Genomic DNA, 111,759 nt, shown 5'->3' with positions numbered 1-111,759 from the left:
CCTCAGCAAAGAACCCTGGTGGGCCCGGCCACCACATCCCGGACAGGACGAAAGTGAACTGGAATGGGGCTGGCTGGTGCATTACAGCGAAGGCGAACCGCGCTTCGAATTCGTCCGCGAACGGCCCAGCGACGAGCAGATTCGCAACCGCAAAAGTTGCCGGGTCACCCCCTCGCCCGAATGAATAGAGCCCCGTGAGCACTAATCCTGTGGGAGCGAGCCTGCTCGCGAAAGCGGTGTGTCAGATAAAGAAATGTTACTGATACGACGCTTTCGCGAGCAGGCTCGCTCCCACAGGGTTATGCATTGATCAGTGGGGTTGGGTGTCGCCGGCGGCGGTGTCGATGCTGACAACAACTGACATCCCCGGCCGCAAGCGTTCTGCTTCCTGCTGATCGGGATCGATGGTGATGCGCACCGGCACGCGCTGGGCGATCTTGACGAAGTTGCCGGTGGCGTTGTCGGCCTGCAGCAAGGCAAATTCCGAGCCGGTGCCCGGCGAAATATGCTGCACATGGCCGGTGAATCTGCGGTGGTTCAAGGCGTCGACGGTGAAGCGCACCGGTTGCCCGACACGTACGTTGGCCATCTGGGTTTCCTTCATGTTGGCGATCACCCATTTCTGGTCCGGGACCAACGCCATCAACTGCGCGCCGGAGTTGACGTAGGCGCCGAGGCGCACGCCGATCTGCCCGAGCTGGCCGTCGCGCGGGGCGACAATCCGCGTGTTCGACAGATCGATCCGCGCCAGTTGCACCGCTGCTTCAGCACTGGCCACGGCGGCTTCCAGCGAGCCGCGATTGACGATCACCGTTTGCAGATCCTGCCGGGCGATTTCCAGATTGGCCTTGGCCTGCGCCACAGAAGCCGTGCTCTGCGCGTTGGCAGCAAGGGTCACGTCGAACTCGCGTTTGGACACCGAGCCGTCGCGCACCAGTTCCTGATTACGCCGCAGATCGGCCTCGCTCTTGCGCAACTGCGCCTGGCTGTCGGCGAGCACCGCCTGACGCAATTTGATCGTCGCTTCAGCGCTGTTGCGTTGCTGCACGACGTTGGCCAGCCCGGCCTTCTGCACCGCCAATTGTGCCAGGGACTGGTCGAGGCGTTGCTGATAAATGCGGTCGTCCAGACGCACCAGCAGATCCCCGGCCTTGACGTACTGGAAGTCCTGCACCGGCACCTCGAACACATAGCCGCTGAGCTGCGGGCCGATGATCGTCACCTGCCCGCGCACCAAGGCGTTTTCGGTGGTTTCGACCGCACTGCTGAACGGCGGCAGTTGCCACGCATACAGCACGATCAGGACACCGACGATGGCGATTGCGGCAAAGCCCAGCGAAGAAATGATCCGCACCCGCAGCGAACGCGGCGCGGTATTGGGTGACGATGGCGGCGCCTCACCTTCAGGCGTGGCGGCAATGGCATTGGTAGTTGTGGTGGTCGGTTCGGTCATGAAGAAGTGGCACCGCTGGGTGGTACGGAAGGTGTCGGTTCAATGGCTTTGGTGGTGCTCATCAGCCACAACGCGCGAATCGAAAGCCAGATCATGGTCAAGACGGCAATGACCGCGATCAGCATGAAGACATCGTTATAGGCCAGCACGTTCGCTTCGCGTGTCGCCGCATTGGCGAGGCTGCGCATGCCGGCCAGATTGCGCAGGCTCGGATCGGCGAGCAAACCGCCGTAGGCCGAACCGCCGCTCTGCACGCGCGCCGCCACCAACGGATCGGACATCACCAGATGATCGACGATGTGGCTGGAATGGTACTTCTCCCGCACGATCTGAAAAGTGCCAAGCAACGCCGCGCCGAGCAGCCCGCCGAGGTTATTGCAGATCCCGAACAGCACGGAAAAGCTCACCAGGTTGCGCGGATTGGTCAGCACGTTGCGCGTGCCGAAGACCATGGTCGGGCCGAGAAAAAACGTACTGCCGAACGCCAGCAGGAACTGGCTGAAGTAGAGATTTTGCGGGCGTGTCAGGTTGTTGGAAAAACTGTCCATCACCGAACCGGTGGCCATCAGTGCCAGCGAGATGATCAACGGCATCAGCAAGTGTTTGGGGTCGATGGTCAGTGCGCTGGTGGCAAGCCCGGCGATACTGCCGATCAGCATCACCACATACAGACTGTGCAATTGCTCATAGCCCATGTTGAGGTTCTGCATGAAACCGACCGCGCCGGTGGATTGCTCCGAGGTGACCATGCGAATCAGGGTCACCGCGAGCGCCAGGCGAATCATCGTTCCGCTGCCCAGCCAGCGGGTCATCAACATCGGGTTGCTGCGATTGTGCTCAATGGCCAGGCCCATAATGATCAGCGCGATCGAACAGGCCAGCGCCACGCCGATCCAGTCCGCCTCCAGCCACCAGTCGATGCGCCCCAGCGACAGCACCGCGCACAACAACGCCACACCGGTGGCGAGAATGGCGAAGGTCAGGAAGTCGAGTTTTTCGAAGGTCTTGAAGCGGTCACCGGGCGGCAACTTCAGCAGCAACACACAGCCGAGTGACAGCAGGGCCATGCCCAATTCGAACAGATAGAGGCCGCGCCATTCGGCGATCTGCAACAGGTCTTCGGAAAACAGCCGCGCCAGCGGTAACGCCAGTTGCGACGTGCCGAGGCCGAGTACCAACGCTTTGAGCCGCCACTTCGCCGGAAACGCCTGCACCATGTAATACAGACCCAGCGAGCTCAGCGCCGCACCGACCATGCCGTGCGCCGCTCGCACCGCCACTGCCGAGTTGAGATCGTTGACGAACAAATGGCCGAAGGTCACCAGCGCATACAGCACCAGAAACACTTCGGTGAACGCGCGCAAGCCGAATTGCTGGCGAAACTTCACCAGCAGCAGGTTCATCGACACGTTGGTCATCACATACGCCGCCGGCAGCCAGGCCATCTCCGCCGTGGTCGCGCCGAGCGAGCCTTGCAGGTAAGGCAGGTTGGCAACCACCAGCGAGTTTCCCAGCCCACCGGTCACCGCCACCAGCACGCCAACCGCCGCGTACGCCAGGCGCTTGGGCGTGGAGTGCAGCGGTGTCGACGGAGAACCGGGCAGGCTGGGCTTTTCGTGGGGTTGCCAGTTGCGCGGGGCGTATTTATCCATGAATCGGCCTGGTGCTGGGGGTGAAGGAAGTTTGCCGCAATTTGACGGGCAATACACGACTCGACAGACACCAAGGAACCCTGTGGGAGCGAGCCTGCTCGCGAAAGCGCTGTGTCAGTCGACAACTTCATTGATTGAAAGTCCGCATTCGCGAGCAGGCTCGCTCCCACATGGGTTCGGCGTCGCATGGGAGGTCATCGTATAACTTCCAGTTGACAATCCCTGAAAATCTGGGAAATATCCGCATCGATGTTGTACGACGACGTATGACAAATAATAAAAACAACAAATGATCCAGGGAGCGTCACAGTGAGCCCACTCGCCCGCAATTCCGTCCGCCCTTCACGTTTTGCCCATTTCAAGCCGCGTTCGACCCTCAGCCTGATCGGTTGCAGCAGCCTCGCTCTGGCCTTGCCCATGAGCGCTGATGCCGAAGGCTTTTTCGACGACAGCAAAGCCACGCTGAACCTGCGCAACGCCTACTTCAACCGCAACTTCGTCAACCCGGCCTATCCGCAGGGCAAGGCTGAAGAGTGGACGCAGAGCTTCATTCTCGACGCCAAATCCGGCTTCACCCAAGGCACCGTCGGCTTCGGCCTCGATGTGCTCGGGCTTTACTCGCAAAAGCTCGATGGCGGCAAAGGCACTGGCGGCACGCAACTGTTGCCGATCCATGATGACGGGCGCCCGGCCGACAATTTCGGTCGCCTCGGCGTGGCGCTGAAAGCCAAAGTCTCGAAGACCGAATTGAAGGTCGGCGAATGGATGCCGGTATTGCCGATCCTGCGTTCCGACGATGGCCGCTCCCTGCCGCAGACCTTTCGCGGCGGCCAGATCACGTCCACCGAGATCAACGGCCTGACCGTTTACGGCGGCCAGTTCCGTGGCAACAGCCCGCGCAATGACGCGAGCATGGAAGACATGTCGATGAACGGCCGCGGTGCTTTCACCTCCGATCGCTTCAACTTCGGCGGCGGCGAATACACCTTCAACGAAAAACGCACCATGGTCGGCGTGTGGTACGCCGAGCTCACCGACATCTATCAGCAGCAGTATTTCAACCTCAGCCACAGCCAGCCGATGGGCGACTGGACGCTGGGCGCCAACCTCGGTTTCTTCACCGGCAAGGAAGACGGCAGCGCTCAGGCCGGCGACCTCGACAACAAGACCGCGTTCGCCCTGCTCTCGGCCAAGTACGGTGGCAACACCTTCTACGTCGGCCTGCAGAAACTCACCGGCGACGATGCCTGGATGCGCGTCAACGGCACCAGCGGCGGCACCCTGGCCAACGACAGTTACAACGCCAGTTATGACAACGCCAAAGAGCGCTCCTGGCAGGTGCGTCACGACTACAACTTCGTTGCGCTGGGCGTGCCTGGCCTGACCCTGATGAACCGCTATATCAGCGGCGATAACGTACACACCGCCACCACCAACGACGGCAAGGAATGGGGCCGCGAATCGGAACTGGCCTACACCGTGCAGAGCGGCCCGCTGAAGAACCTCAACGTGAAATGGCGCAACGCGACCATTCGCCGGGACTTCAGCACCAACGAATTTGACGAGAACCGGATTTTTATCAGCTATCCGATTTCGTTGTTGTAAGGGTTGGCGGTTTGCCCTGTGGGAGCGAGCCTGCTCGCGAAAGCGCCGGACCAGTCGACTTGTTCTGACTGACACAACGCCTTCGCGAGCAGGCTCGCTCCCACAAGGGGATTGCATTGCAAGTCAGGTATAGGGTGTTGAGAAAATGAATCGCCCCTTCCGTCATCTACACCAAAAGTCGCGTTGACAAGATCCGGAAACCCTACCGATACTTCAGCGCAGTCATACGACAACCTACAACAAACCTAATAACAATGTGTTCAGGGATTGCCATGACGTCTACCTCTACCCCCCGCGCTCCTTTCAACCGCCTGCTGCTGACCGGTGCCGCCGGAGGCTTGGGCAAAGTTCTGCGCGAACGCCTGCGCCCTTACGCTAATGTGCTGCGCCTGTCCGACATCGCCGCCCTCGCCCCGGCCGTCGATGACCACGAAGAAGTCGTGCTCTGCGACCTCGCCGACAAGCAAGCCGTGCATCAACTGGTCGAAGGAGTCGATGCGATCCTGCATTTCGGCGGCGTCTCGGTCGAGCGCCCGTTCGAAGAAATCCTCGGCGCCAACATCTGCGGCGTGTTCCACATTTACGAAGCGGCACGCAAGCATGGTGTGAAGCGGGTGATCTTCGCCAGCTCCAACCACGTCATCGGTTTCTACAAACAGGACGAGAAACTCGACGCCATATCTCCACGCCGCCCCGACGGTTACTACGGCTTGTCCAAGTCCTACGGCGAAGACATGGCCAGTTTCTACTTCGATCGCTACGGTATCGAAACCGTCAGCATCCGCATCGGCTCCTCGTTCCCCGAACCGCAGAACCGCCGGATGATGCACACCTGGCTGAGCTTCGACGATCTCACGCAACTGCTCGAACGCTCGCTGTACACCCCAAATGTCGGCCACACCGTGGTCTACGGCATGTCCGCCAACAAAGACGTCTGGTGGGACAACCGCTACGCCAGCCACCTCGGTTTCGAAGCCAAGGACACCTCGGAAGTGTTCCGCGACAAGGTCGAAGCGCAACCGATGCCAGCCGACGATGATCCGGCGCGGATCTATCAGGGCGGCGCCTTCGTCGCAGCAGGCCCGTTCGGCGACTGACCGTTCGACTTGATCCCCTCCAATAAAAACCATGGGAATGAGTATGCAAGCCGAATTGATCGTCGACGCCCGCAACGCGGTCGGTGAAAGCCCGGTCTGGGTGCCGCAGGAAAACGCCCTGTACTGGGTCGATATTCCCAACGGCGGGCTGCAACGCTGGAGCGCTGACACCGGGCACGTCGCCTCGTGGAAAGCCCCGCAAATGCTCGCCTGCATCAGCCGCCACCGCAGTGGCGGCTGGGTTGCCGGCATGGAAAGCGGTTTCTATCGCCTGCACCCGCACAGCGACGGCAGCCTCGACAGCGAATTGCTCGCCACCGTCGGGCACAGCCGCGCGGACATGCGCCTCAACGACGGTCGCTGCGATCGCCAAGGGCGTTTCTGGGCGGGCAGCATGGTGCTGAATATGGGCCTGAACGCGCCTGAAGGCCGGCTCTATCGCTACAGCGCCGGGCAGACGGGCGTGATCGAAGCGCAGCTGGATGGCTTCATCGTGCCCAACGGCCTCGCTTTCAGCCCTGACGGCAAGACCATGTACCTGTCGGATTCGCACCCCAATGTGCAACTGATCTGGGCCTTCGATTACGACACCGAGACCGGCACGCCATCGAATCGCCGAATCTTCGTCGACATGAATCACTTCCCCGGCCGCCCCGATGGCGCTGCCGTGGATGCCGAAGGCTGTTACTGGATCTGCGCCAACGACGCCGGCCTGATCCACCGCTTCGCCCCGGATGGCCGACTGGATTTCTCGCTGGAAGTACCGGTGAAGAAACCGACCATGTGCGCTTTCGGCGGCAGCAACCTGGATACCTTGTTTGTCGCCTCGATTCGCCCCGGCGATGACCACGACCCGCAATCCCTGGCCGGCGGCGTGTTCGCCCTGAAGCCAGGCGTCAAGGGCCTCGCCGAACCGCAATTCAACGATTTGCTTTAAACCCTCTGCTGCACCGCTGCGCCTTGAACACAAAAATAACAAGACTGGAGACTCACCCCCCATGAACTTCAAACGCACCTTGCTCGCCGCTGCACTCCCGCTGATGTTCACCTTTGCTGGTGGCGCTCAGGCAGATATGAAACTCAAATTCGCTGATATTCATCCAGACGGTTACCCAACTGTGGTGGCCGAAAAGAGCATGGGCAAAACGCTTGAAAAGGAAACCAACGGCGAGCTGACCTTCCAGTACTTCCCGGGCGGAGTGCTCGGTTCCGAGAAGGAAGTCATCGAGCAGATGCAAGTCGGCGCGATACAGATGTCCCGGGTCAGCCTGGGTATCGTCGGCCCCGTGGTGCCGGATGTGAACGTGTTCAACATGCCGTTCATTTTCCGCGACCAGCAGCACATGCGTAACGTCATCGATGGCCCCGTGGGCGATGAGATTCTCGACAAGATCACCAACTCCGAATTCAAATTGGTGGCCCTGGCGTGGATGGACGGCGGTACGCGCAACATCTACACCAAAAAACCGGTGCGCAAGCTCGAAGACCTCAAGGGCATGAAAATTCGCGTGCAAGGCAACCCGATGTTCATCGACATGATGAATGCCATGGGTGCCAACGGTATCGCCATGGACACCGGCGAAATCTTCAGCGCCCTGCAGACCGGCGTGATCGACGGCGCGGAAAACAACCCGCCGACCCTGCTCGAACACAACCACTTCCAGAACGCCAAGTTCTACAGCCTGACCGGTCACCTGATCCTGCCGGAGCCGATCGTGATGTCGAAAATCACTTGGGAAAAACTCACTCCGGATCAACAGCAACTGGTGAAAAAAGCCGCCAAGGCTGCCCAGGCTGAAGAGCGCGTGTTGTGGGACAAGAAGTCCGCCGCCAGTGAAGAAAAACTCAAGGCAGCCGGCGTCGAGTTCATCACCGTTGACAAGAAACCCTTCTACGACGCCACCGCTCCGGTACGTGAAAAGTACGGTGCGAAGTACGCAGATCTGATCAAAAAGATCGAAGCCGTTCAGTAACACCTCCCGCTCCGTACTCATGAAAAAGGCCCGGCGCGCCAGCGGTTCAGGCGCGCCCGGTTACGGTGGAACCCGATGAAGAATCTGCTGCTGCGTATCAACGACAAGATCTACATGACGTGCATCTGGGTCGCCGGCCTTTCCGTCCTGGCGATTTCCCTGATGATTCCCTGGGGCGTCTTCGCCCGCTACGTGCTCGGCACCGGTTCGAGCTGGCCTGAGCCCACGGCGATCCTGCTGATGATGGTGTTCACCTTCATCGGCGCCGCCGCCAGTTACCGCGCCGGTGCGCACATGGCCGTGGCCATGCTCACCGACCGCATGCCACCGCAGCTGAAATCCGCAGCAGCGATTTTTTCGCAACTGCTGATGGCGGCCATCTGCATCTTCATGACCATCTGGGGCACCAAGCTGTGCATCTCCACCTGGAACCAGTTCATGGCCGCCCTGCCCGATCTGCGCGTTGGCGTAACGTATTTGCCGATCCCCGTGGGCGGCCTGCTGACGCTGATTTTTGTTCTGGAAAAACTCTTGCTCGGTGACCAGAGCAAACGGCGGGTCGTGCAGTTCGACCTGGTTGAAGAAAGTGAAGGTGCCGCTTAATGGACGCTCTGATTCTGCTGGGCAGTTTTATCGTATTGATCCTGATCGGCATGCCGGTCGCCTACGCGTTGGGCGCCGCTGCGCTGATCGGCGCATGGTGGATCGACATTCCCTTCCAGGCGGTGATGATCCAGGTCGCCTCGGGGGTGAACAAATTCTCGCTGCTGGCCATTCCGTTCTTCGTCCTGGCCGGCGCGATCATGGCCGAGGGCGGCATGTCCCGGCGGTTGGTGGCGTGTGCCGGGGTACTGGTGGGATTCGTCCGCGGTGGCCTGTCGCTGGTCAACATCGTTGCCTCGACGTTCTTCGGCGCGATCTCCGGTTCGTCAGTGGCCGACACGGCATCGGTGGGTTCGGTGCTGATTCCGGAGATGGAGCGCAAGGGTTATCCGCGCGACTTCTCCACCGCTGTGACCGTCAGCGGTTCGGTGCAAGCCCTGCTGACTCCGCCAAGCCATAACTCGGTGCTCTACTCCCTGGCCGCTGGCGGTACGGTGTCGATCGCTTCGCTGTTCATGGCCGGCATCGTCCCGGGCCTGCTGATGAGCGCCTGCCTGATGGTGCTGTGCCTGATCTTCGCGAAAAAGCGCAACTACCCCAAGGGCGAAGTGATCCCGATGCGCCAGGCGCTGAAGATCGTCGGCGAAGCCCTGTGGGGCATGATGGCGATGGTGATCATCCTCGGCGGCATTCTCTCGGGTATTTTCACCGCCACTGAATCGGCGGCCATCGCGGTGCTGTGGTCATTCTTCGTGACCATGTTCATCTACCGCGACTACAAATGGAGCGAACTGCCCAAGCTGATGCACCGCACGGTGCGCACCATCTCCATCGTGATGATCCTGATCGGTTTCGCCGCCAGCTTCGGCTACATCATGACCCTGATGCAGATCCCGGCGAAGATCACCACGCTGTTCCTGACCCTGTCGGACAACCGCTACGTGATCCTGATGTGCATCAACGTGATGTTGCTGCTGTTGGGCACGGTGATGGACATGGCGCCGCTGATCCTGATCCTCACGCCGATCCTGATGCCAGTGATCATGGGCATCGGTGTCGATCCGGTGCAGTTCGGCATGATCATGCTGGTCAACCTGGGGATCGGATTGATAACACCGCCGGTGGGCGCCGTGCTCTTCGTCGGCTCGGCGGTGGGCAAGGTCAGTATCGAAAGCACCGTAAAAGCGCTGCTGCCGTTCTATGGCGTGCTGTTTCTGGTGCTGCTGCTGGTGACCTACGTTCCAGCGATTTCGCTGTGGCTGCCGCACCTGGTGTTGTAACCCGCTGAAAAGATCGCAGCTCCTGCAGGAATCGCATACCCCTGTAGGAGCTGTCGAGTGCAACGAGGCTGCGATCTGTTGATCTTCACGCCCGCACCAACATGTACCCCGCCACCACCAGACAGACACTGGCAAACCCCACCTGCAACGCCCGCGCCGGCACCTGCGCGCACAGCCTGCGACCGATGAGCATGCCAACGATGCTGGCGACAATGAACGCCGCACCCTGGCTGTCAATGCGCACCCCCGCATGAAACGCGCCGATCACCCCGATCGCGGAAATCAGACTGATCACCATCAACGACGTCGCAACGATGCCGCGCATCTGCACATCGGTCAGTTGCTTGAACGCCGGCACAATCAGAAAGCCGCCGCCGACGCCAAGTAAACCCGAAACCACGCCGGTAATCGCGCCCAGTGCAGCAAGGGTGGCGGTGCATTTGGCGGTCCAGTCGAAGCGCCCGGTCTGCTCGTTGAGCATGCAGTTTTTCTGGCCCCAACTGGCGTGGCCGTGATCGCTCGGCCCCGCTTGCTGACGGTCCTTTCTGAACATTCGCCAGGCGACCAAGACCATCAGCAGACTGAACAGCATCATCAGAATCTTTTCCGGCAACTGATGCGCGAAGTAGATCCCCAGCGGCGAAAACACCGCACCCAACGCGGCGATCAACAGCGCCGCGCGGTAACGCACCAGGCCATGGCGCAAACCGTCGATCGCCCCGACCGCTGCCGCGCTGCCGACCGCAAACAAGGCCACCGGCGCCGCTTGCGTCATCGTCCAGCCGAGCCCGAGCACCAGCGCCGGCACCGCGAGAATCCCGCCGCCCGCGCCGGTCAGGCCAAGCACCAGCCCCATCACCACGCCAAACAGACTTGCCAGCAACATAGGAGTTTTCTCAGTCGACCCTGGACAGACGCGTCAGCCACTCGCGGCCCTTGAGCATGCCGTGCCAGTAGAACCACGGCAGCAACGTCGCCTTCAGCCACCATGCCGAACGGCGGGCCACGGTCGGGTCCAGCGGGAAGGTCGGCAGCAGTTTGCCGCCATAGCCGAACTCGGCGAGGATCACCTTGCCCTTCTCCACCGTCAGCGGGCAGGAACCGTAGCCGTCGTACTTGAGCGGCAGCGGCTGTTGTTTGCGCGCGGCCAGCAGATTTTGCGCAACGACGACCACCTGCTTGCGCACCGCTGCGGCAGTTTTCGCATTGCTGGTGCCGCAGATATCGCCCAGTGCGAACACGTCTGGATAACGCGGATGCTGCAGGCTGTGCGGATCGACCTCGCACCAACCGCCGGCATCGGCCAGCGCACTTTGTGAGATGAAATCCGGCGCGACTTGTGGCGGCACGACGTGCAGCAGGTCGAAGGTTTTCGCGACCCGGCTGACATTGCCATCGGCGTCCTTGACGTCAAACCAGGCGGTTTTCGCCGGGCCGTCGACCTTGACCAGATTCGAGTTGAACGCCAGTTGCGCGTCGTACTGTTCGATGTACTTCATCAACGGCGGCACGAAGGTCGGCACGCCAAACAGCGCAGCGCCAGCGAGATTGAATTCAACCTTGATGTCTTTCAGCACGGCGGATTTGCGCCAGTGATCGCAAGACAGGTACAGGGCTTTTTGCGGCGCGCCGGCGCATTTGATCGGCATCGCCGGCTGGGTGAACAGCGCCCGGCCATCGCGCAGTTTCTGCACTTGATCCCAGGTGTACGGGGCGTGTTGATAGCTGTAGTTGGAGGTGACGCCGTGCTGGCCGAGGCTTTCCTGCAAGCCTTCGATTTTCTCCCAGGCCAGGCGCAGGCCGGGGCAGACGATCAGGTTCTGATAGCTGACGGTGCGCTGGTCGTCGAGGGTGAGTTGACGGCTTTGCGGGTCGATGGCGCTGACACTGGCCTGAATCCACGTCGCCTGACGCGGCATGACTTTGCTCATCGGCCTGACCGTGCGCTTCACGTCAAACGCGCCACCGCCGACCAGCGTCCACGCCGGTTGATAGTAGTGCTGTGAACTCGGTTCGATCACGGTGACTTTAAGCTGCGGGTCACGCTTGAGCAGGCTGGCGACAAAACCGATGCCGGCCGTGCCACCGCCGATGACCACGATGTCCGCACTGATGGATAGGCCCCAGTGTTGATCGTTCATTGCTTGTTCCTTTTGCTGCACGCAAGGATTTTTTGGCTCACCACAACAACCAATGTGGGAGCGAGCCTGCTCGCGAAAGCGGTGGCTCAGTCAACTATTCGTCGGCTGACACGCCGCCTTCGCGAGCAGGCTCGCTCCCACAGGAGATGTTTGTGAGGGCTGGCATTTATGGCTGTTCCCAGCTCTTGAGTACCGCTCCGCAATACAGCCCCGAGAGGGTTTTCATCACCTGGATCACTTCGTGACTGGCCAGGCCATAGAAAATGTATTTGCCTTCGCGGCGGGTCGCGACCAGGCCTTCATCGCGCAAGATGCCCAGTTGCTGGGACAGCGTCGGCTGGCGTACGCCGGTCATTTTTTCCAGTTCGCCGACGTTGCGTTCGCCCTGGGTCAGTTGACAGAGGATCAACAGGCGATCCTCATTGGCCAGGGCTTTGAGCAACGCGCAGGCTTTGGACGCCGAGGCGCGCAGTTGGGCGACTTCACATTCGGTCAGACTGGATTGCATTTGCACGAGGCCTTGAAGGTCACTTAAGCTGCGAACATTATGTTTTTACATAAAGTGTTGCAACCCGAAATTACCCAGCACAGGTTTTCGCCATGCCCGCCCTGATTGAAGCGTTCCTCGACCCCGCCTCCTCGACCTACAGCTACGTGGTCTACGAAGCCGACGGCGGCCAGTGCGCGATCGTCGACCCGGTGCTCGATTACGACGGCGCTGCCGGGCGCACCGGCACCGCGCAAGCGGACAAGATCATCGCCTTCGTGCGTGCGCATCGGCTGCAAGTGCAATGGCTGCTGGAAACCCACGCCCACGCCGATCACCTCTCCGCCGCGCCGTACCTGCGTCGAGAACTGGGCGGCAAGATCGCCATCGGTGAATCGATCAGCAAAGTGCAGAATGTGTTCAAGGCGCTGTTCAATCTGGAGCCGGAATTTTGCGTCGATGGCTCGCAGTTCGATCACCTGTTCGCGCCGAACGAGTCGTTCATGATCGGCAACCTCAGGGCCACCGCCCTGCACGTCCCCGGCCATACGCCAGCGGACATGGCCTACCTGGTCGACGGCGAACAGATCCTCGTCGGCGACACGCTGTTCATGCCCGATGTCGGCACCGCGCGCTGTGATTTCCCCGGTGGCAATGCGCAGCACTTGTTCAAGTCGATCCAGAAGCTGTTGGCGTTTCCGGCCAGCGTGAAGCTTTACGTTTGCCACGATTACCCGCCCGAGGGCCGCGCCTCGCAGTGCCAGACCACTGTCGGCGAACAGCGCAAAAGCAATATTCATGTGCATGACGGGATCGATGAAGCGGCGTTCGTGGAGATGCGCACGACACGTGACGCTGGGTTAGGCATGCCGACGTTGCTACTGCCGGCGATTCAGGTGAATGTACGGGCGGGGAATATGCCGGCGCCTGAGGACAATGGCGTGGTTTACCTGAAGATTCCGCTCAACAAACTTTAACGTCAAAAGATCGCAGCCTTCGGCAGCTCCTACATTTGGAATACGGTGCAACTGTAGGAGCTGCCGAAGGCTGCGATCTTTTGATCTTCAGGTTCCCAACGTCAATCCATTAGCCGGCAACGGCAACGCGGTCTTATAACGCACCTGCTTGAGCGCAAAGCTGGAGCGGATGTTCGCCACCCCCGGCACCTTGGTCAGAAAATCCATCATGAAGCGTTCCAGCGACTGAATGCTCGGCACCAGCACACGGATCAGATAATCCGGGTCGCCGGCCATCAGATAGCACTCCATCACCTCCGGCCGATCAGAAATCGCCTCCTCGAAGTGCTGCAGCGCTTCCTCTACCTGCTTTTCCAGGCTGACGTGAATGAACACATTCACATGCAGCCCCAGCAGATCGGCATCCAGCAGCGTGACCTGCTCGCGAATCAGACCCAATTCTTCCATGGCCTTGACCCGGTTGAAGCATGGCGTCGGCGACAGGTTCACCGAACGGGCGAGGTCGGCATTGGTGATCCGCGCGTTCTCTTGAAGGCTGTTGAGAATGCCGATGTCGGTACGGTCCAGTTTGCGCATGAGACAAAACCACCTGTTTTTTATGTTTATGCAGAATTTCTATCTGCAAATGGTCGCCAGCGCAACGAAACACAGAGAAATATTCTTCTTGGCCACGCCTATGATTGTTGTAGGACAAGATTTCCCCTACCCGGGAATGACTGTCAGCTCACTACAAGAAATTCACAAGATCGAGCGTAGAAGCCATGACCCAAGCGTATGAACCGCTGCGCCTGCACGTCCCTGAACCCTCGGGCCGTCCCGGCTGCAAAACCGATTTTTCCTACCTGCATTTGACCGATGCCGGTACGGTGCGCAAACCTCCTGTCGATGTAGAACCTGCCGATACCGCCGACCTCGCCCGTGGCCTGATTCGCGTGCTTGACGATCAGGGCAACGCCCTCGGCCCGTGGGCCGAAAACGTGCCGGCCGAGATCCTGCGCAAAGGCATGCGCGCGATGCTCAAGACGCGCATCTACGACAACCGCATGGTCGTCGCCCAGCGGCAGAAAAAGATGTCGTTCTACATGCAGAGCCTTGGCGAAGAAGCCATCGGCAGCGCCCAGGCGTTGGCGCTGAACATCGACGACATGTGCTTCCCGACCTACCGCCAGCAAAGCATCTTGATGGCCCGGGATGTGCCGCTGGTGGACCTGATCTGCCAGTTGCTGTCCAACGAGCGCGATCCGCTCAAGGGCCGCCAGTTGCCGATCATGTACTCGGTCAAGGACGCCGGCTTCTTCACCATTTCCGGCAACCTCGCCACTCAATTCATCCAGGGCGTTGGCTGGGGGATGGCCTCGGCGATCAAGGGCGACACCAAAATCGCCTCGGCATGGATCGGGGACGGCGCCACCGCCGAATCGGACTTCCACACCGCCCTCACCTTCGCCCACGTTTATCGGGCGCCGGTGATCCTCAACGTGGTCAACAACCAGTGGGCAATTTCCACCTTCCAGGCCATCGCCGGCGGTGAAGCCACGACTTTCGCCGGACGCGGCGTCGGTTGCGGCATCGCCTCGCTGCGCGTGGACGGTAACGACTTCTACGCGGTCTACGCTGCTTCCGCCTGGGCTGCCGAACGCGCCCGCCGCAACCTCGGCCCGACCATGATCGAATGGGTCACCTACCGCGCCGGCCCGCACTCGACCTCCGACGACCCATCGAAATACCGCCCTGCCGATGACTGGAGCCACTTCCCGCTCGGCGATCCGATCGCGCGTCTGAAACAGCACCTGATCAAGGTCGGTCACTGGTCGGAGGATGAGCACACCGCCGTCAGCGCTGAACTCGAGGCCGAAGTGATTGCTGCGCAGAAACAGGCCGAACAGTACGGCACCCTCGCCGGCGGCCAGATTCCAAGCGCCGCGACCATGTTCGAAGACGTCTACAAAGAGATGCCGGAGCACTTGAAGCGCCAGCGTCAGCAGTTGGGGATCTGACATGAACGATCACAACAACAATATTCAGTTGGAAACCGCCATGACCACGACCACCATGACCATGATCCAGGCCCTGCGCTCGGCCATGGATGTGATGCTTGAGCGTGATGACAACGTCGTCGTCTTCGGCCAGGACGTCGGTTACTTCGGCGGTGTGTTCCGCTGCACCGAAGGCCTGCAGACCAAGTACGGCACCTCGCGGGTGTTCGACGCGCCGATTTCGGAAAGCGGCATCGTCGGCGTGGCTGTCGGCATGGGCGCTTACGGACTGCGTCCGGTCGCCGAAATCCAGTTCGCCGACTACGTCTACCCCGCCTCCGACCAGATCATTTCCGAAGCAGCGCGTCTGCGTTATCGCTCGGCCGGCGAGTTCACCGCACCGATGACCCTGCGCATGCCTTGCGGCGGCGGTATCTACGGCGGCCAGACCCACAGCCAGAGCATCGAGGCGATGTTCACTCAAGTCTGCGGTCTGCGTACGGTGATGCCGTCCAACCCGTACGACGCCAAAGGCTTGCTGATCGCCTCCATCGAAAACGATGACCCGGTGATCTTCCTCGAGCCGAAACGCCTGTACAACGGCCCGTTCGATGGCCATCACGACCGCCCGGTAACCCCGTGGTCGAAACATCCGCAAGCCCAGGTGCCGGACGGTTACTACACCGTGCCGCTGGACGTTGCCGCGATCACTCGCCCGGGCAAGGACGTGACCGTGCTGACCTACGGCACCACCGTCTACGTCTCGCAGGTCGCTGCCGAAGAATCCGGCGTCGATGCCGAAGTCATCGACCTGCGCAGCCTGTGGCCGCTGGACCTGGAAACCATCGTCAAGTCGGTGAAGAAAACCGGCCGCTGCGTGGTGGTACACGAAGCCACCCGCACCTGCGGTTTCGGCGCCGAGCTGGTATCGCTGGTGCAAGAGCACTGCTTCCATCACCTGGAAGCGCCGATCGAACGCGTCACCGGTTGGGACACTCCCTACCCGCACGCGCAGGAGTGGGCGTATTTCCCAGGGCCGTCCCGAGTGGGCGCGGCGTTGAAACGGGTCATGGAGGTCTGAATGGGCACGCACGTTATCAAGATGCCGGACATCGGCGAAGGCATCGCAGAAGTAGAACTGTCGCAGTGGCACGTCAAGGTTGGCGATCTGGTGGTTGAAGACCAGGTACTGGCGGATGTGATGACCGACAAGGCGATGGTCGATATTCCGTCGCCGGTACACGGGAAAGTGATTGCGCTCGGTGGTCAGCCGGGTGAAGTCATGGCGGTTGGCAGTGTGTTGATCAGCATCGAGGTTGAAGGTGCCGGTAACTTGAAAGAGTCCGCCGCACCCGCGCCGGTCAAAGAAGCACCGGTTGCGCCGAAAGTTGAGACCGCTGTCGAAAGCAAACCCGCCGCAGCCGCCGCACCACGTCCGGCTGCCGTTTGCCAGGGTCCGATGGTCGCTCGCGAAGCGGATGAACGCCCGCTAGCCTCGCCAGCCGTGCGCAAACATGCGCTGGATCTGGGCATTCAATTGCGCTTGGTGCGCGGTTCCGGCCCGGCCGGTCGCGTGTTGCACGAAGACCTTGAAGCCTATCTGGCGCAAGGTCAGTCGAACGCTTCGGCGCCGGCCGCTGCCGCTTATGCCCAGCGCCACGACGAAGAACAGATTCAAGTGATCGGCATGCGCCGCAAGATCGCTCAGCGCATGCAGGATGCTACTCAGCGTGCCGCGCACTTCAGTTATGTCGAGGAAATCGACGTCACCGCAATCGAAGAACTGCGCGCGCATCTGAATGAAAAACATGGCGCCAGCCGTGGCAAGTTGACCTTGTTGCCGTTCCTCGTTCGCGCGCTGGTCGTCGCCCTGCGCGACTTCCCGCAGATGAACGCCCGTTACGATGACGAAGCGCAAGTCATCACCCGCCTCGGTGCGGTGCATGTCGGCGTCGCCACGCAAAGCGATGTAGGCCTGATGGTGCCCGTGGTGCGTCACGCCGAAGCGCGCAGCCTGTGGGACAGCGCCGCCGAAATTTCGCGTTTGGCCAACGCCGCGCGCAATGGCAAGGCCAGCCGTGATGAGCTGTCCGGCTCGACCATCACCCTGACCAGCCTCGGCGCATTGGGCGGCATTGTCAGCACGCCGGTGCTGAACCTGCCGGAAGTGGCCATTGTCGGCGTGAACAAAATCGTCGAACGGCCAATGGTGGTCAAAGGCCAAGTGGTGATCCGCAAGATGATGAACCTCTCCAGCTCCTTCGATCACCGCGTGGTCGACGGCATGGACGCGGCGCTCTTCATTCAGGCCATTCGTGGCTTGCTCGAACAACCCGCTACCTTGTTTGTGGAGTAAGCCCGAATGCAATCTCTGAACACCACGCTGCTGATTATCGGCGGCGGCCCCGGCGGTTACGTCACGGCGATCCGCGCCGGGCAATTGGGTATTCCGACCATTCTGGTCGAAGGCCAGTCGTTGGGCGGCACCTGCTTGAATATCGGCTGCATTCCGTCGAAAGCGCTGATTCATGTGGCTGAGCAGTTTCATCAGACGCAGCATCACAGCCAGCATTCGGCGCTGGGCATCAGCGTTGCCGCGCCGACCCTGGATATCAGCAAAAGCGTCGAGTGGAAGGACGGCATCGTTGATCGCCTGACCACTGGCGTCGCCGCGCTGCTGAAGAAAAACAAGGTCCAGGTCATCAATGGCTGGGCGAAAATCATCGACGGCAAAACCGTGGAAGTCGCCGATACGCGCATCCAGTGCGAACATCTGGTGCTGGCCACCGGTTCGACCAGCGTCAACCTGCCGATCCTGCCGATTGGCGGGCCGATCATTTCCTCCACCGAAGCGCTGGCACCGACGTCTGTGCCGAAACGTCTGGTGGTGGTCGGCGGTGGTTACATCGGTCTGGAGCTGGGCATCGCTTATCGCAAGCTCGGCGCCGAGGTCAGCGTGGTCGAAGCACAGGACCGCATCCTGCCGGCCTATGACGCGGAGCTGACACAACCGGTCCACGACGCGCTGAAGCAGCTGGGCGTGAAACTGTACCTCAAGCACAGCGTGCTCGGTTTCGACGGCACGTTGCAGGTGCGCGATCCCGAAGGCGAAACCCTCAATCTGGAAACCGATCAGGTACTGGTTGCCGTCGGCCGCAAACCCAATACGCAGGGATTTAATCTCGAAGCGCTGAATCTGGACATGAACGGTTCGGCGATCAGGATCGACAGCCGTTGCCAGACCAGCATGCGCAACGTCTACGCCATTGGCGATGTGAGCGGCGAACCGATGCTGGCCCACCGCGCCATGGCCCAGGGCGAGATGGTTGCCGAGCTGATCAGTGGCAAGAGCCGTGAGTTCAACCCGACCGCCATCGCCGCCGTGTGCTTTACCGACCCGGAACTGGTGGTGGTCGGCAAAACTCCGGATGAGGCCAAGGCTGCGGGGCTGGACTGCATCGTTTCCAGCTTCCCGTTCGCCGCCAACGGCCGGGCGATGACCCTGGAATCGAAAAGCGGCTTCGTGCGCGTGGTCGCACGTCGCGACAATCATTTGATTGTCGGCTGGCAAGCGGTGGGCGTTGGGGTTTCCGAACTGTCGACGGCTTTTGCGCAGAGCCTGGAAATGGGCGCGCGACTGGAAGACATCGGCGGCACCATCCATGCCCACCCGACCTTGGGTGAGGCGGTGCAGGAAGCGGCGTTGCGGGCGCTGGGGCATGCGCTGCATCTGTAGGCCCCTTCGCGAGCAGGCTCGCTCCCACACTTGAAATGCATTCCCCCTGTGGGAGCGAGCCTGCTCGCGAATTCTTGAGGGCAACACTATTTATCTGAGTGTCATCCGATAGTCCGGGCTGCGAAACCGCTCAAGAATGAAGTATTGTTGTGCCCATCCAAAAAAACGTCAGAAGCCTTGAACCGTTTCGGCGGTTGTTCAGTGATAGAGGGTGTCATGGGTAACGAAAGCATCAATTGGGACAAGCTGGGTTTTGACTACATCAAGACCGACAAGCGCTATCTGTCGTACTTTCGCGATGGCGAGTGGGACAAAGGCACCCTGACCGAAGATAACGTCCTGCACATCAGCGAAGGCTCCACCGCCCTTCACTATGGTCAGCAGTGCTTCGAAGGCATGAAGGCCTATCGCTGCAAGGACGGCTCGATCAACCTGTTCCGCCCGGACCAGAACGCCCTGCGCATGCAACGCAGCTGCGCGCGTCTGCTGATGCCGACGGTCGACACCGAGCAGTTCATCGAAGCCTGCAAAGCCGTGGTCCGCGCCAACGAGCGTTTCATCCCGCCTTACGGCACTGGCGGCGCGCTGTACCTGCGTCCGTTCGTGATCGGCGTGGGTGACAACATCGGCGTGCGCACTGCGCCCGAATTCATTTTCTCGATTTTCTGCATCCCGGTCGGCGCCTACTTCAAGGGTGGCCTGACCCCGCACAACTTCCAGATCTCCAGCTACGACCGCGCGGCCCCGCAAGGCACCGGTGCGGCCAAGGTCGGTGGCAACTACGCCGCCAGCCTGATGCCGGGCTCGAAAGCCAAGAAGGCCAACTTCGCCGACGCGATCTACCTCGATCCGATGACCCACACCAAGATCGAGGAAGTCGGTTCGGCCAACTTCTTCGGGATCACCCACGACAACAAGTTCGTCACCCCGAACTCGCCATCGGTCCTGCCAGGCATCACCCGCCTGTCGCTGATCGAACTGGCCAAATCGCGTCTGGGCCTGGAAGTGGTTGAAGGCGACGTGCTGATCGACAAGCTGTCGGACTTCAAGGAAGCCGGTGCCTGCGGTACCGCTGCGGTGATCACGCCGATTGGCGGCATCAGCTACAACGACCACCTGCATGTGTTCCATAGCGAAACCGAGGTAGGCCCGGTAACCCAGCAGCTCTACAAAGAGCTGACTGGCGTGCAGACCGGCGACATCGAAGCGCCAGCGGGCTGGATCGTCAAGGTTTGATCTGACGACTGCTGATGCTCAAAAGCCCTCCACCGAGTGATTGGTGGGGGGCTTTTTTGTAGGGCTGGGCTCTGGTGTCGTATTGAAGAACGTCACCCCCTCACCCCAGCCCTCTCCCCCAAGGGGGCTGAGGGGGAAAGGGAGCCGACTTGTGCGCTTTTCAAAAATCGCGTTCACCTCGGCCATTCAGGTCGATGGAGTTCGCAAGAACACCTCGGTCGGCTCCCTCTCCCTCCGGGAGAGGGCTGGGGTGAGGGTTTGCTTTTGATTTTTGGAGGCAATGCGCTTGCCCGTCCGATCCGAAATCCCGCTCGCCTGCCCATTCTGTTGCTTGCCCATCCGCGCCTGGGTGATCAATCCCGGTATCAACTCCCCCTCCGGCAGATTCTTCCAGAACCGCACCGGCAAATGCCCTTGCATGACCTTCGGGTTCAACCGCGCCGGGTTGAAGATGTGGCTGTAGTAGGTCAACCACAAATCGCCGTGGGGATCGTCGACGTTCTGCGCCAGTTGCTGCCACTCAATCGGGCACTGCCGCTCGTGAATCAATTGCTCACCGTCGTAATAAACGCCGTCACGCGGTGTGGCGATCAACCAGCGATGCTGGCCCATGCGCCCGATAAAGTGCTCGCTGGCGCTGTGCAGAATGTCATGGGCCGGCTCGTGCCACGCCACGTATTGTGGACCGGGCAGATCCTTCGACCGCTGGATGAAACGCACGAATGCATGCAGATGATGGGCCTCGCGGCTGACCTGCTTGATGCGCCGCTGCAACTCACTGCCGAGTTTGTCGCCTGCCATCATCGCCGTGCGGTCGCCGTGACTGACGCGCCAGAGCACTTCATACAACAGGCTCCAGCGCTGTTCGCCGCGATAGCGCGCCGCTTGCTCGAGGGTGGCGAGCAGCGCTCGGGGAATACGCGCCTGAAACGGCCCCTGCCCTTCGGGCATGTGATCATCACTGGCAAACAGATCGCCCACCCCTTCCGCCGCCCAGCTCACCAGACTCGGATCGATTTCATGGCTGAGCAACCAGCGCGCCTGCTGACGCCATGTGTCGAACAGGTCATCGCAATCAAGACTGATCATCCCCACAACCCCATCTGCTGCGGCATCGGTCGGTCGCGCAATTGCTGATAGAGCATGTGGCTGGTGACTTCCGCCTGTTGCGGGTGGTAATCGCTGGTGATGATGAAAGGCTTCGCCTTGGCCAGCACGCAGCGCATCCGCGCCACGTCTTCGTAACGGATTCGCCGCTGACGGCGCAACTCGACCAGGCGCTCGGTGGTGCGCAAGCCAATGCCCGGGATGCGCGCGATCAACGTCGCGTCGGCACGGTTCAGGTCCAGCGGAAACACTTCGCGATTTTCCAGCGCCCAGGCCAGCTTCGGGTCGATATCAAGCGCCAGATTGCCCGGGCCTTTAAGCAATTCGTCAGCGCTGTAGCCGTAGCTGCGCAGGAGGAAATCAGCCTGATACAAACGGTGCTCGCGCATCAGCGGCGGCGCGGCGAGCGGTACGCTTTTCGGGCTGTCGGGGATCGGGCTGAACGCCGAGTAATAGACCCGGCGCAAACGGAAGTTGCCGTACAAGGATTGGGCGCTGTGGAGGATGGTGCTGTCGTCGGTGTCATCGGCACCGACGATCAATTGCGTGCTCTGCCCGGCCGGGGCGAACTTTGCCGAGCGCGGCTCGTTCAATACCGTCTGCACGCCGGTGTAGATGGTGTTCATCGCTTGCTTGATGGAAGTTATGTCCTTCTCCGGCGCCAGTGTCTGCAGGCTGGCATCGGTGGGCAATTCTATGTTGACGCTGAGGCGGTCGGCGTAACGCCCAGCCTCCTCGATCAAGGCCGGATCGGCTTCCGGAATGGTCTTCAAATGGATGTAGCCGCGAAATTCGTGCTCTTCTCGGAGCAACTTCGCCACCCGCACCAGTTGCTCCATGGTGTAGTCCGCCGAGCGAATGATCCCGGAGCTGAGAAACAGGCCGCTGACGCAGTTGCGCCGGTAGAAATCCATGGTCAGCGTCACGACTTCTTCCGGGGTGAAGCGCGCACGCGGCACATCGCTGGAACGGCGGTTGACGCAATATTGGCAATCGTAAAGGCAGAAGTTAGTCAGCAGGATTTTCAGCAACGACACACAGCGCCCGTCCGGCGTGTAGCTGTGACAGATGCCCATGCCATCCGTCGAACCGAGCCCGCTCTTGCCCTCGGAGCTGCGCTTGGGCGCACCACTGCTGGCGCAGGAGGCGTCGTACTTGGCGGCGTCGGCGAGGATGCTGAGCTTGTCGATGATTTGCATGGCACGGACTCTTTACTGTGTGCATATACAGTATAGGCTCGCCCGCCGCGAAACAAGTTGATGGATGACCCCTCGTCGGCTGGCCAGCTGAATTGTGGCGGCCCGCGAAAACCTGTGGGAGCGAGCCTGCTCGCGAAGAGGCCCTGCCAGTCACCGCAACTCAGCGATCAAACCGCCCACTGCAATATCAACCAACTGTTCGCCCCGCTGATCAACACAAACAGCCCCCAAGCCAGCACCCGCGTGGGCCAGCGGTTGACGAACGGCCCCATCAACTGCCGGTCGTTGGTCATGCGAATCAGCGGGTACAAGGCAAACGGCAGTTGCAGGCTGAGCACCACCTGGCTCAACACCAGCAACTTGCCGATCGCGTTATCGCCCATGAGCCAGACGCCGATGAACGCCGGAATCAGCGCCAGCCCGCGGGTGATCAAACGCCGCTGCCAGCACGGGATGCGCAGGTTCAGATAGCCCTCCATGATGACCTGCCCGGCGATGGTCCCGGTGAAGGTCGAACTTTGCCCCGACGCGAGCAGCGCCACGCCGAACAGCACACTGGCCAGCGCACCGCCAACCAGCGGGTCGAGCAGGTGATACGCGTCCTGAATGTCGACCACATCGGTGTGTCCGGACTGGTGAAACGCCGCCGCCGCGAGAATCAGGATCGCAGCGTTGACCAGCAGCGCCAGGGCCAGCGAACCAATGGTGTCGATACGCGCCAGTTTCACCGCGTCCTGCTTGCTCGCCAGGTCCTTGCCGATCATCCGCGTCTGCACGATCGAGGTGTGCAGGTAAAGGTTATGCGGCATTACTGTGGCGCCGAGGATGCCAATGGCCAGATACAGCGGCGCGGCATCGCCGATGGCCGCCAGCGAAGGTTTGAAGCCCAGCGCCACGTCTGGCCAGTACGGTTTGATCAACAACAACTCGACGAAGAAACACACACCGATGGTCGCGACCAGCACCAGCATGATCGCTTCGAGACGGCGGAAGCCCCGGTTTTGCAGGGCCAGCACCAGCAACGTGTCGAACGCCGTCAGGGCGATGCCGAAGGTCAGCGAGCAACCGAGCAGCAAGTGAAACGCGAGAGCGCAGCCAAGCACTTCGGCGAGGTCGGTGGCGATGATCGAGATCTCCGCCAGTATCCATTGCACGCGCGCGGTCGGCGTGCTGTAGCGCTCGCGGGACAGCTGCGCCAGATCGCGCCCGGTGGCGATGCCCAACCGCGAGCACAGACATTGCACGACCATGCCGGCCAGACTCGCCAGCAACACGACGAATAAGAGACTGTAGCCAAAACGCGAACCGGCCTCGATCGCGGTCGCCCAGTTGCCCGGGTCCATGTAGCCGATCGACACCAGCAAACCGGGACCGGCGAAACGCAGCACACGTTTGAAGAACGAGGCAGTCGGATCAACCGCGACACTGCCGGCCACTTCCGGCGGGCAAAACGGCGCGGTGGCGATTTTGGGCAGACTGAATTTCACGCACACATCCAGAAACAAAAACGGGAGCCCGGCAGCTTAGTCGTTTCGCCTGATGCCTTGAAGCGCAAAGATCACTGAACCTATGGGTTCACGCCCAGCAACTGCTCGCGCAACTCGGGACTGCGTGTTCGCGGATCCAGCCAGATATCGAAAAACGCCTTGGCAAACTGTGGATCCTCAATCTCATGCTGGAGCTTCTGGCCGACAAAAAACCGCGCGCCCTGCCCCGGCAGATACACGCCGGTAATCCGCGTGCCGGCCTGAACGTCGACAAACGATTGCTGCATCTGCGTCTGCCAGCCGGCCAATTGCGCTGAAGTGACCCGGGGACCGGCAAGGCGTTTGATCTCATCGACGCTGGTGCTGACCAGATCGTCTCGCGAGATGTTGCGCCGGTAGATCAGCTCCAGAGCAAACGGCTGGCCATCCGCCAGAGGCCACGCGGCACTCCACAAGCGCGCGCTGTAAACGTCGAAGCCGAACACGCTGAAATCGCCGCTGCCGATAATTTGCGCGCCCGGGACTGCGTCCTGCCAATTGGCCCATGTCGGTGTGAGCAACAGCGCCCATAAACCGATGCCACAACAGCCACGAACGAGCTTGGGTGTTCTGTTCATCGCCGTATCGTCTCCGCTGCATTCTGATGATCAAAGCATAGCCGGATTCGCGCCTGAATTTTTGTATACAAAAATTGCGAACATAGGCAGCAATCTTCAATCGGCAGTGCTAACGTGGCTCATCCTGACCCGATGGAGACACCCGCGTGCTGATCCTGAAATTGCTGCTGATTCCCGGTTTTCTCCTGCTGATTTCCCTGGCGGGCAAACGCTGGGGGCCGAGCGTGGCCGGGTGGCTGTCGGGATTGCCGGTGGTGGTCGGGCCGATTCTGTTTTTTCTGGCGATCGAACAAGGGCCGCAGTTTGCCGCGCAATCAGCGGTCGCGGCGCTGTCGGCAATGTTCGCGATGATCGCTTTCTGCATCACCTATGCGCAGGTGGCGCAGCGGGCGAACTGGCCGTGGGCGTTGACCATTTCACTGGCGGTGTGGGCCGCGCTGGCGGCGGTCTTGTCGGTGATCCCGGCGTCCTTGCCGTTCTCGGTGATTGCGGCAGCGGTGGCACTGCTCGCTTCGCCTTATCTGTTCCCCGAGGTGCAGCCGGTGTTGAACGGGCCAGCACCGAAGTCGGACAAACTGATCTGGCGGATGATCGCCGGTGCGGCGCTGACGCTGGTGGTGACGATGCTCGCCAGCACCGTCGGCGAACGCTGGAGCGGCCTGCTCGCGGTGTTCCCGGTGCTCGGCAGCGTCATGGCGGTGTTCTCGCAACAAACCCGCGGCCCGGCGTTTACCGCTGCGTTATTGCGCGCAACGGCAACCGGCATGTATTCGTTCTCGGCGTTCTGCCTGGTGTCGGCCTTGACGCTGCCGACCATGGGCCTCAGCGGCTTCGCCGTGGGAGTGGCAGTGTCGGTGGCGATGCTCGGGGTGACCCGGCGTCTGCTGGCGCGGCCAGTGGCCAAGGCGCAAGCGCAATAACCGCCCGGACGAATCGCGCTGGAACGCCCGGCACGCTCCGTGGGATGATCGCCCGCCTCGCGCGACCATTTCCCGGAGATTTCAGATGTCATTGTTGAGCAAAAAAGCCGTCGTCCTGATGCTGGCGGCCATCGCTGGTTTCGCCGCGATCAACGCGCACGCCGCCAAGGAAAAAGTCAAAACCGAGAAGGTCTCGCTGCTCGACGGCAAGTTTGCCTTTGTCCTGCCCAAAGGCTTTGTCGCCGACCCGCTGCCCGCCAGCCCGAGCGGGGCCAAGGGCACGATGTACACCAACCAGGCCACCAAGACCGTGGTCATCGCCGCCGAAAACCAGATCCCCGCAGGGCAGAACGTCAAGGACAACGACGGTGAGTTTCTCGACGGCAGCGTGTCGAGTTTCATCGACGATCAGCGCAAGGCCCTGCCGGACTTCAACAAGCTCAGCGAGAAAAGCCTGACCCAGAAAGGCACCGGCCTGGGGCTGCGTCAGGTTGACAGCACCGCCACTCAGGGCGGTGGCCAAACCCTGAACACCACGCTGCTGGCCGGCTCGGGGACGAAGATGGCGCTGGTGCAGGTGATTTCCCGCGCCAGCGACAAGAAAGCTCACGATGCCTTGATCAAAGCCATCGTCAAGGATTGAGCCGCTGCAACCAGCCATTCAGATCGCGCAATTCGGCCGCACTGATGCTGTGGCCGACGCCCGGATAAGCGTGAAACTCGGGCTTGTAATCGAGTTTCTGCAATAGCGCGTTGGCCTCGGTGCCGTGACGGTAAGGCACCGGATCATCAGCGGTGCCGTGGCCGATAAAAATGCTCAGCGGCAGCGGCGCTTGCCCAGGCTTGAGTTCGGCTTTGAGCACCGGCAACAAGCGCCCGCTCAACGCGGCAAACCCGCCCACGACCGCTGGCGCGCGCAGGCCCACTTCGTAGCTCATCATCGCGCCCTGGCTGAAGCCGATCAGGTACACCTTGTCCGGCGCGGCGTGATATTTCTTCGCCGCCTGGGCGATAAAGTCGCGCAGCTTCTGGCCGCTGACCTTCAGATCATCGGTCTCGCCGTTGTAGGCGCCTTCACCTTTCTTGCGAAACCACTGGAAACGTCCTTCACCCAACGTCATCGGCGCGCGCACGGAAAGGTAGTTGTACTGCGCCGGCAGCTGAAATTTCATGCCGATCAGATCGGCCTCGTTACTGCCGTAACCGTGCAGGAAAATCACCAGCGGACGTGGTTCAGAGTCGGCGTGGACCTGTTCGAGGTATTTGAGCGGCAAGTCGGATTGCAGGGTGGTTTGCGCGTGGACGGCGGTGGATGCGAGCAGGGTCAGCAGGGCGAACAATTTGAGCATTGCAGCGTTCCTTCACAGAGTGTCGGGTTCGCGGGGGAGCCTAACATTCTCGGCTGAGGATCCAAATTTTGTGGAGTGGCTGATGGCCCTTTCGCGAGCAGGCTCGCTCCCACCGTTGAAATGCGTTCGTCTGTGGGAGCGAGCCTGCTCGCGAAGAGGCCCGCACCTTCACCGCAACCTATCAGTCGTTGGTCAGCTTGCCGGTACGAAACGGCACCCGCCCCGCCACTTTCGCCTGCCAGATCCCCGGCTCGGTATAACGCCCGCGATCAATCGCAAACAGCACCCCGCTGGTGCCGGCGCGCACGGTGGTCACGCGATCCTGCAACGGGTCAACAACCTCGAACAGCGCATCGCCCTGCTCTACCCACTCGCCGGCATTGCGCAAGAAACTGACCACGCCATGGTGCGGGGCGAACAGGTATTCAGTGCCTTCGAACGGCAGACCTTCACAACATTCGCTCGGCGCCGCCGGCCATTCGCCGCTGATGAAACCCTGCTCGGCGAGAAAGCCCAGAATCGCTTCGCAATTGGCCTGAGCCTGATCGACGCGGGTGTCGCCCATGCTGCCCAGCTCCAGCGTTGTCGCCAGATTCGCCGCCGGAATCGACGCGTTCGGGAATGCTTTGGCCAGACGCAACCATGGCGTCGAGCAGGACTCATCGAACGAGCTGCCACCGGAGTCTTCGCAGAGCAATGCCACGCCCGCCTTCAGCCGCGCCGCCAGCGATTGCCACTGCGGCCAGTGTTGCGGCAGCGCATAGAGGTGAATCGCAGCGTCGAAGTCGCAATGCAGATCGAGGGTGATGTCGGCGTCGCACGCGTGGCGCAGCAACAAGCGGTGCAAGGCCTCCAGTTGCGAGGCCGGCGCCGGCAATTCTTCGAAGACTTGAGCCATGGCCTGGCGAATCAGCGCGACGTTGGCCTCGGCATCCGCGCCCAGACGCTCGCCAACCAGCGCCGCCACCGGGGCGCTAAGCTCGACGAATGCGCGGTTGAAATTCTTGCCGCTGCCCAATTCGAAGCGGCCCATGTGATTGCCTTGCAGATGCTGATCCAGGCCGATCGGATTGGCCACCGGCACCAGCTCGATAACGCCCTGCAAACGGCCCTGCTGTTCCAGTTCATTCAAGCGCAGCTTGAGTTCCCATGCGGTGCGCATGCCCGGCAATTCATCGGCGTGCAGGCTGGCCTGGATATACACCTTGCGGCTGCCGGCGCCGTAGCGGAACACGCTGAGAGAGCGCTCGCTGCCCAAATGGCTCCAGGGCAGAACGTGGTCGATGCGTTGCATGAAAAACTCCTGAATAGCTGGGTTACGTAAAACCCTGTGGGAGCGAGCCTGCTCGCGAATGCGTCAGGTCAGACGATGACGATGTCGAATGTCAGACCGCATTCGCGAGCAGGCTCGCTCCCACAGAGAATTTCCATCAATAAAAAAGCATAAAAAAAGTGGCCACCGCGCAAACGGGGCCACTTTTTTTCACGGCGTATTAATGGCCGTACACGTCAAAGTCGAAGTACTTGTCCTGGACTTTCTTGTACTCGCCATTGGCGCGGATTTCGGTGATGGCTTTGTTGAATTGCTCAGCCAGTGCGGTATCGCCCTTGCGCACGGCAATGCCAGCGCCGCCGCCGAAGTACTTGGCGTCTTCGTAGGTCGGGCCGACGAATTCGAAGCCTTTGCCGGCGTCGGTTTTCAGGAAACCGTCGCTGAGGTTGACCGAGTCAGCGAGCATCGCGTCGATACGCCCGGACACCATGTCGAGGTTGGCTTCCTGCTGCGAGCCGTAGCGCACCAGTTCGATCCCGGCCGGAACCAGCACTTCGGTCGCGTAGCGGTCATGAGTACTGGCGCGCAGCACGCCGACTTTCTTGCCCTTGAGTTCGGTCAGCGGGTCTTTGACGCCGGAGCCTTCCTTCATCACGAAGCGTGCCGGGGTGTGGTAGTACTTGATGGTGAAGTCGACGTTCTTCTTGCGATCGTCAGTGATGGTCATCGACGACAGGATCGCGTCGATTTTTTTCACTTTGAGTGCCGGGATCAGGCCATCGAACTCTTGCTCGACCCACGTGCATTTGACTTTCATCTGCGTGCACAGTGCGTCACCGATGTCCACGTCAAAACCAGTGAGTTTGCCGTCAGGGGTTTTCATCGAGAATGGCGGGTACCCGGCTTCGATACCGATGCGGATCGGCTTGTCGTCTTTGGCCACAGCGGTCAGGGACAACATCGACAGTGCCAGGGCACCGAACATCACTAGCTTTTTCATTTATTACTCCCGTGCGGAGGCTTTTATTGGCAGCTTTCGAGTCAGCGTTCGGTCATGGCGTTCTAACGGCAAAAACCGAAGTGGCCGGCAGTCTATGGCGGCGCGCACGGAGGCAATTGTTTTTAAGCGACAAATACTTACAGAACATCGGCGATCACTTTGACGAGTGTAAACGCGTGCGCCGTGTTGGTGCGAAGGATGTAGGACAAGACTGTTTTCAGAGCAAGAAACGCCGATCCCCCGTAGAGCTGCCGGAGGCTGCGATCTTTTGATCTTGTTTTTTTGAGATCAAGATCAAAAGATCGCTGCCTCCGGCAGCTCCTACAGAAACGTCAGCATTCGCAGGCGACAGGTGTATTGGCGACTGACGCCGCGCTCAGTTCGAAACCTTCATCGAGCCATCCGGTGACGCCGCCGATCATCTCTTTCACCGGATAACCCAACGCCGCGAGCTTCACCGCAGCCTTGTTCGCCCCATTGCAATGCGGCCCGGCGCAATAGACCACGAACAACGTGCTTTTCGGGTAATCGGCCAAGCGCTCCGCCGTGAGCAAGCGGGTCGGGATATTGGTCGCGCCGGGCACATGGCCGCGCTCGAACGCTAATGGGCCGCGCACATCCACCAGAACAAAATCGACCTCCCCGGCCTCTTGGCTACTGAACACGTCGGAACAATCGGTTTCGAAGGTCAGACGATTGCTGAAATGCATCAGGGCAATCGCCGAAGGGGCGGCGGGAATTTCGCGAACCAGGCTGGTCATGCTGTGTTGCTCCTTTTGTCTGAGGGGGATGAACAGACTTTATCGAGACGGCACTTGCCGCTACAGTGGCGCGCAAGACACCGACCGGGAGTTTTCCGCCAAATGCTCACTCAGCCCAATCTGGTTGCCATTCTGGCCTACGATGGCCTCTGCACATTCGAGTTCGGCATTGCCGTGGAGATCTTCGGCCTGGCCCGACCAGAGTTCGATTTCCCTTGGTACGAGCATGCGATTGCCGCAGTCGATCCAGGCCCGATGCGCGCCATGGGTGGCATTCAGGTGCTGGCCGATGGCGGCCTGGAATTGCTCGCCGCAGCGCGCACCATCGTCATTCCGGGCTGGCGCGACCGCAACGCCCCGGTACCGCCTGCGCTGATCGACGCGTTGCGTCAGGCCCATGACCGAGGCGCGCGGTTGCTGTCGATCTGCTCGGGCGTGTTCGTCCTCGCCGCCAGCGGCCTGCTCGACGGCCACCGCGCCACCACACACTGGCGCTACACCGGTGAACTGGCGCAACGCTTCCCGGCGATCGAGGTCGATCCGGACGTGCTCTACGTCGACGCCGGTCAACTGATCACCTCCGCCGGCAGCGCCGCCGGCATCGACGCCTGCCTGCATCTGGTGACACGTGACTTCGGCACGCAGGTCGCCAACGCCGTCGCGCGGCGACTGGTCATGTCGCCACAACGCACCGGCGGCCAGGCCCAGTTCATCCCCACCCCGGTCAGCCCGACGCCCCGCAGCGACCTGTCGCGCGTCATGCAATGGGCCCGCGAACGCCTGCACGAACCGCTGGAAGTCCGCGATCTGGCCAGTGAAGCGGCGATGAGCGAGCGTACCTTTCTACGGCGTTTCACCGAAGCCAGCGGGCAATCGCCGAAAGCCTGGCTGCAACATGAACGCCTGGCGCGAGCGCGGGAGCTGCTCGAGAGCACCCACCAACACACTGAGCAAATTGCCCAGCGCTGCGGCTATCGCTCGGTGGAGAGTTTTCGTGTGGCGTTCCGCAGCGTGGTGGGCGTACCGCCGTCGGTTTATAGGGAGCGGTTTGGGCGAAGCAACAAGCTTTCGCTCCATCCCGCAGCGTTTTAAGCGCTGACGTTGACGGCGAGGCCGGCAGAAACGCTCACGGTGAAAATTGTGAAACGGAAAATGCGGCTTGCTTTATATTGATTCTGATATAACCTGAAAATCACACGGGCACTGGCATTTCTTGCAATAAAACTCACCGTCGCCGCTTACGTTCAGCTATTACGCTTTTCCTTTTGACACAGGACAAGCCGATGCCGAAACACAAGGATGTGGTGTTCGTGGGAAGCGCGTTGAAAGATCTCAAAGCGTTCCCGGTTGATGCCCGAAGAGCGGCGGGGTTTCAGCTGGACCTGTTGCAACAGGGTGATGCCCCACTCGATTGGCGCCCTATGAAAACCGTAGGACGCGGTGTTAACGAAATCAGGATCACCGAGGACTCAGGGGCGTTTCGCGTGTTTTATGTAGTCAATCGACCTGAAGCAATCTATGTGCTTCACGCCATGCACAAAACCACACGTAAAACGGAAATTAGAGACATCGAACTGGCCCGGGCCAGATATCAGGAAATAGGTTAAGCCATGAAGGAACATCAAGACTCATTCCAACGATTTTCCAGTGTATGGGATGCATTGGAGGACACGCCTCAGGAAGCTGCCAACATGCGTCTGCGAGCCAAGCTCATGCGTTCGCTTTGCGAGACCATTCGAGCGTGGGAGCTCCCTCAAAAGGACGCGGCACAGAGATTGGGAATCTCGCAGCCGCGCCTCAATGATGTACTCAACGGGAAAATCGACAAATTCTCGCTCGATGCATTGGTCAACCTGTCAGCTGCTGCAAGGTTGGAGGTGGACATTTGCTTTCCGTCAGGCCCGTTGCAGTGGGCCTGACACTGGCTTTGCGTGGCAATGTCCACCCTGCATTCCGAGTTTTGAAATCGAGGGAGTTGAATAGCATTCAACTTCGCAGTTAACCATCGACATCATCCAGCTGCACAGGAGTTCCGCTGGATGATTCCTCCCCTTCAATCCTCCCGCGTCAAAACCTCCAGCAACTCAATTTCAAACACCAGATTCGAATTCGGCGGGATCTTGCCCATGGTCCGCTCGCCGTAGCCCAGATGCGCCGGTACCAGCAATTTGCGTTTGCCGCCGACCTGCATGCCCATCAGGCCCTGATCCCAGCCTTTGATCACCCGGCCAGTGCCAATCACGCACTGAAACGGTTTGCCCCGGCTCCAGGACGAATCGAATTCAGTGCCGTCTTCCAGCCAGCCGGTGTATTGGGTGGTGATCAGCGCGCCTTTCACCGCGGCTTTGCCGTCGCCCGGTTGCAGGTCGATGATTTGCAGTTCGTCTGTCATGTCGTTGGCTCTCGAGATGTTCGCAGGCGGCGTTTTTCGCAGAATCCGACGGCGATGGCAATCCATGGAACCGAAAACACGCATAGCCGCTCACATGTGTATCGACATCGAATGACGACAAGGATGCTTAGATGACCGACTCTCGATTGCTGCGCAGTTTCATCCCGCCCTACATCCTCAACCGCATCATTGCCCACGGTTCCGAGCCGCAGCGCAACGCCGCGATGCAGACGCTCAATCATGTACGCAGCCTGCTGCCCAACCCCGGACGCCCTTCGCAGCCGCCAGCGCGCGCGATTCTGCCGGAGGCGAGCAAGCCGGGCCTGGCGCGGCGCAGTGTGCATGATGCGCAGAACAAAATGCTCTTGCCGGGCATGCCGGTGCGCCTCGAGGGCCAGCCGGCGTCGGGGGATCCGGCGGTCGACGAGGCTTACGATGCGCTGGGCGCCAGCTATGATTTCTTTTGGAAGGTGCTTGGTCGCGACTCGATCGACAATCAGGGATTCGCGCTGATCGGCAGCGTGCATTACGGGCAAGCCTACGAAAACGCATTCTGGAATGGCGCGCAGATGGTTTTCGGTGACGGCGATGGCGAGATCTTCCAGCGCTTCACCCGCTCGCTCGACGTCATCGGCCATGAACTGGCCCACGGCGTCACCGAAAGCGAAGCCGGGCTGATTTATGCCAACCAGTCCGGCGCGCTGAACGAGTCGCTCTCGGATGTATTCGGCGTGTTGATCAAGCAATACATCCTCGGCCAAACCGCCGAGCAGGCAGACTGGCTGATCGGCGCCGACCTGCTGATGCCACAGATCCAAGGCAAGGGCCTGCGCTCGATGTCGCACCCCGGCACGGCATACGACGACCCGATGCTGGGCAAGGATCCGCAACCGGATCACATGCGCAAGTTCGTCATCACCAGCGAAGACAATGGCGGCGTGCACATCAACTCCGGCATTCCCAACCGCGCGTTTTACCTGGCAGCGCGAGCGTTTGGCGGCTTCGCTTGGGAAAAGGCCGGACGCATCTGGTACGACACGCTGTGTGATGACCGTTTGAAACAGGACGCAACGTTCGACGCGTTCGCGAAACTGACGATCGACCATGCTGGCCAGCGCTTCGGCGCCGAAGCAGCCGACACGGTGCAGCAAGCCTGGGCACAGGTCGGTATCGAATAATCTGAGGAGACCGTATGAAAACGCTACCCGAGCTGGATAAAGATTCCGTTTTGCGTGTATCTCGCCAGGGTGGCGTTGCAGCGATTCACAGCCTGAGCCGCCCACGGGAAATCGAATTCGCGCAATGCGACATCAGTCAGCGTTCGAGAATATGCTCGGTGCTTGAGGGTTGCCTGCCACTGGACAGCAGCGAATCCGGTCGTGGGGATCAGCGCTTCTACCAGATTGAGGTGCGCTACCCGTCAGGGGAAATGGTGTTGAAGGTGCCAGAGGATCGGGCGCCTGGGGAGCTGGTGCAGCTTTGGGACAAGGGGGAGCTTCTGTAAACGCTCCCCCCGATGTTCAGGCTATTTCTCGACGGGATGCATCTCGACAATCGTGCCATTGGTGATCATCACCATCACGTACTTGTCATTGATCTGCACCCACTGCGCCTGCTCGATCGGTGCTTTCAGACCTTTGGCTTTCCAGTTCTTCAGCGCCTTGTCTTCGCGCTGGTACATTTCCGGTGCGCGGTCGTTGACCTTCAGTTGGCGATCGCTGGTCGGCGATTGCACGGCGGGTTCGCTGGAGGTTTGCGCCGCTTGAACAACGGGCGTGATCCCGGCAATGCCGGCAACGAGGGCCAGGCTGGCGATTAGGGTTTTGCTGTTCATCGGTGAACCTCTTTCAGATGAGTAGTACCTGAACTCCGACTGCGTGGCGCGGGAAACATTCCTTGTTTTTTGCCGGAGGTGGCCGTTAGAAGGCTTTGTCCATCAGACCACCATCGCTGGCAAGCCAGCTCCCACAGGGTTTTGTATTACAGCGCAATTATTGACCTGAGCTCCGGTCCTCTCCTAAAAAACCAAGCAAAGCAAAGCAAGATCAAAAGATCGCAGCCTTCGGCAGCTCCTACAGTTGGATCGCGTGAATTCGATGGAAACGGGTTCACCTGCAGGCCGTCGTCGCGATCAGGCTCGCCCCCACCAGAAAAGCAAAGCAGCGCAGCTGCCCGCGGCGAAGCCGCCCCTCTCAACAATGAGCGCAAGCTCGAGTGCTTTTGATCCTGCTTTTGATCCACCGGCGACGTCGGAAGGCTGAGTGGAGGGATTGATCCGGGGGTGGGAGCGCAGCGACCGTCTGGCGCAGCCAGACACAGCGGAAGGAGGTGCAGAACCCGAGCCTGCGAGGGCCGAACGCAGGAGCAAGCGTTTTTTTGCTTACTTTTTTTAGGCGTTTGTAAAAAAAGTGAGTCGCCGTAAGGGCGAAACCCTAAGCGGCCATGACCGCAGCAACGGATATGTACCCGGTCAGCCAGAACAAATCATCGCCCGACGCGACGCAGGCTTGCTCCCACAAATGCGCCAAACACCGAAACCATTGATCCGCCCCACGCATCAATCCATGCCAACAATGCAATTAACAGATTGTTACATCTGCGCCACCATCCACCTCAATAAAAACCGTGCGCCGCCTCTCCGTAGCGCACGTCATAAAAGCGGTGGAGTACTTTTCAATGACAGCCTCAATCCCAACCAACGGCTCGCGAGCCGGTGCCATCTTCCGGGTGACCTCGGGCAACTTCCTCGAACAGTTCGACTTCTTTCTGTTCGGCTTCTACGCCACGCAGATCGCGGCGGTGTTCTTCCCGGCGAGCAGCGAGTTCGCCTCCTTGATGATGACTTTTGCGGTGTTCGGCGCAGGCTTCCTGATGCGTCCGCTGGGCGCCATTGTGCTCGGCGCCTACATCGATGACGTCGGCCGGCGCAAAGGTCTGATCGTCACCCTGTCGATCATGGCCAGCGGCACGATATTGATCGTGCTGGTGCCCGGCTACGAAACCATTGGCCTGTTCGCCCCGGCACTGGTACTGATCGGGCGGCTGCTGCAAGGCTTCTCGGCCGGTGCGGAATTGGGCGGTGTCTCGGTGTATCTGTCCGAAATCGCTACGCCGGGCCGCAAAGGCTTTTTCACCGCTTGGCAGTCGGCCAGCCAGCAAGTGGCGATCATCGTCGCGGCAGCGCTGGGCTACGGTCTGAACCAGTGGATGGAGCCGCAAGCCGTGGCAGCCTGGGGCTGGCGCATTCCGTTTTTCGTCGGCTGCATGATCGTCCCGTTCATCTTCTTCCTGCGCCGCAACCTGGCGGAAACCGAAGAGTTCGCCGCACGCAAACACCGTCCAAGCATGCGCGAAGTGTTCCGCACCCTCGGCCAGAACTGGGGCGTGGTACTCGGCGGAATGTTGATGGTCGCGCTGACAACCACCGCGTTCTACCTGATCACCGTGTACGCACCGACCTTCGGTAAGACCGTGCTGCACCTGAGCACATCCGACGCGTTGCTGGTAACGCTGCTGGTGGGCGTGTCGAACTTCTTCTGGCTGCCGATTGGTGGTGCGTTGTCCGACCGTATCGGCCGTCGCCCAGTGCTGATCGGCATGGCCGTGCTGGCACTGGCCACGACTTATCCGGCGCTGTCGTTCCTGGTGCAGGCGCCGAGCTTCACCAACATGCTGCTGTCGCTGCTGTGGTTGTCCTTCATTTACGGCTTGTACAACGGCGCGATGATTCCGGCGCTGACCGAAATCATGCCGGTGGAAGTGCGCGTCGCCGGTTTCTCCCTGGCTTACAGCCTGGCCACGGCGATCTTTGGCGGTTTCACCCCGGCGATGTCGACCTTTCTGATCCAGTACACCGGCGACAAAGCCGCGCCAGGCTACTGGATGAGCATCGGTGCCCTGTGCGCTCTGTGCGCCACTCTTTACTTGTACCGCCGTGCCGGTGGTCGTCTGCAACCTGTCGCGGCCTGAGGAAAACTCGCCATGAAAAAACTTTTTACTGTCACCGCCCTGCTCGCCGGTCTCGCATTCAACTTCGCGGCCCAGGCCGAAGAACTCAGCGTGATGACCTCCGGTGGTTTCACTGCCGCCTACAAGATCCTCGGGCCGAAATTCGCCGCCGCAACGGGCAACACGCTCACCACCAGCCTCGGCCCGTCGATGGGCAAGGCGCCGGAAGCGATTCCCAATCGTCTGGCACGCGGTGAGCACGCCGACGTGGTGATCATGGTCGGTTACGCCCTCGATGAGCTGATCAAACAAGGCAAGGTCGACCCGGCCTCCCGCGTTGAACTGGCGGATTCGCGGATCGGCATGGTAGTGCGTGAAGGCGCGGCGAAACCGGACATCAGCAGCGTCGATGGCCTGAAGAAAACCCTGCTCGACGCGCAGTCGGTGGCCTACTCCGACAGCGCCAGCGGCGTGTACATCGAGCAGCAGCTGTTCAAGAAACTCGGCATCGAAGATCAGTTGAAACCGAAAGCGAAGATGATTGCCAGGATCCCGGTCGGCTCGGTGGTTGCCACTGGCGACTATCAGTTGGGCTTCCAGCAGGTCAGCGAATTGCTGCCCGTGCCGGGCGTAAGCTTCGTCGCGAAGATTCCGGAATCGGTGCAGTCGGTGACACGTTTTGCCGCTGGCATTCCGGTCAAGGCCGAGCATCCGCAAGAAGCCAAAGCCCTGCTCGCCTACCTCGCGGCACCGGCCGCTCAGGCTGACGTACAGGCCACCGGGCTGGATTCGGTCAAGCGTTGATCGTTGGCGGCTGGACGCGCATCTCCACGACCAGCCGCTCCAGTTCCAGTGCCGCCGGGGTCAACGTGCGATCCCGGCGCTTGATGATGCCGACACTGCGCATCACCTGCGGCTCAATCAGCGGCACCCGCGTCAGGATCGGATGATCCGGCCCGGGCATCGCCATCAACGGCACCGCTGCCACGCCCAGACCCGCCTCTACCAGACCGATCATCGTCGTCACATGCCGCGTCTCGCAGATGCTCTGACGCTGCGGCACCACCCCGCCCAAGGCCTGATCGAGCAGAAAGCGATTACCCGAGGTCTTGTCCAGCGCGATGTAATCCTGCTGATAGAACTCGTCCCAACTGACGCTGCTGCGCCCGGCCAGCGGATGATCGCGACGACAGGCGACAACGTAGCACTCCTGCACAAGCGGTTCGAACTCGACTTTGGCATCCTGCGTGCCGAGAAAACTCAAACCGAAATCCGCCTCGCCATTGACCACCGCACTCAACACATCGTGAGCGCTGGAATCGAGGACTTTGACCTTGATCCGCGGAAACTGCTGGTGATAGCGCGCGACCACGCGGGGCATGAAGTAGTAGGCCGCCGAGGGCACGCAGGCGACGGTGACATGGCCCAGACGGGTCGAGGCGACTTCGCTGATGCCGAGCAAGGCAATGTCGAGATCATCCAGCAAGCGTTCGACGCTGGGCATGAAGCCGCGCCCGGCCTGGGTCAGGCTGACCTTGCGCGTGGTGCGCTCGAACAGTTTCACGCCGAGGGCATCTTCGAGCTTTTCGATGCGCCGACTCAGCGCCGGTTGCGACAGGCGCACGGTGTCGGCAGCCTTGCGAAAACTGCCCTGCTCGACCACCGCGCGAAAGGCTTGCAGGTCGTTTAGGTCGAAGTTGATGGCCATGGCGTTTCCGGAAATTGATGCGCAGGGGTTATAAATGTAACCAGTTGATGCAAATTATTACAGACCTGATGGAAGCTGCCCTTGTGGGAGCGAGCCTGCTCGCGAACGCGGGGCATCAGTCAATGGATAGGTGGCTGACCCGGCGCATTCGCGAGCAGGCTCGCTCCCACATTGGTTCTCGAATGGTCTGGAGACCGCGTAACCCTTATCCTTGTCACCCCCGCCGTAGCCGTAGTCAGGAGTCGTTCCATGCCCCATGAAGGCAATCTGTTGCAAGCCGCCGTCGTGTTTCTGTTCGCGGCCGTGCTCACCGTGCCTTTGGCCAAACGTCTGCAACTGGGCGCGGTGCTCGGTTATCTGTTTGCCGGGGTGATCATCGGCCCGTCGGTGCTCGGCCTGATCGGCAACCCGCAAAGCGTTGCGCATATTTCCGAGCTGGGCGTGGTGTTGCTGCTGTTCATCATCGGCCTGGAGCTGTCGCCGCGACGCTTGTGGGTGATGCGCAAATCGGTGTTCGGCGTCGGTCTGGCGCAGGTGCTGTTGACCGCTTCGGTGATCGGCGTGCTGGCACTGGCGGTGTTCGGCCAGCCGCTGAACAGCGCGATTGTGCTGGGCCTCGGTCTGGCGCTCTCCTCCACGGCGTTCGGCCTGCAAAGCCTCGCCGAACGCAAGGAACTGACCAGCCCCCACGGGCGTCTCGCGTTTGCGATTCTGCTGTTCCAGGACATCGCCGCGATTCCATTGATCGCCCTGGTGCCGATGCTCGCCGGTGTCGATCATCACACCAGCACCGCCGACGATATTCGTCACAGCTTGCAGGTGCTCGGCGGCATTGCCGTGGTGGTGATCGGCGGACGGTATCTGCTGCGTCCGGTGTTCCGCGTGGTGGCAAAAACCGGTCTGCCGGAAGTGTCCACCGCCACCGCGTTGCTGGTGGTGATCGGCACGGCGTGGCTGATGGATCTGGTCGGTGTGTCGATGGCGCTGGGTGCGTTTCTCGCTGGTCTGCTGCTGGCGGATTCGGAATACCGGCATGAGCTGGAAGCGCAGATCGAACCGTTCAAGGGCCTGCTGCTCGGGCTGTTTTTCATCAGCGTCGGCATGGGCGCCAATCTCAGCCTGTTGTTGAGCGCGCCGATCACCGTATTGGGCCTGACCTTGTTGCTGATCGGTCTGAAATTGCCGCTGCTGTTCGTGGTTGGGCGCTTGGCAGGAGGATTGAACAAGATCAGCGCAATCCGCCTCGGCATCGTCCTTGCCGCCGGCGGTGAGTTTGCGTTCGTGGTGTTCAAGATCGGCCGCGATCAGGGCCTGTTCGAGCCGCGTCTGTACGATTTGCTGGTGCTGACCATCACCCTGTCGATGGCGCTGACGCCGTTGTTGCTGTTGATCTGCGCGCGTCTGGTCAGCCCGAAAGTGCAGCCGGTGGAAGTGCCGGAGAAATTCCGCGAAATCGACACCGAAGCGCCGCGCGTGGTGATTGCCGGCATGGGCCGGATGGGCCAGATCGTGGCGCGGATTCTGCGCGCGCAGAACATCAAGTTCGTTGCGCTGGACACTTCGGTGGAAACCATCGAACTGTCACGCAGCTTCGGCAGCGTACCGGTGTTCTACGGCGACCCGATGCGCCCGGAAATCCTTCACGCGGCGAAGGTCGGCGAGGCGGAATATTTCGTCATCGCCACGGACGATCCGGAGACCAACATCAAGACTGCCGAAGTGGTGCACAAGCTGTATCCGCACATGAAAATCATCGCCCGCGCGCGTAACCGTCAGCACGTGCATCGCCTGGTGGATGTCGGCGCGGAAGCGATTCGTGAGACCTATTACTCGAGCCTGGAAATGAGCCGGCGCACGCTGGTCGGCCTCGGTCTGACCCAAGCCCAGGCCGATGCGCGGATCAAGCGTTTCAAGCATCACGACGAACAGGTGCTGGAGGCGCAACACGCCGTCTACGACGATGCCGCCAAAGTCCTGCAGACCGCCCAGGAAGCCCGGGCGGAACTGGCCAAATTGTTTGAATCGGATCAGCTCGAAGAAGAAGCCCGAAAATCCTGATCGTGCCTTGCACAGATCCAACTGTGGGAGCGAGCCTGCTCGCGAAAGCGTCGTATCAGTCACCCAATACTTCACTGACAGATTGCATTCGCGAGCAGGCTCGCTCCCACAGGGGATTGGGTCAGACCAGTTCCAGCGCGGGTGCTGGCTCGACGGCTGCCACCGCAAACCGATCCGCCAGAAACGGCGTGATATCCAGCGGCAAGGGCTCGTCATTCACCAGTTTATCCAGCAGCACACCGGTAATCGCCGAGGTCAGAATGCCGGTGCGGAAGTGCCCGCAAGCATTCAGATAACCCTCGACCCCACGCATCGGGCCGAGGATCGGCAACTCATCCGGCGAGCCCGGGCGCAATCCCGCCCAGGTGCGCTTGAGGTTGACGTCCGCCAGCTCCGGCAGACAGCGCACCGCGCCCTGCACCAGCCCGGCGATTTCCGGGTAGGTGGTGGTGACGTCGAAGCCTTTGTCTTCGGTGGTGCTGCCGATAAGGATTTCGCCGTTGTCCTTTTGCGCCACGTAGCAATCGCTGGTGGTCAGGCAGCCGTTGAGGATTTTCGGCATGCGTTCGGTCAGCAGAATCTGTCCTTTCACCGGTTTCACCGGAATGCGAATCCCCGTGGCCCACTCACTCAGATCCGCCGCCCAGGCACCGGCGGCGTTGATCAGCGTCTTGCAGTGGAACACCCCCGCCTCCGCCGTCTGCACGCCGGTCACGCGAGTGCCGTGATGCAGCACGCCGGTGACGTTGGTGTTGACGAAGATATCGACGCCGTTCTGCCGCGCGCCTTCCATATAGGCATCAGCGAGGCGGAACGGGCTGACCTGATGGTCGCAGAGAAACTCCAGCGCCCCGCGCGCCTCATGGCTGACGCTCGGCTCCGCCGCGCGCAACGCCGCCTGATCGAGCCAGCGCACTTGATCAGCCAGATGCGGAATGCAGCCGACGATGTGCTCGGCGTAGAGCCGGTCTTCATCGTCATAGATCACGAATTTCAGCCCGGTCTTCTCGAACTTGCAATCCATGCCGTGATTGTCTTTCAACTCGCGGTGCAACGCCGGATAGAGCGCGTTGGACTGCAAGGCAAAATCGAAAAACGACGCCGGCAAGATATGCGGCGTACTGGCGTCGACCGCCACCGCTGCGCCCTGGGTTTCGCGCTTGCGGTTGGCCGACATCATGCGAAAGAAAATCACCCCGCAGCCGAGGCCGACCGACTCGCCGATCGCCCACAAACCGCCAGCCGAAGCGCGGGTCGCGTTGCCGGGGCGCTTGGCGTCGATCAGCGCAACTTTCAGATTTTTGCGCTTGGACAATTGGTAGGCGCAGGAGGCGCCGATCACTCCGCCACCGGCAATGACCACGTCGTAGAACTTACTCATGGCAAGCGCCCTCCTTGCCGAGGGACTGGAACGCGGAAAACGGCACCGGATCAATCGGGAAGCGCGGGCGCAACCAACCGACATCATGACGTCCGGTGGCCTGGCGCAGGCGATCGCTGCAATAGCCGACGCACATCCGCCCCTGGCAATCGCCCATGCTCACGCGGGTGCGCATTTTCAGACTGGCGATGTCTTGCACACCCTGCTCCAGCGCCAGATCGATGTCGGCGCGGGTCGCATGTTCGCAGCGGCAGATCACTGTGTCGGCCGCAGGCAAAGCAATCTGCCCGACACCGCGCTCGGTGTAGCGATCCACCGCCGCACGAAAGCGCACGATGGCTCTGAGCTTGCTCGCGTAACGATCGCGGCGCACCCGGGCCAGCTCGGTGTCGAGCACACCGCGTTGCAGCAGGATCGAAGTGGCGGCGATCTTGCCGGCGAGCATCGCCGCTTCGCCGCCGCGGATCCCGCCCATGTCGCCGGCCAGATGCACATGCGCCACGCTGCTTTGCTGCCAGACATTGGCATTGGCACGCAGGTAGCCATCGGCGCTGAAGCCGTGATCAAGGCCCATCTGCTGGCTCAATTGCGTGCGCGGAATAAAACCGTAACCCACCGCCAGCGTCTGCACTTCGAAACGCTCGACCCGCGACAGATCCGCCTCCCACGTCGACGAATACGGCGCGACGCTGACGCTTTTCAGCTCGCCGTCGCCATGGGCTTCAACCACGCCCCAGCCATAGTTCATGGGGATGCCGTGCAGCTTGAGGTAAGCGAGCATGCTCAAGCCGTCGAGGAACAGCTGCGGTTTGTTCAGCAGCGCCAGACTCTCGCGGGCGATCTTGCCGAACGCACACGCCTCGTAGACGCCAGCGACACGCACGCCGGAGGCATGCAACTGGGTCGCAACCAGCGGCAGCAACGGCCCGGTGCCGGCGATGATCACCGGCCCCCGCGGCTTGACCACACCACTCTTGATCTGCAATTGAAGACCACCGAGCAGAATCACTCCCGACAACGTCCAGCCGGGGAACGGCACACTGCGTTCGTGACATCCAGCGGCTAACAGCAGTTGCGGATAAGCGATCTCGTGCAGTTGCTCATCACCGTCGAGCACCACCAGAGCGCGAGTGCCTTCGGCGCCGACCACGCGATGGTTGAGGCGCACGTCGATCAGCCCTGACTGCTGCTGAAATTCACCGTGCAGTTTGTCCAGTACTTCCGAGTAACGCGGACCGAGATAATCCAGTTGCACACCATCACGCAACGGCCCGCGATAGACCACGCCGCCGAGGCGCGAAGCCTCTTCGAGCAAGGTGCAGCGCACGCCGTGGCGCGCCAGTTCGATGGCCGCCGCCATTCCCGCCGGCCCGCCGCCGACAATCAACGGTTGCAGGCTCATACGACCTCCTGCCCGACGACGCGGTTGACTTGGGTTTCAATCAGCATGCCGTCGCGCACTACGGTCTGGCAGGCGCGGCGCTTGTGCCGACCGTTGATTTTCACCAGACAGCACTGGCATACGCCCATGCCGCAATAGGCGCCGCTGATTTGATCGTGATCGTTGCGTGCGATCTGGCGCACGCCGAGGGACTGGATGACGCTCAGAACGGTTTCACCGATGGCGGCGCTGACTGCTTGGCCATTGATGTGCACGGTCATGTCCGCCTGCACCAAGGGCTGGATATCGAAGGTTCTTTCTAGGCAGTTCATTACGGTATTCGTCCGTGAAGATTCAGTTGAGGTTGTGACAGCTCCTTGCTGCACTACGCCTCGTCGACGCTTTTTTATTGCTGTGTTTTCAACGTCGACGCGGATACTTCGTCAGCGCAACAAGGTGCGCGACAAGCACTGTAGCTCATACCTCAGCAAAGGCCTGGATCATTTACGGTAGGCGATATCGCCAGGCGAAATATTGATCCAGGCCAGTGAAAATGGCGGGATGGAAACGGTTAGTTGGAGAAAACGAACTGGCCCCGCAGAAAGCAAAAAGCCGCTTTCACCCGAAGATGAAAGCGGCAGAGGCATCCTGCCTCAGAGGGATCAGTGTACGAACAGGGCGATCAGGATGATGATCGGGATCGGTACGCCGAGGAAGAACAGCAGTAATGAGCGCATGGTGACTCTCCTTTTTAACGGACCGGAGTGGTAGTGGTGTAGGTGTCGACTTCAACGTACTCGACTGCATCGCGACGACGACCGCCGAAGGTGGCTGCCAGGCTGGCGAAGAACGCACCGGCCAGCAGCGCGACGAACATCCACAGCGAGGTGTAGGCCGCGACTTTGGCGGCGGTATCGGCCGCTTGCTGAGCTTTCAGTTTGGCGTCAGCGATGGCTTTCTGGGTGTTGGCGTAAATTTCGTCGACACGACGTTCAGCATCGGCCTGGCTCAGATTGGTACGTTGCGATACCAGTTGTGCGAGGTAGGTACGGTCTTCGGCGCTGAGCTGACCGTTGGCCAGGCTTTGCGTGAAGATGCGGGTCACAGTGCCGCGTGCAGCGTCATCGCTGACGGCAGCAGGACGATCATCGCGGAACAGGCTGTCGACGAAGTAGCCGTACTGATCGCTGTCAGTATTGGCTGCGGCAGAGCCGGCGGCCTGGCTCATCGCACCGGCAGCACCGCCGACTACGTTGGCACCCGCCTGCACACCGCCACTGACGACGCTGCTGACCGAACCGACCACCAGCACAGCGGTCACCAAAGTAGCGACGCACCAGGCGAGGAAACCATGTGCGGTGTCGCGGAAGTAGACTTCGTCACCGTGCATGTTGGCCCACTTAACGCGCAGACGGCCGGCAATGTAGCCGCCCATGCCGGAAGCGATGATCTGCGTCACCGCCAGCCAGACGATCGTTGAAATGCCCAGGCCCTTGGCGCTGACGCCTTCTCCGGCCCACGGTGATACAGCCGAAAAGCCCAGGCCAAACCCGAGCAGCACCAGAATCATCGACAGCGCGGCGGCAGCCGCAGCACCGGCGAAGATCGCGCCCCAGGACACGCCTGACACGCTGCTCGACTCTTCCAAGGCAGGATAATAGCCATCAGGGGATCTATTCATTGTTGTAGTGCTCCAGGCATGAAAAATGGTGTTACAAGTCGTCGGGTGAGGAATTGCAGCGACCGTGCCAGTTGCAGCAACTAAATAAATCCATGCTTTTCAACAATTTAGAAAGTTTGAACTTCCCTGCTCCGTGCAATTTGCAATAAACGCTTAACACCTGCGGGTTTTCTGCATTGGTGAACGAGGACCAGATTCGATCAGTTCTGGTTTGCCTGAGCGACGAAGATGAAAGTTAATTTAAAGCGCCACGGCAAAATCTTGGCAAAATGCTGCCATTCCGTTTGAACCGATCAGCAGGCCTGCCTATGACTCGTATCTTGACCATCGAAGACGACGCCGTGACCGCGCGGGAAATCGTTGCCGAACTGAGCAGCCACGGGCTGGACGTCGACTGGGTCGACAATGGCCGCGAAGGCCTCGACCGCGCCGTCAGCGGCAACTACGACCTGATTACCCTCGACCGCATGCTGCCCGAGCTTGATGGTCTGGCCATCGTCACCACCCTGCGCACCATGGGCGTGGCGACGCCGATTCTGATGATCAGCGCCCTCTCCGACGTCGATGAGCGCGTGCGCGGCTTGCGCGCGGGTGGCGATGACTACCTGACCAAGCCGTTCGCCACCGATGAAATGGCCGCGCGGGTCGAAGTGTTGCTGCGCCGGCAGAACAGCGTCGCCACCCAGGCCACCACGCTGAAAGTCGCCGACCTCGAGCTCGACCTGATCAGCCACGAAGCCCGTCGCGCCGAGCAGGTGCTGACGCTGTTGCCCACCGAATACAAACTGCTGGAGTTTCTGATGCGCAACAGCGGCCAGATTCTCTCGCGGATGATGATTTTCGAAGAGGTCTGGGGTTATCACTTCGACCCGGGCACCAACCTGATCGACGTGCATATCGGCCGGCTGCGCAAAAAGATCGACGCGGCCGGCAACGTTCCGCTGATCCGCACGGTACGGGGCTCGGGCTATGTCATTGCCGAACCCGTCTGACGGCTGGCGCTCCTCCAGCAGCCGCTTGCTGGCGCTGTACAGCTCGCTGTTCGTGGCGTGGAGCGCGATCCTCATGGGGGTCATGTATTACGAGGTGTCCGGCTACCTCGACAAGCTCGCCAAACATTCGTTGATGCAACGTCAGCACCTGTTCTCGCATTTTCGCGGCGAGCAACTCGAAGACGCGCTCGCGGCCAGCATGACCTTCGATATTCGCGGTATCGACGCCTATGGTCTGTTCAGCGCTGACGGTGTTTACCTGGGCGGCGCACTCCAGCAAATTCCCGAAGGACTGCCGCTGGATGGCAAGATCCATATGCTCGCCGAGTGCGCCGATTCCGATGACCCGACCCTGCCGAGCGACAGCTGCGATGCCGTAGCCACGCAAACCCGTGACGGGCGCTGGCTGGTGCTGCTGCGTGACAATGGCTCGCTGTTCGCGGTGACGCGGATCATTTTGCACGCGTTGTTCTGGGGCGTGTCGTTGACGATTATTCCCGGGGTCGCCGGTTGGCATCTGCTGCGGCGTCGACCGTTGCAGCGCATCCGCGCGATCCAGAACAGCGCCCAGGCCATCGTTGCCGGCGACCTGACGCACCGCTTGCCGCTGTCCAATCGCCGCGATGAACTGGACATGCTCGCCGCCATCGTCAACGCCATGCTTGAGCGCATCGAGCGCTTGATGAACGAGGTCAAAGGAGTCTGCGACAACATCGCCCACGATTTGCGCACGCCGCTGACCCGCCTGCGCGCGCAGTTGTATCGCATGCAGCAACAGGCCGGCGAAGGTTCGCAAGAAGCGGCGCAACTGGACTTGGTACTGGCTGAAGCGGATACGCTGATGGCGCGCTTTCGCGGTTTGTTGCGGATTTCCGAGCTGGAGGATCGCCAGCGCCGTTCAGGTTTCGTCGAACTTGATCCGGTGCGTTTGCTGGAGGAGTTGCACGAGTTCTATCTGCCGCTGGCCGAGGAAGGCGATCTGCGTTTCCAGTTGAACATGCCGGAGACGCTGCCGCCGCTCAACGGCGACCGCGCGCTGCTGTTCGAAGCGCTGGCAAACCTGCTGAGCAACTCGATCAAATTCACCCCGCCCGGTGGCACGGTGATGTTGCGTGGGGTCAATGCCGGTGGGCAGACGCGGATCGAGGTGCACGATTCAGGGCCGGGGATTCCCGAGGCGGAACGTGAGGCGGTGTTCCAGCGCTTTTACCGCACCGAGGGTGGCCAGCCGCAGAGTGGTTTTGGTCTGGGGTTGTCGATCGTTGCGGCGATTGTCAGCTTGCACGGCTTCAGTCTTGAAGTCGGCAGCAGCGATCTGGGCGGGGCGAAACTGGTGCTGGATTGTCGGCAGAGTTTGATTAGCCAGTCCTGACGTCTCGCGCCGATCGTTCCCACGCTCCGCGTGGGAATGCCTCAAGGGACGCTCCGCGTTCCGGCTTTCGAAATGGGACGCAGAGCGTCCCGGGCTGCATTCCCACGCAGAGCGTGGGAACGATCTGCGTCTCAGGTCGGATAATTCGCCCGCAAGGCTTCGAGCCCGCCCTGGTAGATGCCGTTGAACAGCGCCACCACTTCTTCATCGCTCACGCCGAGCGCATTGAAGCGCCCCGACCACGTCACACGCGAGCCCTGCCCCTGGGCTTCAACCTTGATCGTCGCCAGGTAATCGCTGGCCGGAAACGGTGCCTGTTCGATCGAATAGCTGTACGTTCGGGCAGCGTTGTCGAAAGTCTGCAGACGTTCGACCACTACGCCGCCGTCAGCGGTGTGCAGGGTGCGTACGCGCCCGCCTTCGCTCAGTTCGCTGTTGGTGATCAACGGCAGCCAGTCCGGCAGCGTGTTGAAGCCGCCGATCAATTGCCAGACCTGATCGGCCGCGGCCGGGATGTCGATGGTTGCGGATGCAGTTGGCATAAAACCTCTCTTTTGGAAAATTCAGATCGTCAGGCTGTCGACCACACCGCCATCAACGCGCAACGCTGCGCCAGTGGTGGCCGAGGACAGCGGTGAAGCAATGTAAGTGACCAGATGCGCCACTTCCGAAACATCCGCCACGCGCTGAATGATCGAAGTCGGACGGGCCTTGCGCACAAAGGCGTCGGCTTCGTCGCGCAGATTGCGCCCGGACTCGGCGGCCGCGTCCTTGAGCATGTCCTGCAGGCCATCGGTGAAAGTCGGCCCCGGCAGGATCGCGTTGACCGTAACACCGGTACCAGCCAGACGTTTGGCCAAGCCGTGGGACACCGCCAGGTTGGCGCTTTTGGTCACGCCGTAATTGAGCATGTCCGCCGGCGTCGCCACCCCGGATTCCGATGACAGAAAGATCACCCGGCCCCAACCCTGCTCAACCATCGCCGGCACATAATGCCGCGCCAGGCGCACGCCGGAAATCACGTTGACCTCGTAGAAGCGCGTCCACTCGCTGTCGGGAGTCTCGAAGAAATCGACGTCGTTGAAGATGCCGAGGTTGTTCACCAGAATGTCCGCGCGCGGTTCGGCGGCGAACAGCTTTTCCGCGCCCTCGGCCGTGCCCAGATCGGCGGTCAGACCACGCAACTGCGCGCTTGGCACGGCTTGGCGAATGCTCGCCAGTGCCTGCTCGACCTTGGCCGTGTCGCGACCGATGACCACCACCGTCGCCCTGGCTTCGGCCAGCGACTGGCTGATGCCCAGACCGATGCCGCCGGTACTGCCGCTGACGATGGCCAGTTTTCCACTCAGATCGATCTTCATGCGTTTACCTCATTAGCAAGGAGTTCCACCGCGCTCGACTTTGGCGACGATTTCACAAGCATGGATCAGCGTAGTTGCGATATTGCCGGCATGGTTGAGCTGCCGACCGGTGACGGGGATGTTGTTTGATCGACGATCCCCTGTGTCTGGCAGACCGTAGCCCCTCACCCTAGCCCTCTCCCGGGGGAGAGGGAACCGATCGAGTTGTGCTGAGTTTGCCCTCGACCTGAAAGACCATAGCGATTATGGATTCAGAGAAGACCTTTCACGTCGGCGTATTACCTGAATATCCCCCGGTCAGTCCCCTCTCCTTCCGGGAGAGGGCTAGGGTGAGGGGCATTTCGGAACAGATCAGATTTCCGTCAGACGAAGCAGACCATCGGCGCCGACGCTGACGCTGATCGCATCGTAACTGGCCAACGTCGCATGCGCCGTTTCGATCGGATGCTGGTGCGTGGTGGTGATGATCATCAACGCGGCGCCCGCCGCTTCCGCAGCCTGAATACCAACCGTGGCGTCTTCAAAAATGAGGCAATCCGCTGGCTCGACACCGAGCTTTTTCGCCGCCAGCAGATACCCCGCAGGATCAGGCTTGCCAGCCTTTACATCTTCCGCCGTGATCATGACCGCCGGCTCGGGGATACCCGCCGCCGCCATCCGCCGCAACGCCAGATCGCGAGGCGCCGACGTCACCATTGCCCAGCGATCTTTCGGCAGACCGTTGAGAAATGCCGCCGCCGAAGGAATCTCGACAATGCCTTCAACGTCATTGATTTCCGCTGCGGTGATGAACGCCGCTTGTTCCTCAGCATCCAGCCCCGGCAGATTCAGCCGGGTGATGGTGTCGATCGCACGTGCGCCATGGATGGTCGGCAAAAACGTCTCGACATCAACACCATGACGCACCGCCCACGCTGACCAGATGCGCTCGGCGGCGGCGATGGAATTGAGGACGGTGCCGTCCATGTCGAACAGGAACGCGCCGAATGCGCGATCAAAAACCGATGCTTGTGCAGACAAAAGAACAAATCCTCTGACAGTTGGCCGGGCAGCCTGGCCCGGCAATGTAGCACTTGTCAGTGCAACTGCGGGGCCTTGGATTTGAACGCACTTTCCACACAGTCGAGCAATTGACCGATCGCCCACGGCTTCTTGATGAACGCCACCGAATGCTTGACCCCGGAGGTCTCGGGCGTCTCGTAGCCGGACATGACCATCACCGGTTTTTCCGGCCAGCGATCGCCGACCAGATTCGCCAGGTCCGCGCCGTTAAGCGTGCCGGGCATGGTGATGTCGGTCAGCAATAGCGCGACGTTCGCCGCGTGTTCTTCCAGATACAGTGAGGCGGCGTCGGCGCTGGTTTGCGGTTCGACCTTGAACCCTTCCTCCTGAAGAATTTCGCAAAGAAACTCCAGAATCAACGGATCGTCCTCGACAACCAGAATCAACCCGCCAGGAAGGTGCGCGCTCGACGTAGGTGTAGGGCACATGAACAGCACTCCCCCGAATTACATTTTTGATAAGCGGTTTTGAATCCGCTGCTTATCTGGTATGAGCAGCGCGCCCTGTAGAAATTCATTTTTGATACAGAGGATTTCGCCAAGGTGTTGTTTTTCGAAGCGCAGCGCCCATCGAATCCCCTCATTTGTGGTTAAAATGCCGGCCCTTTGCCTGGCCGATCCTGATCCATGAACCCTGAAGCCCTCGCTACCCTCCACGCTCATTTGCTGCCCGCACTGGCGGCGGCGCCCAGCGAAACCCGCCGTTTGTTTCACGGGCGCGGGCGCTGCTGGCCGGGGTTGGAGCAGTTGACCGTGGACTGGTTGCAGGGCGTGGTGCTGGTGTCGCTGTTCAAAGAACCGGCGCCTGAGCAACTGCAGGATCTGCGGGATTCGCTGCTGCAACTCGCCGCCTCGCCCCAATGGCAGCAGTCCGGTGCACATACCCTGCTGATCCAGCACCGTTACCTGCCGCAAAGCACGGCCGAATGGCTGATCGGTAAGGAAATCGAAGAAATGACCATCGTCGAGGGCGGCTTGCAGTACCGCGTCGACCTGGGACGCAAGCAGAACACCGGACTGTTTCTCGATATGCGTTACGGACGCAACTGGGTGCGCGAACAGGCAGCGGGCAAGCGGGTGTTGAACCTGTTCGCCTACACCTGCGGCTTTTCCGTGGCGGCAATCGAGGGCGGCGCCAGCCATGTGGTCAACCTCGACATGTCCCGCGCCGCGCTGAGCCGAGGTCGCGACAATCACCGTTTGAACGGCCACGACCTGAGCAAGGTCAGCTTTCTCGGCCACGACCTGTTCAAATCCTGGGGCAAGGTGATCAACAGCGGCCCGTACGATCTGGTGATCATCGACCCGCCGTCGTTTCAGAAAGGCAGCTTTTTGCTGACCAAGGACTATCAACGGGTGCTGCGCCGCTTGCCGGAACTGTTGACTGAGCAAGGCACAGTGCTGGCGTGCATGAACGATCCGTCGTTCGGTTCCGACTTTCTGATTGATGGCGTGACCCAGGAAGCGCCGAGCCTGCGCTTCGATCATCGGCTGGACAATCCGCCGGAGTTTCCCGATATCGATCCAGAGAGCGGCCTGAAAGCCCTGGTCTTCCAGCGCAGCCACTAACACAGCGTAAGTTCACCTGTGGGAGCGAGCCTACTCGCGAAAGCGCAGTGTCAGATAACAATTTTGTTGACTGATACACCGCTTTCGCGAGCAGGCTCGCTCCCACACAAGTTCTGCGTTGATCAAAAAGCCGTCGGCCGCAGCACCAGTGCAAACAACTCACCATGCCCGGTGACGTTGAGCTTGTGATAGAGATTGCGTCGATGCACTTTCACGGTCTCCGGCGAAATCCCCATCTGCTGGGCCATCGCCTTGCTGGAAAAGCCCTGCAGGATCAGACGCGCCGTGTCGATCTCGCGCGCGGTCAGCCGGGCATCGAAACGGTCCAGCAGCGTCGCCAGATCGCCTACCACCGCGTCAGCCACCGGCCCTTGCGGCGGCAGCAACTGCATGTGGCGATGCATCGCCGCCAATACCCAGTCACGAATGCACAACAGTCGGCCCTGCTCGGCCATGCCAAACGCGGTCGAGCGGCCCAGGGACAAGCCGAGTACCGCGCCTTCGACGTTGATCAGAAACTGCAATTCATCCTCGCCCACCACGGCACGAAAGTAGCTCTGGTAATACTCGCTGTGCAGAAACTGATCCGGCGCAACGGACGCCAGGCTGTGCAGGCCGTCGCTGATCCCGCTGACGGCGGCTTGATAGAACGGATCGAGCAGGTACATGCCGGCGGTATAACCGGCCAGCTCCTGCTGGTCGTCCACGCCCCCCTTGCTGTCGAAGTCGATCAGCAAACGCGGCGGCTGGCCGGGCTGCATCAGGGCGACGAGGGCATTGTCCAGCGGCACCAGCAGGCGCAGGGTGTCGACCAGCGCGCGCCAGAAACCGTCCTGCCCGAGGTGGGAAAATACCCGCGCCAGACTCTGATGCACCGGCAATTCCTGCAACAACGCGTCCACGCACTACCCCTTTCGAGTAACCCATGATGGGAATGGGGCTGGTGTGACCGGCCCGTTAGCCTGACCACTCCAGTTCCTCACCGGCCTGCGACAGGCCAGGAGTGCCGCATCATGCGTCGTCACCGTGGATCTATCAACCCGGGCCTGCTGGCCTGTTTTTGTCTCTCCTCGGTCGCCATGGCGGCAGACGTACCGAGCGTGCATGTCTACAACTGGTACGACTACATCGGGCCGAACACGCTGCACGATTTCCAGCGCGACAGCGGCATCCGGCCGGTGTACGACACCTTCGACAGCGCCGAAGTGCTCGAAGGCAAACTGATGACCAGCCGCAGCGGCTACGACGTTGTCGTGGCGAGCAACTTCAGCCTGCCGACCCTGATCAAGGCCGGAGCCCTCGCTCCATTGCCTCGCGATCAACTGCCAGGCTGGCAAAACCTCGACCCAGAGCTGTTGAAGAAACTCGCGGTCAACGATCCGGGCAATCAGTACGCCGTGCCTTACCTGTGGGGTACCAACGGCATCGGCTACAACGTCGAAAAAGTCCGCGCCGCGTTGGGTGACAAAGCGCCGGTGGATTCCTGGGAGTTGCTGTTCGACGAAGCCAATCTTGCCAAACTGAGCGAGTGCGGCGTGGCGATGCTCGATTCGCCGTCGGAGATGCTGCCGGTCGCCCTGCATTACCTGGGTTTGCCGCCCAATAGCACCGATCCCGAGGACTACAAAAAAGCCGAAGCACTGCTGCTCAGGCTGCGCCCGCACATCGCCTACTTCAACTCTTCGAAGTTCATCAGCGATCTGTCCAACGGCAATATCTGCGTGGCGGTTGGCTGGTCCGGGGCGATGCTCGAAGCCAAGACCAACGCCGAGCAGGCCAATAACGGCGTAAAGATCGCCTACAGCCTGCCAAAGGAAGGCGCGCCGGTGTGGTTCGACACTCTGGTACTGCTCAAGGACGCGCCCAATCGCGCCCAGGGCCTGGCGTTTATCGATTACCTGCTGCGACCGGAGGTGATCGCGCCGGTCAGTGATCACTTGTCGTACCCGAATGGCAATCGGGCCGCGACAAAGCTGGTGGCAGCAGCAACTCGCGACAACCCGGCGGTCTACCCGTCCCCTGCCGCCATGGCCACCCTCTACACCCTCGAACCCTTGCCCAAAGCCGCCGAACGCGTGCGTACACGGGTGTGGAGCAAGGTCAAGAACGGCCAGTAACCCGCGCAAGAAATCTGCCTGCCTCATCCGAGCGGTAAGCCGCCCGACCTTTTGAATCAAGAGACTGAATCTATGAATCCGCGTGCCCGTGATCTCGATATCCTGATTGGCCAGATGCAACCCGGCCCGCTCAACGCCATTACCGATGTGCCGGGGGTGCGCGTCGGTCACAGCAATGTACGTGGTCGCAGCAGCAGCGGCCGTGACATCTGCACCGGCGTCACGCTGATCGAGCCGCGCCCCGGCTCGACCTGCCAGCAACCGTGCTTTGCCGGCGTGCATGTACTCAATGGCAACGGTGATGCGACCGGCCTGGAATGGATTCGCGAGGCCGGTCTGCTGACCAGTCCGATTGCCTTTACCAACACCCACAGCCTGGGTGTGGTGCGGGATGCGCTGATTGTGCTGGACCGTGAGCAACAGCCGGATGATGGGCGGCTTTACTGGAATATGCCGGTGGTGCTGGAAACCTTCGATGGACTGCTCAATGACATCAACGGCTTTCACGTTAAGCCCGAGCATGTCGCCGAGGCACTGAACGGCGCCGTGGATGGGCCGGTAGTCGAAGGTGCGGTGGGTGGTGGCAGCGGCATGATCTGCCATGAATTCAAGGGCGGTATCGGCACCGCATCGCGCCGTTTGAGTGCTGCCCAGGGTGGCTGGACCGTTGGCGCGATCGTGCAGGCCAACCACGGCATTCGCAGTGAATTACGCGTCGATGGTTACCCGGTCGGACGCTATATGGAACAGAAGGATTCACCGTTTCTGCGGGCAGCGCTGCCGCACCCGGGCATGGGCTCGATCGTCGTTTGCCTGGCGACTGATGCGCCGCTGCTGCCCCATCAATGCACGCGCCTGGCACAGCGTGCCAGCCTGGGCCTGGCGCGTACCGGCGGCGGTAACGAAGACCACAGCGGCGACATCTTCATTGCCTTCGCCACCGGCAATGATCACGTCCCGCCCGCCGCTTATGAGGCTAAACGCGCAGCCACCTGCGACGGCTTGCGCATGGTCAACAACGACCACATCAGCGAGCTGTTTCTGGCCGCGACCGAAGCCGTTGAAGAAGCGATCATCAATGCCCTGCTCGCCAGCGACAGCAGCGAGGGCAACGGCCATTCGGTGCCGGGCCTGGATGCGCAGACGCTTCTGGCAGCGCTGAAAAAATCCGGTTGGCCGGGGTCGCGCCCGGCATAAACCGGCATTGTGCAAGGACGACTGGCGGTACTTGAGTCGTCCATTGCACGCTCCCAGGATGAAGCTACGCGGTGCCTGGATTGATCCGGCGCTGCGTAGGCGTGGGTGTGCTGACTCCCAATCAAGCCCAAGTTCTGCTTCACACGCCTCTTGAGCCTCACGGGCTCTACTTCCTCCCCATCAATGAGCTTGGAGGCTCTTTTTTTGTCTGCGTATTTCAGTTCTCGGCGAGACCTTCGGCGCGAATCGACCGCCATGCCGCCTGCGCAAGCACTTCGCGATAAGCCATCGGACTGCCCTTAACTCGCCCTGCCAGCCAGGCCCGGCAGTAACTGTCCGCCTGGCCGATGATCAGCGATGGCAGCAACTCCGCAGGCAAATCCTTAATCTCAGCGGCGCGACCCGATTCGGCCAACCACTGGCCCAAGCGCAGGTTGCGCGTCTTGTTGCGCTCGGCCAGCTCTTCCTTGAACGGGCCTTTGGTCACTGCGAATCGTGCGTGGTACTGAAAACGCGCCCACTGCGGCTGCTGCTCGACCCAGTCGACATAGCTGAAGACCAGCGCCTGCACTCCTTCCTCCGTGGTATTGGCCGCGTCCAGATACGCATCACGCAGACGCGCCTGATCCTCCAGCGCGGTGAAAAACAGCGCCGCGACCAGCCCTTCCTTGTTGCCGAAATGGTGGTAGATCGCGCCAACGCTGGTGTCGCACTCGGCACGGATCATTTCGATGGTGGTGGCTTCGATCCCCTGTTCATTGAACAGGCTCAGGGCCTTGCGAAAGATATCGCGTTTGAGTTCGGCGCGGCGGCCGGGGTAGCTGCGTTCCAGTAGATCGGCGGTGTCCATGCTGCTCGGGTCCAAAAACGGAGGTTGATAAAGGCGTCACGTGCCCGTGAACAAATCGCGCCTAGGTTGACAGATTTGCCGCGAACAGAATACCGTTCCGTTACAGAACATTATTCTGTAACGGAACATAATTCTGCAAACCACCCAGTGAGGCTTCCATGAGTCAATCTCTCAGCATGTTCAACAGCGTCGGCGCGGATGCATTCAGCAAAATGGCCTGTCAGTTCGCCCCGTACTTCAGCACCATCAATCCGCTGATCAGCGAATTGCGCCCGAACGCCGCCACCGTACAAGTGCCGTTTCGCAAGGAAATTACCAATCACCTTGGCACGGTGCATGCGATCGCCCTGTGCAACGCGGCGGAACTGGCCGGCGGAATGATGACCGACGTCTCGATCCCGCCCGGCGCGCGCTGGATTCCAAAGGGCATGACCGTGGAATACCTGGCCAAGGCGAAAACCGACGTCACCGCCGTGGCCAGCGCCGAAGGTGTGGATTGGCAAAGCGATGGCGACAAGGTGGTCAACGTCGACATTCACGATGCCGAGGGCAAAAAAGTCTTCACCGCGCGCATCACCATGAACGTCAAGATCGGTTGAAATTGCAGGCACAAAAAAGCCCTTGCTGCGCAATGCGCAGCAAGGGCTTTTTACTGGCCGGGTCAGTGCAGAGTCAGGCGCTGACGGACAAACTCTTCTACGTGGCGGCTGGTCTGGTCCAGATGGCGGTCGCGTTGTTTTTCCGCATCGAGCATCGCGCGCTTGCCGTTTTTCTGCAGCAAGTAAGTATGAATCTGCTGCACTTCCAGCGAGCGGTAGATCGGCGTGGTGTCGATGAACCCGCGCAAGCCGTTGCTGCGGTAATGCCGCGTGCTCATCAGCACCTGAGTCTCGCGCTGGCCGATCACTTCAAAACCCAGCGCCTCGAAATACGGCACCTTGCCAATGCTGCAGGCCAGTTCCGCATGCGGATAGCGCCCGACCATGTCCGCGAGCATCGCCCGCGCCACACCTTGGCGCCGATGGCCTTCACGCACCGCCATGTACGCGACGCTGCACGCCTCCCAATCGCCCTGCACCGGCAGACAGATGAGAAATCCGATGACTTGCTCTGGATCCTCATCGTCAGTGGCCACCAGCAATTCCACCTCGGTGCCCTTCTGGCCGTTCAACGCCTCGAGGTACAGATGCACCTCGAAACCCACCGCGTACTGATAAACGTTGTACAGCAGATTGCTCGGGCCGAGGCCGACAGCACTGATGTCGGTCAGGTAATCGACGACCATTTGCAGGATCTGGCTGTTGACGCTTTCCGGGCATGGGGAGGTGTAGTGGGTGATGCGTGGCATGGGCAAACTCCGGCGATAAAAAACGTTGCCGATGATCAGAGCCGTCGACGAACCGCGACATCATACCGCGCCGAATCTATCGAACCGTCACTGTTGTGGCGCCACCACCCTGAATTTGATGTAGATGTCCTTCGACACCACGCTGTCCGCCCACTCCCCTGCGCCGAGGCCGAACTCCTCACGGTTGAGCACCAGCTCGCCGTCGAAAATGCCAATGGCGTTGTCCGGTTTCAGCTCCACCGGCACCTCGACATCGCGAGTGATGCCCTTGAGCGTGAGCTGACCGGCGACCTGGTAACGATGCTCGGCCACCTGGGTGAAGCGGCGGGACTCGAATACCGCGAGCGGGAATTTTTCAGTATCGAACCAGGCGGGTTTCACCAGCTCGGTATTGGCGTCTTCGCTGCCGGCGTCAATGCTGCTCAGGTCGATATGCAAGGTGGTGCGGGCGTTGGCAAGGTTTTCGGTATCTAAATCCAGAGCCGCCTCGAACTTGCCGAAGGTGCCGTACATTCGCGAGCCCATCTGGTTGTAGGTGAAACTGATCTGGCTGGCGCTGGTGTTGACCCGGTTATATTCAGCGGCCTGCGCACCGGCCATGACAAAGGATGTAAACGCGGCAACCAGCAGCAATCGCGACGTCATGAAATTCTCCGGGCGGCGTGTGTCGTCGAGGGCCTTGGTTGACTTAAGCAAACAGCCGAGCGTTATGCCAGTTCACGCTCACTCACAGGGAATACAATTTTCTCGGCGCTCCCCGGTTGAACCGGCCTTTCCTTCGCCCTGCCGCGCAGGTGGTGACGCAACTTCAGCGCCGGTCGCTCGACGCAGTAATACGTCAGGCCACTGCAGAAAAATGACAACGCCAGCACCGCTCCGACAACGTAGGCGTCATACGCGACGGGCCAAAAACCCCGCAGTAGATACATCACCACAAAGTGGTTAAGAAACACGCCATAACTGATATTGCCCAGGAACTCGTCCATCCGGTGGAACTTGAGTTTGGTCAACAGGTAGACCAAGGGAATGCCCACCGCGATACCGAGAGTGACTTCGGCATTGAACGGATGACGCTCAATCCATCCGACCATGATCGCTACAAACATCAGTCCCGCCGCAACGGCTGTGCCGGTGACAACGACCATTGCTCTGATATTGCGTTGGTACAGATAGCAGCCGCACAGGAAGATGAACAACACACCCGGCAGCAGACGATATCCATAGACGTCGGTATTGATAAAGCCAAGGCAAGCCAGCAAAAAAATCCCGACCGAGACAGCAAAGGCGACACCCTGCGTCTTGAAAATCAGCAGAAATGGGATCAACAGATAAAAACTCATTTCCAGCCCCAGCGACCAGCCCGGTGGCAGGATCTCGGTCCCGCCGACGCCGAACATGTAATAGCCAAGCGGTAGCATGAGCAAACTGGTGGACAGGGTCTTCCATGTCAGCTCAGCCGCTTGGGGCGTACCGGGCAACAGAAAATGAATAACCAGACACGAGGCGACGAAGTAGACCAGAAATTGCGGATACAACCTCAGAGCCCTGTCGATATAGAACAGACCGATCTTCCTCGGCTCACGGTAGTTTCGCTCGATGAGCGAAGCCATGACGAATCCACTGATGATCAGGAACGAGATGACGGCGATCACACCAGGATTCAGTACGGCGAACTTTTTGCCCATATGAGATACAGCGACCAACACCGCCAACAGCAGTCGAAAAGCTCCCACTTGAACCCTCGTCATTCCCTTATTGTTGTGGGCGCATACGCTACGATGCTTTCGTCTCGGGGGACAGAGAAATGTTTGTCCGCCGTGCCTAAATCAACCGCTCGATCTTCTGGTGTTTCCAGACCAGTTTGTAATAGAGCGTCTGCAGTATCAGCATCCCCAGATAGGCAACCGGCAAAGCCATCCACACACCCTGCAAACCGAACTGCCCATCGAGCCAGTACGCCGCCGGCAACTGCACGCCGACCACGCAGACAATCGAAATGACCACCGGCACCAGGACGGTGCCGCTGGCGCGCATGATCCCGCCGATGATGGCCTGGAAGCCGAACACCAACAGGCTCCAGAGCATGATGTGCAGCAGATGCTCGGCCATCGCCCGGGTCGAGTCCTCGGTCAGGAACAGGCCCAGCAACCAGTGCGATAGCAGATAACCCAGCACAATCAGGCCACCGGTCAGGCACACGTTGATCAACAGCCCGGTGCGCAGGATCGGCCCCATGCGTTGCAAATGCCCGGCGCCGATCGCCTGGGCACCGAGGATCGATGCGGTGATCGCAATCGACAGCGCCGGAAACTGCACATAGTTGACGATCTGCGTTACTGCGCCATAGGCCGCCGTCGCTTGCGAGCCGTGCTGGTTGACCAGTGCCAGGATCACCAGCTCCGATAACGACAGCACGATCATCTGTACGCCGGTGGGCAGGCCGATGCGCAGGACCTTGCCGAGAATGGCCCGATCCAGTCGCAGCGCGGCAAAGAACTCTCGATCCGGCGCCAGCGGATGGCCCTTGCGGATCAGCCGCCAGGCCAGCCACGCCATTGCTGAGAGATTCCCCGCCAGCCCGGCATACGCCGCGCTCTGAATGCCCAACGGTGGCAAGCCCAGCCAGCCGCGAATCAACGCCGGCGTCAGCGCCAGCCCCACGGTGGTGGAGACGATCAGCGCGAGTAGTGGCGACAGCGTATCGCTGACACCACGCAGCAATTGGGTGAACAGCACGAATACCAGTAGCGATGGCAGAATCCACAACATGACGTGGGCATAGTCCACCGCGTCGTCGAGCACATCCGCCGGCGTGCCCAACCCCGTCAGTGCCTGTCGCGCAAACACCGTGCCCAGCACTGCCGCGACCAAACCGATCAACACACCCAGTAGCAACGTCGCTCCGGCAATCGCCTTGACCATGTGCGTTTCGCGCGCGCCCCACGCCTGACCGATCAACACGCCCGCGCCAGCTCCAAGGCCGATGACCAGGGCGATGAAAAAGAACACGACGGGAAACATGCCGGATACCGCCGCCAGCGCCTGGGTGCCGAGCATCTGGCCGATGTAGATGCTGTTGACCGTCCCGGACATCGATTGCAGGAAGTTCGACAGGACCATCGGCGCGAGAAACAGCAGATAGGTTTGCCAGAGCGGCTTGGCGAAGGTGGCGCTTTGCATTGAATGGAGGTCCATCTCGACGGCGGCAGGCCTGATTGACGATAGCTTCGGTGAGTTGCGTGCAGCGTGCAATCAACATTTCCCATCGGCGTTGATTGCCTGTTTTGCATTTGTGTAAATGCCAGGCATCGCTTTGTGTCAGTGTGCGGCTGTGGTAAATCAGCGATTCTGTCGACACGTAATATTGAGGCTCGGTTCATGCGTAACGTTGCAAATTTTCTGCTTGGCTCCCTCCTCGCTCTGTCGGCCGCCTACGCTCAAGCGGCCGCACCCGCAGCGGCGCCTGCTTCATTGAAACCGCTACTGGCCACTTTGAATGAACGCCTGAGCATCGGCGATCTGGTTGCGTTGACCAAGTGGGACAGCGGCAAGCCGATCCAGGACAGCCCGAGAGAGGCGCAGGTCATCGCCAATTCCCGAACTCTGGCCGCCGAACATCAACTCGACGCAGACGATGTCGCGCAACTGATCGCCGCACAGATGGAAGCGAACAAACTGGTGCAATACGGCCTGCTCGCGCAATGGCAAGCGGCAGGTGCTGCACCGGACACACCGCGTCCGGATCTGGGCAAACAGATCCGCCCGCGCCTGGATGAACTGCAAAAGCGCTTGTTGCAGCAGTACGCCGCCTTCGCGCCCTATCGCCAGGATCCGAATTGCCCGGCATGGCTGGCCAATGTCCGCAACGGTCTGGCCGCTGATTCGCTGCATGACATGGCGCTGATTCGTGCCAGCGGCGAGTTGTGCATTCGGGCAAAAGCCCTCTGAATCGCCGCTCATGGCAAACATCATCGGCGTCGATGTTCACCATCACGTCAATGAAGTTCTCATAAAAACTGCGCGGCGTAACATCGGCTCCAGACAAACAAACAACTTCCTGGAGCACACGATCATGAAACGCCAAACCCTTCTCGGCATCGCTTTCTCGGTTTTCGCAGTTAACGCTTTTGCAGCAACACCTGCTCACACCCTGGTCGCTGAAGGCGGCTCGGACAAGTTGATCGAAAGCCGCGTCGCTGAGGGTGGCTCTGATCGTCTGATCGAACGCCGCGTCGCTGAGGGTGGTTCGGATCGTCTGATCGAACGCCGTGTTGCCGAGGGTGGCTCTGATCGTCTGATCGAACGCCGCGTTGCCGAGGGTGGCTCTGATCGTCTGATCGAACGCCGTGTTGCCGAGGGTGGCTCTGATCGTCTGATCGAACGCCGTGTTGCCGAGGGTGGCTCTGATCGTCTGATCGAACGCCGTGTTGCCGAGGGTGGTTCTGATCGTCTGATCGAGCGCCGCGTTGCANTGTTGCCGAGGGTGGCTCTGATCGTCTGATCGAACGCCGTGTTGCCGAGGGTGGCTCTGATCGTCTGATCGAACGCCGTGTTGCCGAGGGTGGTTCTGATCGTCTGCTCGAACGCCGCGTTGCTGAAGGTGGCTCTGATCGTCTGCTCGAACGCCGTGTTGCCGAGGGTGGTTCTGATCGTCTGATCGAGCGCCGCGTTGCATGAATCTACTGCATGACCGCAACACCCATGAAAAAGCCCGGCCTGATCAGCCGGGCTTTTTTGCATTCAACCGTCGCTTACTGCGCGGTTTTCAGCTTGACCACATCACCGGAGATGGTGGTGGTGTAACCGGTCAGGACCCAGGCCCAGAACCAGTTTTCCTGAACCTGCGTGTTGATCATTGCATCGCCGCCCTTGGCTTGGATGGCCGCGTTTTGCGCGCGCACAAATCGGCTGTTCTGGCGGATAGGGATGATGCCAAACAGCAGCAGGCCGGTGGCCGATGCTTCGCTGTGGCCAACCACGGTGTATTGGTTGCTGTCGTAATGGGCGGTTTTCATCGGGGCGCCGGTGCAACCTGCCAGAACCACACCGAACAGTGCGGCGGCGACTACTTTGCTGAGGTATTTCACGGTAAAACTCCATGGGAAAACGCCCGGGATCCGTCTCTCGGGCGGCGCGCATTCTAACCAAAATGATGGCTCATTAACATCAATCTTCTTTATATTTACATGAACCCGTTCGCTGGCCGCCCATCGGCGATGTCGCATACCATGGCGCCACTTCAATAAAGACAGACACCCGCCTCCATGTTCAAAGCCAGTCTGCGTAGCCATCTCACCCTGTGGTTCGGCGGTTTGTCCCTGCTGACGTTATTGAGCGTCGGCTTTTATGTCGGTCATATCGCCACCGAACAAATGAAGCAGGCCAGCGGCAACGCCTTGCTGAACACCGCGCGTGCAGCGGCGACGCTGTTGGGCGAACAACTGCGCGAACGGCAACTGGAGGTCTACCTGCTCAGTCGCGCACCGCATCTGGAGCGCGGAGATCTGGACAACCCAGCCATCCTCAAGTCGATGCAGTTGCGCACCCAGGCGCGCGCCGAATATGCGTGGATGGGCGTCACCGACGCCGAGGGTAATGTGCGCCAGGCGGTCAATGATCTGCTGGTCGGTCAATCGGTGCAGAAACGCCCGTGGTTCCAGATCGGCTTGCGCCGGCAATACACCGGCGATCCCCACGAAGCAGTGTTGCTGGCCAAGTTGTTGCCGGGCCTGCCCAATGGCGAGCCGCTGCGCTTCATCGATTTCGCCGCGCCAATCCACAATGCCGAAGGACAGGTGATTGGCGTGCTGGGCGCACATGCACACTGGAGTTGGGTAACGCGCATCGTCGAGTCGGCGGCGTTTTCCCACAAGAACTCGGCGCCGGATATCCAGGCGCTGATCGTCGACCACGACGGCAAGGTGCTCTACCCCGAAGCGCTGATGGGCCAACAGCTGGCGACCAACGATCCGGTATTGTCGGGCTGGACGGCGGCCAACGGTTACCTGACCAGCATGGTCACTGTGCCGACGCCATCGGGCACGGCGCTGTCGTGGTCGATCGCCATTCGCCAGCCACTGGAGACCGCGCTGCAACCGGCGCGAACGCTGCAATATGAACTGTTGATACTCGGCGTTTTCGCCGCCATCGTTTTCGGTCTCGTGGCTTATTACCTGGCGCTGTACCTGAGCCGGCCGATCGAACAACTCGCGCACTCGGCCAAACAGGTGCAGAACAACCAGTCCGGCGCGCAGTTTCAGCTGCAGCATCCGGTACTGGAAATCGCCCAGCTCGGCCAGTCCATCGACGCAATGACGCAGTCACTGCTCGGCAAGGAACGCGAGCTGCAAGAAGCCAACGCCTCGCTGGAAGCCACCGTGGCGCAACGCACTGCCGCACTCACCGAGGCCAACGCCGAACTGCTGAGTCTGGCCACACACGACGGCTTGACCGGCGTTTACAACCGTCGCCGTTTTGACGAAAAAATCACTGAATACTCGCTGCTGTCCCGACGCACCGGACGCCCGTTCGCCCTGCTGCTGATCGATGCCGACCACTTCAAACGCATCAATGACAGCCACGGCCACGCGGTCGGTGATGAGGTCCTGCAACAACTGGCGACCTTGATCCAGAACAGCGTACGCAGCACCGATTTCGTCGCCCGCTACGGCGGCGAAGAGTTCGCCGTACTGCTGCCGGAAGTCGCGCAACCCGACACCCCGGAAGTCGTCGCCGAAAAGATTCGCACGGCAGTCGCCGAAGCGCAGTTTCCGGGCGTCGGCAACGTCACGGTGAGTATTGGCCTTGGCCTGGCAGATCCGGCAGACAACAACCACACGGCCCTGATCAAACGCGCCGATCAGCAGCTGTACCAGGCCAAGGCTGCGGGGCGCAATCAGGTGGCGTTCCATGCTCACTGACACCGGCGTATATCAACCAGAGACAGGCTGCCATCGCTGGCAAGCCAGCTCCCACAGGGATGGGGTAAAACCGGAAATATGGGTCGGCTGGAGAACCGCTTTCGCGAGCAGGCTCGCTCCCACAAAAAAGCAAAGCAGCGCAGCTGCCCGCGGCGAAGCCGCCCCACTCCACAATGAGCGCAAGCTCGAGTACCGCTTTTGATCTTGATCCACCGGCGACGTCGGAAGGCTGAGCGGAGGGATTGATCCGGGCGTGGGAGCGCAGCGACCGTCTGGCGCAGCCAGACACAGCGGAAGGAGGTGCAGCGCCCGGATCGATCCCGCAGCGAAGGGACCCGAGCCTGCGAGGGCCGAACGCAGGAGCAAGCCTTTTGGGTTACCTTTTTGGCGTTTGAAAAAGGTGACCCGCCGTAAGGGCGGAACCCTAAGCAGCCGTTACCGCAGCAATGGATATGTACTCAATCAGCCAGGAAACCATCGCCCGACTAGGGCTCAGCACTGAACCTCTGCAGATAAGCCAACAAATTATTCAACTTCTCCTCATCACTCAGCCCCCAGAAAATCATCCGCGTCCCCGGCACCACCCCTTTCGGATCCTTGAGATAAGCCTTCAACGTCGCCCGATCCCAAGTAATCCCCGAGTTCTTCATCGCAGCGGAATAAACATAATTTGCCGAAGTCCCCGCAGCCCGGCCAACGATGCCGTTCAACTGCGGACCAAACCCCGAACGAGCCGACTCGCCAACCTGATGGCAACCGCCGCACAGACGCGGAAAGATTTTCGCCCCGGCTTCAGGATCGCCCTCAGCCTGAGCGCTGGTGCTGAAGATCAAGGCGAGATGCAGTGCTGTGGTGAATTTCATTAAACAGTCCAAACCTGGCTTTTCATGGCGTGAACGCAGTTTACAGATAAGCGCCGACAATCGTTCTGACAGTGATCAACGCCTGACGCAACACGTGCATGTCCACCGACCCGAGAGCCAGACGAATCGCATGGGGCGTATTGGCCGACAGCGAAAACGGCTCGGCGGTGGTGACCGAAATCTGCTGCTGCATCAACTCGACCACGATCTGATCGGCACGCACATCTTCGGGCAACGGCAACCACAGAAAATACGAGGCCGGATGAGCAATGTAGCGCAGCCCTTTCAGCACCTCGGCCGCCAACGTCTGCCGGGCCATGGCATCACTACGCTTCTGCTCCTCAAGCACGGTGACGGTGCCGTCGTCGAGCCAACCGCACGCAATGGCGGTCATCACCCCGGGCGTGTTCCACGTTGTCGCGCGAATGATTCGTTCCAGTGCGGGCACTTGAGGCAGCGGCGCCGCGATGAAGCCGACCCGCAATCCGGTGGCGATGTTTTTCGACAGGCCCGATACGTAAAACGTCCGTTCCGGTGCCAGATCGATCAAGGTTCGCGGCGGATTTTCCACCAGAAACGCGTAGGCCGCATCTTCGATAAGTGTCAGATCATAGCGCCGGGCAATCGCCACCAATTGCTCGCGCTGTTCCAGTGGCATGACCCAGCCCAGCGGATTGTGCAGCGTCGGCATGCTGTACACGGCGCGCACCGCACGCTGGCGGCAGAGCCTGTCCAGTGCCGGCAAATCCGGGCCGTGCTCCGTCATCGGGATCGCCAGCACTTCCAGATGCAACGCGTCGGCCAGTACCTTGAACCCGGAATACGTCAGCGCATCGGCGGCGATCACATCACCGGGTTTGAGCAGGGCCATCAGCGTCACCGCCAAACCTTGCTGAGCGCCATTGACGATCAGCACTTGGTCGGCTCCAACGGTCACGCCGCGTGTCGACAAATGTCGCGCCACCGAGGCGCGTTCGTGGGCACGTCCGGCGTGGGGTTGATAACGCAGCAACGCTTCGAGATCGCCGGACAACGCCAGTTGCCGCAACGCCGTGCGCAACAGCTCAGCCTGACCGGGCAACGACGGATAGTTGAAATTCAGGTCGATCATGCCGACCGCTACGTCTTTCTGATCGATGCCCTGCCCCGGCGCCAGCGACGTTTCCCGCACAAAAGTGCCGCGCCCGGCTTCGCCACTGACCAGGCCCATCGCCTCAAGCTCGGCATAAACACGTGAAGCGGTAACCAGCGCCAGTCCTTCCTGCGCCGCCAGTTGCCGATGCGTAGGTAATCGCGTGCCCGGTGGCAGTCGTCCGCCACGAATATCCGCTGCATAGCGGTCAACCAAGGTCTTGTAACGGGATCGGGGCATGCCGGCTGTATCCATGACAATTTTTTGATTGTGCTGATTGTCCACCCTAGGATCACGGCGATACAAGCCACTCTTTGAGCGCGACCGACATGCACACAACATCGACTGCGGCCAACCCGGCGCTGGAAAAAACCAGCGGCTGGATCAACGGTTTTATCGGCGTGCTGATTTTCAGCGGTTCGCTGCCGGCCACACGTTTGGCGGTGCTGGAATTCGATCCGGTGTTTCTGACCGTGGTGCGAGCAGCGATTGCCGGCGCACTGGCGGTCGGACTTCTGCTGTCGTTCAAGCAACCGCGACCGTCGCGCCATCAGTGGCTGTCGCTGGTGATTGTGGCGCTGGGCGTGGTGTTGGGTTTTCCGCTGTTGACCGCGCTGGCATTGCAGCACTTAACGTCAGCGCATTCGATCGTGTTTGTAGGATTGCTGCCGCTGGCCACGGCAATGTTTGGTGTCTTGCGTGGCGGTGAGCGGCCACGGCCGGTGTTCTGGATCTTTTCGGTGCTGGGCAGCGCATTGGTGGTGGGCTTCGCTCTGTCCCAAGGCCTGAGCGCGTCGCCGACCGGGGACTTGCTGATGCTCGCGGCGATTCTCGCCTGCGGCCTCGGTTACGCCGAAGGCGCGAAACTGTCACGCAGCCTCGGCGGCTGGCAGGTGATCTGCTGGGCGCTGGTGTTGTCGTTACCGCTGATGGCAGTGCTCAGCCTGTGGCTGGCGCCCGCCTCGTTCGGCAACATCAGCTTGCCTGCGTGGATGTGCCTGGGCTACGTGTCGCTGTTCAGCATGCTGATCGGCTTCGTGTTCTGGTATCGCGGCCTGGCCCAGGGCGGGATTGCGGCGGTCGGGCAGTTGCAGTTGCTGCAGCCGTTTTTCGGTCTGGCGCTGGCGGCGACGTTGCTGCATGAGCAGGTCAGCGTCGGCATGCTCGGCGTAACGCTTGGGGTGATTCTTTGCGTGGCCGGAGCGAAGAAATTCGCCAGGTAATGTTCAGTGTCCGGCTTTCCATTGCCGAGGACTCAGCCCGGTCTTGCGCCGAAACGCCCGGGCCAGCGCCGACGGACTTTCGTAACCGACCTCTTCGGCAATCAACGCAATCGGCCGGCCTTCGCGCAGGCGTTTCTGCGCAAGACTGACGCGCCAGCTCAGCAGATAATCGGCCGGCGTCTGCCCGACCACCCGGCGAAACTGCTCGGCAAAACCGGCGCGGGACTGGTTCGCCGCCGCCGCGAGATCGGCCACACTCCAAGGCTTGTGCGGCTGCTCATGGATCAGGTTCAAAGCGCGAGACAAGCGCGGGTCAGCCAGCCCGGCCATCATGCCCGGTTGCTGATCTCGAAAGCCGATGAGATGGCGCAGCAACAGAATCACCAGCAATTCGAACAGGCGATCCATCACCGCCACGCGCCCGCAATGCCCTTCAAAGGCTTCATTGAACAGCCAGTCAAGGGTGCTGCGCAGTTCCGGGATGTCGGTGAGCTTCAATACCAGATAGTCGGGTAGCGCGGCGGCCAGGGCATTGCCCGAGCCACCGTCGAAGGTCAGCGAGGCACAGACAATCTGACTGGCCATGGCTTCGTCGGCAAACATCCGATGGGTAAACGGCCGGGGAAAGAAAATCAGTGACGGTTCGTCCAGACGGATCTCCCGCTCGTTGCCCGGTTTGAGCAGCAACGCCCCGGCTTGCAGAACATGCACGTGCCCGACCGGCTCGCCTTCGTGAACGCTCACGCCGCAAAACGCGCCGCTATGAAAGGTGCCGGCGTTCACGCCGAAATGACTGAGTAATGTGGAAAGGCGATCCATGGCTGACTCCCGAAGGCATATCTGGACGATCTGCCGCATATCCTCGACGATTTGCCGCCAAAGCGCCATTGGCAGCCCCTAAGATCTCTCCATCGCCGCTGCACTTCGCTGCGGAATTTCGGAGAATCACCATGAGCCGCATCCCCGCTATCAGCCTCGACACCGCCACCGATGCCACCCGTCCTGCACTGGAAGGCGTGAAGAAAAAAATCGGCTTCCTGCCCAACGTCTTCACTACCCTCGCCCAAGCGCCAGTTGCATTCGACACTTACCTGCAAGCTTCGGCGATCCTCGGCAAGACCTCGCTCAGCGCCCAGGAAAAAGAAGCCGTCTACCTCGCCACTTCGCAAGTAAACGGCTGCGACTACTGCCTGTCCGCACACACAATGTTCGCCGGCAAGGCCGGGCTCTCGCCACAGGACATCGTCGCGGCCCGTCAAGGCGAACTGAATGCCTACGCCGCCCTCGCCCGCCAACTGACCGAAACCCGTGGCCACTTGAGCGATGAACAGTTGGCCGCTGCTCGCGCTGCCGGTATCGATGACCGCAAGATTATCGAAGTGATTGCCCTGGTGGCCGTGCAGACATTGACCAACTACCTGAACAACACGGCGTTGACCGAGATTGATTTCCCGGCCGTCGAGGCCTGAGCAGTCGCTCACGAACTGAAGAAAAATCCGCTGGCGAAAAGATGCTCTTTTCGCCAGCGCTGTTTTTTGCTGCCATGATGTAGGTCAGAATAATTCGCAGCGCAAACAGTGTCTGGTGCGCTGAAACCAAACACCCTGCGCGCAGGTCTTTGTTCTCAGACAAATGCCCGGAAAGATACGAACCCCATGACAGACTGGTTGCAAGACAACGGCGAGATGGCCGGGCAGATCCGCCGTCACGACTGGGCGAATTCGCCCCTCGGCCCGTTGGAAAACTGGCCCGATGTACTCAAGACCACTGTCTCGCTCAGTCTCGCGTCGCATTTCCCTCAGGCGATCGTCTGGGGTCCGCAACTGATCACCCTTTATAACGACGCCTTCGTGCCGATTCTCGGCGACAAGCCGCATGCGCTGGGACGTCCTTTCAGCGACATCTGGAAAGAAGCCTGGCATGAGATCAGCCCGATAGCCGAGGCGGCCTATGCCGGCCAAGCCACCTACATCGAAAACTTTGCCCTGAAGATCGAACGCGGCAACGGTCCGGAGCAGGCGTTCTTCACTTTCTGTTACAGCCCGATTCGTGACTCCCACGGCAATGTCGTCGGCATGCTCGACACGGTCACCGAGACCACCCAGACCGTTTATCTCAACCAACGCCTGGCCGTCCTCGATGCCATCGGCGAAGCGGTGACCAATGCCACCGATGCGCAAGCAATCCTGGCGGCGAGCACCCGGCTGATGGTCGAGCAGTTGCAATTGTCCAACTGCGCGTACGCCGACATGGATGCCGACGAGGACGGCTTCACCATTCGCGGCGACTATGCGGCACCGGGTTCGCCAAGCATCGTCGGCCACTACCGCCTGCGCGATTTCGGTGAGAAGGCAGTGCGTCTGCTGCGCGCCGGGGAACCGCTGGTCATCCATGACAACCGCAGCGAGCTACCACCGGAAGAGTCGGCGACCTTTCAGGCCATCGGTATTACCGCGACCATTTGTGTACCACTGATCAAGCAGGGCCGTCTGACCGCATTGATGGCCGTCCACGACAAAGTGCCGCGGGTCTGGTCGCAATTTGAGCAGGCATTGATGAGCGAAGTGACCGAACGGTGCTGGGCGCACATCGAGCGGGTGCGCGCCGATGCCAATGTGCGCGAAGGCCTGCTGGCGCTGGCTGAGCTCAACGCCACGCTGGAGCAACGGGTCGAAGAGCGCAGCTTGCGCCTGGCCCAGGCCGAGTCGGCGTTGCGCCAGTCGCAGAAGCTCGAAGCCATCGGCCAATTGACCGGCGGCGTCGCCCACGACTTCAACAATCTGCTGACGATCATTCGTTCGTCGGTGGATTTTCTGCGCCAGCCCAACCTGCCGGAAGAACGCCGTCAGCGCTACATGCGCGCGGTTTCCGACACCGTCGAGCGCGCCTCCAAGCTGACCAGCCAGTTGCTCGCCTTCGCCCGCCGTCAGCCGCTCAATCCGCAGGTAGTCGACGCCGGCGAACGTTTGGCAAACATCGGCGAGATGCTCGAATCGGTCACCGGCGCGCAGATTCATGTGTGCGTCGAACGTCCGGATCACCCCTGCTACATCCGTGTCGATCTGAGTCAGTTTGAAACCGCGTTGATCAACATTGCGCTTAACGCCCGCGACGCCATGAATGGTCAAGGTGAGCTGAAATTGCGCCTGGAGTGCCACAAAGCGCTGCCGCCGATTCGCGGTCACGCCGGGTCCAGCAGCCATTTCGTGTCGATAGCCTTGGCCGATACCGGTGCCGGCATCGACGCGCACACCCTCGAACACATTTTCGAGCCGTTCTTTACCACCAAGGCGGTCGGCAAAGGCACGGGGCTCGGGCTGTCGCAGGTGTTCGGCTTCGCCAAGCAATCGGGCGGCAACGTCGATGTTTCCAGCGTCCTTGGCCAAGGCACCGAGTTCACCTTGTATTTGCCGCAAGTATCGGCGGACGAGGCTGAACAGGACAACACCGAGGACGATGGCGAGGTGCAGCCGGCCTGCGAAAAACGCCGGGTACTGGTGGTCGAGGACAATCTCGATGTCGGTCGTTTTGCCAACCAGATCCTCCAGGATCTGGGCTATGAAACCGCATGGGCAACCAACGCTGAAGAAGCCCTGCAGTTGGCGGGCAGCGATGCCAGCGCGTTCGATGCGGTGTTTTCCGACGTGGTCATGCCGGGCATCACCGGCGTCGCGTTGGCCAGGGAGCTGCGCCAGCGCCGCCCCGATCTGCCGGTGATTCTGACCTCCGGCTACAGCGAAGAACTGGCCCGCAGCGGTTACGAAGGTTTCGAGTTTCTCGCCAAGCCCTACTCCGCCGAACAGGTCTCACGGATTCTCGGCAAGACCTGGCTCAAGGACGCAAAACCAGCGGCGTCAGTCGTGATCGACGCCGGCGCGCTTGAGTAATTTCTTGCAGCGTTCCGACAGATGAAACACCTGTAAATGCTTGCCAGCCTTGGCGTAGCGTTCACGCAGGGTTTTCAACGCGGCAATCGCCGAGTAATCGACAAAGCTCAGGTGTCGGCAGTCGAGAGTGACTTTCGCCGGATCGTTGGCCGGATCGAACTGATTGAGAAACGGCGTGGTCGAGGCAAAGAACAGCGTGCCGTGCAGGCGATAGAGCTTGCTGCCGTCGGCCTCCAGGTGTTCATCGGCGTACAGTTCGCGCGCCTGCTGCCAGGCGAAGTTGAGCGCGGCGATGATGATCCCGCACAGCACGGCCGTGGCCAGATCGGTGAACACGGTGATGGTGGTTACGGCGATGATCACCAGCACATCGTGCAGGGGCACCTTGTTGATCACCCGCAACGACGCCCAGGCGAACGTCTGCTGCGATACCACAAACATCACCCCCACCAGTGCGGCCAGCGGAATACGCTCGATCAGCGGTGACAGAAACAGAATGAACAACAGAATCAGCACACCGGCCACAACGCCGGACAAGCGCCCGCGCCCGCCGGAGCTGAGGTTGATCACGGTCTGGCCGATCATCGCGCAACCGCCCATGCCGCCGAACGCACCGGACACCATGTTGGCCGCGCCGAGCGCCACGCACTCACGATCCGGATAGCCACGGGTCTCGGTGATTTCGTCGGTCAGGTTCAGTGTCAGCAAGGTTTCCAGCAGGCCGACCATCGCCATCAGGATCGCGTACGGAGCGATGATGCGCAGCGTTTCCAGGCTCCACGGAATGTCTGGCATGGCGAAAGTCGGCAGACCGCCGGCAATGTGCGCCATGTCGCCGAGGGTGCGGGTCGGCAGGCCGAAGAGGTAAACCAGCAGGCCGACACCAAGGATCGCCACCAGCGCCGGCGGTACCGCTTTGGTCAGGCGCGGCAGAATGTAAACGATGGCCATGGTCAGCAGCACCAGCCCGGTCATCAGATACAGCGGCGTACCGCTGAGCCAGTGCTCGCCGCTTTTGAAGTGCTCCAGTTGCGCCAGGGCAATGATGATCGCCAGGCCGTTGACGAAACCGAGCATCACCGGATGCGGCACCATGCGCACCAGTTTGCCCAAGCGCAACAGCCCGAACGCCATCATGATCAGACCGCCGAGCAGCACCGTTGCCAGCAGATATTGCACGCCGTGTTGCACCACCAGCGCGACGATCACCACCGCCATCGAGCCCGCCGCGCCGGAAACCATGCCCGGCCGGCCGCCAAACAACGCTGTCAGCGTGCAAATGATGAACGCGCCGTACAGGCCCATCAGCGGATTGAGATGCGCGACCAGGGCGAAAGCAATGCATTCGGGCAACAGGGCGAACGAGGTGGTGAGTCCGGCGAGGACATCGGCGCGCAGACGAATCGGTTTCATGGCTTACCTGACTGAGCGGCCGCTGGGCACGGCTGCTGTTTTCGCGAAAAAAGAGGGAGGCGAATGTTACGGAATTGTTCGGCCTCGGGCCAGTGAAACGCTGACATGGAGTAGCGCGGACCTTATCCTTGCAGGCTTGTCCATCGAATCGAGTCGCAGCATGTCAGCGTTTTTGTCCGCCCGGGATGTGTGTCAGCGTCTGCGCGAAGCTGCGCTGGGCGTGCTTGCGTTCGAAGTCTGCGAGGTAATGTCCCAGTCCGGGCTGATTGCCGTTTACATCGAGGGCTGGCATCTGCTGTTGGACTTCGCCGACGGACATTTGCATCACTGTGAATACGCGCGCAACTGCGCCGGGGATGAAGCGACGCTGGACACTTGGCAGCGTTATGGCACGGACCCGGTGAGTCTGCTCAGCACATGGGAACTGGCGCAGATCGAGCGGTTGCTGTGTGAGGCGAATCGTGTCCAAACCTAGTGCATCGTTTCCGACTGCGGTGCTCTCTGATGTTGAGACCGACCAAACGCCTGTGGGAGCGAGCCTGCTCGCGAAGGCGGTATATCAGTCGGTTTGATCTTGGCTGTCATAGCGCTTTCGCGAGCAGGCTCGCTCCCACAGGGGGTTTGTGTGAGTTCAGAAGGTGATCTCGGCTGCCGGTTTGACGTCGATCCGTGCCACGGAACTGGTCAGGGCGGCGAAGTCCTTGTTGTGTTGGGCAATGATGTCTTCAGCGCTCATGTTGCCGTTATCGACCGTCGAATGCGCATCCCGCGCAACGACGATGTCGTAGCCCAGTGAATGCGCGCTGCGCACCGTGGCGTTGACGCAGTAATCGGTTTGCAGGCCGCAGATGATCAGGCGTTCGAAGTCCTCGCTGGGCAGCAGCTTGCCGAGATCGGTCTGGTAGAAAGAATCCCCGGTAGTCTTGCCTACACGCAGGTCTTTCGTCGAAGTCAGCAAACCTTCGGCCAGTTGCCAACCGTCCGCGCCATGCACGAACGGACCGTCCTTTTCTTCGTGCTGAATCAACACCACCGGAACGCCAGCCGTGCGGGCGCGTTGGCTGAGATCATTGATCGTGGCGATCACGCGGTCGATTTCAAAACACTGATATTCACCAGCACACAGCGCCTGCTGGACGTCGATGATCAGTAATGCGGTGGTCATGTCGAGCCTTCCTTGATCAGTCCTTGAGATGGGGCGGACCTGAGCCCGCCCCTTTTTACTCCGCTCAGTAACCCAGTGACAAGCCGGTATTACGCCGTGGATCATTGGCGCCGTAGAAGCGATTCTTGCCAACCGGTTTGCCGTCCAGTGACGGCGCGCCGACCAGAATCGCGGCGATGTGGTTGGGATCCTGCGGGCCGGCAAACTTGTGGCCCCAGCTCTCGAGGAGCTTTTTCGTATCCGGGCTGGCGGCGAAGTCTTCGAGGTTGGTTTCCTCCGGCATCCACTGCTGATGGAAGCGCGGCGCGTCGACCGCTTCCTGCAGCCCCATGCCGTAATCGATCACATTGAGCATGGTCAGCAAGGTCGCGGTGATGATCCGGCTACCGCCCGGCGTGCCGACCACCATCACCACTTTGCCATCCTTGGTGACGATGGTCGGACTCATTGACGACAGCGGCGCCTTGCCCGGCGCGATGGCATTGGCTTCCCCCTGAACCAGACCGTACATGTTCGGCACGCCGACCTTGGAGGTGAAGTCGTCCATTTCGTCGTTGAGGATCACCCCGGTCTTGCTCGCCATCACGCCAGCGCCGAACCAGTCATTAAGGGTGTAGGTGACCGAAACGGCATTGCCCCACTTGTCGACGATCGAATAGTGCGTGGTGTTGCTGCCTTCATGCGGCGCTACACCGGGTTTGAGCTCAGCCGACACGCCGGCCTTTTGCGGCTGGATGGCGTTGCGCAGTTTGGTCGCATAGTTCTTGTCCAGCAGGTGCTCGATCGGATTCTTCACGAAATCCGGATCGCCGAGGTAGCTGTTGCGATCAACGTACGCGTGGCGCATCGCTTCGATCTGGTAGTGCATGCCCTGAGCGGAATGGAAGCCCAGGTCCTTCATCGGATAGCCTTCGAGGATATTCATGATCTGGCAGATCACCACCCCGCCGGAGCTGGGCGGTGGCGCCGAGACCACGTGATAGCCGCGATAATCGCATTCCACCGGAGCCAGTTCGCGAGTCTTGTATTTGTCCAGGTCGGCCTGGCTGATGATGCCTTTGTTGGCCTGGCTGGAAGTGACAATGGCATCGGCGACCCAACCTTTGTAAAAGCCGTCGGCGCCCTTCTCGGAAATCGTCCGCAGGGTTTTCGCCAGATCCTTCTGCACCAGTTTCTGCCCGACCTGCATCGGCTCGCCGTTGCTGAGGAAGATCGAGCCGGAATCGCGCATGTCCTTCTTGAACACATCCGTCGCGTATTCGAGCAGCTCGACATCGCCCTGCTGCAGCTCGAAACCGTCTTCGGCCAGTTTGATCGCCGGGGCAATCATGTCCTTGCGCTGTTTGGTGCCATATTTGCTCAGCGCCAGCTCCATGCCGGACACAGTGCCCGGCACCCCGACGGCCAGATGGCCGCGCGTGCTCAGTTCCGGAATGACGTTACCGTCCTTGTCCAGATACATGTTGGCGGTCGCTGCCAGCGGGGCTTTCTCGCGGAAGTCGAGAAAGGTCTTGCGTCCGTCCGCCAGTTGAATGGTCATGAACCCGCCACCGCCAAGATTGCCCGCAGCCGGGTAGACCACCGCCAGCGCATAGCCCACGGCCACTGCCGCATCCACGGCATTGCCGCCGTTCTCCAACACATCGACGCCGACATGGGTCGCCAGATGTTGCGCGGTGACCACCATGCCGTTTTCCGCCGCCACCGGCGCCACCGATGCCGCGTGAGCCATAAGACAGCTGAGCGCCAGGGAGGTCGCAATGAGCGATCTGGCCAAAGGTTCGTACTTCATGAGTCGATCTCTTTTTGTTTTTGGGGACTGCGCAAAACGCAGGGCAACGCTTCAGAAGCAACAAGCAGTATGGTCGGCTTTGCGTATTGCGCCTCCCCGTTCAGCCAGTATGCTGAGCCATCGCAGCCGTTGGCAGCTCCTGCCCGAATCAAGCGAAGAGGTTATTCATCGCTGCGTACTGCAACAGCATGATGGTCTTGGCATCGCAGATCTCGCCGCGTTGAAACGCTGCCAGTGCCTCAGCGAATTGCCACTCGAGCACTTCCAGTTCTTCGGTTTCCTCTTCCAGCCCACCACCGTCGCTGACTTTGGACGCGGCGTCGTATTCGGCGATAAAAAAGTGCAGCTTCTCCGTCACCGAGCCGGGGCTCATATACGCCTCGAATACTTTCTTCACGTCATGCACGCGATAACCGGTTTCCTCCTCGGCTTCGTCACGAATGCGTTGCTCCGGCGCGGCACCTTCCAGCAACCCCGCCGCCACCTCGATCAACAATCCATCGTGGCCGTTGACGAACACCGGCAAACGAAACTGGCGGGTCAGCACCACCGTGCGCTTTTCGCGGTTGAACAGCAGAATCGCCGCGCCGTTGCCCCGGTCGTAGACCTCGCGGGTCTGGCGCTGCCATTCACCGTTGTTGCGGTGGTAGTCGAAAGTGATTTTCTTCAGCAGATACCAGTCGTGGGACAACACCTGAGTGTCGACGATGTTGACCCGTTCGGCTGTGTTGGACATCGCGTCTGATCCTGTTTTCATGGGGGACTGCCATGGTCGGACAATTGCGCCGACAAAAAAAGCCCGGCAGCGCTACCGGGCTCGTTCAGCTTGGGTTGTTACTGGAAGTCGACGTCGAAGGCCTGGTAGAAGGCGTTGCCGGTGTTGGCGACGATCCACATCAGCACAATGACGTGATGACCCTTCTTGTTCGTCGGCAGTTGCACTTGGTGATCAACCTTGGCCTTCAATTCGCCGGCATGGCTGTAATACGGCACTTGCAGGTAGAAGTCTTCGAAGAACGGCTGGGTTTCGAGCTGCGCACGGCTGATGCGTTGCTGTGGATCCCAGCCGTCTTTGGTGATCAGCCAGCGATAACCACGGGTGGTGTGCGGCGCGGTGTACGCCCAGCTGACCTCGAGAATCTGCCCCGGATCGACATTAAGCAGCGGCCAGTTGAATGAACGGCCGAGCTTCTTGCTCATCTCGTCGTCGGTGTAATTGACGCAATCGCGGGCATCGGTCTTGCCGCCGCTGAGAATGTAGCCATCGGCCGGCGGCGCGACGCTGTCCGAGTCGGTCTCGAAGGGTTGCGGGAACGGCCCGGCATTCACGGCCGGAAAGTTTTTGCCGCCCTCCATTTCATTGACTTGCCAAGCGCCGAGCAAGCCGAGGTCAATGGCCACTGCGCCGCGACTTGCTGGCGAGATGACACGACCGTGTTTGAGTTGGGTTTGTGGGATTGCCTGATTCATCATGTTCACTCCGTTGATTTGAGAACTCTCCTTCCCGAGGAGAGGCCTTCAAGCTAACGGAGGTGAATTTTTTGTCCATCGGCGCTTTTGTCACAGTCCCACCGTGCAAGACGTAAAAAGCCCGGAAATACTGGATGCATAACCAGTGCTCGACGACGCATCGCACTCAACGTGTAGCTGAACACCTACACGCCGAGTCGCCTTTGGTCATTCAGACAGTTGCGCCTGATACTCCTTTTCGTACTGCCCGGCGAGTTGCGTTTTCTGTTTATCGTCGAGCAGTTTGCCGGCCATTTGGAAGAACTTGTGCTCTTCTTCCTCGAGGTGATGATGAACCTTGTCGGAGAGCTTCTTGGCCGTGGCCAGCCACGCCGGACTGGACATTTCGGTCTCGTCGAGTTCTTCCATCATTTCGTCCATTTCGTGGTGCTCGGCGATGGCGTGGCGGCTCAGGTCAACGCCTTCGTCGATTTCCATCAACGGAATGTAGAAGTGTCGCTCTTCAGCGGTTTCATGCGCTTGCAGTTCTGCTTTTAGCTGCTTGTAGGCCTCGACCCGCTCAGGGCTGTCACCGCTGGTCGCGATCAGAGCCTTGGCGTAAGTGCGCTGGCGCTCGTGGCTTTCGCGCAGGGCTTCAAAAATATTCACGGGAATTCCTCATCAATCGCGCTCAGGGAAAGACGCGATAAAAGCCTAGACCGCAACGCTGGTTTGACGGTTCCGCTTGTTCGATCGAAGGGCTTGGAGGCGTTTGCCCGGACGGGTTAGGCTGGGCGTTCAATCACACAAGGAAGTCATGCATGAATTTGCGTATCGAGTTGACGGACAATCCTACCGAGGAACAGCGTCAGGCCATTCTCCAACCGTTGATTGAATACAACGATACGAAGACCGGCATATCGAAAACCGAACCGTTCGCCTTGATGGTAAAAGATGAGTATGGCGCGATACTGGGCGGGTTGTACGGGCGAGTGACTTTGCGCTGGATGTTCATCGATTTGCTGTCAGTACCGGAACAAAGTCGCGGACTGGGGATTGGTTCCCGGTTAATGGCACAGGCAGAAGCGTTGGCCGAAGATAGAAACTGCTACGGAATCTGGCTCGACACCTTCGATTTTCAGGCGCCGGAGTTCTACAAGAAGCTGGGCTTCAGCCAGTTCGGTGAGATCGTTGACTATCCACCGGGGCACAAGCGGCATTTTTTCCAGAAGCGGCTGATCGACTGACTGTATCGCCCTTTGCGCGAGCAGGCTCGCTCCCACACTGGAAAGCATTCAACCTGTGGGAGCGAGCCTGCTCGCGACAGCGCCAGCCGCCTCGACACACAATCAGAGGCAGGTCGCCATCGCCGCCATGCGCCGCATCGCGACAAAATCACTCTGCTGTGCGTAGTAATTCAAAGTCGTACCCGAGGCTTCGGTAATCACATCGACAAACGACTCCGCTGAACGCGTGTAGACCGTCGTGCCGCCAGACTCGCGCGGCTCCAGATAGGCCGCCGCGTCGACGCCGAAAACCGCTTCATCCTGCCAGGCGAATTGCACGCACCGGGCGACGTCTTTCTCCGGCTTGTCCGAGGTCAGGACCTTGTCCGGGCTCTTGCTGCGAGCATCGTTCATCACCGAACCGGCGCACCCGGCCAACAGGGCCGCCGCCAGCACTACCATCAGCATTCGCATTGCATTTGCTCATCGAGAAAAAAGCGGACTGTAGCACTGCAACGCGGCAAATCGTTCTGCTTTACTGTTTTTATGCGCGACACGCGTGAGCAGCTGCGGCACTCTGAGATCTTCAGCCACACAAGGACATTACATGGCGCCTAGCGACCAACGACATGAACACGCCTTGAAACTGTTTCTCGATGCGCGACCCGAACTGCGTGAGACTCTCGACCACCTCAATCCGCTGTTGGCTCAGGCCAAGGGTGAAACCCAGGCGCAGTACCGCGAAGAACGCTTGCATGAAGCATTCGAGGCTGAGGCAGAAAGCCAGGGGTTGTTTGCCTGGGAGCTGACGTTGCAGCTGACCGCTGATTCACCGGAGGACTATCAGGCGCAACGCCTGGAAGTGCATCGGGAAGTGGCGGAAATGGCGGGGATGGACTGGATCGAGTATTGCGATCTTTACGGCATCACCCCGTAATCGATGTAGGAGCTGCCGAAGGCTGCGATCTTTTGATTTTGCTCTTCAAGATCAAAAGATCGCAGCCTTCGGCAGCTCCTACAAAGGTATCTGCGTAAAACTCGGGTTTCGCGGCACGAGCGATAAAGCTTTATCATGGCCGCAGTTTCGCTGATCGAGTCCATCATGAAGTTCGCCATCGCGCTGTTTTCCGCCGCCCATGCGCCCTCCTCGCGCCGTGCCCTGCTGTTTGCCCAGGCCGCGCTGGCCGGCGGCCATGAGATTGTCCGGCTGTTCTTCTATCAGGACGGCGTGTTCAACGCCTCCGATGCAGTGGTGACGCCGCAGGATGAACAGGATTTGCCCAAGCAATGGCGCGCCTTCATCAACGAAAAGCAACTGGATGGGGTGGTCTGCATCGCCGCCGCTCTGCGCCGTGGTGTGTTGAACGAAGAAGAAGCCAAGCGTTACCAGCGTGAAGCGATTTCGCTCAGCGCGCCGTGGGAATTGTCCGGTCTGGGTCAATTGCACGATGCCGTGCAGGACGCTGACCGTCTCATCTGTTTCGGAGGCGCTTGAACATGGCCAAATCGCTGTTGATCATCAGCCGCCAATCGCCATGGTCCGGCCCCGGTGCGCGGGAAGCGCTGGATATCGTGCTCGCCGGTGGCGCCTTTGATCTGCCGATCGGTTTGCTGTTTCTCGATGACGGCGTGCTGCAACTGGCCGCCGGGCAGAACGCCAAGGCCTTGCAGCAGAAAGACCTCAGCGCCAATCTGCAGGCGCTGCCGATGTTTGGTGTCGAAGAGCTGTTCTATTGCGCCGAAAGCGCCAATGCTCGCGGTCTTGGCAAACTGTCGCTGGACGAAGCGCAGCCGCTTGCTGCTGAACACATCACCGCCCTTATTGACCGTTACGATCAGGTGATCACCCTCTGATGTCGACTTTGCATGTGTTGTCTCATTCCCCGTTCGGCGACGATCGTCTGAGCAGTTGCCTGCGCCTGCTCGGCAGCGCCGATGCGGTATTGTTGTCCGGCGATGCGGTGTATGCGCTGCAACCGGACACTGTGCCGTTCTCAACCCTTCAAGAGCGAGCAATCAGACTGTTTGTATTGATTGAGGACGCACAGGCGCGTGCGATCGAGATTCCAGACTGGGCCGAGGCCATCGACTACCCGGCGTTTGTCGAACTGTCGATCCATCACGCCAAGGTCAACAGCTGGCTATGAATTCAATGACCGTCGGCGCCCGCGCCATCGAACTGGACAAGGACGGCTTTCTCGTTGACCTCAGCGACTGGTCGGCTGAAGTCGCCAGCGCCCTCGCCGCCGCAGAAGACATCGAGTTGACGCCTGAACACTGGGAAGTCCTCGAGCTGCTGCGCAGCTTCTACGCCGAATTCCAGCTATCGCCGGCCACGCGGCCGCTGATCAAGTACACCGCGTTGAAACTCGGCGCCGACAAAGGTAACAGCCTGCACCTGAACCGACTGTTCAAAGGCACCCCTGCCAAACTCGCCGCGAAACTGGCGGGCCTGCCCAAACCGACGAATTGCCTATGAACGACTTTCCAGCATTGACCCTCGAAACGCCTGCCGAGCATCCGTTCGCGCAATTCGTGCGCATTCTCGGCAAGGGCAAGCGCGGCGCCCGCGACCTGACGCGCGAAGAAGCCCGCGAGGCCATGGGCATGGTGCTCGATGACAAGGTCGAAGATACGCAACTGGGTGCCTTCCTGATGTTGCTGCGCCACAAGGAAGAAAGTGCCGAGGAAATGGCCGGTTTCACCGAAGCCCTGCGCGCACGCTTGCAGGCGCCGTCGCTGAATGTCGACCTGGATTGGCCGACCTACGCCGGCAAAAAACGCCATCTGCCGTGGTATCTGCTGGCAGCCAAATGCCTGGCGCAAAACGGCGTGCGCATCTTCATGCACGGCGGCGGCGCGCACACGGCCGGGCGTCTGTACAGCGAACAACTGCTGGGCGAACTGAACATTCCCCTGTGCCGTGATTGGCAGCAGGTCGGCACGGCACTGGGCAACGGCGGCCTGGCCTTTATGCCGCTGGTGGACTGGGCGCCGCAACTGCAGAAGATGATCGACCTGCGCAATACCTTGGGCCTGCGGTCGCCGATCCACTCGCTGGCGCGGATTCTCAATCCGTTGGGCGCACGCTGCGGCCTGCAAAGCATTTTTCACCCGGGTTACCAGGCGGTTCATCGCGATGCCAGCGGCTTGCTCGGCGACACGGCAATTGTGGTCAAGGGCGATGGCGGTGAAATCGAGATCAACCCCGACGCCACCAGCCACCTTTATGGCACCAGCGGCGGTCAGAGCTGGGATGAAGAATGGCCGCAGCTGTCAGCGCAGCGCCACGTCAAACCCGCTTCGCTGGAAATCGAGCACTTGAAAGCCGTGTGGCGTGGCGATGTGGTCGACAGTTACCCGCAAATGGCCTTGATTGCGACCATGGCCCTCGCCCTGCGCGGTCTCGGTCAGAATCGCGAACAGGCGTTCGCAACCGCCGAGCAGTATTGGGCGGCGCGCAACACATCGATCTAACCGATCATTAGCGCCCGATCTTTGCGCTTTTTGTTCGAACTCATCGGAATAGACTCGACTCCAACGAATATTGGTTTAGGGAGTCTTGATCATGGGTTTACTCGTCGACGGCCACTGGCAGGACAAGTGGTACGAAAGCAGCAAGGACGGCGCGTTCCAGCGCGAACAAGCGCAACGCCGCAACTGGGTGACCGCCGACGGTCAACCAGGCCCCAGCGGTGAAGGCGGTTTCACTGCTGAAGCCGGGCGCTATCACCTCTATGTTTCCCTCGCCTGCCCTTGGGCGCATCGCACGCTGATCGTGCGCAAACTCAAAGGGCTGGAAAGTCTCATCGACGTGTCGGTGGTCAGTTGGCTCATGCTGGAGAACGGCTGGACCTTCGACAAGGCGCTCGGTTCGACAGGCGACAAACTCGATGGCTTCGATTTCATGCATCAGCGATACACCGCCGACACGCCTGATTACACCGGGCGCGTGACGGTACCAGTGCTGTGGGACAAGAAACTCAAGCGCATCGTCAGCAATGAATCGGCGGAAATCATCCGCATGTTCAACAGCGCCTTCGACGGGATCACTGGCAACGATCTGGACTTTTATCCGGCGCCGCTACGCAACGAGATCGATGCGCTGAACGAGCGGATCTACCCGGCGGTGAACAACGGTGTCTATCGTGCCGGGTTCGCCACCTCGCAACAGGCATACGAACAGGCGTTCGATGAAGTATTCGCCGAACTGGATCATCTGGAGCAACTGCTGGGTGCCAATCGCTACCTGAGCGGGGAATACCTGACCGAGGCCGACGTGCGCCTGTTTACCACGATGATTCGCTTTGACGCGGTGTATCACGGGCACTTCAAGTGCAACCTGCGGCGGATTGCCGATTACCCGAATCTGTCGAACTGGCTGCGCGAGATGTATCAATGGCCGGGTATTGCCGAGACGGTGGATTTCCAGCACATCAAGCATCACTACTATGGCAGCCACAAGACGATTAACCCGACGGGAGTTGTTCCGAAAGGGCCGCAGCAGGATTTCAGCGTAGCGCATGACCGGTCGCGGTTGATCGGGAAAGGGGTTTGGTTAAAGCGCTAACAGCAGAAGCAAAAGATCGCAGCCTTCGGCAGCTCCTGCATGAGAATGCGTTCCTCTGTAGGAGCTGCCGAAGGCTGCGATCTTTTGATCTGACTCAGACCTGCGCTTGAGCCCCTTCAAACCACGCCAGCTTCTCGCGCAGCTGCACCACTTCGCCGACGATCACCAGAGTCGGCGCATGCACTTCATGCTCCGCCACCATTCGCGGCAGATCCGCCAGCGTGCCGGTGAAAACCCGCTGATTGACTGTAGTGCCCTGCTGAATCAACGCCGCCGGGGTATCCGCCGCGCGACCATGCTTGATCAACTGCTCGCAGATAATCGGCAGGCCCACCAGGCCCATGTAGAACACCAGCGTCTGCGCCGGAGCCACCAGGTCAGCCCATGGCAGATCGGTGGAACCATCCTTCAAGTGGCCAGTGACAAACCGCACGGACTGCGCATGGTCACGGTGGGTCAGCGGGATCCCCGCATAAGCGGCGCAACCGCTGGCCGCCGTGATGCCTGGCACCACCTGGAATGCAATACCGTGGGCCGCCAGTTCTTCGATCTCTTCGCCACCGCGGCCGAAGATAAACGGATCGCCGCCCTTCAACCGCACCACACGCTTGCCAGCCTTGGCCAGATCGACCAGTTGCTGGTTGATCTGATCCTGCGGCACGGCGTGTTCGGAGCGCCGCTTGCCGACATACACCCGCTCGGCATCGCGACGGCACAACTCGAGAATCGCCGGCGCCACCAAGCGGTCATAGAGCACCACATCGGCTTGCTGCATCAGACGCAGTGCGCGGAAGGTCAACAGATCCGGATCACCCGGACCGGCACCGACCAGATAAACCTCGCCAGTGGTGACCATTGGCTCGCCATCGACCTTGGCCTGCAACAGGCGCTCGGCTTCAGCGCCCTGCCCGGCCAGTTGACGATCGGCGATCGGGCCCTGGAAAACGTCTTCCCAGAAGCCGCGACGCTGCTGAACATCCGGAAACAGGTTTTTCACCTGATTGCGAAAACGCGCAGCCAGCCCTGCCAATTGACCGTAGGTCGAAGGAATCCAGGTTTCGATTTTCGCGCGGATCAGACGCGCCAGTACCGGCGCATCGCCGCCGCTGGACACGGCGATGATCAACGGCGAGCGATCGACGATCGCCGGGAAGATCACGCTGCACAAGGCCGGCGCATCGACCACGTTGACCGGCACGCAACGGCGGTGGGCGTCGGTGGAGACTTGCGCGTTGAGCGTTTCGTCGTCGGTAGCGGCAATGATCAGCCCGCAACCGTCCAGATCCGTTTCGGCGTAACCGCGCAACAGGCATTCACCGCCGCTGGCAGCGACCAGTTCGGCCAGTTGCGTTTCGATTTCAGGTGCGACCACCCGCAGCAGCGCACCGGCATCGGCCAGCAGGCGGGATTTGCGCAAGGCAATTTCCCCCCCACCGACAACCAACACACGACTGCCGCGCAGGTTGTGAAACAGCGGCAGATATTTCATTTAGCCGATGACCTCAAGGCCACCCATGTACGGCTTCAGCACGTCCGGCACGCGGATCGAACCGTCGGCCTGCTGGTAGTTTTCCAGTACCGCAACCAGAGTACGACCGACCGCCAGACCAGAGCCGTTCAAGGTGTGCACCAGCTCAGGCTTGCCGGTTTCCGGGTTACGGAAACGCGCCTGCATGCGACGCGCCTGGAAGTCGCCGCAGTTGGAGCACGAGGAGATTTCGCGGTATTTGTCCTGGCTCGGAATCCACACTTCCAGGTCATAGGTCTTGACGGCGCTGAAGCCCATGTCGCCGGTGCACAGCGCCAGGGTGCGGTAAGGCAGGCCGAGCAGTTGCAGAACCTTTTCGGCGTTGGCAGTCAGGCTTTCCAGCGCTTCCATCGATTGCGACGGCTCGACGACCTGGACCATTTCGACTTTGTCGAACTGGTGCTGGCGGATCATGCCACGCGTGTCGCGACCCGACGCGCCGGCTTCGCTGCGGAAGCATGGGGTGTGGGCGACAAACTTGATCGGCAACAACTTCGAATCGACGATTTCGCCGGCAACGATGTTGGTCAGCGACACTTCGGCGGTTGGAATCAGGTACAGATCGGCTTCGCCTTCGCGGGCAATCTTGAACAGATCTTCTTCGAACTTCGGCAGCTGGCCGGTACCTTGCAGCGCCGGAGCCTGAACCAGATAAGGCGTGTAAGCCTCTTCGTAGCCATGTTCGGTGACATGCAGGTTGATCATGAACTGCGCCAGTGCGCGATGCAGACGCGCGATCGGGCCACGCAACAAGGCGAAACGAGCGCCGGACAGCTTGGCGGCGGTTTCGAAGTCCAGCCAGCCGAACTTCTCGCCGAGGGCGACGTGGTCTTTCACTTCGAAATCGAACTGGGTCGGGGTGCCCCAACGGCGCACTTCGACGTTGTCGTCTTCGTCCTTGCCGACCGGAACCGATTCGTGCGGCAGGTTGGGGATACCGAGCAGGATCGAATCGAGTTCGGTCTGGATCGCGTCCAGCTCGACCTTGCCAGCGCTCAACTCGCCTGCCATACGCTCGACGTCCGCCATCAGCGGCGCGATGTCTTCGCCGCGCTGCTTGGCCTGCCCGATGGATTTGGAACGCGCGTTACGCTCAGCCTGCAGTGCTTCGGTGCGGGTCTGGACGGTCTTGCGCTGTTCTTCCAGCGCTTCGATGCGCGCGGTGTCCAGGGCAAAGCCACGGGAAGCCAGGCGGTCCGCTACGTCCTGAAGGTTGCTACGTAACAGTTTGGAATCGAGCATGTCGGTTTCTCGTTATCAAAGTTTGGTCAGGGACAGGCCGGCCCACGTCGCGAGCAGCCCGCCGAATACGCTGAGTGCCGCGTAGCCCAGGGCCAGCAACACTTGCCCGCTTTCCAGCAGGCGCACCGTATCCAGTGAAAAGGATGAAAAAGTCGTCAGCCCCCCGAGGAAGCCGACCATCAACCCGGCGCGCACCTCGATCGGCACCTCCGGGCGTATCAGAAACAGGCCGTACAACACGCCAATCAGCAGGCAGCCCACGATATTAACGGCCAGCGTCGCGGTATAGAAGTGCCGCGGCCAATTGGCGCTGACCCAATTACCGGTGGCGAAGCGCAACAAGGTGCCGGCAACACCGCCGACCGACACTGCGAGTATCAATGGAACCACTATTTTCTCCGCTGCCGAGGGCTCAGACGATCGAGTTGAGCGAGGTGATTGAGCTTTTCGCCGATCTTCAACTCCAGGCCACGGGGCACTGGCTGATAGAACGGAATCGGCTCGAGTTCTTCCGGAAAATAGTCTTCGCCGGCGGCATAGGCGTCCGGCTCGTCGTGGGCGTAGCGGTATTCGTCGCCATAACCCAATTGCTTCATCAGCTTGGTCGGTGCATTGCGCAGGTGCAGCGGGACTTCCAGCGAGCCGTTCTCAGCCGCTGCGCGCAGCGCGGTTTTGAAGCCCATGTACACCGCATTGCTTTTCGGTGCGCAGGCCAGATAAGTAATGGCCTGGGCGACTGCCAATTCGCCCTCGGGGCTGCCGAGACGCTCCTGCACTTCCCACGCCGCCAGGCACAGGCTCAATGCACGCGGGTCGGCGTTGCCGATGTCTTCGCTCGCCATGCGCACCACGCGTCGCGCCAGGTACAGCGGATCGCAACCGCCGTCGATCATCCGCGCAAACCAGTACAGCGCGCCGTCGGGATTGGAGCCGCGCACGGATTTGTGCAGCGCCGAGATCTGGTCGTAAAACGCTTCACCGCCCTTGTCGAAACGTCGGCGCGTATCGCCGAGCAGGCTTTGCAGCAACTCGGTGCCGATTTCGCTGTTGTCTTCGGCCAGATCAGAGGCGTTTTCCAGCAGATTGAGCAGGCGCCGGCCATCGCCATCAGCGGCGGACAGCAACATCTGGAAGCCTTCATCGCTCAGGGTCAGGTTGCGCTTGCCCAGGCCGCGCTCTTCGGTGAGTGCGCGGTGGACCAGTTTGCGCAAGGCCGCTTCGTCTAGGCTTTTCAGCACGTAGACGCGGGCCCGCGATAACAAAGCGTTGTTCAGTTCGAACGAAGGGTTTTCGGTGGTGGCGCCGATGAAGATCAGCGTGCCGTCTTCAACGTAGGGCAGAAACGCGTCCTGCTGCGACTTGTTGAAGCGGTGCACTTCATCGACAAACAGGATCGTGCGCTTGCCGTACTGGCCGGCCTGCTGCTTGGCAATTTCAACGGCCTGGCGGATTTCCTTGACCCCGGCGAGCACCGCCGAAACCGTTTCGAAGTGCGCATCCGAGACTTCTGCGAGCAAGCGCGCCAGGGTGGTCTTGCCCACGCCCGGCGGCCCCCAGAAGATCATCGAATGCAGCGCGCCCTGCTCCAGCGCCTCACGCAGAGGCTTGCCGCGAGCGAGCACGTGTTCCTGACCGACGTACTCATCCAGATTGGCCGCACGCAGACGGGCGGCCAAGGGCTGGGCAATCGGTGCACTGCGAAACAGATCCATCACGTAGCGTTGAAACCTCTGATTTTCTGAAATCTGCTGAAGAAACTGTGGTGAGGGGATTTATCCCCGTTGGGCTGCGAAGCGGCCCCAAAAGCGACGTCTGCTGCGCAGCCGGACGGGGATAAATCCCCTCGCCACAATACCCCCTCAATAGCAGGCCCTCACCACAAAGGCCCTGACACAAAGGGCCGGTGTTTATTCCTGGATAACGTCGGCACCCTTGGGAATGTCGAATTTGAATTTGGACGCTGGCACCGCTTCGTTGGCCTTGACCCCGGTAAACAGGATATTCGTGCGCTGGCCGACGCTGTCAATCAGTTGCATGTCATTGAGCAGGCCGTTGCGGAACGACAGGCGCAGGTTGTCGAAGAGAGTGTCTTTGGTTTTCGGCTTGAGAGTGAAGTCGATCACGCCGCCCGCCTCTTTTGCGCTGATATCGAAGCTCTGGCTGATCTTCGAGACATCGCCGGACAACAGCAAGGCCGGCGTCTGGGTCAGACGCTCATCGAGCTTCTTGATGGTTGCCTGCTCCAGATCCGGGTCCCACAGGGTGACTTTCTTGCCATCGGAGACCATGGTCTGCTCGGCCGGCGCATTGGTGTGCCAGTAGAACAGGCCCGGACGCTGCAGGGTCATGTTGCCGGTGGTTTCCTGCAACTGGGTGCCGCTGCCATCGAGGGTCAACTGCGAAAAGTTTGCCGACAGGGTTTTCGATGTTTCGAGCAATTGGGTCAGACGCGCCACGTCCTTTTCATCGGCGTGGGCCGTGAGTGTGGTCAGCGCCAGTACTGGCAACAGCATGCGGATAAGGCGCATGAGAGTCCTCTTGAATACTCGTGGGAGAGCGAGTGGCGCGTCATTGCGCCACTCGAGTCGTTGCGTTTCAGTCGCGTACCGGGCCCGGGGCCAGGACTTCACGCGAACCGTTGGTGTTCATTGAGGTAACGACGCCGGCCATTTCCATCGCCTCGATCATACGCGCGGCGCGGTTGTAGCCGATCTTCAGCTTGCGCTGCACAGCGGAAATCGACGCACGACGACTTTCGAGGACGAACTGCACCGCTTCGTCATACAGCGCGTCGGCTTCCGGATCATCACCGTCGCCACCACCGCTGCTGCCTTCAAAGCCGCTGCCCGCCTCTTCGACACCGTTGAGAATGTCGTCGTTGTACTCAGGCGCACCGCGCAATTTCCAGGCCTCGACCACGCGGTGAACCTCATCGTCGGAGACGAACGCGCCGTGAACCCGGATCGGCAAACTGGTGCCGGGCGGCATGTAGAGCATGTCACCGTGACCGAGCAGTTGCTCGGCACCACCCTGGTCGATGATGGTTCGCGAATCGATCTTGCTCGATACCTGAAACGCCATACGTGTCGGGATGTTGGCTTTGATCAGACCAGTGATCACGTCCACCGACGGGCGCTGGGTGGCAAGAATCAAGTGAATCCCCGCCGCACGCGCCTTTTGCGCAATACGCGCGATCAGTTCTTCAACCTTCTTGCCGACGATCATCATCATGTCGGCGAATTCGTCCACCACTACGACGATGGTCGGCAGTTTCTGCAGCAGCGGCGCTTCGTCGTGAATGCTTTCGCGCTTGTACAGCGGATCGCTCAACGGCTCGCCGGCATCCTGGGCTTCCTTGACCTTGGCGTTGAAGCCGGACAGGTTACGCACGCCCATTTTCGCCATCAGCTTGTAGCGACGCTCCATCTCGGCAACGCTCCAGCGCAAGGCGTTGGCGGCGTCCTTCATGTCGGTCACTACCGGGCAAAGCAGGTGCGGAATGCCTTCGTAGATCGACAGCTCAAGCATCTTCGGGTCGATCATGATCAGCTTGGCATCGTCCGGGCCGGACTTGAACAGGATCGACAGGATCATCGCGTTCACGCCCACGGACTTACCGGAACCGGTGGTACCGGCCACCAGCAAGTGCGGCATCTTCGCCAGGTCGGTGATGACCGGCTTGCCGCCGATGTCATGACCGAGCGCCAGGGTGACCGGCGATTTGAAGTTGTCGTACTCGGGGGTCGACAGCACCTCGGAGAAACGCACGATCTGGCGGTCTTCGTTGGGAATCTCGATACCCACAGTGGTCTTGCCCGGAATCACCTCGACCACCCGCACACTGGTCACCGCCAGCGAACGCGCCAGGTCTTTGGCCAGGTTGGCGATGCGGCTGACTTTTACCCCGGCGGCAGGCTGGATTTCGTATCGGGTAATCACTGGACCCGGATGGATCGAATCAACGGTGACTTCGACGCCGAATTCCTTGAGCTTGATTTCCAGCAAGTGGCCGACCGCTGCCAGGGACTCAGGCGAATAGTTGAGCTGTTTCTTTTCCGCAGGATCAAGAATGGAGATCGGCGGCAAGGTGCCTTCGACCGCGCTGTCGACGAACAACGGCGCCTGCTTCTCTTTCTGCACGCGCTTGCTCGGCTCCGGCGCCTTGGCTGGTGCCGGCGCGATCACCGGTGGCACCTGCTTCTCGCGGTCGGACATGTGCTTGCTCAACGCTTGCTCACGCTCGATCAGGCGTTCCTTGACCTTGGCCTGTTCGCGTTTGTCGGTGACAGTCGGTGCGACCACATCGTGGACGCGGTCATCAACCTCACGCAGTTGCGCAACCAGTTGCTTGCGTTCAGTGCGCGCCGACCACCAGCGGTTGAGCGCGCCCTGGAACAGCTCGAACAGATCGAGGGTGATCTTGCCGGTGACGTCCATCACCTTGAACCACGACAGGTCGGTGAATACGGTCAGGCCGAACAGGAACAGAGCGATGAACAACAGCGTGCTGCCCTGGATGTTCAGCGCATTCTTCGCCAGATCGCCAAGGCTTTCGCCCAGGGCACCGCCAGCACCGGCCGGCAGACCGGTCGCGGCATGGAAATGAATGTGCGCCAGCGCAGCACCGGAGAGCACGAGGAATACCAGGCCGATCAGACGCCAGGAAAACAGCCAGCCGCTCCACTGCCATGGTTCGTGGCGTTGACGGAAGATCTGGTACGCCTTGACCGCCAGCAGCAACGGAAAGATATAGGCGAAGTAACCGAGCACCATGAACAGGATATCGGCGCTGTACGAGCCGGCCGGGCCGCCGAAGTTCTGCACATCGTCGATCTTGCTGTTATGGCTCCAGCCCGGGTCGTCCTTGCCGTAGGTCAGCAAAGCCATCATCAGGAACAGGCACAAAGCGCCAATGGCGATCAATGCACCTTCCTTGAGCCGGTAGTGCAGTTGCTGGCGCCAGAGCGGAACGACTGTTTTGGGTGCTTCGGTGGTCTTCTTCAAAACGCTTCTTTTCCTGCGCCCGAGGCGCGTCCATCTATTGAATGACGATAAAAAACTGCCCAATCCAGGCAGGTAAAAAAGGTGAAAAGCTCAACTGGGACTACTTTTAACACTGTGCCACTGGTTTTATAAACACAGCCATAAACACTGTGCGCAGCGTATAGCCTGTCACAACCCGGCATTGTACGGGTTTGTGCGTCCGATGCCATGTTTCAGACCCCAGCCTTGAGCATAGCCAAACGTACATGCATTGCGTTGCAATTGGAGCATGCATTGTCTTTTGTGACAAAGGCTTATGAGCTGTATTTGATGAACGTAGCGAACCTGGCCGGATCAGGCTCACAGGAATGCTCGACAGCATCGACACGGCGACGCTTACGACCACGGGCGACACATCAAGTTGCAGCTCAATGCTCTCTGCAGCAGACAACTGTGCAGGACAGCGGCGCCGTTTCGCGGCAAACTCTTTCGCGGGGCCTGCACGCCCCTGACCGCCCTCCCCTTCTGCAAGCCTGGATGCCATGCTGACTTGGTTACAACGTAACTCCCTGACCTTTCCGCCACTGGAAAAAGCCATGCGCGAGCCGAACGGATTGCTCGCTGCCGGCGGCGATCTTTCCGCCGATCGACTGATCCAGGCCTATCGCCATGGCTGCTTTCCCTGGTTCTCCGAAGGCCAACCCATTCTCTGGTGGTCGCCAGACCCTCGCACCGTGCTGTTTCCCGACGAACTGCACGTCTCGCGCAGTCTCGGCAAGCTGCTGCGCAAGCAACGCTATCAAGTGACCTTCGATCAGGATTTCGACGCCGTCATCCGCGCCTGCGCTGCCCCGCGTGACTACGCCGACGGCACCTGGATCACCGAGGCCATGCAGGATGCTTACGTAGAATTGCATCGGCGCGGTTTCGCTCATTCGGTTGAGGTCTGGGACGAGGGAGAGCTGGTCGGCGGCCTGTACGGCTTGGCGATGGGTCAACTGTTTTTTGGCGAGTCGATGTTCAGCCGCGCTGACAACGCGTCCAAATATGGCTTTGCCACGCTGGTCCAGCATTTGAAAGCCGCCGGATTTGTGCTGATCGACTGCCAGATGCCGACCGATCACCTGCACAGCCTCGGTGCGCGGTCGATTCCGCGCGGCGAATTCGCCGACTATCTGCGGCGCCATCTCGATCAACCGAATTCAGCGACCTGGGTTTGCTGAGCGACTTTTGCGCAGGTGGCTTACACTTAATCCACCAGCTTATCCCGAGGGTTGATTCATGACCGAGTTGGCGCGTTTGAAGTTTTATGCCACTCAGCCCCACTCTTGCAGTTATCTGCCCGAGGAGCAGGCCACGACGCTGTTTCTCGACCCGAGTCAGCCCATGGATGTGCATGTCTACGCAGACCTGTCGGAAATGGGCTTTCGTCGCAGCGGCGATCATTTGTACCGGCCGCATTGCCAGAATTGCAATGCGTGCGTGCCTGCGCGCATTCCCTCCGCACAATTCATCACCAATCGCCAGCAAAAGCGCATCTACAAACGCAACGCGGATTTGCAGGTGCAGCCGGTCAAACCGCACTTCAGCGAAGAATATTTCGACCTGTACCAGCGCTACATAGAACAGCGCCATGCCGACGGCGACATGTACCCGCCAAGCCGCGATCAGTTCTCGACGTTCCTGGTGCGTGACCTGCCCTTCTCGCGCTTCTACGAGTTTCGACTAGACGGACGGTTGCTTGCGGTGGCGGTGACCGATCTGCTGCCCAACGGTTTGTCAGCGGTGTACACCTTCTACGAACCGAACGAAGAACGCCGCAGCCTCGGCCGTTACGCAATCCTCTGGCAAATCGCCGAGAGCCAGCGTCTGGGCCTTGAGGCCGTGTACCTGGGTTACTGGATCAAGAACTGCAAAAAGATGAACTACAAGACGCAATATCGGCCCATCGAATTGCTGATCAATCAGCGCTGGGTCATCCTGAACTGAACCCGCGGCCTAAACCCCTTGGCGTAAACACCATTTTTCGGGCACAATGCACGCCGCTTTTGCCTGGCGCAGTTGCACCGGGCCATTCATTGGATACCGAGGGCTTTACTGCATGTCGAAAGAAGACAGCTTCGAAATGGAAGGCACTGTCGTCGACACCCTGCCCAACACCATGTTTCGTGTGGAGTTGGAAAATGGGCACGTCGTAACCGCGCATATTTCCGGCAAGATGCGCAAGAACTACATTCGTATTCTTACCGGTGACAAAGTGCGCGTCGAGCTGACGCCCTATGACTTGAGCAAAGGGCGGATCACTTACCGCGCTCGTTAATCAAGTCAATACAGAACGCCCGGGTTATGCCGGGCGTTTTTGTGTCTGCGTTTTGAGGTTTGGAGGCTGGGGACTTAATCGTTGCTGCGGGTGTTGCCGCTGGCGGTTTCGCTCTACAGCAAGCAGATCAAAAGATCGCAGCCTTCGGCAGCTCCGGTTGGATCGCGTGAATTCGATAGAAACGGGTTGACCTGCAGGCCGCCTTCGCGAGCAGGCTCGCTCCCACAGAAAAGCAAAGGCAAAGGCAAAGGCAAAGGCAAAGGCAAAGGCAAAAGATCGCAGCCTCCGGCAGCTCCTACACAATGAGCTTTAGCTCGAGTACCGCTTTTGATCTTGATTCACCGGCGACGTCGGAAGGCTGAGTGGAGGGATTGATCCGGGGGTGGGAGCGCAGCGACCGTCTGGCGCAGCCAGACACAGCGGAAGGAGGTGCAGCGAAGAGCCTGCGAGGGCCGAACGCAGGAGCAAGCGTTTTTTTGCTTACTTTTTTTAGGCGTTTGTAAAAAAAGTGAGTCGCCGTAAGGGCGAAACCCTAAGCAGCCGTAACCGCAGCAACGGATATACACCCAAAACTATCAAACAACGAGCAACAAAAAGGCGCCCGAAGGCGCCCTCTTGATATACGACCGTCAGGCCATCTCAGCCGTGGTTTCGAAGTCGAACGTCAACTCCCCATCCTTGATGTCGATGTGCACCACACCGCCATGCTCGGCCAGCTCGCCAAACAGAATCTCCTCCGCCAGCGGACGCTTGATCTTGTCCTGGATCAGACGCGCCATCGGACGTGCGCCCATCGCCGAGTCATAACCACCCGCCGCCAGCCAGCTGCGTGCCGCATCAGTAACCTCAAGCAACACACGCTTGTCTTCCAACTGCGCCTGAAGCTCGGTGAGGAACTTGTCCACCACACTTTTGATGACCTCATGGCTGAGGCGACCAAACTGGATAATGGTGTCCAGACGGTTACGGAATTCCGGCGTGAAGCTCTTCTTGATCACTTCCATCGCATCGGACGAGTGGTCCTGATGGGTGAAACCGATCGAAGCCCGCGCTGCCGTCTCGGCACCGGCGTTGGTGGTCATGATCACGATCACATTGCGGAAGTCCGCCTTGCGCCCGTTGTTGTCGGTCAGCGTGCCGTGATCCATGACCTGCAACAACAGGTTGAAGACTTCCGGATGCGCCTTCTCGATTTCATCGAGCAGCAATACGCAATGTGGCTGCTTGGTGATCGCTTCGGTCAGCAGACCGCCCTGATCGAAACCGACATAGCCAGGAGGCGCACCGATCAGACGCGATACGGTGTGACGCTCCATGTACTCGGACATGTCGAAACGCACCAACTCGATCCCCAGCGCCTTGGCCAGCTGTCGCGCGGCCTCGGTTTTACCGACACCGGTAGGCCCGGCAAACAGGAACGAACCGACCGGCTTGTCCGGCGATTTGAGCCCGGCACGGGACAGCTTGATCGCAGTCGACAGCGAATCGATCGCCGCGTCCTGACCAAACACCGTCAGCTTCAGGTCACGCTCCAGATTACGCAGCAGCTCTTTGTCGGAACTGGTGACATGCTTCGGCGGAATCCGCGCGATTTTCGCGACGATGTCCTCGACCTGCGGCACTTCGATACGCTTGACGCGCATCTCCACCGGTTGCAGACGCTGGTAGGCGCCCGCCTCGTCGATCACGTCGATGGCCTTGTCCGGCATGTGCCGGTCATTGATGTAGCGCGACGCCAGTTCGGCAGCGGCACGCAACGACTCATCGCTGTATTCGATATTGTGATGCTGCTCGAAACGCCCTTTCAGGCCACGCAGGATACCGATGGTGTCTTCCACCGACGGCTCGACGACATCGACCTTCTGGAAGCGACGCGCCAAGGCACGGTCCTTCTCGAAGATGCCGCGAAATTCCTGGAACGTGGTCGAACCGATGCAGCGAATGTCGCCAGACGACAGCAGCGGCTTGAGCAGATTGGATGCATCCATCACGCCACCGGACGCTGCGCCCGCACCGATGATGGTGTGGATCTCGTCGATGAACAGGATCGCCTGCGGACGTTTCTTCAGCTCATTGAGCAGCGCCTTGAAGCGCTTCTCGAAATCACCGCGATACTTGGTACCCGCAAGCAGAGCGCCGAGGTCGAGCGAATAAACAACCGCATTGGCCAGCAGATCCGGCACCTGATTGTCGACGATGCGCTTGGCCAGGCCTTCGGCAATCGCGGTCTTACCCACGCCTGCCTCACCCACCAGCAGCGGATTGTTCTTGCGCCGGCGCGCAAGAATCTGCGCGACACGCTCGACTTCCGACTCACGACCAACCAACGGATCAATGCGACCCTGGCGCGCGAGTTCGTTGAGGTTGCTGGCATAAGCATCCAGAGGATTGCCTGAAGAAGAAGACTCACCGCCCTCGTCGTCCTGCATATCTTGTTCACCTTCAGAGTGATCGCCGTGCCCCGGTACTTTCGAAATGCCGTGGGCGATGTAGTTGACGACATCGATGCGCGCCACGCTCTGCTGTTTCAGCAGGAACACGGCCTGACTCTCTTGCTCACTGAAGATGGCGACCAGCACGTTGGCGCCGGTCACTTCGCGCTTGCCCGAGCTCTGTACGTGAAAAACAGCACGCTGCAGGACACGCTGGAAGCCCAGGGTTGGCTGGGTTTCGCGATCCTCGTCATGGACGGGGATCAATGGCGTGGTGGAGTCGATGAACTCCTGCAAATCATGCTTGAGTTTGTCGAGGTTTGCGCCGCAGGCACGCAAAACGGTGGCGGCAGCCTCATTATCCAATAGGGCCAGCAGGAGATGTTCGACGGTCATGAACTCATGACGCTTCGAACGAGCCTCCTTGAAGGCAAGATTGAGGGTGACTTCGAGCTCGCGGTTTAACATAGCTTCACCTCATACCCAAGTGGTCGGCGATTAACCGTCCTTCTCGATTTCACAGAGTAGCGGATGCTGGCTTTCCCTGGCGTACTGGTTGACCTGCATGGCCTTTGTCTCGGCGATGTCGCGGGTAAACACTCCACATACTGCCCGTCCTTCTGTGTGGACGGCCAGCATGACCTTGGTCGCCAGCTCGCGATTCAGGTTAAAAAACACCTCGAGCACTTCGACGACGAAATCCATCGGTGTGTAGTCATCGTTGAACAAAACCACCTTGTACATCGGCGGCGCCTGTAACGCGGGCTTTGCTTCCTGAACAGCAACGCCTGCCGAATCGTCGTCGTGCTCCTGTGGAAGATCCTTTTGGAGAAGCGGGCGATCCTGATTGAATGTTAGTCGAATCTGGCTGATTGCATGCATGGAAAAAAAGGTTCGTCAGTTGTGCGAATACAGTGGTGGGGGCGGTTGCACACGTTTTCAACTACGACTGCCCGGTCACCTTGACTATCGGGAAAACGGTGTTACAACCAATAGAGCCCACAGTGGGTAAAAAAGATCCGCGGAGTCAATTCTTTTATCGAATTCGATTGCGGATGTCGTGGATGATACTCCAGCGATGGAGTCTGTTGCAGAGGGATTTGAGCATGGCTGTCGGCAAGGTGAAATGGTTCAACAATGCCAAGGGATTCGGCTTTATCAATACCGACGCCCGGGAAGGTCGCGATGAGGATGGCAAGGACATTGATTTCTTTGCCCACTACTCGGCCATTGAAATGGATGGGTACAAGACCCTGAAAGCGGGTCAGGCGGTGAACTTCGAGATCGTTCAAGGCCCTAAAGGCTTGCATGCCGTGAAGATAACTTCGGTCGAAGTCGCTTCGGCGTCGAGCTCGATTGCCACGGAAAAACAAACGGCAACCAGTTGAAGCCTCAAAACATTCGGTCATAAAAAACCGCCTGACTCAACCCATCGAGCCAGGCGGTTTTTGCGTTCCTGCAACTTTTACATATGCGAAATCAGCGCATCTCCGAACCCGGAGGACGAAACCAGCTTCGCGCCATCCATCAAACGCTCGAAATCATAAGTAACAGTCTTCGCGCCGATCGCACCGTTGGTGCCCTTGATGATCAGGTCCGCCGCTTCAGTCCAGCCCATATGACGCAACATCATCTCGGCCGAGAGAATCAGCGAGCCCGGGTTGACCTGGTCCTTGCCGGCATATTTCGGTGCGGTACCGTGGGTCGCCTCGAACATCGCTACGGTGTCGGACAGGTTGGCACCCGGCGCGATACCGATACCGCCCACTTCCGCCGCCAGCGCGTCAGACAGGTAGTCACCGTTGAGGTTAAGCGTAGCGATGACATCGTATTCGGCCGGGCGCAGCAGGATCTGCTGGAGCATGGCGTCGGCGATGGCGTCCTTGACCACAACGTTCTTGCCGGTTTTCGGGTTCTTGAACTGCATCCACGGACCGCCATCGAGCAGCGTCGCACCGAATTCTTCGGCCGCCACTTCGTAGGCCCATTCCTTGAAGGCACCTTCGGTGAACTTCATGATGTTGCCTTTGTGCACGATGGTCAGCGAGTCGCGATCATTGTCGACCACGTATTGCAGAGCCTTGCGCGCCAGACGCCTGGTGCCTTCGCGGGAGACCGGCTTGACGCCGATGCCGCAGTTTTCGTCGAAACGGATCTTGGTGACGCCCATTTCTTCTTTAAGGAATTTGATGACCTTGGTGGCTTCCGGCGAACCGGCCTTCCATTCGATACCGGCGTAAATGTCTTCGGAGTTCTCGCGGAAGATGGTCATGTCGACATCGCCGGGCTTTTTCACCGGGCTTGGCACGCCTTCGAACCAGCGCACCGGACGCAGGCAGACGTACAGGTCGAGCTGCTGACGCAGGGCCACGTTCAGCGAGCGGATGCCGCCACCGACCGGAGTGGTCAGCGGGCCTTTGATCGAAACCACGTAATCCTTGACCGCGTCGAGGGTTTCCTGCGGCAGCCAGGTGTCCTGGTCATAAACCTGAGTGGCCTTTTCGCCGGCGTAGACTTCCATCCAGGAAATCTTGCGCTTGCCGCCGTAGGCCTTTTCAACAGCAGCATCGACAACCTTGATCATCACCGGACTGATGTCGACACCAATACCGTCACCTTCGATGAAGGGGATGATCGGGTTATCAGGAACATTGAGAGAATGGTCTGCATTGACGGTGATTTTGTCGCCGACGGCTGGAACCTGAATCTTCTTGTAACCCATGCTGAACTCCATTGTTTGGATTGAACACCTGGCTTGCTTCGAGCGTAACCCAGTTGAATCAACACGCAAACCCTATGTTCCTGCGCCGCGCACATCTCGTTTCCTACAAGCCTGAAAGCAAAGGGAAAAGCGCCAAACTCCAGCATTCGTAACGAGTCTTTGCCCGGTCGCGCCCTGCGACCTTTAGACCAATGGACGAGAATCGTTGCATATGAACCATCGGCAGATTGCCAGCTACCTATGTATAATGCCGCCCGCTGACCACAGGGTCACGACGGTTGGCCTCTCTAGCACGAGACTTTCCGACTGATTGGTCGGGTTGTTACCGCAGCCTGACTGCTTGACGCTCTACTGATGCACCCAACATCACCGCGAAGAATCTCGACATTCGGTTCATGGATGACTTTGAACGAACGCGCTTACCCGGCGCCCCTCGAGTTTCTGCGCACGCTTTAGCAAAGAAGAGAGAGTTAATCCGAATATGCCCACCCGCTCGAAGATCATCTATACCTTCACCGACGAAGCTCCTGCCCTCGCCACCTATTCCCTGCTGCCGATCATCGAGGCTTACACCGCCTCGGCCGATATCGCCGTGGAAACCCGCGATATCTCTCTTGCAGCGCGCATCCTGGCAAGCTTCCCCGAGCAACTGGGCGACAAAGCCGTAGCCGACCACCTCGCCGAACTGGGCGACCTGGCCGTTACGCCTGAAGCCAACATCATCAAGCTGCCGAACATCAGTGCTTCGGTGCCACAGCTGCAAGCCGCGATCAAAGAGCTGCAGGCGCAGGGCTACAACCTGCCGGACTACCCGGAAACCGTGACCAGCGACGCCGACAAAGACGCCAAGGCGCGTTACGACAAGGTCAAGGGCAGCGCCGTGAACCCGGTTCTGCGTGAAGGCAACTCCGACCGCCGCGCTCCGCTGTCGGTGAAGAACTATGCGCGCAAGCACCCGCACAAAATGGGCGCCTGGGCCAAAGACTCCAAGTCCCACGTCGCTCACATGAGCACCGGCGATTTCTACGGCAGCGAAAAAGCTGTCCTGATCGACGCCGCTGACGCCGTGAAGATCGAACTGATCGCCAAGGACGGTGCCGCTACCGTTCTGAAAGAAAAGACCACCGTTCAGGCTGGCGAGATCCTCGACTGCGCCGTGATGAGCAAAAACGCCCTGCGTGCGTTCATCGCTGCCGAGATCGAAAACGCCAAGGCCCAGGGCGTACTGCTCTCGGTTCACCTGAAAGCGACCATGATGAAGGTCTCGGACCCGATCATGTTCGGCCAGATCGTTGCCGAGTTCTATAAAGACGCACTGACCAAGCACGCTGACGTGCTGAACCAGATCGGCTTCAATCTGAACAACGGCATCGGCGATCTGTACGCGCGCATCAAGGCCCTACCGGCCGAGCAGCAAGCGCAGATCGAAGCCGATATCGCAGCGGTCTACGCCGTTCGTCCTTCGCTGGCGATGGTCAACTCCGACAAAGGCATCACCAACCTGCACGTGCCGAGCGACGTCATCGTTGACGCCTCGATGCCAGCGATGATCCGTGACTCCGGCAAGATGTGGGGCACCGACGGTCAGCTGCACGACACCAAGGCTGTGATCCCGGATCGTTGCTACGCGACCATCTACCAGGCTGTGATCGAAGACTGCAAAGCCAACGGCGCTTTCGACCCGACCACCATGGGCAGCGTGCCGAACGTCGGTCTGATGGCGAAGAAAGCCGAAGAGTACGGCTCCCACGACAAGACTTTCCAGATCAAGGCTGACGGCGTTGTTCGCGTCACCGACAGCAAGGGCAAGCTGCTGATGGAACAGGCTGTCGAAGCCGGCGACATCTTCCGCATGTGCCAGACCAAAGACGCGCCGATCCAGGACTGGGTCAAACTGGCCGTCAACCGTGCTCGCGCGAGCAGCACGCCGGCGATCTTCTGGCTCGACCCGATGCGCGCTCACGATGGCGTGGTGATCGAGAAGGTTCAGGCCTACCTGAAGGACCACGACACCAGCGGTCTGGACATCCAGATCATGGCGCCGGTCGACGCGATGAAGTACACCCTGCAGCGCACCCGCGAAGGCAAGGACACCATTTCGGTGACCGGCAACGTACTGCGCGACTACCTGACCGACCTGTTCCCGATCATGGAACTGGGCACCAGCGCCAAGATGCTGTCGATCGTGCCGCTGATGAACGGCGGTGGTCTGTTCGAAACCGGCGCCGGCGGTTCGGCTCCGAAGCACGTGCAGCAACTGGTTGAAGAAAACTTCCTGCGCTGGGATTCGCTGGGTGAGTTCCTTGCCCTCGCCGCTTCCCTTGAGCACCTGGGCGTGAACTACAACAACCCGAAAGCACTGGTGCTGTCGAAAACCCTGGACCAGGCCACCGGCCAGTTCCTCGACAACAACAAGTCGCCATCGCGCAAGGTCGGCAACATCGACAACCGCGGCAGCCACTTCTACCTGGCGATGTACTGGGCTCAGGCCCTGGCTGCCCAGACCGAAGACGCTGCACTGCAAGCGCAGTTCGCGACTCTGGCCAAAACCCTGACCGAGAACGAGGCAACCATCGTTGCCGAGCTCAACGCCGTTCAGGGCAAGCCAGTCGACATCGGCGGTTACTACCACGCCGACGCCGAGCTGATCAGCAAGGCCATGCGTCCAAGCGCAACCTTCAACGCGGCGATTGCTGCGCTGGTTTAAGGTTGTAATGCGGTAAACAAACCCCGGCCGAGTGCCGGGGTTTGTGTTTCTACTGACAACATAAATCCCTTGTGGGAGCGAGCCTGCTCGCGAATGCGGTTTATCATTCAGCACCTTCGTTGACTGACCCACCGCTTTCGCGAGCAGGCTCGCTCCCACAGTTGACCGCGCTACCGTCGAGGAAATCTTATGGAATGGCTCCCCCACATCACCGTCGCCACCATCGTCGAGGACAACGGTCGCTTCCTGATGGTCGAAGAGCACAAAGGTGGGCGTAATGTGCTCAACCAGCCCGCCGGCCATCTCGATCCGGATGAAACCCTGATCGATGCGGCCATTCGCGAAACCCTCGAAGAAACCGGCTGGGACGTCGAACCGACAGGCGTGATCGGCATTTATCTGTACACCGCACCGAGCAACGGCGTGACTTACCAGCGCATATGCTTCAGCGCCAAAGCCGTGCAGCATCACCCGGATTACCGGCTTGACGACGGCATCGTCGGCGCCAAGTGGCTGACCCGCGACGAATTAATCGCCCAGCGCGATAACTGGCGCAGTGAACTGATCATCCGTTGCATCGACGATTATCTGGCCGGTCATCACTTCAGCCTCGAACTGATCCGCCCTTCTCTTTAGCCTTGCGGCCGCGAGCCTGATAGAATCGCGCCCTTTTCCAAGACACTCATTGAATCCCTATGCGTGATCCAGCCCCTTCTGACACATCCAAGAAGCGCGTCATTGTCGGCATGTCCGGCGGCGTGGACTCTTCCGTTTCTGCCCTTCTGCTGATCGAGCAGGGTTATGAAGTGGAAGGCCTGTTCATGAAGAACTGGGAAGAAGACGACGGAACGGAATACTGCACCGCCATGGACGACCTGGCGGATGCTCAGGCTGTCTGCGACAAGATCGGCATCAAGCTGCACACCGCCAACTTCGCCGCCGAGTACTGGGACAACGTGTTCGAGCACTTCCTCGCCGAATACAAGGCCGGGCGCACGCCGAACCCGGACATCCTGTGCAACCGCGAGATCAAGTTCAAAGCGTTCCTCGACTACGCGATGATGCTCGGCGCCGACCTGATCGCCACCGGCCACTACGTGCGCCGCCGTGATATCGATGGTCGCACCGAACTGCTCAAAGGCCTCGATCCGAACAAGGATCAGAGCTATTTCCTGCACGCCGTCGGCGGCGAACAGATCGCCAAGACCCTGTTCCCGGTCGGCGAACTGGAAAAGCCTGAAGTGCGCGCGATTGCCGAGAAATACGAACTGGCCACCGCCAAAAAGAAGGATTCCACCGGAATCTGCTTCATCGGCGAGCGCCGTTTCAGCGATTTCCTCAAGCAATACCTGCCGGCACAACCGGGCGAGATCAAGACCACCGAAGGCGAAGTCATCGGCCGTCACCACGGCTTGATGTACCACACCATCGGCCAGCGTCAGGGCCTCGGCATCGGCGGCTTGAAGGATGCCGGTGACGAGCCGTGGTACGTGCTGCGCAAGGATCTGCAGAGCAACGAGCTGATCGTCGGCCAAGGCAACAACCATCCGTGGCTGTTCTCCAGCGCCCTGCTCGCTTCGGAAATTTACTGGGTCAACCCGATCGACCTGAGCCAGCCGCTGCGCCTGACGGCGAAAGTGCGCTATCGCCAGAGCGATCAGGCCTGCACCCTGGAAAAAACCGCCAGCGGTTATCGCGCCGTGTTCGACGAACCGCAACGCGCGGTGACGCCGGGCCAATCGGTGGTGTTCTATGACGGTGAAATCTGCTTGGGTGGCGGCGTGATCGAAGTGGCCGAGCCGTGGAGCGGCCAGGCATGAGCCCGACTCAGGAGCAACTGACGGCGCTGGGCGGCGTGTTTCTCGCCGCCGTGCTGGTCGATCGCATCGCCAAGACCGGCCAGACCAACGAGGCCGGCCTGAGTTGCATGCTCGGCAGCCTGCTGGTCCGCGACCCAAAAGATACGCTGGACGTCTACGGCGGCGACGACATCAATCTGCGCGAGGGTTATCGCGCGCTGATTGGCGCCCTTGAGCGCGATCCGAGCACCTTGCAGCGCGAGCCGTTGCGCTACGCGCTGTCGATGCTCGGTCTGGAGCGGCAACTGGCCAAGCGTGACGACATGCTTGAGACGATTGCCAAACGCCTGCCGCAGATCCAGTCGCAGGTGGAGCATTTTGGCCCGGCCCACGAAAACGTCGTGGCCGCTTGCGGTGCGTTGTACCAGGACACTTTGAGCACTCTGCGCCAGCGCATTCAGGTGCACGGCGACATGCGCAACCTGCAACAGCCGAGCAATGCCTCGAAGATCCGCGCCCTGCTCCTCGCCGGTATCCGCTCGGCGCGCCTGTGGCGTCAGCTCGGTGGTCATCGCTGGCAGTTGGTGATCAGCCGCCGCAAGTTGCTTAAAGAGCTTTATCCGTTGATGCGCAGCGAGTAAACGCCGCGTCACGAAGGCTTTGTAGTCTGTAACGCGTAATACGCCGGTCAGTTGGCGACGGACCGGCGGATTTTTTCATGTATGATACGCGCCCCATTTCGTTGCCCGACTGTCCGAGAACACCCCATGCAGCTCTCTTCGCTCACTGCGGTTTCCCCTGTTGACGGCCGCTACGCCGGCAAAACCCAGGCCCTGCGCCCGATTTTCAGCGAGTACGGCCTGATCCGTGCCCGCGTTCTGGTTGAAGTGCGCTGGCTTCAGCGCCTGGCCGCCCATGCTGGCATCCCTGAAGTGCCAGCCTTCTCCGCCGAGGCCAACGCCGTTCTCAATGAACTGGCTGAAAACTTCTCGCTGGAGCACGCCGAGCGCGTCAAAGAGATCGAGCGCACCACCAACCACGACGTCAAAGCGATCGAATACCTGCTCAAAGAGCAGGCGGCCAAGCTGCCGGAGCTGGCCAAGGTCAGCGAATTCATCCACTTTGCCTGCACCAGCGAAGACATCAACAACCTGTCCCACGCCCTGATGCTGCGCGAAGGTCGTGACGACGTGATGCTGCCGCTGATGCGCCAGACCGCCAACGCCATCCGCGAACTGGCGATCCGTTTCGCCGACGTGCCGATGCTGTCGCGCACCCACGGCCAGCCGGCTTCGCCGACTACTCTGGGTAAAGAACTGGCCAACGTGGTTTACCGTCTCGAGCGTCAGATCGCTCAAGTCGCTGCCGTGCCGCTGCTGGGCAAGATCAACGGCGCTGTCGGCAACTACAACGCACACCTCTCGGCCTACCCGCAGATCGACTGGGAAGCCAACGCCCGCGCCTTCATCGAAGACGAGCTGGGCCTGGGCTTCAACCCGTACACCACGCAGATCGAACCGCACGACTACATCGCCGAGCTGTTCGACGCTATCGCACGCTTCAACACCATCCTGATCGACTTCGACCGCGACATCTGGGGCTATATCTCCTTGGGTTATTTCAAGCAGCGCACCATCGCTGGTGAAATCGGTTCGTCGACCATGCCGCACAAGGTCAACCCGATCGACTTCGAAAACTCCGAAGGCAACCTGGGTATCGCCAACGCATTGTTCCAGCACCTGGCGAGCAAGCTGCCGATCTCCCGCTGGCAGCGCGACCTGACCGACTCCACCGTCCTGCGCAACCTCGGTGTCGGCTTCGCCCACAGCGTGATCGCTTACGAAGCCAGCCTCAAAGGCATCAGCAAACTCGAGCTCAACGAGCAGAAGATTGCCGCTGACCTCGATGCTTGCTGGGAAGTATTGGCTGAGCCGATCCAGACCGTGATGCGTCGCTACAACATCGAAAACCCGTACGAAAAGCTGAAAGAACTGACCCGCGGCAAGGGCATCAGCCCTGAAGCGTTGCAGACTTTCATCGATGGCCTGGACATGCCAGCCGAAGCCAAAGCCGAGCTCAAGCAACTGACGCCGGCCAACTACATCGGCAACGCAGTGGCACAAGCCAAACGCATCTGATCGACCGTTTGCTCCGTTTGAGACGCCCGGCCGCGCCGGGCGTTTTTATTCCCGTCTGAAAAGTGCTTTTTTTCAATAGGTTACATATGAATTCCGATATTCCTCTTCAACTTCTGGGCGGCCTCACAGCACGCGAATTCCTGCGTGACTACTGGCAGAAAAAACCGCTGCTGATTCGTCAGGCGATTCCTGACTTCGAAAGCCCGATCGACGCCGACGAACTGGCCGGCCTGGCCCTGGAAGAAGAAGTCGAATCGCGCCTGGTGATCGAACATGGCGAGCGTCCATGGGAACTGCGTCGCGGCCCGTTCGCCGAAGACGAGTTCAGCAAATTGCCAGAAAAAGAGTGGACACTGCTGGTGCAAGCGGTTGATCAGTTCGTGCCGGAAGTCAGCGAACTGCTGGAAAACTTCCGCTTCCTGCCGAGCTGGCGCGTCGATGACGTGATGATCAGCTTTGCCGCACCGGGTGGCAGCGTCGGCCCGCATTTCGACAACTACGATGTGTTCCTGCTGCAGGGCCATGGCAAGCGCAACTGGAAAATCGGCCAGATGTGCGATTCCGAGAGCCCGCTCCTGCAGCACGCTGACCTGCGCATCCTCGCTGAATTCCACGAGACCGAAGAATGGGTGCTGGAGCCAGGCGACATGCTCTACCTGCCGCCGCGTCTGGCCCATTGCGGCGTCGCAGTCGACAACTGCATGACCTACTCGGTCGGCTTCCGTGCGCCGAGCGCTGCTGAAGTGCTGACCCACTTCACCGACTTCCTCAGCCAGTTCCTGACCGACGAAGAGCGCTACACCGATGCCGACGCCAAGCCGGCGGTCGATCCGCACCAGATTCAACACGATGCGCTGGATCGTCTGAAAAGCCTGCTCGCCGAACACATGAGCGATGAGCGCCTGCTGCTGACCTGGTTCGGCCAGTACATGACCGAGCCGCGCTACCCGGAACTGGTGGTCGGCCCGGAAGACGTCGAAGAAGAAGACTTCCTCGCCGCCCTGCAGGACGGCGCTGTGCTGATCCGCAACCCGAGTGCGCGCCTGGCCTGGTCGGAAGTCGACGACGATCTGCTGCTGTTCGCCAGCGGCCAGAGCCGTTACCTGCCGGGCAAGCTGCGCGAACTGTTGAAGCTGATCTGCGCCGCTGACGCCCTGCACGCCGACAACCTCGGCGAATGGCTGAGCGATGAAGACGGCCGCAGCCTGCTCTGCGAACTGGTCAAGCAAGGAAGCCTGGGGTTCGCCGATGAATAAAATTCGCGTTCGTGTCGCAGACTGGCAGAAGGATATCGCCGAGATCCGGCGCATTCGTGAAACGGTGTTCATCGCCGAACAATCGGTGCCACCCGAGCTTGAGTGGGACGCCGATGACGCGACCGCCGTGCATTTTCTGGCGTTCGAAGGCGACTTCCCGATCGGCACGGCGCGACTGCTGCCCGATGGGCATATCGGTCGGGTTTCGGTACTCAAAGACTGGCGCGGAATGAAGGTCGGTGACGCGTTGATGCAAGCGGTCATCGCCGAAGCCGAAGCGCGCGGCTTGAAGCAACAGAAGCTCAGCGCTCAGGTGCAAGCCACGGCGTTCTATGAGCGCTTGGGCTTCAGCCTGGTCAGCGAGGAGTTTCTCGAGGCCGGCATTCCGCATGTCGACATGGTTCGGCATTCGGCCTGATTCCGAGACCTCTAGATCCCTGTGGCGAGGGGATTTATCCCCGCTGGGCTGCGAAGCAGCCCCAAATCCAGAAAACTCGGTGAGTCAGTTAAATCGAGCGCGCTGGGTCGGCGACTGCTGTGCAGCCGAGCGGGGATAAATCCCCTCGCCACAATGGCCGCCAGCACACCACAAAACGCCCCGCCATTTTCGGATGCCGGGGCGTTTTGCTGTCTACGATTCAACTTGCCCCACCCCGGGCCGACAAACTGGCAATATCAAGCCTTTCGAACGCGGAGATAACGGACATGTCCCTACGCACCCTGCTCACCACCCTGCTGCTCGGCTGCAGTTTTTCGGTGCTGGCAGCCACAGAAATCGTCCCCCTCAAATACCACACCAGCGCTGACATGTTGCCAGTGGCGCAGGATTTCATCGGCCAGGACGGTCAGGTCAGCGCTTACGGCAATCAGCTGATCGTCAAAGCCGAGCCGGGCAAGATACAGGAACTGAAAGATCTGCTGGCGCAACTCGATACCGCACCGAAGCGCTTACTGATCACCGTCGACACCAACGAAAACAATGGCCGTGGCGACGAAGGTTATGCGGTCAACGGCGCCCAGCCGAACCAGACCCGGATCATCAGCCGCAGCACCACCAGCCGCAATGGCGGCGTTCAGCAAGTGCAGACCAGTGAAGGCACTCCGGCGCTGATTCAGGTTGGCCAGAGCGTGCCGATCACCAACACCCAGAGCGACTCCTACGGCGGTTACAGCAGCGAGACCCAATACCGCAACGTCACCCAGGGTTTCTACGTCACCGCCAGCGTCACCGGCGAGACCGTTCATCTGGCGATCAGTACCAACCGTGACCGCATGAGCCAGGAACGTCCCGATGTAGTGAACGTGCAAAGCACCGACACAACCGTCACCGGACGCCTCGGCGAATGGATCACCCTGGCGGGCGTCAACAGCCAGACTCAGGCCGACAAACAGGGGCTGACCCGCAGCTACTCGACTCAAGGCCGGGATGACATGACCTTGCGGGTGAAAGTCGACACACTGGACTAAAGCACCGAAAACTGACTGATTAGTCGTATTAGACGAAAGATGTAGTGCCTTAAAAAAAGCACTACAAAACGTTTGACGAGGCCAAAAAGCGAAGGCATGATGGCCTCGCTCCCGCTAATCAGAGGCCCTGGCAAGGGCCTTCGAAGCGCCGCTCGCACCTACCCCGCGAGCCGTTTCGTGTCTGTACCGCCCACAAGGTGTGTTTGACGAGGTTGCCGACTGGAACGAAGTTGTCCCGAGGGACGGAAGCGTATTTAGGTAACCCGGCTTCACGCTGCAGACCGTATAAAGGCCCACGACGCCGGAATGCGCCCGCACCGCGCCACTACCTGCTCACTTCCCCTCGAGCCCATCGTTCATCCCGTCGCCTACCCCGCCGAATCCGACTTGACCACCTAAGCTTCTGGTCAGCGAGCGCAGGAATTTTCCACCGCAGAACAACTTTTCATAAAAGACGCGACGAGGTTTATCTCCATGGCACTGACACGCGAACAGCAAATTGCAGCCCTCGAAAAAGACTGGGCCGAGAACCCGCGCTGGAAAGGCGTGACTCGCACTTACTCCGCTGCTGACGTGGTCCGCCTGCGTGGCTCGGTTCAGCCTGAGCACACCTTCGCGAAGATGGGCGCCGAGAAGCTGTGGAACCTGGTTACCCAGGGTGCCAAGCCGTCCTTCCGTCCAGAGAAAGATTTCGTCAACTGCATGGGCGCCCTGACCGGCGGCCAGGCTGTTCAGCAGGTCAAGGCCGGTATCCAGGCGATCTACCTGTCCGGCTGGCAGGTGGCTGCGGACAACAACTCCGCCGAATCGATGTACCCGGATCAGTCGCTGTACCCGGTTGACTCGGTGCCAACCGTGGTCAAGCGCATCAACAACTCGTTCCGTCGTGCTGACCAGATCCAGTGGAAAGCCGGCAAGAACCCGGGCGATGACGGCTACATCGACTACTTCGCACCAATCGTGGCCGACGCTGAAGCCGGTTTCGGCGGTGTACTCAACGCCTACGAGCTGATGAAAAGCATGATCGAAGCAGGCGCCGCCGGCGTTCACTTCGAAGACCAACTGGCTTCGGTGAAGAAGTGCGGCCACATGGGCGGCAAGGTTCTGGTGCCAACCCAGGAAGCCGTGCAGAAGCTGACCGCTGCCCGTCTGGCCGCTGACGTTGCCGGCACGCCGACCATCATTCTGGCCCGCACCGACGCCAACGCGGCTGACCTGTTGACTTCCGACTGCGACCCGTACGATCAGCCATTCGTGACCGGCGAGCGTACTCAGGAAGGTTTCTACAAGGTACGTGCCGGCCTGGATCAAGCGATCGCCCGTGGCCTGGCTTACGCACCGTACGCCGACCTGATCTGGTGCGAAACCGCCAAGCCGGATCTGGAAGAAGCCCGTCGCTTCGCTGAAGCGATCAAAAAGGAATACCCGGACCAGCTGCTGTCGTACAACTGCTCGCCTTCCTTCAACTGGAAGAAGAACCTGGACGACGCGACCATCGCCAAGTTCCAGCGCGAACTGTCCGCCATGGGCTACAAGCACCAGTTCATCACCCTGGCCGGCATTCACAACATGTGGCACAGCATGTTTAACCTGGCGCACGACTACGCCCGCAACGACATGACCGCCTACGTGAAGCTGCAAGAGCAGGAATTCGCTGACGCTGCCAAGGGTTACACCTTCGTTGCGCACCAGCAGGAAGTGGGCACTGGCTACTTCGACGACATGACCACCGTGATCCAGGGCGGCTCGTCCTCGGTGACCGCGCTGACCGGTTCGACCGAAGAAGAACAGTTCCACTGATTCGGCCTCACCTGAGCAAACGGCCTTTGCGGATCGAATAAAAAGCTAACCGCAAAGCCGCATGACTGACGCCCCGACTGGATCGGGGCGTTTTTTTGCCTGTTGGAATCTCAAAGACACTACAAATCCCCTGTGGGAGCGAGCCTGCTCGCGAAGGCGATAAGTCAGCTTGCACATCTGGAGGCTGATCCACCGCTTTCGCGAGCAGGCTCGCTCCCACAGGGCTACCGTCAGCCGAGAGATGGAACATTGATCTGAAGCGCTACAAGCGTCAGAAATTTCCGCTAAAACGGTAGGCTTCGCTACTTGCAGTAACGCGCAAGTAAGACAACTTCCCAGCCACTCACTCGTTAAACAGTTACAAAACCACTCCAAACGATATCAATTATCATTTAGCGGCAACTATGTTCGTTACAAAGCCTACAAAACATAATTGACGGAAACCCGGCTAATGCCCGCAACGCATGGGCCGCAGCGCCTTCAGGAGGCGCTATGTCCTTAATCCGGTAAATAATTTCGCCTTTGGAATTTTACTTGCCGGGTGTTTAGCCATAAAATCAGCCCGATTGATTGCTGCGACATATCGTCACTGCCTTATTTCTTTATCAAGCTCAGAGACCTTTGCTCTCTGTTAAGGATTACCAGCATGCCCGAAGCGACAGGACTCATGGCCCACAACTGGGGCTTTGCCATTTTCCTTCTGGGTGTCGTCGGCCTGTGTGCCTTCATGCTTGGCGTCTCCAGCCTCCTCGGGTCAAAAGCCTGGGGTCGCAGCAAAAACGAACCGTTCGAGTCGGGCATGCTACCTACCGGTGGCGCCCGCTTGCGGCTCTCAGCCAAATTCTATCTGGTCGCGATGCTCTTCGTGATCTTCGATATCGAAGCCCTCTTTCTCTTTGCATGGTCTGTGTCCGTCCGCGAAAGCGGCTGGACCGGATTCGTCGAAGCTCTCGTTTTCATAGCAATTCTGTTGGCAGGTCTTGTCTACCTGTTCCGAGTGGGCGCCCTTGACTGGGCTCCGGAAGCTCGTCGCAAGCGGCAGGCGAAGCTGAAACAATGAGGCTTTGGCAATGCAATACAATCTCACCAGGATCGACCCCGATGCTCCTAACGAGCAGTATCCGATTGGCCAGCGGGAAACCGTTGCCGATCCGTTAGAAGATCAAGTCCACAAAAACATTTTCATGGGCAAGCTGGAAGACGTGCTGAGTGGCGCGGTCAACTGGGGACGTAAGAACTCCCTGTGGCCGTACAACTTCGGCCTGTCGTGCTGCTACGTGGAAATGACCACCGCCTTCACGGCGCCCCACGACATCGCGCGCTTTGGCGCCGAAGTCATCCGGGCCTCGCCGCGTCAGGCCGACTTCATGGTTATCGCCGGTACCTGCTTCATCAAGATGGCGCCGATCATTCAGCGTCTCTACGAGCAAATGCTCGAACCGAAATGGGTTATCTCCATGGGTTCGTGCGCCAACTCCGGCGGCATGTACGACATCTACTCCGTGGTTCAAGGGGTGGACAAGTTCTTGCCCGTGGACGTCTACGTACCTGGCTGCCCGCCCCGTCCGGAAGCATTTCTGCAAGGCTTGATGCTGTTGCAGGAATCGATTGGACAGGAGCGTCGTCCGCTTTCCTGGGTCGTTGGTGATCAAGGCGTGTATCGCGCCGACATGCCATCGCAGAAGGAACAGCGCCGCGAACAGCGAATCGCAGTCACCAATCTGCGCAGCCCTGACGAAGTCTGATCCAGTTCTGTTCCAAGTAACGAGAAGCTGGCTTCATTCTTTACGTTGACCGAAAGCGAAAAAATAACCATGACTACAGGCAGTGCTCTGTACATCCCGCCTTACAAGGCAGACGACCAGGATGTGGTCGTCGAACTGAACAACCGTTTTGGCGCCGAAGCGTTCACCGCGCAGGCAACCCGCACCGGCATGCCGGTGCTGTGGGTGGCCCGTGCCAGACTGGTTGAAGTCCTGACTTTCCTGCGCAACCTGCCCAAGCCGTACGTCATGCTCTATGACCTGCACGGCGTGGACGAGCGTCTGCGCACCAAGCGTCAAGGGCTGCCGACCGGCGCCGATTTCACCGTGTTCTATCACCTCATGTCGCTGGAGCGTAATAGTGACGTGATGATCAAGGTGGCCTTGTCCGAAGGCGACCTCAGCATGCCTTCCGTCACCAGCATCTGGCCCAACGCCAACTGGTACGAGCGCGAAGTCTGGGACATGTTCGGCATCGACTTCAAAGGCCACCCGCACCTGTCGCGCATCATGATGCCGCCGACCTGGGAAGGTCACCCGCTGCGCAAGGACTTCCCGGCGCGCGCCACCGAATTCGATCCGTTCAGCCTCAACCTCGCCAAGCAGCAGCTTGAGGAAGAAGCCGCGCGTTTCCGTCCGGAAGACTGGGGCATGAAGCGTTCCGGAGCCAACGAGGACTACATGTTCCTCAACCTCGGCCCGAACCACCCTTCGGCGCACGGTGCGTTCCGCATCATCCTGCAGCTGGACGGTGAAGAGATCGTCGACTGCGTCCCGGACATCGGATACCACCACCGTGGCGCCGAGAAGATGGGCGAGCGTCAGTCCTGGCACAGCTACATTCCGTACACCGACCGTATCGACTACCTCGGCGGCGTGATGAACAACCTGCCGTACGTGCTCTCGGTCGAGAAGCTCGCCGGCATCAAAGTGCCGCAGAAGGTCGATGTCATCCGCATCATGATGGCCGAATTCTTCCGGATCACCAGCCACCTGCTGTTCCTCGGTACCTACATCCAGGACGTCGGCGCCATGACCCCGGTGTTCTTCACTTTCACCGACCGCCAGAAGGCGTACACGGTGATCGAGGCGATCACCGGTTTCCGTCTGCACCCGGCCTGGTACCGCATCGGTGGCGTCGCCCACGACCTGCCGCGCGGCTGGGAAAAACTGGTCAAGGACTTCGTCGAGTGGATGCCCAAGCGTCTGGACGAATACACCAAAGCCGCCCTGCAGAACAGCATCCTCAAGGGTCGTACCGTCGGCGTCGCTGCCTACAACACCAAAGAGGCCCTGGAATGGGGCGTCACCGGTGCCGGCCTGCGGTCGACCGGTTGCGATTTCGACCTGCGCAAAGCGCGCCCGTACTCGGGCTACGAGAACTTCGAATTCGAAGTGCCACTGGCCGTCAACGGCGATGCCTACGACCGCTGCATGGTCCGCGTCGAAGAGATGCGCCAGAGCATCAAGATCATCGATCAATGCATGCGCAACATGCCGGAAGGCCCGTACAAGGCGGATCACCCGCTGACCACGCCGCCGCCGAAAGAACGCACGCTGCAGCACATCGAAACCCTGATCACGCACTTCCTGCAGGTTTCGTGGGGCCCGGTCATG

General features: G+C 60.1%; 110 protein-coding genes and 2 pseudogenes (2 of these 112 running past the window's edge). 61 read left to right on the top strand and 51 right to left on the bottom strand.

Annotation, left to right across the window (positions count from 1 at the left end; translation table 11 throughout):
- On the top strand, window positions 1-184 hold the 3' portion of the coding sequence (locus tag ASG55_RS18700; RefSeq protein WP_024013337.1) for a hypothetical protein. 11 nt of this gene lie to the left of the window's left edge; 184 of the gene's 195 nt are visible here — the last part of the coding sequence; the start codon falls outside the window, past its left edge; its stop codon occupies window positions 182-184.
- A gap of 126 nt (window positions 185-310) precedes the next feature.
- Here the strand turns inward: ASG55_RS18700 and ASG55_RS18695 are convergent, their stop codons facing one another.
- On the bottom strand, window positions 311-1,453 hold the full coding sequence (locus ASG55_RS18695) for an HlyD family secretion protein (RefSeq protein WP_041480937.1): 1,143 nt from the start codon (window positions 1,451-1,453) through the stop codon (window positions 311-313).
- Window positions 1,450-3,105: an MFS transporter gene (locus tag ASG55_RS18690; protein WP_056789076.1), complete on the bottom strand. Its 1,656-nt coding sequence runs from the start codon at window positions 3,103-3,105 to the stop codon at window positions 1,450-1,452. The genes ASG55_RS18695 and ASG55_RS18690 overlap by 4 nt, the downstream gene beginning before the upstream one ends.
- A 309-nt stretch (window positions 3,106-3,414) precedes the next feature.
- On the opposite strand from ASG55_RS18690, the gene ASG55_RS18685 reads away from it, so the two are divergent.
- The 6 genes from ASG55_RS18685 (at window position 3,415) to ASG55_RS18660 (ending at window position 9,663) form a co-directional block, all read left to right on the top strand.
- Window positions 3,415-4,710 carry an OprD family porin gene (locus ASG55_RS18685; RefSeq protein ID WP_056789074.1) on the top strand — a complete coding sequence of 432 codons (1,296 nt, stop codon included), beginning with the start codon at window positions 3,415-3,417 and terminating at the stop codon, window positions 4,708-4,710.
- A 272-nt stretch (window positions 4,711-4,982) separates the two neighbouring features.
- A complete protein-coding gene (locus ASG55_RS18680) occupies window positions 4,983-5,807 on the top strand; it encodes an NAD-dependent epimerase/dehydratase family protein (protein ID WP_056789072.1) in 825 nt (274 codons plus the stop codon).
- 43 nt (window positions 5,808-5,850) lie between these two features.
- A complete protein-coding gene (locus ASG55_RS18675) occupies window positions 5,851-6,744 on the top strand; it encodes an SMP-30/gluconolactonase/LRE family protein (RefSeq protein WP_056789070.1) in 894 nt (297 codons plus the stop codon).
- Window positions 6,745-6,805: 61 nt separating this feature from the next.
- Window positions 6,806-7,780 (top strand): TRAP transporter substrate-binding protein, encoded by a 975-nt coding sequence (locus ASG55_RS18670; RefSeq protein ID WP_056789067.1) that lies wholly within the window; start codon window positions 6,806-6,808, stop codon window positions 7,778-7,780.
- A 75-nt stretch (window positions 7,781-7,855) separates the two neighbouring features.
- Window positions 7,856-8,383, top strand: coding sequence for a TRAP transporter small permease (locus tag ASG55_RS18665; RefSeq protein WP_056789065.1), 528 nt, complete (start codon window positions 7,856-7,858; stop codon window positions 8,381-8,383).
- Window positions 8,383-9,663 (top strand): TRAP transporter large permease, encoded by a 1,281-nt coding sequence (locus tag ASG55_RS18660; protein ID WP_016775191.1) that lies wholly within the window; start codon window positions 8,383-8,385, stop codon window positions 9,661-9,663. The genes ASG55_RS18665 and ASG55_RS18660 overlap by 1 nt, the downstream gene beginning before the upstream one ends.
- Window positions 9,664-9,748: 85 nt before the next feature.
- Here the strand turns inward: ASG55_RS18660 and ASG55_RS18655 are convergent, their stop codons facing one another.
- The 3 genes from ASG55_RS18655 to ASG55_RS18645 all read right to left on the bottom strand — a co-directional run bounded on the left by ASG55_RS18655 (window position 9,749) and on the right by ASG55_RS18645 (window position 12,312).
- Entirely contained in the window at window positions 9,749-10,549 is an 801-nt protein-coding gene (locus tag ASG55_RS18655; protein ID WP_056789062.1) for a sulfite exporter TauE/SafE family protein, read from the bottom strand.
- Between the two features lie 10 nt (window positions 10,550-10,559).
- Window positions 10,560-11,804 (bottom strand): NAD(P)/FAD-dependent oxidoreductase, encoded by a 1,245-nt coding sequence (locus tag ASG55_RS18650; protein WP_056789058.1) that lies wholly within the window; start codon window positions 11,802-11,804, stop codon window positions 10,560-10,562.
- A gap of 166 nt (window positions 11,805-11,970) precedes the next feature.
- Complete coding sequence (locus ASG55_RS18645; RefSeq protein WP_016775194.1) at window positions 11,971-12,312, bottom strand: ArsR/SmtB family transcription factor; 342 nt, start codon at window positions 12,310-12,312, stop codon at window positions 11,971-11,973.
- Between the two features lie 92 nt (window positions 12,313-12,404).
- Between ASG55_RS18645 and ASG55_RS18640 the strand changes: the two genes are divergently transcribed.
- Window positions 12,405-13,268, top strand: a complete 864-nt coding sequence (locus ASG55_RS18640) for an MBL fold metallo-hydrolase (protein ID WP_056789053.1) — start codon at window positions 12,405-12,407, stop codon at window positions 13,266-13,268.
- An 87-nt stretch (window positions 13,269-13,355) separates the two neighbouring features.
- Here the strand turns inward: ASG55_RS18640 and bkdR are convergent, their stop codons facing one another.
- Window positions 13,356-13,844 carry a Bkd operon transcriptional regulator BkdR gene (bkdR, locus tag ASG55_RS18635; protein ID WP_039762201.1) on the bottom strand — a complete coding sequence of 163 codons (489 nt, stop codon included), beginning with the start codon at window positions 13,842-13,844 and terminating at the stop codon, window positions 13,356-13,358.
- Window positions 13,845-14,029: 185 nt separating this feature from the next.
- On the opposite strand from bkdR, the gene ASG55_RS18625 reads away from it, so the two are divergent.
- The 5 genes from ASG55_RS18625 (at window position 14,030) to ASG55_RS18605 (ending at window position 20,216) form a co-directional block, all read left to right on the top strand.
- Entirely contained in the window at window positions 14,030-15,265 is a 1,236-nt protein-coding gene (locus ASG55_RS18625) for a 3-methyl-2-oxobutanoate dehydrogenase (2-methylpropanoyl-transferring) subunit alpha (protein ID WP_056789047.1), read from the top strand.
- A gap of 1 nt (window position 15,266) precedes the next feature.
- Window positions 15,267-16,325: an alpha-ketoacid dehydrogenase subunit beta gene (locus ASG55_RS18620; RefSeq protein ID WP_003224000.1), complete on the top strand. Its 1,059-nt coding sequence runs from the start codon at window positions 15,267-15,269 to the stop codon at window positions 16,323-16,325.
- On the top strand, window positions 16,326-17,600 hold the full coding sequence (locus ASG55_RS18615; RefSeq protein ID WP_056789044.1) for a dihydrolipoamide acetyltransferase family protein: 1,275 nt from the start codon (window positions 16,326-16,328) through the stop codon (window positions 17,598-17,600).
- A 6-nt stretch (window positions 17,601-17,606) separates the two neighbouring features.
- Window positions 17,607-18,980 carry a dihydrolipoyl dehydrogenase gene (lpdA, locus tag ASG55_RS18610; protein ID WP_056789041.1) on the top strand — a complete coding sequence of 458 codons (1,374 nt, stop codon included), beginning with the start codon at window positions 17,607-17,609 and terminating at the stop codon, window positions 18,978-18,980.
- Window positions 18,981-19,196: 216 nt separating this feature from the next.
- Complete coding sequence (locus tag ASG55_RS18605; protein WP_016775201.1) at window positions 19,197-20,216, top strand: branched-chain amino acid aminotransferase; 1,020 nt, start codon at window positions 19,197-19,199, stop codon at window positions 20,214-20,216.
- Between the two features lie 186 nt (window positions 20,217-20,402).
- On the opposite strand, the gene ASG55_RS18600 is transcribed toward ASG55_RS18605, so the two are convergent.
- The 4 genes from ASG55_RS18600 to ASG55_RS18585 all read right to left on the bottom strand — a co-directional run bounded on the left by ASG55_RS18600 (window position 20,403) and on the right by ASG55_RS18585 (window position 24,626).
- Window positions 20,403-21,305, bottom strand: a complete 903-nt coding sequence (locus ASG55_RS18600) for a TIGR03915 family putative DNA repair protein (RefSeq protein WP_082530313.1) — start codon at window positions 21,303-21,305, stop codon at window positions 20,403-20,405.
- A complete protein-coding gene (locus tag ASG55_RS18595; protein ID WP_024013352.1) occupies window positions 21,302-22,522 on the bottom strand; it encodes a putative DNA modification/repair radical SAM protein in 1,221 nt (406 codons plus the stop codon). Before ASG55_RS18595 ends, ASG55_RS18600 begins: the two co-directional genes overlap by 4 nt.
- Window positions 22,523-22,689: 167 nt before the next feature.
- Window positions 22,690-24,009 carry an Nramp family divalent metal transporter gene (locus ASG55_RS18590; protein WP_056789039.1) on the bottom strand — a complete coding sequence of 440 codons (1,320 nt, stop codon included), beginning with the start codon at window positions 24,007-24,009 and terminating at the stop codon, window positions 22,690-22,692.
- A gap of 80 nt (window positions 24,010-24,089) precedes the next feature.
- Complete coding sequence (locus tag ASG55_RS18585) at window positions 24,090-24,626, bottom strand: chalcone isomerase family protein (RefSeq protein WP_056789037.1); 537 nt, start codon at window positions 24,624-24,626, stop codon at window positions 24,090-24,092.
- A gap of 146 nt (window positions 24,627-24,772) precedes the next feature.
- On the opposite strand from ASG55_RS18585, the gene ASG55_RS18580 reads away from it, so the two are divergent.
- Both ASG55_RS18580 and ASG55_RS18575 read left to right on the top strand, forming a co-directional pair.
- The gene (locus tag ASG55_RS18580) at window positions 24,773-25,546 is read left to right on the top strand and encodes a hypothetical protein (protein WP_056789034.1); all 774 of its coding nucleotides are present in this window, start codon (window positions 24,773-24,775) and stop codon (window positions 25,544-25,546) included.
- 85 nt (window positions 25,547-25,631) lie between these two features.
- Window positions 25,632-26,189 carry a hypothetical protein gene (locus tag ASG55_RS18575; RefSeq protein ID WP_041476999.1) on the top strand — a complete coding sequence of 186 codons (558 nt, stop codon included), beginning with the start codon at window positions 25,632-25,634 and terminating at the stop codon, window positions 26,187-26,189.
- Here the strand turns inward: ASG55_RS18575 and ASG55_RS18570 are convergent.
- The 4 genes from ASG55_RS18570 to ASG55_RS18555 all read right to left on the bottom strand — a co-directional run bounded on the left by ASG55_RS18570 (window position 26,179) and on the right by ASG55_RS18555 (window position 29,929).
- A complete protein-coding gene (locus tag ASG55_RS18570; protein WP_056789032.1) occupies window positions 26,179-26,895 on the bottom strand; it encodes an alpha/beta hydrolase in 717 nt (238 codons plus the stop codon). The two genes, ASG55_RS18575 and ASG55_RS18570, sit on opposite strands and share 11 nt — an antisense overlap.
- Before the next feature lie 181 nt (window positions 26,896-27,076).
- Window positions 27,077-28,189 carry a succinylglutamate desuccinylase/aspartoacylase family protein gene (locus ASG55_RS18565; protein WP_056789029.1) on the bottom strand — a complete coding sequence of 371 codons (1,113 nt, stop codon included), beginning with the start codon at window positions 28,187-28,189 and terminating at the stop codon, window positions 27,077-27,079.
- A gap of 199 nt (window positions 28,190-28,388) precedes the next feature.
- Window positions 28,389-29,168 (bottom strand): ABC transporter substrate-binding protein, encoded by a 780-nt coding sequence (locus tag ASG55_RS18560; RefSeq protein ID WP_056789026.1) that lies wholly within the window; start codon window positions 29,166-29,168, stop codon window positions 28,389-28,391.
- A gap of 332 nt (window positions 29,169-29,500) precedes the next feature.
- Complete coding sequence (locus ASG55_RS18555) at window positions 29,501-29,929, bottom strand: rhodanese-like domain-containing protein (RefSeq protein ID WP_056789024.1); 429 nt, start codon at window positions 29,927-29,929, stop codon at window positions 29,501-29,503.
- 102 nt (window positions 29,930-30,031) lie between these two features.
- Here ASG55_RS18555 and ftrA point away from each other — a divergent pair, with 102 nt between their 5' ends.
- From ftrA to ASG55_RS18540, 3 genes are all read left to right on the top strand, one after another.
- Window positions 30,032-31,021 (top strand): transcriptional regulator FtrA, encoded by a 990-nt coding sequence (gene ftrA / locus ASG55_RS18550; RefSeq protein WP_056789022.1) that lies wholly within the window; start codon window positions 30,032-30,034, stop codon window positions 31,019-31,021.
- Window positions 31,022-31,212: 191 nt separating this feature from the next.
- The gene (locus tag ASG55_RS18545; protein WP_024013362.1) at window positions 31,213-31,536 is read left to right on the top strand and encodes a type II toxin-antitoxin system RelE/ParE family toxin; all 324 of its coding nucleotides are present in this window, start codon (window positions 31,213-31,215) and stop codon (window positions 31,534-31,536) included.
- Window positions 31,537-31,539: 3 nt separating this feature from the next.
- Entirely contained in the window at window positions 31,540-31,848 is a 309-nt protein-coding gene (locus tag ASG55_RS18540; protein ID WP_056789019.1) for a helix-turn-helix domain-containing protein, read from the top strand.
- Window positions 31,849-31,982: 134 nt separating this feature from the next.
- Here ASG55_RS18540 and ASG55_RS18535 read toward each other — a convergent pair whose 3' ends face one another.
- Window positions 31,983-32,321, bottom strand: a complete 339-nt coding sequence (locus ASG55_RS18535) for an FKBP-type peptidyl-prolyl cis-trans isomerase (RefSeq protein WP_041477007.1) — start codon at window positions 32,319-32,321, stop codon at window positions 31,983-31,985.
- A gap of 131 nt (window positions 32,322-32,452) precedes the next feature.
- On the opposite strand from ASG55_RS18535, the gene ASG55_RS18530 reads away from it, so the two are divergent.
- Together ASG55_RS18530 and ASG55_RS18525 are read left to right on the top strand one after the other, a co-directional pair.
- Entirely contained in the window at window positions 32,453-33,499 is a 1,047-nt protein-coding gene (locus tag ASG55_RS18530; RefSeq protein WP_056789017.1) for a M4 family metallopeptidase, read from the top strand.
- Window positions 33,500-33,513: 14 nt separating this feature from the next.
- On the top strand, window positions 33,514-33,825 hold the full coding sequence (locus ASG55_RS18525) for a protealysin inhibitor emfourin (RefSeq protein ID WP_041477010.1): 312 nt from the start codon (window positions 33,514-33,516) through the stop codon (window positions 33,823-33,825).
- Between the two features lie 21 nt (window positions 33,826-33,846).
- On the opposite strand, the gene ASG55_RS18520 is transcribed toward ASG55_RS18525, so the two are convergent.
- Complete coding sequence (locus tag ASG55_RS18520; protein ID WP_056789015.1) at window positions 33,847-34,155, bottom strand: RcnB family protein; 309 nt, start codon at window positions 34,153-34,155, stop codon at window positions 33,847-33,849.
- Window positions 34,156-34,997: 842 nt separating this feature from the next.
- On the opposite strand from ASG55_RS18520, the gene ASG55_RS18515 reads away from it, so the two are divergent.
- Both ASG55_RS18515 and ASG55_RS18510 read left to right on the top strand, forming a co-directional pair.
- Complete coding sequence (locus tag ASG55_RS18515) at window positions 34,998-36,290, top strand: MFS transporter (RefSeq protein ID WP_041477012.1); 1,293 nt, start codon at window positions 34,998-35,000, stop codon at window positions 36,288-36,290.
- Between the two features lie 12 nt (window positions 36,291-36,302).
- Window positions 36,303-37,073: a substrate-binding domain-containing protein gene (locus ASG55_RS18510; protein ID WP_056789012.1), complete on the top strand. Its 771-nt coding sequence runs from the start codon at window positions 36,303-36,305 to the stop codon at window positions 37,071-37,073.
- Here the strand turns inward: ASG55_RS18510 and ASG55_RS18505 are convergent.
- Window positions 37,063-37,977, bottom strand: a complete 915-nt coding sequence (locus tag ASG55_RS18505; RefSeq protein ID WP_016775221.1) for a LysR family transcriptional regulator — start codon at window positions 37,975-37,977, stop codon at window positions 37,063-37,065. The genes ASG55_RS18510 and ASG55_RS18505 overlap by 11 nt on opposite strands.
- Before the next feature lie 249 nt (window positions 37,978-38,226).
- Between ASG55_RS18505 and ASG55_RS18500 the strand changes: the two genes are divergently transcribed.
- Window positions 38,227-40,035, top strand: coding sequence for a monovalent cation:proton antiporter-2 (CPA2) family protein (locus tag ASG55_RS18500; protein ID WP_056789010.1), 1,809 nt, complete (start codon window positions 38,227-38,229; stop codon window positions 40,033-40,035).
- 121 nt (window positions 40,036-40,156) lie between these two features.
- Here the strand turns inward: ASG55_RS18500 and hcnC are convergent, their stop codons facing one another.
- The 4 genes from hcnC to ASG55_RS18480 form a co-directional block, all read right to left on the bottom strand.
- Entirely contained in the window at window positions 40,157-41,416 is a 1,260-nt protein-coding gene (gene hcnC / locus ASG55_RS18495; protein WP_056789007.1) for a cyanide-forming glycine dehydrogenase subunit HcnC, read from the bottom strand.
- Window positions 41,409-42,818: a cyanide-forming glycine dehydrogenase subunit HcnB gene (gene hcnB / locus ASG55_RS18490; protein ID WP_056789005.1), complete on the bottom strand. Its 1,410-nt coding sequence runs from the start codon at window positions 42,816-42,818 to the stop codon at window positions 41,409-41,411. The genes hcnC and hcnB overlap by 8 nt, the downstream gene beginning before the upstream one ends.
- A complete protein-coding gene (locus ASG55_RS18485) occupies window positions 42,815-43,129 on the bottom strand; it encodes a (2Fe-2S)-binding protein (protein WP_056789002.1) in 315 nt (104 codons plus the stop codon). Before ASG55_RS18485 ends, hcnB begins: the two co-directional genes overlap by 4 nt.
- Window positions 43,130-43,548: 419 nt before the next feature.
- On the bottom strand, window positions 43,549-44,478 hold the full coding sequence (locus ASG55_RS18480; protein WP_056788998.1) for a hypothetical protein: 930 nt from the start codon (window positions 44,476-44,478) through the stop codon (window positions 43,549-43,551).
- Window positions 44,479-44,786: 308 nt separating this feature from the next.
- Here ASG55_RS18480 and ASG55_RS18475 point away from each other — a divergent pair, with 308 nt between their 5' ends.
- Together ASG55_RS18475 and ASG55_RS18470 are read left to right on the top strand one after the other, a co-directional pair.
- Complete coding sequence (locus ASG55_RS18475; RefSeq protein ID WP_056788996.1) at window positions 44,787-45,470, top strand: response regulator transcription factor; 684 nt, start codon at window positions 44,787-44,789, stop codon at window positions 45,468-45,470.
- Entirely contained in the window at window positions 45,448-46,842 is a 1,395-nt protein-coding gene (locus ASG55_RS18470) for a sensor histidine kinase (protein ID WP_056788994.1), read from the top strand. The genes ASG55_RS18475 and ASG55_RS18470 overlap by 23 nt, the downstream gene beginning before the upstream one ends.
- Window positions 46,843-46,973: 131 nt before the next feature.
- On the opposite strand, the gene ASG55_RS18465 is transcribed toward ASG55_RS18470, so the two are convergent.
- From ASG55_RS18465 to ASG55_RS18450, 4 genes are all read right to left on the bottom strand, one after another.
- The gene (locus tag ASG55_RS18465) at window positions 46,974-47,384 is read right to left on the bottom strand and encodes an SRPBCC family protein (RefSeq protein ID WP_056788991.1); all 411 of its coding nucleotides are present in this window, start codon (window positions 47,382-47,384) and stop codon (window positions 46,974-46,976) included.
- Window positions 47,385-47,405: 21 nt separating this feature from the next.
- Complete coding sequence (locus ASG55_RS18460; protein WP_056788990.1) at window positions 47,406-48,203, bottom strand: SDR family NAD(P)-dependent oxidoreductase; 798 nt, start codon at window positions 48,201-48,203, stop codon at window positions 47,406-47,408.
- Between the two features lie 351 nt (window positions 48,204-48,554).
- Window positions 48,555-49,223: an HAD-IA family hydrolase gene (locus tag ASG55_RS18455; RefSeq protein ID WP_056788987.1), complete on the bottom strand. Its 669-nt coding sequence runs from the start codon at window positions 49,221-49,223 to the stop codon at window positions 48,555-48,557.
- 56 nt (window positions 49,224-49,279) lie between these two features.
- Window positions 49,280-49,693, bottom strand: coding sequence for a response regulator (locus ASG55_RS18450; protein WP_056788985.1), 414 nt, complete (start codon window positions 49,691-49,693; stop codon window positions 49,280-49,282).
- 198 nt (window positions 49,694-49,891) lie between these two features.
- On the opposite strand from ASG55_RS18450, the gene ASG55_RS18445 reads away from it, so the two are divergent.
- Window positions 49,892-50,833, top strand: a complete 942-nt coding sequence (locus ASG55_RS18445; protein WP_056788982.1) for a class I SAM-dependent methyltransferase — start codon at window positions 49,892-49,894, stop codon at window positions 50,831-50,833.
- 122 nt (window positions 50,834-50,955) lie between these two features.
- Here ASG55_RS18445 and ASG55_RS18440 read toward each other — a convergent pair whose 3' ends face one another.
- On the bottom strand, window positions 50,956-51,735 hold the full coding sequence (locus ASG55_RS18440) for a helix-turn-helix transcriptional regulator (protein WP_056788979.1): 780 nt from the start codon (window positions 51,733-51,735) through the stop codon (window positions 50,956-50,958).
- A 111-nt stretch (window positions 51,736-51,846) separates the two neighbouring features.
- Here ASG55_RS18440 and ASG55_RS18435 point away from each other — a divergent pair, with 111 nt between their 5' ends.
- Entirely contained in the window at window positions 51,847-52,950 is a 1,104-nt protein-coding gene (locus ASG55_RS18435) for a polyamine ABC transporter substrate-binding protein (protein WP_056788976.1), read from the top strand.
- Between the two features lie 72 nt (window positions 52,951-53,022).
- Window positions 53,023-54,147, top strand: coding sequence for a DmpA family aminopeptidase (locus tag ASG55_RS18430; protein WP_056788973.1), 1,125 nt, complete (start codon window positions 53,023-53,025; stop codon window positions 54,145-54,147).
- A gap of 217 nt (window positions 54,148-54,364) precedes the next feature.
- Here the strand turns inward: ASG55_RS18430 and ASG55_RS18425 are convergent, their stop codons facing one another.
- A complete protein-coding gene (locus tag ASG55_RS18425) occupies window positions 54,365-54,997 on the bottom strand; it encodes a TetR/AcrR family transcriptional regulator (protein ID WP_056788969.1) in 633 nt (210 codons plus the stop codon).
- Window positions 54,998-55,155: 158 nt separating this feature from the next.
- Between ASG55_RS18425 and ASG55_RS18420 the strand changes: the two genes are divergently transcribed.
- Window positions 55,156-55,596, top strand: coding sequence for a hotdog fold domain-containing protein (locus ASG55_RS18420; RefSeq protein ID WP_056788967.1), 441 nt, complete (start codon window positions 55,156-55,158; stop codon window positions 55,594-55,596).
- A 62-nt stretch (window positions 55,597-55,658) separates the two neighbouring features.
- Here the strand turns inward: ASG55_RS18420 and ASG55_RS18415 are convergent, their stop codons facing one another.
- The 4 genes from ASG55_RS18415 to ASG55_RS18400 form a co-directional block, all read right to left on the bottom strand.
- Window positions 55,659-56,345, bottom strand: coding sequence for a GNAT family N-acetyltransferase (locus ASG55_RS18415; RefSeq protein ID WP_056788965.1), 687 nt, complete (start codon window positions 56,343-56,345; stop codon window positions 55,659-55,661).
- Window positions 56,346-56,432: 87 nt separating this feature from the next.
- Complete coding sequence (locus tag ASG55_RS18410; RefSeq protein WP_056788962.1) at window positions 56,433-56,990, bottom strand: YceI family protein; 558 nt, start codon at window positions 56,988-56,990, stop codon at window positions 56,433-56,435.
- 62 nt (window positions 56,991-57,052) lie between these two features.
- Window positions 57,053-58,078, bottom strand: coding sequence for an acyltransferase family protein (locus tag ASG55_RS18405; RefSeq protein ID WP_056788959.1), 1,026 nt, complete (start codon window positions 58,076-58,078; stop codon window positions 57,053-57,055).
- A gap of 88 nt (window positions 58,079-58,166) precedes the next feature.
- Window positions 58,167-59,525, bottom strand: coding sequence for an MATE family efflux transporter (locus ASG55_RS18400; RefSeq protein WP_056788956.1), 1,359 nt, complete (start codon window positions 59,523-59,525; stop codon window positions 58,167-58,169).
- A gap of 198 nt (window positions 59,526-59,723) precedes the next feature.
- Here ASG55_RS18400 and ASG55_RS18395 point away from each other — a divergent pair, with 198 nt between their 5' ends.
- The 3 genes and pseudogenes from ASG55_RS18395 to ASG55_RS27305 all read left to right on the top strand — a co-directional run.
- The gene (locus ASG55_RS18395; protein WP_056788953.1) at window positions 59,724-60,293 is read left to right on the top strand and encodes a chorismate mutase; all 570 of its coding nucleotides are present in this window, start codon (window positions 59,724-59,726) and stop codon (window positions 60,291-60,293) included.
- A 124-nt stretch (window positions 60,294-60,417) separates the two neighbouring features.
- Window positions 60,418-60,816, top strand: a pseudogene (locus ASG55_RS26865) (phage infection protein); the annotation flags it as partial.
- Window position 60,817: 1 nt separating this feature from the next.
- Window positions 60,818-61,022, top strand: a pseudogene (locus ASG55_RS27305) (phage infection protein); the annotation flags it as partial.
- Window positions 61,023-61,096: 74 nt separating this feature from the next.
- Here ASG55_RS27305 and ASG55_RS18385 read toward each other — a convergent pair.
- The gene (locus ASG55_RS18385; RefSeq protein WP_024013386.1) at window positions 61,097-61,432 is read right to left on the bottom strand and encodes a hypothetical protein; all 336 of its coding nucleotides are present in this window, start codon (window positions 61,430-61,432) and stop codon (window positions 61,097-61,099) included.
- Between the two features lie 177 nt (window positions 61,433-61,609).
- On the opposite strand from ASG55_RS18385, the gene ASG55_RS18380 reads away from it, so the two are divergent.
- Complete coding sequence (locus ASG55_RS18380) at window positions 61,610-63,265, top strand: sensor domain-containing diguanylate cyclase (protein ID WP_056788950.1); 1,656 nt, start codon at window positions 61,610-61,612, stop codon at window positions 63,263-63,265.
- A 485-nt stretch (window positions 63,266-63,750) separates the two neighbouring features.
- Here the strand turns inward: ASG55_RS18380 and ASG55_RS18375 are convergent, their stop codons facing one another.
- Both ASG55_RS18375 and ASG55_RS18370 read right to left on the bottom strand, forming a co-directional pair.
- Window positions 63,751-64,128: a c-type cytochrome gene (locus tag ASG55_RS18375; RefSeq protein ID WP_056788948.1), complete on the bottom strand. Its 378-nt coding sequence runs from the start codon at window positions 64,126-64,128 to the stop codon at window positions 63,751-63,753.
- A gap of 40 nt (window positions 64,129-64,168) precedes the next feature.
- On the bottom strand, window positions 64,169-65,500 hold the full coding sequence (locus ASG55_RS18370; RefSeq protein WP_056789873.1) for an aminotransferase-like domain-containing protein: 1,332 nt from the start codon (window positions 65,498-65,500) through the stop codon (window positions 64,169-64,171).
- A gap of 89 nt (window positions 65,501-65,589) precedes the next feature.
- Here ASG55_RS18370 and ASG55_RS18365 point away from each other — a divergent pair, with 89 nt between their 5' ends.
- Window positions 65,590-66,483: a DMT family transporter gene (locus tag ASG55_RS18365; protein WP_056788945.1), complete on the top strand. Its 894-nt coding sequence runs from the start codon at window positions 65,590-65,592 to the stop codon at window positions 66,481-66,483.
- Between the two features lie 3 nt (window positions 66,484-66,486).
- Here the strand turns inward: ASG55_RS18365 and ASG55_RS18360 are convergent, their stop codons facing one another.
- Window positions 66,487-67,302 (bottom strand): AraC family transcriptional regulator, encoded by an 816-nt coding sequence (locus tag ASG55_RS18360; RefSeq protein ID WP_056788942.1) that lies wholly within the window; start codon window positions 67,300-67,302, stop codon window positions 66,487-66,489.
- A 131-nt stretch (window positions 67,303-67,433) separates the two neighbouring features.
- Here ASG55_RS18360 and ASG55_RS18355 point away from each other — a divergent pair, with 131 nt between their 5' ends.
- Both ASG55_RS18355 and ASG55_RS18350 read left to right on the top strand, forming a co-directional pair.
- Window positions 67,434-67,952, top strand: a complete 519-nt coding sequence (locus ASG55_RS18355; RefSeq protein WP_056788939.1) for a carboxymuconolactone decarboxylase family protein — start codon at window positions 67,434-67,436, stop codon at window positions 67,950-67,952.
- A 186-nt stretch (window positions 67,953-68,138) separates the two neighbouring features.
- Entirely contained in the window at window positions 68,139-70,370 is a 2,232-nt protein-coding gene (locus ASG55_RS18350; protein ID WP_056788936.1) for a response regulator, read from the top strand.
- Here ASG55_RS18350 and ASG55_RS18345 read toward each other — a convergent pair.
- Window positions 70,338-71,783 carry a SulP family inorganic anion transporter gene (locus ASG55_RS18345; RefSeq protein WP_041477048.1) on the bottom strand — a complete coding sequence of 482 codons (1,446 nt, stop codon included), beginning with the start codon at window positions 71,781-71,783 and terminating at the stop codon, window positions 70,338-70,340. The genes ASG55_RS18350 and ASG55_RS18345 overlap by 33 nt on opposite strands.
- A gap of 160 nt (window positions 71,784-71,943) precedes the next feature.
- On the opposite strand from ASG55_RS18345, the gene ASG55_RS18340 reads away from it, so the two are divergent.
- Window positions 71,944-72,258, top strand: coding sequence for a DUF7693 family protein (locus ASG55_RS18340; RefSeq protein ID WP_056788933.1), 315 nt, complete (start codon window positions 71,944-71,946; stop codon window positions 72,256-72,258).
- Between the two features lie 156 nt (window positions 72,259-72,414).
- Here the strand turns inward: ASG55_RS18340 and ASG55_RS18335 are convergent, their stop codons facing one another.
- The 5 genes from ASG55_RS18335 to ASG55_RS18315 form a co-directional block, all read right to left on the bottom strand.
- Complete coding sequence (locus ASG55_RS18335; RefSeq protein ID WP_056788931.1) at window positions 72,415-72,948, bottom strand: cysteine hydrolase family protein; 534 nt, start codon at window positions 72,946-72,948, stop codon at window positions 72,415-72,417.
- Window positions 72,949-73,012: 64 nt separating this feature from the next.
- Window positions 73,013-74,740 carry a gamma-glutamyltransferase gene (ggt, locus tag ASG55_RS18330; RefSeq protein ID WP_056788928.1) on the bottom strand — a complete coding sequence of 576 codons (1,728 nt, stop codon included), beginning with the start codon at window positions 74,738-74,740 and terminating at the stop codon, window positions 73,013-73,015.
- 148 nt (window positions 74,741-74,888) lie between these two features.
- Window positions 74,889-75,476 carry an NUDIX domain-containing protein gene (locus ASG55_RS18325; protein WP_056788927.1) on the bottom strand — a complete coding sequence of 196 codons (588 nt, stop codon included), beginning with the start codon at window positions 75,474-75,476 and terminating at the stop codon, window positions 74,889-74,891.
- Between the two features lie 98 nt (window positions 75,477-75,574).
- On the bottom strand, window positions 75,575-76,210 hold the full coding sequence (locus tag ASG55_RS18320) for a lytic polysaccharide monooxygenase auxiliary activity family 9 protein (protein WP_041477375.1): 636 nt from the start codon (window positions 76,208-76,210) through the stop codon (window positions 75,575-75,577).
- A 207-nt stretch (window positions 76,211-76,417) separates the two neighbouring features.
- Window positions 76,418-76,858, bottom strand: a complete 441-nt coding sequence (locus ASG55_RS18315) for a hemerythrin domain-containing protein (protein ID WP_016775257.1) — start codon at window positions 76,856-76,858, stop codon at window positions 76,418-76,420.
- A gap of 152 nt (window positions 76,859-77,010) precedes the next feature.
- Between ASG55_RS18315 and ASG55_RS18310 the strand changes: the two genes are divergently transcribed.
- Window positions 77,011-77,436, top strand: coding sequence for a GNAT family N-acetyltransferase (locus ASG55_RS18310; protein ID WP_056788924.1), 426 nt, complete (start codon window positions 77,011-77,013; stop codon window positions 77,434-77,436).
- Window positions 77,437-77,538: 102 nt separating this feature from the next.
- Here the strand turns inward: ASG55_RS18310 and ASG55_RS18305 are convergent, their stop codons facing one another.
- Complete coding sequence (locus ASG55_RS18305) at window positions 77,539-77,889, bottom strand: hypothetical protein (protein ID WP_041477055.1); 351 nt, start codon at window positions 77,887-77,889, stop codon at window positions 77,539-77,541.
- A gap of 133 nt (window positions 77,890-78,022) precedes the next feature.
- Between ASG55_RS18305 and ASG55_RS18300 the strand changes: the two genes are divergently transcribed.
- From ASG55_RS18300 to ASG55_RS18270, 7 genes are all read left to right on the top strand, one after another.
- Complete coding sequence (locus ASG55_RS18300; protein WP_041477057.1) at window positions 78,023-78,352, top strand: DUF6388 family protein; 330 nt, start codon at window positions 78,023-78,025, stop codon at window positions 78,350-78,352.
- A 165-nt stretch (window positions 78,353-78,517) separates the two neighbouring features.
- Entirely contained in the window at window positions 78,518-78,910 is a 393-nt protein-coding gene (gene tusD / locus ASG55_RS18295) for a sulfurtransferase complex subunit TusD (protein ID WP_041477377.1), read from the top strand.
- A gap of 2 nt (window positions 78,911-78,912) precedes the next feature.
- A complete protein-coding gene (tusC, locus tag ASG55_RS18290; protein WP_056788922.1) occupies window positions 78,913-79,269 on the top strand; it encodes a sulfurtransferase complex subunit TusC in 357 nt (118 codons plus the stop codon).
- Window positions 79,269-79,562, top strand: coding sequence for a sulfurtransferase complex subunit TusB (gene tusB, locus ASG55_RS18285; protein ID WP_056788919.1), 294 nt, complete (start codon window positions 79,269-79,271; stop codon window positions 79,560-79,562). The genes tusC and tusB overlap by 1 nt, the downstream gene beginning before the upstream one ends.
- On the top strand, window positions 79,559-79,894 hold the full coding sequence (locus tag ASG55_RS18280; protein WP_016770652.1) for a TusE/DsrC/DsvC family sulfur relay protein: 336 nt from the start codon (window positions 79,559-79,561) through the stop codon (window positions 79,892-79,894). Before tusB ends, ASG55_RS18280 begins: the two co-directional genes overlap by 4 nt.
- Complete coding sequence (locus ASG55_RS18275) at window positions 79,891-80,892, top strand: glycosyl transferase family protein (RefSeq protein ID WP_056788915.1); 1,002 nt, start codon at window positions 79,891-79,893, stop codon at window positions 80,890-80,892. The genes ASG55_RS18280 and ASG55_RS18275 overlap by 4 nt, the downstream gene beginning before the upstream one ends.
- Window positions 80,893-80,983: 91 nt before the next feature.
- Window positions 80,984-81,985, top strand: coding sequence for a glutathione S-transferase family protein (locus tag ASG55_RS18270; RefSeq protein ID WP_056788912.1), 1,002 nt, complete (start codon window positions 80,984-80,986; stop codon window positions 81,983-81,985).
- Between the two features lie 94 nt (window positions 81,986-82,079).
- Here ASG55_RS18270 and cysG read toward each other — a convergent pair whose 3' ends face one another.
- From cysG to ftsK, 6 genes are all read right to left on the bottom strand, one after another.
- Window positions 82,080-83,474 carry a siroheme synthase CysG gene (cysG, locus tag ASG55_RS18265; protein WP_056788910.1) on the bottom strand — a complete coding sequence of 465 codons (1,395 nt, stop codon included), beginning with the start codon at window positions 83,472-83,474 and terminating at the stop codon, window positions 82,080-82,082.
- Entirely contained in the window at window positions 83,475-84,755 is a 1,281-nt protein-coding gene (gene serS, locus ASG55_RS18260) for a serine--tRNA ligase (protein ID WP_056788907.1), read from the bottom strand.
- A gap of 15 nt (window positions 84,756-84,770) precedes the next feature.
- Entirely contained in the window at window positions 84,771-85,145 is a 375-nt protein-coding gene (gene crcB, locus ASG55_RS18255; protein WP_016775261.1) for a fluoride efflux transporter CrcB, read from the bottom strand.
- Window positions 85,145-86,467 carry a replication-associated recombination protein A gene (locus ASG55_RS18250; protein ID WP_042609225.1) on the bottom strand — a complete coding sequence of 441 codons (1,323 nt, stop codon included), beginning with the start codon at window positions 86,465-86,467 and terminating at the stop codon, window positions 85,145-85,147. Before ASG55_RS18250 ends, crcB begins: the two co-directional genes overlap by 1 nt.
- Window positions 86,468-86,662: 195 nt before the next feature.
- Window positions 86,663-87,283 carry an outer membrane lipoprotein chaperone LolA gene (gene lolA / locus ASG55_RS18245; protein WP_056788905.1) on the bottom strand — a complete coding sequence of 207 codons (621 nt, stop codon included), beginning with the start codon at window positions 87,281-87,283 and terminating at the stop codon, window positions 86,663-86,665.
- A gap of 67 nt (window positions 87,284-87,350) precedes the next feature.
- Entirely contained in the window at window positions 87,351-89,759 is a 2,409-nt protein-coding gene (gene ftsK, locus ASG55_RS18240; RefSeq protein ID WP_041477069.1) for a DNA translocase FtsK, read from the bottom strand.
- Between the two features lie 521 nt (window positions 89,760-90,280).
- On the opposite strand from ftsK, the gene aat reads away from it, so the two are divergent.
- The 3 genes from aat (at window position 90,281) to infA (ending at window position 92,058) form a co-directional block, all read left to right on the top strand.
- On the top strand, window positions 90,281-90,961 hold the full coding sequence (gene aat / locus ASG55_RS18235; protein WP_056788902.1) for a leucyl/phenylalanyl-tRNA--protein transferase: 681 nt from the start codon (window positions 90,281-90,283) through the stop codon (window positions 90,959-90,961).
- Window positions 90,962-91,019: 58 nt separating this feature from the next.
- Window positions 91,020-91,727, top strand: coding sequence for an arginyltransferase (locus ASG55_RS18230; protein ID WP_041477071.1), 708 nt, complete (start codon window positions 91,020-91,022; stop codon window positions 91,725-91,727).
- 112 nt (window positions 91,728-91,839) lie between these two features.
- Window positions 91,840-92,058 carry a translation initiation factor IF-1 gene (gene infA / locus ASG55_RS18225; protein ID WP_002553999.1) on the top strand — a complete coding sequence of 73 codons (219 nt, stop codon included), beginning with the start codon at window positions 91,840-91,842 and terminating at the stop codon, window positions 92,056-92,058.
- A 629-nt stretch (window positions 92,059-92,687) separates the two neighbouring features.
- On the opposite strand, the gene clpA is transcribed toward infA, so the two are convergent.
- A complete protein-coding gene (gene clpA, locus ASG55_RS18220; RefSeq protein ID WP_016775266.1) occupies window positions 92,688-94,958 on the bottom strand; it encodes an ATP-dependent Clp protease ATP-binding subunit ClpA in 2,271 nt (756 codons plus the stop codon).
- A gap of 30 nt (window positions 94,959-94,988) precedes the next feature.
- A complete protein-coding gene (gene clpS / locus ASG55_RS18215; RefSeq protein ID WP_011334948.1) occupies window positions 94,989-95,372 on the bottom strand; it encodes an ATP-dependent Clp protease adapter ClpS in 384 nt (127 codons plus the stop codon).
- A 224-nt stretch (window positions 95,373-95,596) separates the two neighbouring features.
- Between clpS and ASG55_RS18210 the strand changes: the two genes are divergently transcribed.
- Window positions 95,597-95,878: a cold shock domain-containing protein gene (locus tag ASG55_RS18210; RefSeq protein WP_041477073.1), complete on the top strand. Its 282-nt coding sequence runs from the start codon at window positions 95,597-95,599 to the stop codon at window positions 95,876-95,878.
- A 77-nt stretch (window positions 95,879-95,955) separates the two neighbouring features.
- Here ASG55_RS18210 and icd read toward each other — a convergent pair whose 3' ends face one another.
- Window positions 95,956-97,212, bottom strand: a complete 1,257-nt coding sequence (gene icd, locus ASG55_RS18205; protein WP_056788899.1) for an NADP-dependent isocitrate dehydrogenase — start codon at window positions 97,210-97,212, stop codon at window positions 95,956-95,958.
- A gap of 481 nt (window positions 97,213-97,693) precedes the next feature.
- Between icd and ASG55_RS18200 the strand changes: the two genes are divergently transcribed.
- From ASG55_RS18200 to nuoC, 12 genes are all read left to right on the top strand, one after another.
- A complete protein-coding gene (locus ASG55_RS18200) occupies window positions 97,694-99,919 on the top strand; it encodes an NADP-dependent isocitrate dehydrogenase (protein WP_056788894.1) in 2,226 nt (741 codons plus the stop codon).
- Between the two features lie 189 nt (window positions 99,920-100,108).
- A complete protein-coding gene (locus ASG55_RS18195; RefSeq protein ID WP_041477075.1) occupies window positions 100,109-100,555 on the top strand; it encodes an NUDIX hydrolase in 447 nt (148 codons plus the stop codon).
- A gap of 59 nt (window positions 100,556-100,614) precedes the next feature.
- A complete protein-coding gene (gene mnmA / locus ASG55_RS18190) occupies window positions 100,615-101,739 on the top strand; it encodes a tRNA 2-thiouridine(34) synthase MnmA (protein WP_041477077.1) in 1,125 nt (374 codons plus the stop codon).
- On the top strand, window positions 101,736-102,359 hold the full coding sequence (hflD, locus tag ASG55_RS18185; RefSeq protein ID WP_039763308.1) for a high frequency lysogenization protein HflD: 624 nt from the start codon (window positions 101,736-101,738) through the stop codon (window positions 102,357-102,359). Before mnmA ends, hflD begins: the two co-directional genes overlap by 4 nt.
- A 126-nt stretch (window positions 102,360-102,485) precedes the next feature.
- Window positions 102,486-103,856 (top strand): adenylosuccinate lyase, encoded by a 1,371-nt coding sequence (gene purB / locus ASG55_RS18180; RefSeq protein WP_003223822.1) that lies wholly within the window; start codon window positions 102,486-102,488, stop codon window positions 103,854-103,856.
- Window positions 103,857-103,942: 86 nt separating this feature from the next.
- Complete coding sequence (locus tag ASG55_RS18175) at window positions 103,943-105,112, top strand: ribosomal protein uL16 3-hydroxylase (RefSeq protein WP_016775274.1); 1,170 nt, start codon at window positions 103,943-103,945, stop codon at window positions 105,110-105,112.
- Window positions 105,105-105,530, top strand: coding sequence for a GNAT family N-acetyltransferase (locus ASG55_RS18170; protein ID WP_016775275.1), 426 nt, complete (start codon window positions 105,105-105,107; stop codon window positions 105,528-105,530). Before ASG55_RS18175 ends, ASG55_RS18170 begins: the two co-directional genes overlap by 8 nt.
- 287 nt (window positions 105,531-105,817) lie before the next feature.
- Window positions 105,818-106,579 (top strand): secretin N-terminal domain-containing protein, encoded by a 762-nt coding sequence (locus ASG55_RS18165; protein ID WP_056788890.1) that lies wholly within the window; start codon window positions 105,818-105,820, stop codon window positions 106,577-106,579.
- Between the two features lie 474 nt (window positions 106,580-107,053).
- Complete coding sequence (gene aceA, locus ASG55_RS18160; RefSeq protein ID WP_016775277.1) at window positions 107,054-108,379, top strand: isocitrate lyase; 1,326 nt, start codon at window positions 107,054-107,056, stop codon at window positions 108,377-108,379.
- Window positions 108,380-109,025: 646 nt separating this feature from the next.
- Window positions 109,026-109,439: an NADH-quinone oxidoreductase subunit A gene (locus ASG55_RS18155; protein ID WP_003223812.1), complete on the top strand. Its 414-nt coding sequence runs from the start codon at window positions 109,026-109,028 to the stop codon at window positions 109,437-109,439.
- A 10-nt stretch (window positions 109,440-109,449) separates the two neighbouring features.
- The gene (locus tag ASG55_RS18150; protein ID WP_016775278.1) at window positions 109,450-110,124 is read left to right on the top strand and encodes a NuoB/complex I 20 kDa subunit family protein; all 675 of its coding nucleotides are present in this window, start codon (window positions 109,450-109,452) and stop codon (window positions 110,122-110,124) included.
- A 69-nt stretch (window positions 110,125-110,193) separates the two neighbouring features.
- A protein-coding gene (gene nuoC, locus ASG55_RS18145; protein WP_056788887.1) for an NADH-quinone oxidoreductase subunit C/D crosses the window boundary here: on the top strand, window positions 110,194-111,759 show its 5' portion. It continues 219 nt past the right edge of the window; only the first 1,566 of its 1,785 coding nucleotides appear in the window; it begins with the start codon at window positions 110,194-110,196; its stop codon lies beyond the right edge, outside the window.

This window comes from Pseudomonas sp. Leaf434 (assembly GCF_001425545.1).
Classification (GTDB): domain Bacteria; phylum Pseudomonadota; class Gammaproteobacteria; order Pseudomonadales; family Pseudomonadaceae; genus Aquipseudomonas; species Aquipseudomonas siliginis.
The sequence above is the reverse complement of the archived record's forward strand: the minus strand, read 5'-3'. Positions and strand labels throughout refer to the sequence as shown.

Excerpts from the sequence above, each read along its gene's own strand:
- ASG55_RS18695 (WP_041480937.1), bottom strand. The coding sequence starts at position 1,453 with ATGACCGAACCGACCACCACAACTACCAATGCCATTGCCGCCACGCCT.
- ASG55_RS18690 (WP_056789076.1), bottom strand. The coding sequence starts at position 3,105 with ATGGATAAATACGCCCCGCGCAACTGGCAACCCCACGAAAAGCCCAGC.
- ASG55_RS18680 (WP_056789072.1), top strand. The coding sequence starts at position 4,983 with ATGACGTCTACCTCTACCCCCCGCGCTCCTTTCAACCGCCTGCTGCTG.
- ASG55_RS18675 (WP_056789070.1), top strand. The coding sequence starts at position 5,851 with ATGCAAGCCGAATTGATCGTCGACGCCCGCAACGCGGTCGGTGAAAGC.
- ASG55_RS18670 (WP_056789067.1), top strand. The coding sequence starts at position 6,806 with ATGAACTTCAAACGCACCTTGCTCGCCGCTGCACTCCCGCTGATGTTC.
- ASG55_RS18665 (WP_056789065.1), top strand. The coding sequence starts at position 7,856 with ATGAAGAATCTGCTGCTGCGTATCAACGACAAGATCTACATGACGTGC.
- ASG55_RS18660 (WP_016775191.1), top strand. The coding sequence starts at position 8,383 with ATGGACGCTCTGATTCTGCTGGGCAGTTTTATCGTATTGATCCTGATC.
- ASG55_RS18655 (WP_056789062.1), bottom strand. The coding sequence starts at position 10,549 with ATGTTGCTGGCAAGTCTGTTTGGCGTGGTGATGGGGCTGGTGCTTGGC.
- ASG55_RS18650 (WP_056789058.1), bottom strand. The coding sequence starts at position 11,804 with ATGAACGATCAACACTGGGGCCTATCCATCAGTGCGGACATCGTGGTC.
- ASG55_RS18645 (WP_016775194.1), bottom strand. The coding sequence starts at position 12,312 with ATGCAATCCAGTCTGACCGAATGTGAAGTCGCCCAACTGCGCGCCTCG.
- ASG55_RS18640 (WP_056789053.1), top strand. The coding sequence starts at position 12,405 with ATGCCCGCCCTGATTGAAGCGTTCCTCGACCCCGCCTCCTCGACCTAC.
- bkdR (WP_039762201.1), bottom strand. The coding sequence starts at position 13,844 with ATGCGCAAACTGGACCGTACCGACATCGGCATTCTCAACAGCCTTCAA.
- ASG55_RS18625 (WP_056789047.1), top strand. The coding sequence starts at position 14,030 with ATGACCCAAGCGTATGAACCGCTGCGCCTGCACGTCCCTGAACCCTCG.
- ASG55_RS18620 (WP_003224000.1), top strand. The coding sequence starts at position 15,267 with ATGAACGATCACAACAACAATATTCAGTTGGAAACCGCCATGACCACG.
- ASG55_RS18615 (WP_056789044.1), top strand. The coding sequence starts at position 16,326 with ATGGGCACGCACGTTATCAAGATGCCGGACATCGGCGAAGGCATCGCA.
- lpdA (WP_056789041.1), top strand. The coding sequence starts at position 17,607 with ATGCAATCTCTGAACACCACGCTGCTGATTATCGGCGGCGGCCCCGGC.
- ASG55_RS18605 (WP_016775201.1), top strand. The coding sequence starts at position 19,197 with ATGGGTAACGAAAGCATCAATTGGGACAAGCTGGGTTTTGACTACATC.
- ASG55_RS18600 (WP_082530313.1), bottom strand. The coding sequence starts at position 21,305 with ATGATCAGTCTTGATTGCGATGACCTGTTCGACACATGGCGTCAGCAG.
- ASG55_RS18595 (WP_024013352.1), bottom strand. The coding sequence starts at position 22,522 with ATGCAAATCATCGACAAGCTCAGCATCCTCGCCGACGCCGCCAAGTAC.
- ASG55_RS18585 (WP_056789037.1), bottom strand. The coding sequence starts at position 24,626 with ATGAACAGAACACCCAAGCTCGTTCGTGGCTGTTGTGGCATCGGTTTA.
- ASG55_RS18575 (WP_041476999.1), top strand. The coding sequence starts at position 25,632 with ATGTCATTGTTGAGCAAAAAAGCCGTCGTCCTGATGCTGGCGGCCATC.
- ASG55_RS18570 (WP_056789032.1), bottom strand. The coding sequence starts at position 26,895 with ATGCTCAAATTGTTCGCCCTGCTGACCCTGCTCGCATCCACCGCCGTC.
- ASG55_RS18565 (WP_056789029.1), bottom strand. The coding sequence starts at position 28,189 with ATGCAACGCATCGACCACGTTCTGCCCTGGAGCCATTTGGGCAGCGAG.
- ASG55_RS18560 (WP_056789026.1), bottom strand. The coding sequence starts at position 29,168 with ATGAAAAAGCTAGTGATGTTCGGTGCCCTGGCACTGTCGATGTTGTCC.
- ASG55_RS18555 (WP_056789024.1), bottom strand. The coding sequence starts at position 29,929 with ATGACCAGCCTGGTTCGCGAAATTCCCGCCGCCCCTTCGGCGATTGCC.
- ftrA (WP_056789022.1), top strand. The coding sequence starts at position 30,032 with ATGCTCACTCAGCCCAATCTGGTTGCCATTCTGGCCTACGATGGCCTC.
- ASG55_RS18545 (WP_024013362.1), top strand. The coding sequence starts at position 31,213 with ATGCCGAAACACAAGGATGTGGTGTTCGTGGGAAGCGCGTTGAAAGAT.
- ASG55_RS18540 (WP_056789019.1), top strand. The coding sequence starts at position 31,540 with ATGAAGGAACATCAAGACTCATTCCAACGATTTTCCAGTGTATGGGAT.
- ASG55_RS18535 (WP_041477007.1), bottom strand. The coding sequence starts at position 32,321 with ATGACAGACGAACTGCAAATCATCGACCTGCAACCGGGCGACGGCAAA.
- ASG55_RS18530 (WP_056789017.1), top strand. The coding sequence starts at position 32,453 with ATGACCGACTCTCGATTGCTGCGCAGTTTCATCCCGCCCTACATCCTC.
- ASG55_RS18525 (WP_041477010.1), top strand. The coding sequence starts at position 33,514 with ATGAAAACGCTACCCGAGCTGGATAAAGATTCCGTTTTGCGTGTATCT.
- ASG55_RS18520 (WP_056789015.1), bottom strand. The coding sequence starts at position 34,155 with ATGAACAGCAAAACCCTAATCGCCAGCCTGGCCCTCGTTGCCGGCATT.
- ASG55_RS18515 (WP_041477012.1), top strand. The coding sequence starts at position 34,998 with ATGACAGCCTCAATCCCAACCAACGGCTCGCGAGCCGGTGCCATCTTC.
- ASG55_RS18510 (WP_056789012.1), top strand. The coding sequence starts at position 36,303 with ATGAAAAAACTTTTTACTGTCACCGCCCTGCTCGCCGGTCTCGCATTC.
- ASG55_RS18505 (WP_016775221.1), bottom strand. The coding sequence starts at position 37,977 with ATGGCCATCAACTTCGACCTAAACGACCTGCAAGCCTTTCGCGCGGTG.
- ASG55_RS18500 (WP_056789010.1), top strand. The coding sequence starts at position 38,227 with ATGCCCCATGAAGGCAATCTGTTGCAAGCCGCCGTCGTGTTTCTGTTC.
- hcnC (WP_056789007.1), bottom strand. The coding sequence starts at position 41,416 with ATGAGTAAGTTCTACGACGTGGTCATTGCCGGTGGCGGAGTGATCGGC.
- hcnB (WP_056789005.1), bottom strand. The coding sequence starts at position 42,818 with ATGAGCCTGCAACCGTTGATTGTCGGCGGCGGGCCGGCGGGAATGGCG.
- ASG55_RS18485 (WP_056789002.1), bottom strand. The coding sequence starts at position 43,129 with ATGAACTGCCTAGAAAGAACCTTCGATATCCAGCCCTTGGTGCAGGCG.
- ASG55_RS18480 (WP_056788998.1), bottom strand. The coding sequence starts at position 44,478 with ATGAATAGATCCCCTGATGGCTATTATCCTGCCTTGGAAGAGTCGAGC.
- ASG55_RS18475 (WP_056788996.1), top strand. The coding sequence starts at position 44,787 with ATGACTCGTATCTTGACCATCGAAGACGACGCCGTGACCGCGCGGGAA.
- ASG55_RS18470 (WP_056788994.1), top strand. The coding sequence starts at position 45,448 with ATGTCATTGCCGAACCCGTCTGACGGCTGGCGCTCCTCCAGCAGCCGC.
- ASG55_RS18465 (WP_056788991.1), bottom strand. The coding sequence starts at position 47,384 with ATGCCAACTGCATCCGCAACCATCGACATCCCGGCCGCGGCCGATCAG.
- ASG55_RS18460 (WP_056788990.1), bottom strand. The coding sequence starts at position 48,203 with ATGAAGATCGATCTGAGTGGAAAACTGGCCATCGTCAGCGGCAGTACC.
- ASG55_RS18450 (WP_056788985.1), bottom strand. The coding sequence starts at position 49,693 with ATGTGCCCTACACCTACGTCGAGCGCGCACCTTCCTGGCGGGTTGATT.
- ASG55_RS18445 (WP_056788982.1), top strand. The coding sequence starts at position 49,892 with ATGAACCCTGAAGCCCTCGCTACCCTCCACGCTCATTTGCTGCCCGCA.
- ASG55_RS18435 (WP_056788976.1), top strand. The coding sequence starts at position 51,847 with ATGCGTCGTCACCGTGGATCTATCAACCCGGGCCTGCTGGCCTGTTTT.
- ASG55_RS18430 (WP_056788973.1), top strand. The coding sequence starts at position 53,023 with ATGAATCCGCGTGCCCGTGATCTCGATATCCTGATTGGCCAGATGCAA.
- ASG55_RS18425 (WP_056788969.1), bottom strand. The coding sequence starts at position 54,997 with ATGGACACCGCCGATCTACTGGAACGCAGCTACCCCGGCCGCCGCGCC.
- ASG55_RS18420 (WP_056788967.1), top strand. The coding sequence starts at position 55,156 with ATGAGTCAATCTCTCAGCATGTTCAACAGCGTCGGCGCGGATGCATTC.
- ASG55_RS18415 (WP_056788965.1), bottom strand. The coding sequence starts at position 56,345 with ATGCCACGCATCACCCACTACACCTCCCCATGCCCGGAAAGCGTCAAC.
- ASG55_RS18410 (WP_056788962.1), bottom strand. The coding sequence starts at position 56,990 with ATGACGTCGCGATTGCTGCTGGTTGCCGCGTTTACATCCTTTGTCATG.
- ASG55_RS18400 (WP_056788956.1), bottom strand. The coding sequence starts at position 59,525 with ATGCAAAGCGCCACCTTCGCCAAGCCGCTCTGGCAAACCTATCTGCTG.
- ASG55_RS18395 (WP_056788953.1), top strand. The coding sequence starts at position 59,724 with ATGCGTAACGTTGCAAATTTTCTGCTTGGCTCCCTCCTCGCTCTGTCG.
- ASG55_RS18380 (WP_056788950.1), top strand. The coding sequence starts at position 61,610 with ATGTTCAAAGCCAGTCTGCGTAGCCATCTCACCCTGTGGTTCGGCGGT.
- ASG55_RS18375 (WP_056788948.1), bottom strand. The coding sequence starts at position 64,128 with ATGAAATTCACCACAGCACTGCATCTCGCCTTGATCTTCAGCACCAGC.
- ASG55_RS18370 (WP_056789873.1), bottom strand. The coding sequence starts at position 65,500 with ATGCCCCGATCCCGTTACAAGACCTTGGTTGACCGCTATGCAGCGGAT.
- ASG55_RS18365 (WP_056788945.1), top strand. The coding sequence starts at position 65,590 with ATGCACACAACATCGACTGCGGCCAACCCGGCGCTGGAAAAAACCAGC.
- ASG55_RS18360 (WP_056788942.1), bottom strand. The coding sequence starts at position 67,302 with ATGGATCGCCTTTCCACATTACTCAGTCATTTCGGCGTGAACGCCGGC.
- ASG55_RS18355 (WP_056788939.1), top strand. The coding sequence starts at position 67,434 with ATGAGCCGCATCCCCGCTATCAGCCTCGACACCGCCACCGATGCCACC.
- ASG55_RS18350 (WP_056788936.1), top strand. The coding sequence starts at position 68,139 with ATGACAGACTGGTTGCAAGACAACGGCGAGATGGCCGGGCAGATCCGC.
- ASG55_RS18345 (WP_041477048.1), bottom strand. The coding sequence starts at position 71,783 with ATGAAACCGATTCGTCTGCGCGCCGATGTCCTCGCCGGACTCACCACC.
- ASG55_RS18340 (WP_056788933.1), top strand. The coding sequence starts at position 71,944 with ATGTCAGCGTTTTTGTCCGCCCGGGATGTGTGTCAGCGTCTGCGCGAA.
- ASG55_RS18335 (WP_056788931.1), bottom strand. The coding sequence starts at position 72,948 with ATGACCACCGCATTACTGATCATCGACGTCCAGCAGGCGCTGTGTGCT.
- ggt (WP_056788928.1), bottom strand. The coding sequence starts at position 74,740 with ATGAAGTACGAACCTTTGGCCAGATCGCTCATTGCGACCTCCCTGGCG.
- ASG55_RS18325 (WP_056788927.1), bottom strand. The coding sequence starts at position 75,476 with ATGTCCAACACAGCCGAACGGGTCAACATCGTCGACACTCAGGTGTTG.
- ASG55_RS18320 (WP_041477375.1), bottom strand. The coding sequence starts at position 76,210 with ATGAATCAGGCAATCCCACAAACCCAACTCAAACACGGTCGTGTCATC.
- ASG55_RS18310 (WP_056788924.1), top strand. The coding sequence starts at position 77,011 with ATGAATTTGCGTATCGAGTTGACGGACAATCCTACCGAGGAACAGCGT.
- ASG55_RS18305 (WP_041477055.1), bottom strand. The coding sequence starts at position 77,889 with ATGCGAATGCTGATGGTAGTGCTGGCGGCGGCCCTGTTGGCCGGGTGC.
- ASG55_RS18300 (WP_041477057.1), top strand. The coding sequence starts at position 78,023 with ATGGCGCCTAGCGACCAACGACATGAACACGCCTTGAAACTGTTTCTC.
- tusD (WP_041477377.1), top strand. The coding sequence starts at position 78,518 with ATGAAGTTCGCCATCGCGCTGTTTTCCGCCGCCCATGCGCCCTCCTCG.
- tusC (WP_056788922.1), top strand. The coding sequence starts at position 78,913 with ATGGCCAAATCGCTGTTGATCATCAGCCGCCAATCGCCATGGTCCGGC.
- tusB (WP_056788919.1), top strand. The coding sequence starts at position 79,269 with ATGTCGACTTTGCATGTGTTGTCTCATTCCCCGTTCGGCGACGATCGT.
- ASG55_RS18280 (WP_016770652.1), top strand. The coding sequence starts at position 79,559 with ATGAATTCAATGACCGTCGGCGCCCGCGCCATCGAACTGGACAAGGAC.
- ASG55_RS18275 (WP_056788915.1), top strand. The coding sequence starts at position 79,891 with ATGAACGACTTTCCAGCATTGACCCTCGAAACGCCTGCCGAGCATCCG.
- ASG55_RS18270 (WP_056788912.1), top strand. The coding sequence starts at position 80,984 with ATGGGTTTACTCGTCGACGGCCACTGGCAGGACAAGTGGTACGAAAGC.
- cysG (WP_056788910.1), bottom strand. The coding sequence starts at position 83,474 with ATGAAATATCTGCCGCTGTTTCACAACCTGCGCGGCAGTCGTGTGTTG.
- serS (WP_056788907.1), bottom strand. The coding sequence starts at position 84,755 with ATGCTCGATTCCAAACTGTTACGTAGCAACCTTCAGGACGTAGCGGAC.
- ASG55_RS18250 (WP_042609225.1), bottom strand. The coding sequence starts at position 86,467 with ATGGATCTGTTTCGCAGTGCACCGATTGCCCAGCCCTTGGCCGCCCGT.
- lolA (WP_056788905.1), bottom strand. The coding sequence starts at position 87,283 with ATGCGCCTTATCCGCATGCTGTTGCCAGTACTGGCGCTGACCACACTC.
- aat (WP_056788902.1), top strand. The coding sequence starts at position 90,281 with ATGCTGACTTGGTTACAACGTAACTCCCTGACCTTTCCGCCACTGGAA.
- ASG55_RS18230 (WP_041477071.1), top strand. The coding sequence starts at position 91,020 with ATGACCGAGTTGGCGCGTTTGAAGTTTTATGCCACTCAGCCCCACTCT.
- infA (WP_002553999.1), top strand. The coding sequence starts at position 91,840 with ATGTCGAAAGAAGACAGCTTCGAAATGGAAGGCACTGTCGTCGACACC.
- clpA (WP_016775266.1), bottom strand. The coding sequence starts at position 94,958 with ATGTTAAACCGCGAGCTCGAAGTCACCCTCAATCTTGCCTTCAAGGAG.
- clpS (WP_011334948.1), bottom strand. The coding sequence starts at position 95,372 with ATGCATGCAATCAGCCAGATTCGACTAACATTCAATCAGGATCGCCCG.
- ASG55_RS18210 (WP_041477073.1), top strand. The coding sequence starts at position 95,597 with ATGGCTGTCGGCAAGGTGAAATGGTTCAACAATGCCAAGGGATTCGGC.
- icd (WP_056788899.1), bottom strand. The coding sequence starts at position 97,212 with ATGGGTTACAAGAAGATTCAGGTTCCAGCCGTCGGCGACAAAATCACC.
- ASG55_RS18200 (WP_056788894.1), top strand. The coding sequence starts at position 97,694 with ATGCCCACCCGCTCGAAGATCATCTATACCTTCACCGACGAAGCTCCT.
- ASG55_RS18195 (WP_041477075.1), top strand. The coding sequence starts at position 100,109 with ATGGAATGGCTCCCCCACATCACCGTCGCCACCATCGTCGAGGACAAC.
- mnmA (WP_041477077.1), top strand. The coding sequence starts at position 100,615 with ATGCGTGATCCAGCCCCTTCTGACACATCCAAGAAGCGCGTCATTGTC.
- hflD (WP_039763308.1), top strand. The coding sequence starts at position 101,736 with ATGAGCCCGACTCAGGAGCAACTGACGGCGCTGGGCGGCGTGTTTCTC.
- purB (WP_003223822.1), top strand. The coding sequence starts at position 102,486 with ATGCAGCTCTCTTCGCTCACTGCGGTTTCCCCTGTTGACGGCCGCTAC.
- ASG55_RS18175 (WP_016775274.1), top strand. The coding sequence starts at position 103,943 with ATGAATTCCGATATTCCTCTTCAACTTCTGGGCGGCCTCACAGCACGC.
- ASG55_RS18170 (WP_016775275.1), top strand. The coding sequence starts at position 105,105 with ATGAATAAAATTCGCGTTCGTGTCGCAGACTGGCAGAAGGATATCGCC.
- ASG55_RS18165 (WP_056788890.1), top strand. The coding sequence starts at position 105,818 with ATGTCCCTACGCACCCTGCTCACCACCCTGCTGCTCGGCTGCAGTTTT.
- aceA (WP_016775277.1), top strand. The coding sequence starts at position 107,054 with ATGGCACTGACACGCGAACAGCAAATTGCAGCCCTCGAAAAAGACTGG.
- ASG55_RS18155 (WP_003223812.1), top strand. The coding sequence starts at position 109,026 with ATGCCCGAAGCGACAGGACTCATGGCCCACAACTGGGGCTTTGCCATT.
- ASG55_RS18150 (WP_016775278.1), top strand. The coding sequence starts at position 109,450 with ATGCAATACAATCTCACCAGGATCGACCCCGATGCTCCTAACGAGCAG.